Source organism: Paraburkholderia sp. BL18I3N2 (assembly GCF_003001875.1).
Taxonomy (GTDB): domain Bacteria; phylum Pseudomonadota; class Gammaproteobacteria; order Burkholderiales; family Burkholderiaceae; genus Paraburkholderia; species Paraburkholderia phytofirmans.
Genome location: NZ_PVNC01000018.1, coordinates 1 through 115343 on the forward strand (window position 1 = coordinate 1; position 115343 = coordinate 115343).

The following is a 115343-nucleotide window of genomic DNA, read 5'->3' on the forward strand; positions in this document are numbered from 1 at the left end:
CTGAACCAGCGCGCGCTGTCGATTGCGCAGCAACGGTACAAGGCAGGTGCGGTGGATTTCCTCGACGTGCTGAACGTGCAGAAACAGTTGCTCGATGCGCAGAGTAATCTCGAACAGAGCAAGGCCGACGCTGACGCGAACCTCATCACGCTGTGCAAGGTGCTCGGTGGTGGATGGGAATCGACGTATGCCAGGCAGGACAGTCCTCGTTGAACCACCGTTCTGCCGCGTGCGACAAGATGTGCCTACGAGGCCCATGTTCTCGTCGCTGACCTCCCTCAAACAGAAGGTCAGCGAACAGGCACTTTACGATCCCACCAACCGTTCCGATGTCGCCTATATTTTTGCGTTCACCGCAGAGACCGGAAGCTCACGCGAACTTCTTCCGAGAAAAGTTGCGGCTGCTCCCAAGCCGCAAAATGTCCGCCTTTGGGAAGGCGATTGTAGTGAATCAGCTTCGGATACGCCTTGGCTGTCCAGCTTTGCGGCGCAGCGTAGATTTCATCTGGAAAGACGCTGACGGCAACCGGGATGGCAACGTGCTTCGGAGCAAAGAAGTTGAGCTTGTTCTCCCAATACAAGCGGCCTGACGAAATTGCCGTGTTCGTGAGCCAGTAGAGCGTCACGTTGTCGAGAACGTCGTCTCGCGTAAGCCCCTCGGACTGACCGTCGAACACTCGTGCGATAAGCGCCTGGCTGGCTGAGTCGTGGTCGAGCATCCACGCGGCGAGGCCGACAGGCGAATCCTCAATGCCGTACAACGTTTGCGGGCGGTTCGCCATCTCCAATGCGTAGCCAAGGCCGTGCTTGTAGAAATAGTCGAGCTGATCGAACGCGTGCTTTTCATCAGGCGAGAGACCTGCCGGCGCCGGCTCTCCGAGCTTGAGCGCCTGTGCGATGTCGTCCGGCACAGTTGCCGGCATGTTGGTATGAATGCCGAGCAGTTCCGGCGGTGCCAGCAGAGCCATCTGCTCCGTAACAGCATTCCCCCAATCGCCACCTTGCGCCACATATCGCGTGTAGCCGAGCCGTTTCATCAGTACGACCCACGCGCGTGCGATGCGAACAGGATCCCAGCCAGTCGCCGTCGGTTTGCCTGAGAACCCGTAACCCGGGAGCGATGGAATCACCACGTCGAATGCGTCCGACGCCGACCCGCCATGGGCGGTCGGATTGGTCAGTGGACCGATGATCTTCAACTGCTCGATGATCGAACCGGGCCACCCGTGCGTGACGATGACAGGCAACGCATTGGCATCTTTCGAACGAACGTGGATGAAATGAATGTCGACCCCATCAATCTCGGTGACAAATTGCGGCAACGCGTTCAGCCTCGCTTCGACTTTGCGCCAGTCATAGCCGCTCACCCAATAACGCGCGAGCTTCTGCATTGTCGCGAGTTGCACGCCTTGTGACGCATCAGTCACCGTCTCGCGGTCTGGCCACCTGGTTGCCTTGATACGGCTCTTCAATTCGATGAGCTGCGATTCCGGCGCGTGCACACGAAGCGGACGAATAGCGGTCTTGTCACCGCCGCTCGACTTCGTGACTTCAGTGATAGTTTGATTCGTTTCCGCAAAAGCAAGTCGACTCAACGAGCCCGCAACAGCGGCCGCCGCTGCCACACCGATAAATCGGCGGCGCGACGGGGTCTGGGGAAGAATATTGTCAACCATACAAGCTCCTGTTTGGCAAATAGTCCAATGAGGCGGAGCGATGAGTGCGGCAGTACCGCAATATTCTGGGCAAGCGCCTTCACGATTGTCCAATTGAGCCGCCTGTAGAGGCAGCCAGTTGGCAAGCCTCACATCGTTATCGCTTCGACCGGCCGCAAACCGCAGTTCGCAGTAGTTGTAGCGATTGTGTGGAAGCAAGCCCTCCGGGTAAATGGCCAGCTTAGAACAACAGTTGTGTCGGTCGCGAACAAATCCGTTGGCTTCGACTTTTCCAGTCATCGCCGTATGGATTGAGATCCCGTATTACTTCGCATCGCTCAATATATTTCGCCGATTCTTGATTGTCCGGTGCAGTCATGTTCATTGGTATCTGCCGAACCGGTGCCTACACTAACTCGTGTGGACCCGATGTCCCGTGCATTCTTTCCTCCCCGAATTTCCTCGGCATCAAAAAGGAAGCCAACATGAAACTGACCCAACTGCTGATGGCACTCGTCGCAGGCCCTCTGTTTTTCAACGGCAGCGCGATAGCACAGAACGACCAGGCGAGCGGCGCTGCGAATCAAAGTGCACAGCCGGAAGCCGGTGCGCAGCAGGAGTTCAGGATCAAGCACGTGACGCCGGCATACTGGCGCGTCACCATCGACCATCCGCCCTTCAATATCTTTGGTCCGGAATCCATACCGCAATTGAACAGCGTGATCACCCAGATAGAGAACGATCCCGAACTGAAGGTCGTGGTGTTCGATAGCGCAGTACCCGGTTTTTTTCTGACTCACTACGACTTCATACCGCCCCTCGAAGTCACGACGCGCATGCCGCCCGGTCCGACAGGGATGGCGCCGCTACCCGATATGCTCACTCGCCTGAGCCGCTCTTCCGTGGTGTCGATTGTGTCGATCCGGGGCCGGGCTACGGGCGTTGGCAGTGAGTTGTCCCTTGCGTCCGACATGCGCTTCGCCAGCCGTGAAAAAGCCGTGCTCTCCCAATTCGAAGTGGGTGCCGGATTCGTTCCCGGGGGCGGACCGATGTCCCGTCTTCCCCGTCTAATGGGACGAGGCCGCGCACTGGAAATTCTGCTGAGCGGCAACGATATCAACGGCGAACTTGCCGAACGCTACGGCTACGTCAACCGCTCCTTTCCGGATGCCGAATTGGACAGGTTCGTCGATACCCTCGCCCGCCGCATTGCATCCTTCGACAAGCAAACCATCGGGGAGATCAAGCACTTCGTGAACATTGCTACTCTCCCTCCCGATAGCGAAGTCGGGCCGCAGTGGGACGCATTCATTACCTCCGTACAACGTCCAGCGGCACAGCGGGACATCAAAAATCTGATGGAACTCGGACTGCAGAAAAAGCCTGACGTCGAAATTCATCTCGACCGGTACACCGGCCAGGTCAATCAACCGGACAAGTAATTCCACTCGTTCGTAGCCGGGCGAGGCATCAGCCGCGAGGTTCATGCCGGCGGCTGCGTGCCGGCCTGCTCTGCAACGATATGGTCGGCATACCAGTCCGGCCAGTTTTCGTCATGCTGTCCGGAGAGTTTTTCGTATTCGCCATGCGCGGCCGCGGCGCGTCGTAGCGCCCCTGCGAGTTCCACTGCCGAAGTGAATGTCGTGGCGTACGCGTCCACTCTTCCGGGGAGTCGGGTGGTGACCTCCTGGAAGACCCAGCCATTGCCGTCAGGATCGCTGAACGAAGCGAACGAACCATAGCTGCTCCGCGCCGGTTGCGGGCCGCTCACGCGTCCCTCCTTGCCCGCGCGATGGAAAAGGCCGCCGGCATCATGGAAAACTTCGCTCACGTCGATGCCGCGCTCGACAAGCTCAGCGTGCGCCCTGGTTATGTCGGACACAATGAGATGAAGTCCCTGCACCGATCCCGGCTCTTCCGTCGTGACGCCCTTGCCGAAAAGGATTGAGCATTGCGAGCCCGGAGGCGTGAAATGGACAACCCGAAATGAATCATCTTTCGCGATATCGACGTCGAGCCTCCAACCTAACCTGACGTAGAACGGCTTGGCGCGATCGATATCGGAGACCGGGATGACAACGATCTCGAGCTTCATGTCGACCGTCTGCGCTGTACCTGTGGCCGTCCTGGCTTCGTCGCGTGTTTGTGCATTGCTCATGTCAAGCTCCTCGTGTTTCGGTGATTCAAGGGTGACTGATGGGTTCTATCCTGGCGACTCGTCTAGCTAATCTGGAATGCCGGACTCCTTGCTGTTCGGCCTGACCGGATTGTTGTATCCGATGGCTTACCAAGAGGCAGGATGAACATGCAAGAAGTCTCCAGTAAAGATCCCCTTTCAAAAAGCTTCAAGTAGGCAAATCAATAGTGAACAATTCTCAGACCCAGCCACCTTCAAGCCGCGCGCGTCGCACCTGACTTGTTCCTCGCACGCAAGTCTGTTTGTCGCCGGAGGGTATTCGAACCCGGTGCCAAAGCGCCTAGATTAGCCTCTTATCGGAGCCGTGGACCCGATCAATGGCAGCGTCCACTCAATCGATTCGGAGGTTCTCCATGAGTACGCCACAAAAGGTCGTTGTCGTTACCGGCGCCTCACAAGGCATCGGCGCAGAAGTCGTCAAGGCGTTCCGCAAGCTCGACTATCGCGTGGCGGCCACCGCACGCAGCATCAAGCCCTCCGAGGATCCCAACGTCCTGACCGTGACTGGCGACATCGCCGATCCCGACACCGCCCGCCGCGTGATCAGCGAAGCCGTGGCTCGCTTTGGCCGGATCGACACGCTCGTCAACAACGCCGGCATCTTCGTCGCCAAACCCTTTACCACCTATACCGCCGAAGACTATGCATCGATCACGGGTGTGAACCTGAACGGCTTTTTCTACATCACGCAGCTCGCCATTGCTGAAATGGAGAAGCATTCCAGCGGCCATGTTGTCAGCATCAGCACGACGCTGGCCGACTACGCGATCGACGGTGTGCCTGCGGTGCTCGCCGCGCTCACCAAGGGCGGCCTGAACGCGGCAACCCGCTCCCTCGCGATCGAATACGCCAAACGCGGCATTCGCGCCAACGCGGTCGCGCCAGGCATCATCAAGTCGCCGATGCACCCGACGGAAACGCACGCGGCGCTCGGCGCGCTGCATCCGATGGGTCATATGGGCGAAATGAGCGATGTCGTGAATGCGATCCTGTATCTGGATTCCGCCCCATTCATCACTGGCGAAATCCTGCACGTCGATGGCGGTCAGAGTGCTGGTCACTGAACCCGACCGTGCGATGGCAGTCGCCGTCCCATACGACCCGACGGCCGCCCCTAGCCTTTAACCGGCGGCCGGTTTATCGACTTGGATCAAGGGGAACATCATGCCAATCGTCACGCCCCAAATAACCCGCAAGGAAGCGAGCCCAGGCGCCGATTCGGTCAACGCCGAATAACCTTCATTCCGCCGGTGCCCGGGTCACCGGCCCACCGATTCGAATGGTGAAGGCCGCGCATATCGAGCCTCAGCCGGCCGCCAGCTGTACTCTTCCCGATAGTCGTTCAACGGCAAAACAGTCGCGGCATCCCTGACGTCGTATCGAGCCGATGATCTGAAAAACTGGATGCAATAATCGACGAATGTCCTGAGCCTCGCCGGAAGCAGTTCCCGGTGCGAGTAGAAGAGACACATTTCGACCTTGCTGTCGAATGTCGTGCACTGCGGCAAGATATGCGTAAGCCGCCCGGCTTCGATATCCTCACGCACCATGGTCTCCGGCAATGCGGCAATGCCGGTCCCCATGACTGCTGCTGCCCTGAGCAAAATTTCGTTCCCGTCCATCGACGACATGGGAGACACGCTCACCCGTGTTTCGCCCTCGAGCAGATCGACGACGTCCACGCCTTTTTTCCGCGAATCCGTGTCCAGCAGAAGAAAGTGATGGTTCAGCTCGGCGGCGGTCAGAGGAACACCGTACTGTTCCAGATAAGCAGGCGCTGCGACGAAGATACGCTGTGACTTCGACAACGTGCGGCGAATCACGGCAGACTGCTCGACAAGATGCGGCGGAAGAATCGCCATGTCGAATCGGCCGTCGTACAGGTTGGCGGCTCCCTCCTGAACGGAGACGATCAGATTTACATTGGGGGCAATGGCGTGATAGCCCCGCACCAGGCGCGAGAACGTTTCACTCATCAGCATCGGATGCACGATCAGCCGCAGCTTTCCGCTGTCGACTTCACGTGAGCGCGTAATGCGACGATTGGCTTCGTCGAGTTCTTCGAGCAAACGGCAGCAACTCTGGTAGTAGGGTTGCGCCGCTTCAGTCAAAGAAACAGACCTTGTCGTCCTGAGCAAGACTCTCGTCTGGATGCACCCTTCGAGCTTGGCGATCGCTTTCGATACCGACCCCGTGGTCACATTCAGAGATTCCGCAGCCTTGCTGAAGCTTTGATACCGTGCGGCGGCAACGAATGCACGCAACATGTAAAGCTGGTCCATCTCGCACCTCACTGTTCAATGTAGAGATGTAGAGCAGAATATTCAGGCGCCGCGAATCGTCGCTGGCGAGACAATTCAAACGGCCGGGAAACGAATGAAGGGTAAGCGCGAACGCTGCGTGGCACCATTGTTCGATATGGTGTAACGCATCGTGCACTCGCGTGCTCGACTAATACGTTCGGATGCGCGCGCCTATCCCGCCTGTATGCTCTTTCGGCAATTCTTGCGTGGTCTCAGGACACGGCTATCGCGCCGCATCATGTAGTGGGGAGACGTCGCGGCCCTTAGCGGGCGCACGAATACAGTAAGGACGTCGGCTGGCGAATTGAGAAGCGTCTAGATCGGGCTGGTCTGCAACGGCTCGATTGCGTTGAGGGCCGATTCGAGGATCATCGCGCGGGCATTGACCGGCGCGGGCTTCGAGCGCTGCGGATGAAATATGCGGTCCCCGCGCCTGATCCGTTGCCCGCTCAACACGCATGTCCCCGACACCTTGGCGTTCGCGACCCGCCAGACCTGAGCGCCGTAGAAGCAGCTGGTCGGGTCCCGCCACGCAATGGTCACGGTGAGCGAGGTGGTCCGCTCAATCAGACTCACTTTCAGATGAGGCAAGTGACCAGTACCCGGCATCGCTTTGAAACCATCGGACGTCCCGCGTGTTGGCACCGGCCTCGTATCGGCGTCCGCGTCGGGGCATCGAAATCCCGATGACAACAGTCGTATTGTCTGACCCCACGGGTCCATTCGGCTGATCAGCATGGCCGCGCTCCTCATGAATCGAAACCTAACGTTTCATTCTCGCTGAACCGGATGTTAAGCCGGTAACAACACTTTAAGCGCCCCGAACAGACGGCCGATGGCTCAAACGCCCAAGGGCGGCTGCCGCTTGTCACCTATCGGAGCGTCCGCGTATTTGCTTCGAAGCCATGATATGGCCATTAGAGTGTGGATAAAATACGCGCTCAGGAAAAGGGCTTTTTCCTCGGCACTACTTCTGGCGTCGGCCCGATTCCTTCCCTGCATACACCTGGCGCCGCACGTCCGCGCCCGGCGATCGGCATGACTGCATTCTTGCGCGACGTCCTACGCTCTCCGCCCAGTCGGTGCGCTTATGCGGCGAGGCGCATGAGCGTCTGTTGAACGCTGGCCGCCGTAGCGTAGCCCGAACTAACCTGCGCGATCTTTCCGTTCTGCTCGACAAACAACGATGGGAAACCCGACACACCCAAACGGCGGGTCAGCGCGAAATCCGCGCGAGCGGCCTGTATCGCTTCGTCGGAGGACCAGACGGCGAGAAACGTATCGGCGTCGACGTCAAACCCCTCCGCCTTCAAGGCCGGCGCGCCGATGCCCGCGAGAACCTTACCGTCCGTGGTGTCAAGTCCATCGACATAGAATGCCCGCTGGAACGCGCCGAAGACCGTCAGCAGGTTAGCCGCGGGCTTGATCAGACGTGCCGTCACTACCGCGCGGCAGACCGGTTCGGTGTCGTAGACAAAATTCTTCCTCGCCAGCAACGCTTCACGATTGAATCGCGCGCCGCTCAGTTGCTCGACGCGCGCCCAGTGTGTCAGGCGAAACTGCTTGCCTGCGTCGTCCAGAAGCTGTGTGGAGCCCGCGGCGAGGCCACCGAGCACCACCTGTACTTCAAGGTCGGGCATCGCCTCTACGAGGGTTGTCATCTCCTTGTTGAAGCCATAACACCAGGAGCACATTGGATCGCCTAAAAATATGAGTTTCATCGCTAATTCCGTTAGATTCCACTGTTGCGCTGGCCCGTTGCGCCGATCGTGAAGAACACGTGATAAGCCGCCGGGCGGCGTCGGGTGGAAGGATCATAGAACCGAATCGCGATGCCACGAACCACGCCAGCCTCAATTCACTCTTTACATCGTGTAACCAAGGCCTTGCTGTTCGTCGATAGCTGCGTGCAGGTGTGGCGCGGGCGGTCTGCCCGTATCGATAGGCCTGAGACCGGATTTCGCCCCCCATTGCATATACGGCCGTATGAGTTCCACACGCTTTTTCATTGGCACTGCCACCCGTTCGTACAATGGTTTTCAGCGGCTCGGCCATGTACCTTGATCTCATCGCGAGTGCGGCCGTCTCGCACGCCACCACCTGGAGGGGCGAGTCGTGGATCCGAGGGAAGCAGCAAATCCGGTGATCAGCCTGCATGGCGACGCGCTCCCATCAGCACCGCGCGGGATGCACACCGAAGCCACCACAGTGAATGCGCTCTCCGACCGGGTGTTCAAAACACTGGTGCTTGTCGTCTGCGGGTGGTCTCTGATTGAAGCGCCACTAGAATTGGGCGGGGCCGACGTCCACGCCGGGCTGCTTGCCCTGCTCGTGTCGAAGCTCGTCGTGGTCGGCACGGGTCTCGCTGCCGTTGCCAAAGCACGTTTCGCTCGCGGAATTTTTGCCTTTCTCTGCGGCGCGAGCGTGTTGGCCATCGCACCTGCGCTTCCGATGGAATTCAACCATTCCTTCGCGATAGCAGTCTTTTCTTCGATCGAATGCTTCAGCAAGGCCGCGTGCGTCATCGCATTCGCCGTCGCGTCGGCGCGCGAAAAGCGGTCTTGCGAGTAATAGCGTATTCGAAAGAAATGCGCTTGCGCGCCGACGCACCTATTTGAGGAGGGAATCATGTCTCGCGTATTGCACAACTGGATTTTTGTGGGCACTCGCGCCTACGACGAGTACACCTTCGTTCCGTGGCTCAACAAAAACGTGTATAGGCGGACGGTGGATCTGAGTCGTGTCTGCCTGCTGTGAGTCAATCCGCGAACGCGCGAATGCGAACGGATGCTTCAGTCATGAGGACCATTCGATTCGTCAGAAGAAACAGCATCCCTGCCCAATCGTCGCTCGGCTACCGGGTAATGGAATAGATAGCGACGCAATGAAACGAAGGAAGACCATGCGCAACAGGTAGCGATAAGCGCGAGCATTGCTTACTATACGAAAAGCGGCGGTGTCGGCTTAGCGTAACGAACTTTTCGAAGATCGAGCGATGAAACATGACAACGTTGGGGCGGGAAGTGAATCATTGCCGGACTCACTTGTTTATGTGGTCGACGACGACGAGTCCATTCGAGGCGCCCTGACCTCTCTGCTCATGTCGGTTGGAATTCACGTGCGCGCGTTCGAATCGGCCGACGATTTTCTCGCCGCGGACATGCCGGACGTGCCGAGTTGTCTGATTCTCGATGTTCGTCTGCGAGGCACGAGCGGCCTGACGTTGCAGCAGGACCCCTTCAAAGAAAGTGTTCGATTCCCGGTCATATTTCTCACCGGACATGGTGACATCGAGATGTCCGTCAAGGCAATGAAGGCGGGTGCTTTCGATTTCATGACCAAACCCTTCAAGGATCAGGATTTGATCGATACGATCGCCGCGGCGCTCAAAAGGGATGGCGAATTGAAACGCCAGGAGAGAATCGTGGCGGGTATCCGTCAAACCTACGATTCGCTGACGGCGCGCGAGCGGGAAGTCATCAGGCTGGTCGCCGACGGACTGTTGAACAAGCAGATCGCCGACCTGCTGTGTCTGAGCGAAGTGACGGTCAAGATCCATCGCGCACAAGCGATGCACAAACTGCAGGCGCGCTCGGTGCCCGATGTCGTCAGGAAGTTACAGCAGGTGTTGCCTCTGCACTAAGGCGTCGGATTGCAATTTCCGGAGTCGCTGTGCGCTATCCGCCGTTCCCGGCCGGGAGCGATCGCGGCTAATACGAACTGTCACTAAAATCATTCTAAGGTCTTATTGTCGCCTGTTCCGTAGGCCTGTAATTTGCCCAGAGGGTTCAGCCTTTCTGAACCCTTTCGATGCCCTGCGGACTCGAGATGAGAACAAAGCGCTCTCCTGCAGTTATTGGGGTGGTGGACGACGACGAATTCGTCCGGATGGCGACATCCAGTTTGCTTCGTTCGGCAAACTGGAAAGTGATCGTTTACGAGTCCGCCAGCCATCTTTTAGGAGATATGCGCCGCTCGGCATTGAAGCTTGTTGTCGCGGATATTCACATGCCGGGCATGGACGGTTTTGCGCTGCTGGAATCGATCAAACTATGGAAACGGCCGGTTCCTGTTATTTTCATTACCGCCTACGCGACGCAAGAGCTTCTCGAACGAGCGGAAGCCAGCGGAGCCGCCGGTTTCTTCTCAAAGCCAGTGGACGACGCGCGGCTACTCGCACTAATCGGCGAGATATTGCGGAAGTGAACTGGCTGAAATTCGTCGGTCCGTCAGCGTGCGTGTCGCGACTGTCTGAACCTGGCGCCGGATGCGCTACGGACGCGCCACATTGCCTTGCGCCGGCAACGTGAACTGAAACGTGGCGCCCCCCGCGGAGTTCGACGTTACCCATAGCCGTCCGCCGTGACTTTCCACAATCGAGCGGCAGATCGGCAGCCCCATCCCCAGCCCGTTGGGCTTGGTCGTAAAAAATGCTTCGAAGACGCCTTCCAGATGTTCCGCGTCGAGACCCGGTCCGGAATCCTCCACGCTAATGCAGAGTTCGTCGATGCCGGACCTGCCGGATCGGATCAAAAGCGTTCGCTCGCCGACCTCCGTGGCGCTCATCGCTTCAAGGGCGTTGATCATCAGATTCAGCATGACTTGCTGCAGTTGCACCCGATCGCCATGGATCTGCGGCAATCCATCAGCCAGTTGCGCGATCAATTCGACACCGTGTTTGCCGGCTTCGCTTCGCATGAACGCGATCAATTCGAGAATCGTTTCGTTGATGTCGAGGCCGTCTTTTCGCTGCGGCTCCTTTTTAAAGAAGGCGCGGGTGCGGTCGACGATATTATTGGCGCGGCCACCATCCGCGACGATCCGGTTGAGCGCCTGACGCACTTCGTCCAGATTGGGCGGGCGCGCCGCCAGCCAGCGCAAGGCCGCACTGGCGTAGGCGACCGTTGCGGTAATGGGTTGCTTCACTTCGTGAGCAATCGACGCCGATAGCTGGCCCATCGTCGCCACGCGATTGGAATGCGCCAGCTCCATCTGGAGTCCGACATATCGTCGTTCGCTGTCGCGCACGTCCTGTTGCGCCCGCTTCTGGTCGGTCAGGTCGAGTATGAAAGCGACGCCCTCCCCCTCGCGGTCGCCGAACGCCGCCGCGCCGACCAGCACGGGCACGCGGCTGCCATCCTTACGGATGTATTCCTTCTCGAACGGTTTCGCGCTTCCCATGGTCGTCAATTCCGCCCTCACCCGTTCGTCGAGTTCACGCCACTCGGGCGGAGTCAGATCGGGCCAGCGAATACGCGCTGAAACGAGATCATCTCTGCTGTAACCCACGATGCGCAGAAAAGCGTCGTTCGCTTCGACAACGTTGCCTTCGAAGTCCCAGATGTGGATCCCGATGATGTTGGAGTCCACCAGCCGCCGAACCTTTGCCTCTCGCTCCTGAAGATCGGCATAAAGACGCGTGTTCTCGAGCGAAATGGCCGCCTGTGACGCCAGCAAATCAAGCAGCGAGTAGCGCCGCGCCGTAAAAACATGCGACGTAGCGGTGTTCTCGAGATACAGCAGGCCACTGAGCGTGCCCTGCCTGACCAGCGGCAGGCAGAACAGGGAGCGCGTCGCGCCACTTGCCACGTAGCTGTCCTGCGAGAACATATTGGGTGCCGAGGCATCGTCGACGATGACGCTCTTTTGCGTATGGATCACATAACGCAGAACGGCGGCAGGAACAGCGGAATGAGCAAGCGGCTCCCGGTTCAACGCGATCCCGTGCTCGTTGATGCGCGCTTCTGCTTCGATCCGGTAGCCGTCCGCCTGCTGCGGCACAACTAGCAGGCCGCGATCGGCGCCTGAGGTCTGCAGCGCCATCGTCATCAGGCGCTCGATCAGGCCATCCAGTTCGATCTCGCTGGAAAGGGCTTGCGACGCCTTGAGCAGCGTCGCGGCGTCGAACTGCCGCCAATCGAAGCTGAGCGTCGACGTCGCATGGCCTCCGTCCTGATTGGCAAGGCGCGGGAACTCCGCGTCGAGTTGCGCGACTTTGCCGTCCGCGCCCCAAAAGGCGAAGCAATGACGCGCGTTGCGCAAATACGCATCGGCGCTCGTTCTGAGACCGTTGCCTAAATAGAAGCGACCGGCGAGTTCGTTGGCGATGCCCTCGTGGTGTGGAAAGCCGTTCTCATGAGCGGAGTGGACAGCCTGTTCATAAAGGCGCATGGCGTCGAGATCGCGGCCCTCCAGACGCGCGAGCTCCGCACAGACAAGCGCATAGCGATTCTGATAGTTCTCCGGACAGTGCTCGGCCCACATTTCGAGCTTGCTGAGTTTCGCCGCAAAAATGTGCTTGTAGGCTTGCTGCTGTTGCCCGGATGCCTGCGGATAAAGCGCCGTCAAGATGAGCGCATGAAAGAAGTGATAGGTCGGTTCGATCGCCAGTGCCATGACGGAACTGAGGACCGCCTCCGCCCGGCCCGCCGCCTCCAACGCCTCCAAATAGCGGCCATCGAGGAAAGCAAGCACGACCTTGATGATGCGATAAACGCCGATCGCGCAGCCGAAATTCGATTTGATGATGGCCTCGAAGCAGGCTGCTTCGTCGAATGTCTCGTCGTTCAGGTTCAACGGTTCGGTCGTCTTGCCGCGAAGACTGATGACGAATTGCCGCTCGACCCGGATCAACTCATACACCGCGTCGTTGTGACTCTCGCGCGCGAGCGCCGCGTATTTCTCGGCGAGCGTCTGCACGTCTTCAAGCGCAGCGCCTTTCTCAATCGTCTGCCAAACCGCGTTGAAGGCGACGTTGCCTGCAAAAACCAGGTCGCCCGCTTCCAGGCACGCAGCGGTGGCCTGTTCGAGCACCGGTAGATTGTTTGCAATGTGGCAGCGCCAGAAATTGACGTGCGCGCCGTACAGATGCAGCAGCTTGCCATTCAGGCGCCGATTGCCGAACTTCTCGTTCAGCTTGAGCGACATCTCTGAAAATTGCACCGCGGCGGGGATATTGCCGATCAGGGACACCAGCATCAACGCGTAATTGCCGTAAGCAAAACTGGAGTTCTCGGTATTGCCATGCTGCAAGGAGAGGTTCACCGCCTTGAGGGTAATGAGCGGATAGAACGCGGGCCGCGCGGCGAAAGCGCAGTTCATCGCCTGAAGGAGAAGGTTGACGATTGCACGAATCGCGGGATCCGTCGCCGCTGGCACCTCAACGAGTTCATCGACGGAACGCCCGGCCTGATTGACGTGAACGTCCTGCAATGCGCGGTCGAGGGCCGCCTGGATATCCTGATCGGTCTCAGGAAAGAGGATGCCGAAATCGCGCAGCGCAACCAGCGCGACCGCGAAGCTCTCGTCATATCTTCCGGCGAGCTGATACAACTCGATGCGCAGACTGAAGACCTTCGCACGATCGAGATTGGAGCGCGCTCTCGCGAGCATCATGTCGACCAGCGCGTCGGCTTTCGCAAAATCGCCGACCAGATATTCGCACTCCGAAAACGCGAGAAAGAGATCGAAGGTGCTGTCGTAGCGCTCTGTCCATGCATCGGGCGACAGCAGCGCCACACCCTGCGCCAGATAGCTGCGCGCGGCCGCATAGGCCGTCGAATTCATCGCGCGCCTCCCCGCGATGAGATTCAACGCAACGGCCTGCTCGCGCTCCGGCTCCGTCACGATCAGCGCCGCGCCGCGATTGAGATGGTTGACGATGTCGAAGATGGCATCTTCCAGCGCGTCCGACGGGGTCCGCGACACCAGCGCCCGGCCGATCCGCAGATGCGCGGCGGCGCGCTCGTCGGCGGGAATCAGCGCATAAGCGGCCTCCTGCACGCGGTCGTGGGCGAATTCATAGGCGTCGGCCACGCGAAAAACGAGCCCCGTTCGCACGGCTTCCCATAGGTTCGAGTGCATCGTCTCTTCGGATCCGCCCTGAACCCACGTCAGTGCGAGCACTTCGGCGATGTTGCCGAGGCACGCCAGTTGCCCCAATGCATCGCGCGTCGGCGCAGGCAAGCGGCTCAGCTTCGCCGCCATCAGATCGGCGACGTTCTCGGTAAAACCCTTTGAACGGATGCGCCGCAGATCCCAGCACCACCCCGCGGCGCGCTGGTCGAAGGTGAGCAGGTCTTCATCGGCGAGTGCGGTCAGAAACTGGATCGCGAAGAATGGATTGCCGCCCGTCTTCTCGTGCACCAGTTGCGCGAGCGGGCCGGCGCTCGCGCTGTCGCAGTGAAGCGAATCAGCAACGAGTTGCGTGACGTTCGCCGCCGTGAGCGGCGCAAGTTCTATCCGCTGCACCTTGCCTTCGGCGTGGCTTATCGACTCCAACGTGCGCGCAAACGGATGCGACGCATCCACCTCGTTGTCCCGGTACGCGCCGACCAGCAGAACGTGCTTCACCTCCGGATGCGTGACCAGATGCGCGAGCAGGTCGAGCGTCGCCGTATCGACCCATTGCAGGTCGTCGATAAACAGTGCGAGCGGATGCTCCGGTCGCGCGAACACGCCGAGAAAACGTCGAAATACGATCTGGAAGCGGTTTTGCGCATCTTGCGGCGGCAGCACAGGCGCGGGCGGCTGCTCGCCGATGATCAGCGCGAGCTCCGGGATCAGATTCACTATCAGTTGACCGTTGGGCCCAAGCGCCTCCATCAGCGCGTGCCGCCATGGCTCGACCTCCGCGTCGCTCTGGCTCAGCAGGTTGCGTACGAGCGTCTGGAAGGCTTGAGCAAATGGCACATAAGGGATGTCGCGCTTGTACTGGTCGAACTTGCCCGACGCGAACAGGCCGCGCGGCGGCACCAGCACCCTGTGCAACTCGTTGACGACCGACGACTTGCCGATGCCAGGATAGCCCGAGATCAGCACCAGTTCGACCGCCCCGCTGCCAACGACACGATCGAACGCGGTCACGAGCGCTTCAATCTGCACCTCGCGTCCGTAGAGTTTTTCGGGCACCAGCAAGCGGTCCGACGCGTCGTGCGCACCCAGCGGGAACGCTTCGACGCGATGGCGCGCCTCCCATGCCGCAAGGCACGACCGCAAGTCGGCTTCGACACCTGCGGCGGTCTGGTAACGGTCCTCGGCGGCTTTGGCGAGGAGCTTCAGCACGATCCCCTCGACCGGTTTCGGCAGACCGTCGACGCGCTCGCCTGGCGGAGTCGGCCTGCGCGCAATGTGGCAATGAATCCATTCCATCGCGTCCGATGCGGTGAACGGCAGCGCGCCGGTGAGCATCTCGTACAGGGTGACGCCAAGCGAGTACAGATCGCTGCGCGTGTCGATCGAGCGGTTCATGCGGCCCGTCTGCTCGGGCGCCATGTACGCGAAGGTGCCGGCCACGATCTCCGGCGGCGCGGGCGGCTGATGTTCGTGCGGCAGTTGCGAGGCGATGCCGAAGCCGGTGAGCCGCACGTTGCCGCTTCCGTCGACGAGCACATTCGCCGGCTTGATGTCTTTGTGAACGAGACCGCAGCGATGAACGTGGCCGATTACCCGCGCCAGATTGACGGCGATGCGCAACCAGCGCGTGAGCTCCAGCGGACGGCCCAGTGAGCGATACAGTGGCTCGCCGCCGTCGTCGTCGAGAACGAGCATGGGCGGCTCCCTGCGGCGGTACAGCGCGAGCGGCTGAGCTGCCCAGCTGGAATCGAGCAGCGGGGCTAATCCGTATTCGTGCTCGAGCCGGGTGATGCTCTGCGAGGCCGGGCGCGTGGCGACCAGCGCAAGCACCGAGACGGCATGGCGGGGTCTGCGGGCGCGATAGAGGGAGAAGTCGCCGTCGTCGTGCAGCGGCTCCAACTCATATCCGGTGAGATCCACGGCGGACTCCACTGTCGATCGGAGTAAGTGCTTTGGCACTGGCTCCGGTCCCATGCAGAATGCGGTCGACCGGAGCTAGTGCAAAGCGCTTGCTCCGATCCCACGCTGGAAGCTTGCTGTAATGCTGCGAATTCCTTTAGAAATTATTCTCCACGCTTCCCGCCTCCGCGGCTATTGCCTGAACCGACGTCCCATTTATTGAACAGCCGCCGGCGCGACTCAAGAAATCTGACCGCAAAAAAAAACGGCATGCGCGGCGCGCTTCCCGCGCGCGCGGCATGCCGCTGCATGAGCCTGGAACCTTCGGCCCGCCGTACTGAAACAACCGCGGCGGCGCGTGCCGCCTACTGCTGTGGCAACGCGTAGGCAATCACATAGTCGCCGAGCTTCGTGCCGAACGAGCCATGCCCGCCGGCCGCGATCACGACGTACTGACGGCCGTTGATCGAATAACTCATCGGCGTGGCCTGGCCGCCCGCTGGCAGGCGGGCCTCCCAGACCTGTTTGCCGTTGTTCACGTCGAATCCGCGGATGTAGTTGTCCGCCGTCGCGCCGATAAATGCGACGCCGCCCGCGGTGACGATCGGACCGCCCAGCATCGGCATGCCCATTCTGAACGGCAGTGGAATCGGCGAACTGTCGCGCACCGTGCCGATGCGCTTCTTCCACACGATCTCATTGGTCTTGAGATCGATCGCGGAGATGTAGCCCCATGCCGGCTGCTTGCACGGCAAGCCGAACGGCGAAAGGAACGCGTTGATCACCACGCCGTAGGGCACGCCGTATTGCGGCTGAATGCCTGACTCCGTGCCGCTGCCCTTGGCGCCGGGCACGGGCTGCAACGGATTGCCGGGGCCGCGCGGAATCAGACGCGAGACGAACGGCAGTGCGATCGGGTTCGCGACGGCGATCTGGCGGTCGGTGTCGACGGCAATGCCGCCCCACTCGAACATGCCGAGGTTGCCCGGGAACACGAGCGTGCCCTGCAGCGACGGCGGCGTGAACGTGCCTTCATACCGCAGCTTGTGGAACATCACGCGGCAGACGAGCTGGTCGTACATCGTCGCGCCCCACATGTCGGCGTCGGTCAGCTTCTTCGACGGGCGATACGTGAGCTGCGAGAACGGCTGCGTCGGCGCAACATGGTCGCCGGGGGCGGCGCCTTGCGGCACGGGCGTTTCGGGCGCCGGCACGACGGGCATACCCGTGCGGCGGTCGAGCACGAACAGATTGCCGGTCTTGGCGGGCGCGTAGACGACCGGCACGCTCTGACCATCCTTGCCGGTGATGTCGGCGAGCGTGGGCTGCGACGGCTGGTCCATGTCCCACAGGTCGTGGTGCGCGGTCTGGTAGAACCAGGCGAGCTTGCCGGTCGAGGCGTTGAGGGCGAGCAGGCCGCTCGCGTAACGCTCCTGCTCCGGCGTGCGGTCGCCGCCCCAGATATCCGGCGTCGTGACACCCATCGGCAGATAGACGATGTCCAGTTTCGCGTCGTACGCTGCAGGCGCCCACGAATTGGGCGAGTTCCACGTGTAGTGCTCGCCCGCGCCCGGAATGTGATTCGGGTCCTTCGCGCCCGGGTCGAACGCCCAGAGCAATTCGCCCGTGCGCACGTCGAAGCCGCGGATGACACCCGACGGCTCGCGGTTCGAGAAGTTGTCCTCGACCGCGCCCGCCACGACGATCACCTTGCTGGTGATGATCGACGGCGAGGTGGGTTCGTACATGCCCGCCGTCGTGACCGGCTGGGCGTGCTGGAGGTCGAGGTCGCCGTGGTTGGCGAAGCCCTCGCAACGTTGGCCTGTCAGCGCGTCGAGGGCGTAGAGGTGGCCGTCGTTGACGGGGAGGTAGATGCGGCGTGTACAGGCTGCGGTGGTGTCGCTCGTTGACGCGGCGGCGGTTGCGGTGGCATCGCTCGTCGACGCCGCAGCGGCTGCGGTCGCATCACTCGTCGGCACCGAAGCGGCTGCAGTCGCATCGCTCGCTGGCGCCGCCGCGGGTGCGGCCGCCGTCGCACCGGCCGACAGATCGACATACGACACGCCGCGGCAAGTCACATGCTGGAACGACGGATCGGACTTCAGCCTCGGATCGAACTTCCATTTGAGCGTGCCCGTCTTCGCGTCGAGCGCGAACAGAATCTGGTGCGGCGAGCACAGGTAAAGCAGATCGCCGATCTTGATCGGCGTGACTTCGTTGGTGATTTCGACAGGATCGTTGGGCCCCTTCATGTCGCCCGTGCGGAAGGTCCAGGCCACCTGGAGATCCTTCACATTCTCAGGCGTGATCTGCCGTAGTGGCGAGTAGCGAGTGCCTTCTTGGGTACGCCCATAGGCGGGCCAGTCGGCGGCGTCGATCCCGCTGCCGGCGCCCGCGCCGCTCGTGGGCGCGGAAGCGCTCAGTGTGCCGTTGACCTGCTGCGGATCGTTGAAGCTCGCGTACACCAGCACGCCCGCCCATGCCACGAGCGCGACGACGAGTGACACCACACCCAGCTTGCGCTCGCCGACGAGCCGCCAACTCACGAACAGCAGCAACCACACACCGAAGATGACGAGCACACCGGAGCGCGGCGCGAGTGCCCAGAAGTCGGGACCCGACTCCATCAGAGCCCAGACTGCCGTGCCGATCAGCACAAGCGCATAGAGCACGAGCGCGGCGGGACTGCGCCGCCACAGGAGCCAGGCCACGCCCAACAGCACGAGGCCCGCGATGAGATAGTAGGCGGAGCCGCCGACCGAAAGAAGCCATGTGCCACCGATCAACAAGTAAAGCGCGGTGAGCACCGTGAAGAGCAACGTGATGACGCCGATCACGCCCCGGGAATTCGACTGACTGGTCATGATGATCGCAACCCTCTTGAGTGGATACCGCATGCCGTCGGTACCGACGCGGATTTCACGCGCCGGAGCACGGAAAAAAGCATATCAGAAGGTGCGCATTATTCTGCTGAAACTGTACATTCGCGATTCGCCGGCCATCGGACTCGTCGGTGAGAAGCGCGCGGTGCTGCGAGCATCGAGAACGTAACGCTCCTGTCGTCGTTCACATAAAAGCGTATTTCACTTCAAGGTGCACGCCGGCTTTCCTTTCGCTCTCCTTTCGTTTTCGCCGTCCGCGTCACCATCAGGCGACCATGCTCATCGCGCTTTGCTCGCCCCACTCCAGCCAAACCCGAAGCTCGACTGCAGCGCAGGCGCCCACTTTACGCACGCACGAAAACCCAGCAGCGCGCCACCCACGGCAAACAACACCGGAATCAGAAAGTCCTGGCTCACGCGGGTGAACTCGAACATAAGCACCACGGCCGTGATCGGCATCTGCATGGAGGCAGCGAGAAACGCCGTTGCGCCGACCACCGCAAATGCGCCCAACGACGCCCCCGGCCACACGAGACTCCACAATCCGCCGAGCACGATCGCCAGCAACGCGCCATTCGCGAGTCCCGGCGTGAGCAGCCCGCCTTCGGCGCCCGCGCGCAAACTGCTCGCGGTGATCACCACTTTCAGCACCAATAGCATCGCGGCGAGACTGATGGTCAGGCCACCATCGAACGCCAGCCCCGCAGGTCCCTTGCCATTGCCGAGCAACTGCGGGAAATGCATCGCGAGGACGCCGATCATCGCGAAGTTCAGCAGCGACAACACGGGCAGACGCCAGTTCTTCGGCGCGGCCGCGCGCGAGCGTTTCATCAGTTCCGCGAAGCTCCACGCCGCCACGCCGAAAATCGGACCGCACACCACCGACCAGACCACGAGCGCGGGGCTCAGCGTCATCGACCCAACGAGATATTGATGCTCGTTGCCTAATGCCAGTTGCGCGACCAGCGCGGCCACCGACGAGGTCACGATGGCCGGCACCAAAGCGGGCCAGCCGAACGTGCCCAGCAACACTTCGAGCACGAACACCGCGCCGCCGAGCGGCACGTTGTAGACGGCGGCCAAACCAGCGCCCGCGCCGCACGCCACCATGATCCGGCTCTGCGCGACCGACAGGCCCGCCCGGCGCGACAGCCAGCCGGCCAACGCCGAGCCGATTTCGCGCGGCGCGACTTCGCGGCCGAGCGGTGAACCGAGCGCCACGGTGACGATTTGCAGCACGGCATGAATCGTCGTGCTCATGACGGGCATTTGCGGATCGCCAGACTTGATGGCCTCGCGAATGCTCACGAGCGGCCGGCCGAACCGATACAGCGCCCACCAGCCGAAACCCGCGATGAGACCGCAAATCGTCAGCACCAGCAGGCGGCGTTCGGGCGCGGCAGCGCCGACGCCTTGCAGAAAACTCTCGGCGCTGATCACATGCGTCACGCTGTAGCCATAGGCGAGATGCTGGATGCCGTGCAGCAGCAACGCGAGCAGCATGCCGCCGAGGCCGGCGCCAAGGCCCGTAAGCAGCGTGACCGCGGCGACTACGGCGAACGGACTGCGCTCGCGGCGTACAGGCGGCTCGGAAGTGATTGATTTGACTGACATAGCGCGTCGGAAAGGGCGAAATAAGTGGGATGGCGACCATCTTATTCCGCGACGCAACATGAATCCAATTGATTTTTCAGCTCGACTGATGCGTGTATTGCATATATTTAAGTGACGACCTTGCGGGCATCGGCGAAGTCCGCGTTTCAACCCGCGCAGGCTCGTTCGATCCGATAGCGCACATACCCGTCCGCGTCGACCGGCGCGCCTTCCGGGCAGCGCATGCCCAGCTTCGCGGCAAGCTGTCGCGACGCAGTGTTTTCCGCCGCGATGCCCGCAACCACCGCGGTCAGTCCGACCGTCGCAAACGCGTGCTCGATGATCGCCCGCGCGGCCTCTCCCGCGATGCCTCTGCCCCACGCGGAACGCATCAGGCGCCAGCCGATTTCGACCTCCGAGCCGGCGCCGTCTTCTGGAATCAGCAGCACCCAACCGAGAAAACGCTCCGGCGCAGCGCGTTCGAAGATCGACCAGTAGCCGAGCCCGTCGGGATACGCGGAGCGCATGCGCCCCTCGACGAACTGCCGATGCGCGACCGGATCCTGCCACGGACCCGGAATATGCCGCGTGACCTCGACGTCGCGATCCATGGCGAGGCATGCTTCTAGATCATCGAAGCTGCGCGGACGCAACAGCAAACGCGCGGTCGTGAAGTGCGACAAGCTCATGGGCGACTCCTCCTTCGACTCAATTCAGCTTTTGATGCGCCGCATGAGCCCGCGCGCGCCAGCCTTCGAGACCGGCGCAAGATAGGCGCGTGGCACGCGATTGTCGTAGCGCCTGCTGACTTTCGCCAGCATGGTCCACGGAAACGGCAACAACGCGACGATGAGCAGGCATAAATGCGGAATTGTCATTGGTGAATCCCCTTGTATGCGCGACGCGAAATGCCGCGGGCCGTCGTTATACCCGCCGGCCAGCACCGCCGCCGACCGGAAAGCCGCGAGCGTCACCTCTACCGATAAGCAAATCACCTAAAGTCAAAATGACCGGATTAGCACGAAATCACATCCGAAATAGATTACAAATGACAAACTTAATTGCACACCCGTTAATACGATAATTACATTTTCCCGACATCAAGCGCACGCCGCGATTACGCGTGAAATTCGCTCCAGGGATTAATACGGATAAACGCGCCTTCATCCATGCAAGCGTTTAACAGTCGGCGTACACTCGCTCGAAGCCCATGCCACGGGGCGTACGGGGCTGCGGAGCCACCCGTCGTTGAACACGGGTGAATGGAGAACCAGGAGAACAATCAATGAGTTGGACACGGGAACAGAGAAACGTCACGATCGCTGCCTATCTGGGCTGGACACTCGACGCATTCGATTTCTTTCTAATGGTGTTCGTATTGAAAGATATTGCGGCGGAGTTCAATACAAAAATCCCCGAAGTCGCCTTCGGCATTATGTTGACGCTGGTGATGCGTCCGCTCGGCGCATTGATTTTCGGCTGGCTCGCCGACAAGTACGGCCGCCGTCCCACGCTGATGGTCAACATCGCGTGTTTCTCGTTGCTTGAATTGCTGTCCGGCTTTTCGCCGAATCTCGCCACCCTGCTCGTGCTGCGTGCGCTGTTCGGCATCGCGATGGGCGGCGAATGGGGCGTCGGCGGCGCACTGACCATGGAAACCGTGCCGCCGAAGTCGCGCGGCATCGTCTCGGGTCTGCTGCAAGCCGGCTATCCGAGCGGCTATCTGCTCGCTTCGGTCGTGTTCGGCGTGTTCTATCAGTACATCGGCTGGCGCGGCATGTTCTTCGTCGGCGTGTTGCCGGCTTTGCTCGTGTTGTACGTGCGCGCGCATGTGCCTGAGTCGCCCGCCTTCAAGACGCTCGAAAAGAAAGCGCGTCCGGGGCTCGTCGCCACGCTCAGGCAGAACGTCAAGCTGTCGCTATACGCGATCATTCTGATGACCGCGTTCAACTTCTTCTCGCACGGTTCGCAGGATCTGTATCCGACCTTCCTGCGCGTGCAGCATCAGTTCGATGCGCATACGGTGTCGTGGATAACAATCACGCTGAACATCGGCGCAATTTGCGGCGGGCTGTTCTTCGGCGCGTTGTCGGAGAAGATCGGCCGCAAGCGCGCGATCTTCATCGCCGCGTTGATCGCGTTGCCGGTGCTGCCGCTGTGGGCTTTCTCGACCACGCCGGTGCTGCTCGCGGTGGGTGCCTTCCTGATGCAGATCTCCGTGCAGGGCGCGTGGGGTGTGATTCCAGTACACCTGAACGAAATCTCGCCCGATGAAATTCGCGCGACCTTCCCCGGCCTCGTGTATCAACTCGGCAATCTGATCGCGTCGGTGAACGGTCCGTTGCAGGCGAGCGCCGCCGAAGCGCACGGCAACAACTACGCGCTCATCATGGCGATCGTGATCGGCATCGTGGCAGTGGTGATCGCCGCGCTGATCCCGTTCAGCCGCGAGCGCCGCGGCATCGACATGACGCAGTCGGCGAAACAGGTCGCGGCGCAGCTTTAAGCGTTCGAACCAAACAGCTATTTTGCCGGCGCGTTATCGGGCACAATAGACGGCAAAGGCGGCTCGAACCGCCGCGACGCAGAGCACGCGTCAGCCAACAAACGCAGGGCCAAACAGAGTAGCAAGCAATACGAGGCCGTTCCGATTTTCATCGGAACGGCCTTTTTTATTTCCGCGTGGATTGACGAGCCGCGCGCAATGGAAAGACGGACCTTCGTCAGGTCTTCTAGAGGAGTTAGTCGACTGTGACCCCTTGATCGCACGCATCGTTTCTTCTTATCCTGAAAAAAACGGCCGTTTCAAATAAACATTTGAATCGCTTGTTTGCGGGCCGGATGCCCGGCAACTGGGAGACGCAACATGGCAGTTCGCACAACAGGCCGGCATGCCGGCGATACGAAGTCCCGCATCCTCGACGCCGCCGAAACACTCTTCATCGACTGCGGCTATGAGGCCATGTCGTTGCGACAGATTACTTCGCGCGCCGAAGTCAATCTCGCGGCAGTGAACTATCACTTCGGCAGCAAGGAATCGCTGATTCACTCGATGCTGTCACGCCGCCTCGACCATCTCAACCAGGAGCGGCTCAAGCTGCTCGACCGCTTCGATAGCCTGCTCGGGGAGCGTCTGACCTGCGAGCATGTGCTCGGCGCGATGTTCATTCCGGCGCTGCGCCTGTCGCGCGATCCGCGGGTAGGCGGCAAGGCGTTTCTGCGTTTGCTCGGCCGCGCTTATACCGATCCGTCGTCGTTCATTCGTGACTTTCTCAACGGGCATTACGCCTCAGTGGCGGTGCGTTTTTTCGATGCGTTCCAGCGCGCGCTGCCGCATCTGCCGCGCGAGGAACTCGGCTGGCGTCTGCACTTCGCTATCGGCGCGCTGTCGGGCGTGCTGGCCGGCACCGACACGGATAGCCTGCTTTCCGAGTTCTCGCAGGGCAAGTCGATGAACGACCTGCAACTCATCGCCCGCCTCGCTTCGCTGATGGTGGCCGCGCTCAAGGCGCCGTTGCCTGACGGCACGCAACTGGCCGCGTTCGCCGCGGTACTCGGCGACGCCAGCGAAGGCGGCTCGGAGTGCGCCGGCGTCGGCGGTGCTGAAGCTACGAATGCGGCACGCACTGAGGGCGGATCGGAGTCGCCGTCGCCGGCCATATCGGAAGGCGAACATCGTGGCGGCAACATGGAAGCAGGTTCGCGGCAGCACGCATTTCACGGCGCGGTTTAGAGAGCAGGCGCTGCGGGCAATGCGCCGTCATGAGCCGTTGCCCGCATGTGGTGCCTGCGCGAGCGGCCAAGCGAATCACTACCGCGTCATGCGGGCGAACCAGAATAGTAAGCACGCCGCAATGTCAATCCAGCAGTCCACCGGCAATCCCTACGCCGACGGTCAGCACAAAATAGGCAACAGGTACTCAGTCAACACTCAGCGAGAAGCTAGCCGAACGCGATGAACGCCGCATACCTGAGCAGCACGTCTAAGTTCCGCACGTAAGCGACGGCGCGCTGTCGAACTGCACATACGACGCGCAAAACGCAAACGCAGTATGCGCGACGGGCAGGCAGAGGCAAGCAGCGCACGTACGCGCGACGAGGCAGCGCGAGCGTGAGGCAGAAAATCAATAGAACGCGAACCATCCGCGCTGCGTGGATGCGTCCGCACGCATCATCGAAAGAGGAGGAAACGTCATGCTGTGGTTTATCCTGGTGTTAGTGATTGCCGCCTTCGCGCTCGTCTACGTTCAGGCGCGGGCGGCATGGTGGCTTGCCTTCATGATCGTCTGGGTGGCGGCCGCGCATGTCAGCGGAGCGGCGGGTCCGGTGGCCACCACGCTGCTCGCCATCGTCTTCGTCCTCCCCGCCCTCGCGCTCGCGCTCAAACCGCTGCGGCGCATATGGCTCGCCAAGCCCGTGCTCGACATATTCCGCAAGATCCTGCCGGAGATGTCGCCGACCGAGCGCGATGCGATCGAAGCCGGCACGGTCTGGTGGGACGCCGAACTGTTCTCCGGGCGTCCGCACTGGGACAAGCTGCTCGGCTACGGCCCCGCCACGCTGACTGCGGAAGAACAGTCGTTCCTCGACGTCGAATGCGAGAAGCTCTGCGACCTTGCGAACGACTGGGAAACCACCATGGTCTGGCAAGACCTGTCGCCGCAAACCTGGCAGTACATCAAGGAGCGCGGCTTTCTCGGCATGATCATTCCGAAGCAGTATGGCGGCAAACAGTTCTCCGCCTACGCGCATTCGCAGGTCATCATGAAGCTCGCCACGCGCTGCTCGGCTGCCGCCGTTTCGGTGATGGTGCCGAACTCGCTCGGCCCCGCCGAACTGCTGATGCACTACGGCACCGACGAGCAGAAAAACCACTACCTGCCGCGCCTCGCACGCGGCGACGAAATCCCCTGCTTCGCATTGACGAGCCCCTATGCGGGTTCCGACGCGGCGGCGATTCCTGATGTCGGCATCGTGTGTAAGGGCATGTTCGAAGGCCGCGAGACGCTGGGCTTTCGCGTCACGTGGGACAAGCGCTACATCACGCTCGGCCCGATCGCGACCGTGCTCGGCCTCGCGTTTCGCACGCTCGATCCCGAGCATCTGCTCGGCAACGACGATGAACCCGGCATCACCTGCGCACTGATTCCGACCGACCATCCGGGCGTGAACATCGGACGCCGTCACTGGCCGTTGAACGCTGTGTTCCAGAACGGTCCGAACTCCGGCAAGGACGTGTTCATTCCGCTCGACTGGGTGATCGGCGGACGCGCCCAGGTCGGCAACGGCTGGCGCATGCTGATGGAATGTCTCGCGGCGGGCAGGGCGATTTCGCTGCCTTCGTCGAATGTGGGGATGGCGAAGATCGCCGTGCGCGGCACCGGCGCCTACGCCGCGGTTCGCCGCCAGTTCCGCACTGCCGTCGGCAAGTTCGAGGGCGTGCAGGAAGCGCTCGGCCGCATGGGCGGCAATCTGTACGTGATGGACGCCGCGCGCCGTTTGTCGGCGCATGCGGTGGACCTCGGCGAAAAGCCTTCGGTGATCTCGGCGATCGCCAAATATCACATCACCGAGCGCGCCCGCATGGTCATCAACGACGGCATGGATATCGCCGCCGGCAAGGGCATCTGCATGGGGCCGTCGAACTTTCTCGCGCGCGCCTATCAGCAGGTGCCGATCGCGATCACCGTGGAAGGCGCCAACATTCTCACGCGCTGCCTGATCATCTTTGGGCAGGGGGCGATTCGTTGTCATCCGTTTGTGCTGAAGGAAATGGCCGCCACGCGCGAGACCGATCGCGTCAAGGCACTGCGCAATTTCGATGAGGCGTTCTTCGGCCACGTCAGCTTCACGCTCTCCAACGTGGTGCGCAGTTTCGTCTATGGCGTGACGGGCGGCGCGTTCATCGCCAAACCGCGCACGGCGCATGCGCCACTGCATGCTTACTACCGCGCGGCCACCCGCCTCTCCACCGCGTTCGCGTTGCTCGCCGATGTTTCGATGTTCGTGCTCGGCGGCGATCTGAAACGCCGCGAGCGCATCTCCGCGCGTCTAGGCGACGTGCTGTCGCAGCTCTACCTGATCTCCGCCACGCTCAAGCGTTTCGAAGACGAAGGCCGTCAGGAAGAAGACCTGCCGCTGGTCCGCTGGGGCGTCGAGGACTCGCTGTACAAGGCGCAACACGCGCTCGACGGTGTGCTTGCCAACTATCCGAACCGCCTCGCCGCCGGCCTCGTGCGCGTGCTCGCGTTTCCGTTCGGACTGCCGCACCGCGAGCCGTCCGACCGCCTCGGCAGCGAGATTGCCGAACTGATGCTAACGCCGGGCGCCGCCCGCAATCGTCTGGTGTCCGATTCATACGTGCCGCATCCGGATGTCGACGCGCTCGGCTACGGCGAGCTGGTGTTCGAGCTGAACCCGCGCTTCACGCGGATCGAGCAGAAGCTGCGCGACGCGGTCAAACAAGGGCTGCTTGAACCGATGCCGCAGAGCCTGCCTCAACTGGCCGCATGGACCGACACCGCACAGAAAAAAGGCCTGCTCGACGCCGACGACCGCCGCGTGCTCGACGACTACGCGCGTTACGGCGCGCAAGTCGTGAAGGTGGACGATTTCCCCGCCGACTTCGACATGCTCGCCAACCTGCAAAAACGCAAGGAGGCGCTGGAAAAGGCGCTGGAGCTCGCGGCCTGAGTTCGGCGCCGGCTTAAAAAAACATCCGGGGAAGGCGCGCCGCGGGCGCCGAACTCGGTGCACACTGACACACGTTCGACGTCCCTCAGAGAGACTCTTTGCAGGGCGTCCCCCACGGGGGTTTCCCTCGGGCGTGGCCAGCGGAGCGACTAATAATATGAACGACTCTTATCTGAACTTCGTCAACTCGCCGTTCGGCGCGCGGCTCGCGCGCTCGGTCGGCCTGCCCAAGCCCGAGGTGCTGCGCCGCTATCGCGCGGATCAGCCCGAGTTCGGCGGACTGGTCGCCCTCGGCGCGGGCCGTGAACCGCATCTGCTCGACGCGCTCGCAAACCTCGTGGCGAGCATCGGCGTAACGAGCGTCGCGCATGAAAGCGCCGGCTTGTGGGTGCCGCTCGCCAACCGCCACGGCCTGATGACGGGCCGCTTCGAACCGGCCGACTCCGGCTCGCAAGGCAAACTCGCGGCGCTGCTGTTCGACGCGAGCGGCATCGAAGACAGCAGCCAGCTCGGACCCTTGCACGGTTTCTTCCACGACACGCTGCGCTCGCTCGGCAAGTGCGGACGCATCATCGTGCTGGGACGGCCGCCGGAGACCTGCACGAAGCCGCGTCAGTGGACCGCGCAACGCGCGCTCGAAGGCTTCACGCGTTCGCTCGGCAAGGAAGCGCGGCGCGGCATCACCGCGAATCTCGTGTACGTGGAGCAAGGCGCGGAGAACCGCGTGGAAGCGACATTGCGGTTCTTTCTGTCGCCACGCTCGGCATATGTGTCGGGCCAGGTCGTCCGCATCGCCGCGGGTGCGGGCGGCGAGACGGCACCCACTTTCGACTGGCGGCAACCGCTCGCGGGCCGCCGCGCGGTCGTGACCGGCGCGGCGCGCGGCATCGGCGCCTCGATTGCGAGCGTGCTCGCCGCCGAAGGCGCGCACGTGATCGGCATCGACATACCGACAGCGCGCGACGCGCTCGACGCGACCATGCGCCAGTTGAACGGCACCGCCCTCGCCTTCGATATCGCCGCACCCGAAGCACCCGCGCAAATCGCGGCCGCGCTCGACGAACAGGGCGTGGATATCGTCGTGCACAACGCCGGCATCACGAAGGACAAAACCATCGCGAAGATGACCGAGTCCGCGTGGCAAAGCGTGATCGACATCAATCTGTCCGCGCAGGAGCGGATCGACGACGCCCTGCTCGCCGCCGGCATTTTGCGCGACGGCGGGAGGATCATCGGCGTGTCGTCGATCAGCGGCATTGCCGGCAATCTCGGCCAGACCAACTACGCCACCTCGAAGGCGGGCGTGATCGGCCGCGTGCAAAGCATGGCGCCGCATCTGCGCGCGCGCGGCATCACGATCAACGCCGTCGCGCCGGGCTTCATCGAAACGCAGATGACCGCGAAGATTCCGCTGACCATCCGCGAAGCCGGCCGCCGCATGAATTCGATGAGCCAGGGCGGCCAGCCGGTCGACGTCGCGCAGACCATCGCGTGGCTCGCGCATCCCGGATCGGCCGGCGTGAGCGGCCAGGTCGTGCGCGTGTGCGGTCAAAGCCTGATTGGAGCGTGACCATGGCTGAGCCCGGTGATCCGTTCGGCGGCAGTCCTCTATCGAACCCGGCGCGGCAGGACGCGGTGCGGCCCAAGACCGTCGTGATCGAGACCCTGCCCGCGCCCGCCAAGCTCTATGCGCGCGCGTTGTCCGGCCTCGTCAAACGCGGGCGCAAAACGCAACTACTGCAACTGCCGCCGTTGCGGCTGGTGCGTCCCGCCGTCGCCCTCGACCCCGGGCCGATCTGGCGTTACGCGCGTGTGTGCGGCTTCATCCCGGAGCACGGCGTGCCGCTCACGTATCCGCATCTGCTCGCCTTTCCCTTGCATCTGCTGATGCTGACCGACCCGGCGTTTCCGTGGCCGGCGCTCGGGCTCGTCCATCTGGCCAACCATGTGCGCCTGCGCCGCCCGCTCGCCTACAAGGAGATGCTGCGCGTCGAGGTGGAATTCGGCGCGCTGCTGCGCCACGACAAAGGCCAGGCGTTCGTGCTGCATACGCGCATGTACCGGCGCGGCGAAGCGGTCTGGGACGGCGACAGCGTCTATCTGAAGCGCGGCGTGCCGGCGAGCGGCAGCGTGCTCGATCCGCTCGAACTCGGGCCCGAGGCGCTGCAACGCATCGCGCGTTGGCAACTCGCGTCGCAACTGGGCCGCGACTACGCGAGCGTGTCCGGCGACTACAACCCAATCCATCTGAGCGCGCTGTCCGCGAAAGCCTTCGGTTTTCCGCGCGCCATCGCGCACGGCATGTGGACGCTGGCGCGCGCCGCCTCCGCGTTGCAGCCGCCGAAGCCGCTTGCGGAAGCCACCCTCAGCGCCGAATTCAAACTGCCGATGCTGTTGCCCGGCGAAGCGTCGCTATGGAGCGCGTCGCCGTCGCTGATCGAACGCGACATCGAAGTGCGCGATATCGCCGGGCAGAAGCCGCATTTGCGCGGCCGCATGCAATGGCGGCTGCAATGAGGTGTGCGCGTCGTGCGTCGAGTCGTGGAATTGCCCACGGCTGAAATCGTTGTTGAATCAGGACCGTGAAGATCAACCGTCACACCATTCGCACCATTCAATACTCAGGGACGCCCCGAAGGAGCCGAGCATGTCCAACCCGCTGCCAGCCGTACGCCGAGTCGCCATCGTCGGGGGCAACCGGATTCCGTTTGCCCGCTCGAACACCGCCTACGCGACCGCGTCGAATCAGGACATGCTGACCTTTACGCTGCAAGGGCTGATCGACCGCTATAACCTGCACGGCGAACGCCTGGGCGAAGTCGCGGCGGGTGCCGTCATCAAACATTCGCGCGACTTCAATCTGACGCGCGAATCCGTGCTGTCCACCACGCTCGCGAAGGAAACACCCGCTTACGACGTGCAGCAGGCCTGCGGCACCGGACTCGAGGCCGCCATTCTGGTCGCCAACAAGATCGCCTTGGGGCAGATCGACGTGGGCATCGCGGGCGGCGTCGATACGACCTCCGATGCGCCGATCGGCGTCAACGAGCGGATGCGCAAGATCCTGCTCGAAGCCAATCGCGGCAAGAGCACCGGGCAACGCGTCGGCGCGCTGAGCAAGCTGCGGCCCGGCATGTTTTTCAAGCCGCTTCTGCCGCGCAACGGCGAACCGCGCACGGGCCTTTCGATGGGCGAGCATTGCGAGCTGATGGCCAAGCGCTGGAACATCTCGCGCGAAGCGCAGGACGTGCTCGCCTACGACAGCCACCGCAAGCTCACGGAGGCGTACGCACGCGGCTTCGTCAACGATCTGATGACGCCGTACCGGGGTCTCGCGCGCGACAACAATCTGCGCTCCGACCTCACGCTCGAAAAACTCGCGAGCCTGAAACCCGTATTCGATCGCGACGCCGGCACGCTGACCGCCGGCAATTCGACGCCGCTCACCGACGGCGCTTCCGCCGTGCTGCTCGCGAGCGAGGAATGGGCCGCGCGTCATGGACTGCCGGTGCTTGCCTACCTGAGCTGGTCCGAGACCGCCGCCGTCGACTACTTCGACAAGAAGGAAGGCCTGCTGATGGCGCCCGCCTACGCCGTGCCGCGCATGCTGGCGCGCGCCGGACTCACGTTGCAGGACTTCGATCTGTACGAAATCCACGAAGCGTTCGCCGCCCAGGTGTTGTGCACGCTCGCGGCATGGCAGGATGACGAGTATTGCCGCACGCAACTCGGTCTGGCCGGACCGCTCGGCGCGATCGACCGGACGAAATTGAACGTGAACGGCAGTTCGCTCGCCACGGGCCATCCGTTCGCGGCAACGGGTGGGCGCATCGTCGCGGGCCTCGCGAAAATGCTCGCGCAACTTGGCAAACCGGCCGGCACCGCGCGCGGGCTGATTTCGATCTGCGCAGCGGGCGGCCAAGGGGTGGTCGCGATTCTGGAACGCTAAGCCCGACATGCGTTTCAGTGTTTGCTTCGCCGCATGTTTTTGCTTCACACGCTGCCACACTCGCGTGGATTGCTTCGATGACCGGCCATAGGGCCGGCACACAAAGAGATGAAGCCACAGCTTCAGGAGACGACCATGACCCAGCCCACTCAACCCACACTTGCGCCTGGCGACGAAACCGCCGCGCAGAACCCGCCGAACCCGGCGCCTGCTCTCGTGCAGGCTCCCACACAGGCTCACGCGCCGCACCACGCGCCCAACACCGACGGCATCTGGTACGCGTCCTATCCGGCGGACGTGCCGCGTGAAATCGACGTGTCGAAATACGAGTCGGTCGTGCAGTTCTTCGACGAATGCATCGCGCAATTCCGCGAGCGTGTCGCGTATGTGAGCGTGGGCGCGAACCTGACCTACGGTGAACTCGGCCGCAAGGCCACCGCGTTCGCGGCGTATCTGCAAAGCATCGGCGTGAAACCGGGCGAACGCGTGGCGATCATGTTGCCCAATACGTTCCAGTATCCGGTCTCGCTGTTCGGCGTATTGAAGGCCGGCGGCGTGGTGGTCAACGTGAATCCGCTCTATACGGTGCGCGAACTCGCGCACCAGTTGAAGGACAGCGGCGCGCAAACCATCATCGTGTTCGAGAATTTCGCGAAGACGGTGGAAGACGCGCTGCCCGGCACCAAAGTGCAGAACGTCATCGTGACGGGACTCGGCGATCTGCTCGCCGACGGCCTGAATCTGAAGGGACGTCTGCTCAATTTCATGCTGCGGCACGTGAAGAAGATGGTGCCCGCATACAACCTGCCCAAGGCGGTGCCGCTGCTCGAAGCGCTTTCCACCGGCTACTCGCGGCCGTTGACGCCCGTGCGCCCCACGCACGACGACATCGCGTTCCTGCAATACACGGGCGGCACGACCGGCGTCGCGAAGGGCGCGATGCTCACGCACAAGAACATCATTGCGAATTTGCTGCAGGCCAAGGCGTGGTCCGAAGGTCAGTTGACCGGCGAGGTCGAAACGGTGCTCACGCCGCTGCCGCTCTATCACATCTATTCGTTGACGGTGAACGCGCTGATCTTCATGGGACTCGGCGGGCGCAACATTCTGATCGCCAATCCGCGCGACATGAAGCGCGTGATGATGATCATCCGTCACGAGAAATTCACCGGCATGACCGCCGTGAACACGCTCTATAACGCGTTCCTCGACAACGAGGAATTCTGCAAGCGCGACTTCTCCGATCTCAAGCTCGCGATGGCGGGCGGCATGGCCACGCAGAAGTCGGTGGCCGAACGTTTCAAGGCGGTGACCGGCAAACCGATCATCGAAGGCTATGGGCTCACGGAATGCTCGCCGATCGTGTCGATGAATCCGGTCGACCTCTCCAACATGCGCGACTTCGAAGGCTCGATCGGTTTGCCCGCGCCGTCCACGCAAGTCCGCTTCAGGAAGGACGACGGCAATTGGGCGAACATCGGCGAGGCGGGCGAATTGTGCGTGAAGGGACCGCAGGTGATGAAAGGCTACTGGAATCGTCCTGACGAAACCGCCAAGGTGATCGACGAGGACGGCTGGCTCGCCACCGGCGACATCGGCGTGATGGATTCGCGCGGATTTATCCGGCTGATCGACCGGAAGAAGGACATGATTCTGGTGTCGGGCTTCAACGTCTATCCGAACGAAGTCGAAGACGTGATCGCGGCGCTTCCGGACGTGCGCGAAGTGGCAGCAATCGGCGTACCCGATGCGGCGCAGGGCGAACGGGTGAAGGTGTTTGTCGTCAAGCGCAATCCTTCGCTGACAGCCGAACAGGTGATCGCGCATTGCCGCAAGAACCTGACCGGCTATAAGGTGCCGAAGCTCGTCGAGTTCCGCGACGAGTTGCCGCAAACCAATGTCGGCAAGATTCTGCGCCGCGCCCTGCGCGACGAGGAACTCGCAAAGCAAAAGCCTGCCTGACAGGGAAGGCGCTTCGCGTCACCTTTCGGAGAGATTCATGAAGCACCGCCTGTCCGCACGTTTATGCCGCACGCCCGTCTTCATGCGCCTTTCCGGTTTGCCGCCGCGACATGCTGGTTTGCGGACGGGCTTGTTGGGTGTATTGGGTTTTGTCAGCAAGGCCTTTGCGTCCCTTAGTGGACCGTGTTATGGGCCGGGTCATGAGCCAATTGCCGCGCCGCTGCGAAGCGGTCCGATGCGTAAGCTCCTGAGCACGCTGTTGATCGCGGGAGCGGCTGCCTTGACCACGTCCGTAGCGTTCGCGCAAAACGACGACACTCCGCCCGCGCTCGATAGCGCCAGCACCGTCAAGGCGCCGTCCACGCCCTCCTCGCAGGTCGGCAAGCTCACGCTGGATCAACAGGTGAAGTGGCTGCGCGCCGCGCAACAAAGCGGCGCGATGGAAAAACTCAATGACGCGCAACTGGTCGCGCTGTTCCAGTCGCTCGATCCACTCGCGTTGCCCCGCTATATCAAGGAAGGGCCGAACGGCTATCCGTCGTACGAGTTCACCATGGCGCGTTCGGAACGCATTCACGGCCAATGGCCCGACAAGCCCGATCACATGCTGGTACGCGTCGCTCACGACCCGCTGCGCATCTACGCGAAGTGGCTGCCCGACGGCGCGCGCGCCGGCCAGGAAATCATCTACGACGAATCCAAACGAACCGATGAGATGTACGGACATCTGGGCGGCATCATGAACGTGATGCCGGTGTGGACCTCGCTGACCGGCGCCCTCGCCCGCGCGCAATCCAACCATCAAGTGCGCGATCTCGGCACGGAATACATCGCGAACCAGTACCTCAGCGAGGGCAAGAAATACATCGAGGCCGGCTTGCCGCGTTCGACCCAGGTGGAAGTCAAAACGATCGACGGCGTGCGCGTGGTGGCCTTCACCTTCGAAACGCCGACCGGCCAGCCGCAGTTCTACGCGAAGAAGGAAACGCTCGGGCTCGATCTGCGGCATCCGTATTTCCGCACCGTCGAGTCTTATGACAACGACGGCAAGATTTTCGAGAAGATCGTGTTCGAAACCATCACGCCGAAAACGTTCGACGACTCGACCTTCGATCCGAAGAACAAGGCGTACAAGTTCTAAACCTTGCGCAACGCGCGCGGCGCGAACGTGAATGCAAAGGCGACGTGGGCACGTTGCGTGTCCGAGCCCGCGCTCGGCTCGCGACTGTATTCGATCACCTGTCCCGCGCTTTTAGCGAGTTGGCTCAGCACGAAGTAGTCGGACGCGCGTGTGAGGCCGATCAGCGAGGCCGACTGGGGCGTGGGCGTGGGCGCCGGCGCGCGGGCGGGCGTGCGTGTCGGCGTTGCGCAAAGCAGCGGTGCGAGTTTCGTGAACCAGAGCGCGCCGATATCGTCGCCGGTTTCGAAGACGGGCAACTGCCGGTGTGATGCGTAGCCGGCGAACGCGGCGCCGTACGCCAACGTGGAGTCGACCACCGCCACCGCATTGCTGCGCGCAGCAGCATGCACGAGCCACGGCCACGCGCTGCCTGCCGCCGTCGAAAGGTAAGCGCTGGTCATCATGAAGGTGCGGCGGTCCATTCATCGCTCCTGGTGTCATGTCGCTGTTTCGCTGTTTCGCTGTTTCGCTGTTTCGCTGTTTCGCTGTTTCGCTGTTTCGCTGTTTCGCTGTTTCGCTGTCCCGCTGTCCCGCTGTCCCGCTGTCTCGCCGTGTCGCCGTGTCGCAGCCGCGCCCTCAGGTGTAGCCGCGCCGGTCGCGCCATGCCGCCGGCCAGATGCCCTGCTTGCCCGGCGCGAGAATGCCGTTCGGATCGAGTGCGTCCTTGATCGTTTCCGAGAACCGCAGCAATGCGCCGTCGTTGAAGCTGTATTGGGCCGCGGCAAAATCCATATACGCGAGATGCGCGCGGTATTCGCCGTAGCCCGCGGCGCGTGCGTCGCTCATCAGCGAACGCAATAACGCGCCGGCCTGCTCGACCTGGTTCGCGTCGCCGCGGTCGAAGATCGCCGCGAAAATGTGATGCAGATGGCGTACGCCCGCCGTAAAGCCGCCGTAGTAATCGAAACCGTATTCGGCGGCGCGCGCCTTGACCATCGTGTATTGACGCAACGCGTCGCGTCCGGTCGCGGGACACACCGGCGCGAAATCCACGTGCGCGCCCGCGCCGCCGCGCCAGTCGAGCATGCGAAACGCGCTCATCGCCGGAATGCCGGCGAGGTTGCGATCGCCACCCGCCGTGGGCTGCGCATCGCCCGCGTAGCGCGCCGCCAGAAAGCGCGCCTGCGGTATGCGCGCGAATGCGCGCTGCACGATCGCATGGCGCGCGTCGATCGATTCAGGCGTACCGTAAAGCGCGTAATGCAGATTCCAGCGGCCCACTTGCAGCTTGTCGAGCATCGCGTCCACCGCGCTGCCGGGCATCGCGCCCGGTCCGTCGTACCACTGCGCGCGCGCCGACAAGCCGGCCGCGCGGCGCAAACCGCCCTCGATCACCGCGTGATTGCGGATCGTTTCATCGAGCCGCAGCGGCCGCAAAATCTCCACGACCGCTTCGAGATCCGCCTCGTGTTGAAACTGGATTTCGCCGAGCAGATACGCGGGCGGCGCGGGCATCAGCCAGACGCCCAGCTTCGTGACGATGCCGTAGTTCGACTGCATGAACATCGCATCGAACGAGGGTCCATAGCCCGGCTGGTACAACTGCCACGCGGTGCCGATTTCAATGCCGCCCATTCCGGTGCGCAACACGTCGCCGTTGGCGAGCACCACTTCCATGCCGCACTGCGACGCCGCGTGATCGCCGTACGCGGTATAGCCGAAGCCGCGTTCGAGCGTATTGCCGACCACGCTGCCCCAACCGGCCGCGGGCGGATCGACCCACAGCTTGTAGCCCTTGTCGCGCAGGTGCGCGTACAGATCGAAGTAGCTGACGCCCGGCTCGACCAGCGCGTACGCCATGGCTTCGTTCACTTCGAGGATGCGGTTCATCCTGTGCAGATCGAGCACAACCGAACCGGCGAGACGCGGCGCGGCGCCGCCATATGCGAAGTTGCGGCCGGTCGAAACGGTCCACAGCGGAATGCGAAACTGATTGGCGATGCGCAGCACCGCGCGGATTTCATCGACGGAGCCGGGCAAGACCGCAGCACTCGCCGAAAACGCTTCGCGCTCGCCGGGCGCGAACGGATCGAGATACGCGGCGAGCCCGTCCGCCGAGGTCACCACCTGCGGCTCGCCGACAATCGAACGCCAACCGGCGAGCGCGCGGTCGAACTGCGCGGCGGATAGTTTTGGCGGCAAGCTGCGAGTCAAAGCGTCTCCTTGGCCGCCGCGCGGAGCCGCGGCAGCGAGTCAGCGGTACGGGTCGGCAGCGGCGAGTCAGCGGCACAAGCCCCCGCACAGGTCATTCGCAACGAGCCAGCGGCCCGAGTCTTTGACAACGAGTCACCGGCACAAGCCACCCGCACAAGTCGTCGGCAGCGAGTCAACGGCTTGCGTCTTTGGCAGCGAGTCATCGGCACAAGCCACCCACACGAGTCATTGTCCGCGAGTCAGCGGCACATGCCCCGGCTCAAGTCTTTGCCAGCGAGTCACCGCCGCATTCCACCGCCGTGCGACATGCCGCCCCATGTGTGCATGGGCGCCGCGCCATGCCAGCCGCCGCGCCCGCCCATGCCGAACGATCTGTGCACGCCATGCACATAGCGCACATGATCCATGTGATGAAAATGATGAAAGCGGTCGACGAACACGAACGACACGCCGGCACCGAACACCACCGGCGGCCCCCAATACCATGGATCGTAGTAGTAGACGGGGCCATCCGCCAGGGTCTGAGCGGCGGCATCGTCTTCGACGATCTGCCACGTGCCGTCCGGTTGCAGGCACGCGCGGCCGGTGATCTGCTGCATGACGCCGTCGATTTCCACCTGCCCCGCCACGAACCGGCACACGGACGCATCCGATTGCGCCTCGACCGGCGCCGCGCACGCGGCGCACAGGCACACACAGGCTACGGCGCCATACAGCCCGCTGCCGGATTGATGAAATGTGAGCATGATTTTGCTGCCTCTATGCTGTCCGACGGGCGCCGGCGTCGCGACCCGCGAGAAACGGACCGGCACCGTGAAGACACCGCCGGTTTGCCTTGTTGAAGACCTTGCCGTGTACCCGCGTACGCACGCGGTAACGGCGCGATCCAGCAACAAGTAAACGCAGCGCCGCGCGGCGCTATTCCGCCCACGCGGCGCAAGCGCACGCCGTTTCTGTTACCGGGTGTTGCACAGCGTCTGACGACCGACAGTCGCGCGAAGCGGACTCCCACACGCCGCTACTGCCACGACTCCGGCTTGCCGCCGAGCGCGCTGCACACGTCGATGGCGATCGTGCGCAGCTTGCCTTCGGCGATCGGCCCGGACAGCGCGTAGCCCATGCCGTCGCTGACCCAGTAGAAGGTGCGCCGGTTGCCGTCGCGGAACAGGCGGAACGCGGTTTCGTCGCGTGAGATGCCGGTGACGTAGAGCGTGAGCCGCGCGCCGCTGGTGTTCTCGTACATGAACTGCGCCGCCGGTCCCGCTTCGCCGGGCAAGAGCCGCCCGCCCACCAGCGAGTAGCCGTATTCCTGCAAGGACGGCACCGAGAGCGGCCGGTTCAGCCGTTTGGAAAGCCAGTTGATCAGATGCTCTTCTTCGTTCGCGGCAACTTCCACCGGATGACGCCGCTCCGGCGTGTACACCGCATAAGCGATGTCCGCGCGCTCGGCGAAGCTCGGCGGGCCGCCGCCCAGACCGCCCCACGCGCCGCCGGTCAGCCGCGGCGCGAGCGGCCCGAGGGCAAGCGCGAGCCCGGCGCCGGCCGCCAGCCAGCAGGCCGCGACGCCCGCGCGCTGCCACCACGGCGTGCGCCGCCGCAGAACGATGAAGGCCGGCTCATCGGCCGCCTCGCGTTCATGACGCTCGTCGCGCTCATCGCGCTCGCTGCGCTGCGGCGCGCCGCACAGCACGCGCAACGCGGCTTTCTGCGCGCGCCACGCGGCCACGCGCGCGGCGGCCTGCGGATGCTGCGCCAGCTGAGCCTCGATCGCGGCGCGCTCCGCGCCCGGCAGTTCACCGTCGACAAACGCCGACAGCGCTCGCAGATCGAGCCCTTCGGGCAAGCTGGAATCGTAGTCGTCGCTGTTCATCACGGGTTTCTCACTACTTTCAACGGTGGATTTTTACGCGCCGGCCCCTGCGCCGGTCCCTCCGTCAGCAACGCGCGCATGTGTTCGCGCGCGCGGGAGAGCCGCGACATCACCGTGCCGATCGGTACGCCGAGCGCGCGCGACGCTTCCTGGTAAGACAGCTCCTCCACGCAGACCAGCAACAGCACTTCGCGCTGTTCGACGGGCAGACAGTACAACGCGCGCTGCAGATCGCGCAGCACGAGACCGTCGACCTCCCCTTGCGGCGCTTCGAGATTGCGCCACGGCGCGCTCTCGTCGTCGACGGCAATCTCGCGGCGGCCGCGCAGCTGGTCGATGTAGAGATGCCGCAGGATCGTCAGGAGCCATGCGCGCAGATTGCTGTCCGGCCGGAACGCCGCCCAACGGGCGAGCGCGCGCTCCGCCGTATCCTGCACGAGGTCGTCGGCCCACGCATGGTCGCCCGTCAGTGCGCGCGCGTAGCGGCGCAGCTGCGGGAGCCACGAAATCACTTCGGCTTCGAAATTCACCCGGCGAGCGGCGCTCAGTAGCCGCCGCTGCTGCCGCCGCTCGAGCTCGAGGCGCCGCTATCGGTCGCGGACGTGCACGCGCTCGTCGCGAGCGTACCGCCCGCGAGTGCCAGCAGAACGAAAACGGCGGAAAGGATGCGCGATACTTTCATGGTGAGTCTCCTGTCGGCCAGAGTCGGCGCTTCAGCGCCCTACTCTGGTCCTATGCAAGAAGCTTGCGGATGAGCGCCCGGACATCCGGTGCGGCCGGCACAAGCCGATCAGCCACGCGCACGATGCAGCGTCGCCATGCCTGATATAACGCGGTCAGGCGGCGATTTATTCCAACCGATGCACGCACGTGCGCCATCTTTTTCCGCCACCCGCGCCGCGCGGGGCCGTGTGTGGCGGAAGAACGCGGCATTCGTCCGTAGATTCGTAACTCAACGTTACAGTGAATAGTTATCAGATGCTTATGTGCCCACAAGCCGTTATAGTGGACGCAGTTCGCCCGCCGACGCGTTCCGCCCCCACACAGGGTAGAATCGCGGCGAACAACCGTCTTTCTAACCTGAATTGTCCATGGCTTCCGCAGAATCGCATCCGCAAAACGACTTCATGAACGCTGCGCGCAAAGAACGAAAGCGCGTCGAGATTTACCTTGTCAACGGCATCCGCCTGACGGGGTGCATCGAGTCGTTCGATCAGTATCTGGTGATGCTGCGCACGCCTGTCGGCCTGCAAGGCATCTACAAGCGCGCGATCTCGACGATCCAGCTCGACACCGGCACGCGTCCGGCTCCGCGCGCGGGGCGTCCCTCGCACGGTGAGCACACCACGCGTGGCCCGCACGGTTCGCGTGAACCACGCGACCACCGTGAGCCGCGCGAACCGCGTGAACCGCGTGAGTCGTATGGCGCGCCGTCTTCGGACCGGCCTGCGTCGGATCGTAGCGGCGGCACGTCGGACGGCCCGGTGGTCGTTACGCGCCGCCGGCGTCTGTTCGGCACGGGCGGCGACGGCGGCAATCACGGTGGTGGTAACCATGGCGGCGGTAATCACGGCGGCAATGGCGGCAGCGAATAAGCGGCCGCGGCAGCGCTCGGCTACTCCGGTGAATGGTCGAGCCGCTGCAAGATCTTTTCCAGACGCATCACCTGCAGTTCCGTCAGTTCGAATCCGCATTTAACCGCCAGCACGCGACGCCGCCAATATACGGCGTCCAGCAAGCGCTGCGCCGGTTGCTTCGTTGCCCAATCCAGGTGTTCCAGTTCGGCTTCCACGACGTGCGACGCGTTGAGGCGCTGCGATGCGCACGCGGTTTTTTTCCGGTTCATGTTATTCGCTGCCTTGTTGTTCACGGGTTCTGGTTGCGCCCCTCCCGAGCGCGACACGGCCGGTTCGCGGCATGCGTTGCGGTCTGCCGGCCCACGCGGCCGGCGCCTGCTTTTGTTTTCCGCGCCGCACTGTGTCGACACACGGAAAACGAGTTGATGCGCAATGGTTTTAAGTTTCGGCTGATGAACCCGCATCTGTTCGTGCATCGTTTGGCTGGCGGTTTTGCAGCGGGCGCTTACGGCGCGCGGTCTTAGGCCGTTCGGCCGATGTTCGTCGAAGCCTGCTTTGCGCTATGCTGGTTTGCAGACTCTCTTCTCACGGAGCACGTCATGACCAGCAAGAAGCAACACGAATCCCCTCCCGCGGCAACGCAGACGCCCGTCGAATCCGACGACGACCGTCTCGACGAGGCGCTCGAGGAAAGCTTCCCCGCCAGCGATCCGATCGCCGTCGACATGGCGGACCCGCATCACGCGCCGGAAAGAAAGGAGTCTTCGGAGGGAAAGAAGCGGCATTAGAGCTGGCCGCGTGCCCGGCTTGAGGAGCACAGGGAAAACGAAGCAGCAGCCAAAGCCCTGGCCGCCTCTAACGGCATCGCTATCGCTATCGCATGGGCGGTGCGTTAAGCGCGGTCGCTCGTGCGCGTGCGCGTGCCAGACAATCAGGAAGATTTGCAGCGAGCCGCTAGTGCACCGCGCTTGAGACGTCACGCGAATGCGCTTGAAATAAACGTGTGGATGGCTGTTACTGCTGCAGGAATGGAAAATTGAGCGAGGGCGTGAAACGGCAACGCCGTTCGCGTGGACCTAACGAACTACGCGCATTGCACGAAGACAGCTGAACAGCGAGCCATCGTTCCGGTGAGCCGGGCAACACGTTCAATACCGCGCCGCCCTTCCCACCGGATGCTCTTCAGACCATCACGCTCAATGCAAGGGCAAACCGCTTTCCAATTGACGCTGCAGATCGCGCACCTGGCGCTGCGCGGCGCGCAATTGATCTTGCGCGGAAGCCTTCTGTTGAGCCAGCGATGTCGCTTCGGCGCGAGTTTGCTGCTGCTGGGTCGCCACGATGCTCTGCTGCTGACGCGCCACATCGAGGTCCGCCTGCAAGCGGTTCGCATTGTCCTGCTGCAACGCGATCATCCGTTCGGTGAACGCTTTTTGCGCTTCGAGTTGCGTGCGGCGAATCTCCACGTCGGACAGTTGCACCGTCTGACGCACGAAATCCTTGTAGATCATGTCGGCACGCGTCGCGTCCTGCGTCTTGATGACACGCCAGAAATTTTTCTGCTGGAACAGCGCCACGTAGTACGTCATTTCCTTGCCGTAAAACAGCAAGCTCGCACCGTAACTACCGTTGTACGTGGTGCGCAATTCGCTCAGATCCGACCCGCGGATCATCTGCTGCAATTCCGCCACGTTGCCTGCCGCGGACTGCTTCGCTTCATCCGACGTGAGGGCTGAGGTCTGCGCCTGTCCTGCCTGTGAGGTAGCCGGCAATGCGGCCGTCGTGCCTGGCTGGGAAACAACGCCGCCGATGGCGCCAGCGCTCGCGCTGCTGTTCTGCAGAGCCTGCGCATTGACGCCTTGCACCGCCCCCATCGCGATCAATGCGGCGAGCGCAATCTGTCGCAGTTTCGACTTTCGGTCCATGTAATTTATGCTCGAACAGTTTTTGTTTTAGTACAACCGGCCCATTATTACTCACTTTCCCGCGTTTCGGGCTCCTCGTCGAAAATTTGATACTTGCGCATTTTCTCCCATAAGACCTTGCGGCTAATGCCGAGATAGAGCGCCGTATCCTGGCGGCGCCAACCATTTGCGTCGAGCGCGGCCAGCACGCGATTACGCTCGGCCATGTCCCATTTGCTGCGGTCCACCAGCACCTCGGCGACGCTCTCCGCCGGCACCGGCTGAGTGGTGCGCGCGAGTGCGAGGAGCCGTTGCAGGCGCGCCGCATCCCACGCGCCGATCTGCCGCACGGTCACGCCGATGCGCTCCGCCAGATTGCGCAGCTCGCGCACATTGCCGGGGAAATACGTGTCGGCGACCGCGTCGGCGAGCCAGTACGGCAGATCGGACAACGCGGCGAGACGCTCCGCGCCGACGATCTGCGCGATGAACGCCTTGAAGATCGCAATCTTGTCGACGGCGCCCCGTTCTTCCAGCGACGGAATCTTCAACTCGATCACGGCGAGCCGGTAGTAAAGGTCGGCGCGAAACGTGCCGTCTTTCACCAGTTGCGGCAGCAGTTTGTTGGTCGCCGCCACCAGCCGGAAGTCGAGCTTGACCGGCGTCGCCGAACCGATGCGCGTGACCGCGCTGTCTTCGAGCACGCGCAGCAGCTTGACCTGCTGGTAGAGCGGCAGATCGCCGATTTCGTCGAGAAACAGCGTACCGCCGTCGGCCTGCTCGAAGTAGCCTTTGTGCGCGACCACCGCGCCGGTGAACGAGCCTTTCGAGTGACCGAAGAACAGCGACTCGAACAGGCCGTCCGGAATCGCGCCGCAGTTCACCGCGACGAACGGGCCTTGCCCATAGCGGCTATGTTTTTCGTGCAGCAGTTGCGCGATGCGCTCCTTGCCGACGCCGGTTTCGCCGTGCACCAGGACACTCGTGTCGCAATCGGCGAAGGTGTCGACTTCGTGCAGCAGCGCCTGCATGCACTCCGAGTTGGCGATCATCGCGTCGGACTCGTGCGTCTTCGCGCTGTGCGCGCGCATTTGCAGCACGAGCTTCATGACCATGCCGCGCAGTTCGGCGCAGGTGAAGTCGAGCGGCAGAATATGCGAGTACTCGGACGGATAGGCGGCCGGATCGTGCTCGCGCGGCGCGGCGCCGACCCAGACCACCGGAATGCCGTGCGCGGCCTGCCAGTCGCGCAGGATCAGCGCGCCGCTGTCGATCACCGACACGCTGATGATCGCGAGCGACGGCCGCAGCGCAGTCCGTTCGGGCGAGATCGCGATATCGTCCGCACGGATCACTTCGACATCGAAGCTCGCCATGCAGCGCGCGACCCGGTCGACGATGTCGGCCTTGCCTTCCCAGACGTAGATATCGAGTTCCTCGATTTTGGTGGTGGTTCTCATCTTGGATTGGCTAGTTGACCAGTTGCGAAACGCCGCACGTCAGCGACATGTTGTGGACCGTGGCGGTGCCGACCTGCACGCCGAGCAACGCTAGCGTGGGCACGAGCACTGCGTCGAGCAGCGCGAAGACAGGTTGTAGTGCAGCCGACAGCACCGGTGCAAGGGCCGAGAGCAAAGGCTGGATCACATCAGTCAGATTGAGTCCCAAGGCGGTCACCTGTAGCGTGTTTGGCAACATCTTGAGTAGCTGCGCGGTCAGCGTCGACGCATCGCTGCCAACGGCATTGGAATTGACGGTCACCGACGAATCGAAACTGCCGGACGCGCCGTTGAACGTAACGGGCTGGGACGAAGGCGGTGCCAAGGGCAATTGCCCCGTTCCGTTGATCGCAATTTTCGTGAGTTCGTTCGTGCCGGTTAGCAGGGTCCATACCGTAACTTCGGCGACATTGATCGTTCCGCCGCAAGTCGAATTCGCCCCCACGCAGACCGTCGCGATGCTCGGTTGCACCAGAATCGTGGCATTGGTCGCGGCCCTGGTCGACTCGCAGTCGACCGAACTGAGCGCCGCAGTGCCCTGCGCGCTCGTCAGCGAAAGCATGATCGGTGTACTCAGGGCGGAAATGCTGATCGAGCCGATGCCAAGATTCAGGCTGATAGGCGCGAACGTCAGCGGCAGCAGATTCACGCTCACGTTCACCACCGCCGTGCGCCCCATCGTGCGATACGTCCCATTGGGTAACGTGCCGCCCTCGCCGACCGCCAGCACCGGTGGCTTGATAACCTTTAGCGAAATGCCCGCCACGCCCGCGAGACCCGTCGCCACATTGATCACCGGCGCGTTGCCCTGGGTTCCGTCCGGACTGCGCTGCGCGATCTGCGCGGCGACCAGCAACGCATCGAACGCGTTGACCGTCGCGGTTGCCGCGGCGTTCGGAGTGGCAAGGCCGAGCGCGAGCAGCCCGGGCGAAGTCGCACCGCCGTCGCCGATCGTGATGTTCTGCTCACCGGGAATAGCCACCGCCACCTTCTGCAGAATCGATGCATTGATGGTGTCGCCGCCTGCCTGCAACGCGGTGACCATGGCGACCATCAACTGCTGAAAGCTCACCGTGGTGCCGAGCAAACCTTGCATGGTCGAGGCGCCGAGCGCCACCATCAGATCCTGCAGTTTGATGTGCGCCGACGCGAGGCTCTGTGTGTCGCCCACGCTCAGCGACACGCTGGTTTTCAGCAAGCCGCCGAGGATCGCGTTGAGCAACGCCGACTGCTGCGTATTGATCGACGCGATGCCGGTGCCGAGCGAGAACGCGTCGATGTTGGAAGCGAACGCGGTAGCCGTCGCCGAAACGTTGCGGCTCGGTCCAACGAAGAAGTACGGCACAACCTGCGTCGTCGTCACCTGCACCGCATTCAGCGGATTGCCGCTCGTGCCGAAATAGGTGCTCTTGCTGGTGTCCCAGCGGCCGCACGTCGTATTGATGGTCGTCGTCGCGCCGGCCGTGAAACCATTGGCCGCCGCGTTCTGCTGCGCGGCCGTCGCGGCGGTCGCGCAGCCGCCCGCAGAGCCGATCATCTGGACCGCCGCCAGCGCCGCCAGATCGGCCGTGCGCTGCAACTGCCGGCGCGCGAAAAACACGTTGCCGACATCGAGCGCGCCGAGCGCGGCGATCGCCACGCTCAGCCAGATCACCGCGACCACCGCAACCGCGCCATGCTGACGGCGCGCCCCCGCGCGCCGCATCCACAGGGGATGCGCGCGGCGCGCGGCACGGCTCATGGCGAAAGACAATCGACGCATATCAGTTCGATCCGCCGCCGCTTCCGCCGAGCCCGCCGTTGACGGCCATCGCACCGTTGCCGCCACTGCCCGTGTTCAGCGCCGAGCCGTACAGATCGGGAATCTTGCTTTTGAACGATTCCATGTAGCGACGGTAGGCCAGGCCGGCTTCGGCACCGAGCATCGGCAGCGCAGGCGCGGCTTGCTTGTTGCTGCTCTGCAGATCGAGCCATGCGCGCGTCGCGCGACCCACTTCGCTGGCTCGCACTGCCGGCGGCGCGCTCTGATCCGCCGGGGTCATGTCGCTCGTCTGCGCCATCGTCGAGACGGACGCGCCCAGCAGCGCCCCGGCCGTCACAGCCGTCGCCAGCCACCGGCACGGCATCGACGCCCACAAGGCCCGCCTGGTTGTCGTGTTTCTCATTGTTGCTCCCTGATTCCCTGATGCATCGCCACGAAGTCGTCGCGCGCTCACCGCGCGAAACGCTGCAACAGACGCGGCGCGGGCTCGATGCCCTGCGCGCTCGCGACCGTGCGCGCGCCCGTGCCGAGCGCGCCCGAGTCCTGTTGCGCGGGCGCACCGCGTGTTTGCGCGCGCCCTGCCGCCGCCACTTTCGCCGCATCGCTGCGGATCGCGGCGCGCACGTCGGGGGCGAGCTTCTGCTGGTTCATGACCGCCAGCGCCTGCGCCTGGTTGCCATTGGCAAGCAGATAAAGCGCGACGTTGCTGACGATCTTCGGATTGGTCTGGTCGAGTTCCGCCGCCTTCATGAGCGGCACGCGCGCGCCGTCCACGTCGCCGTCGCGCAAGCGTGCATAGCCGAGGTCCGACAGCGTCGTTGCATCGGTCGGCGCGAGCTGGGCGGCCTGCTGCAATTCCTGCGCGGCGCGCGCAAAATCGCCGGCCGCGCCCGCGATCAGACCGAGGCCGCGATAGCCGCGCGTGGCGAGCGGCGTCTTCAGCAGTTGTCCGTATGCGTTCGCTGCGGCGGCCGGCTGATCGGTCATGCGCAGCGCGTCGGCGCGCAGCAGAATCGAGTCGGGGCTCGCGCCGTACTGCTTGTCGTACGCGTCGATATGCGCGAGCGAAGCGAAGTACAGCCCTTGCGATTGCATCTGATCGATCAGGCCGAGGTACATGCCGGGCGTGTCCGGCGCGGGATCCTTATTGGCCTGCTGCGCCATCACGGCGCGTTCCGCCTGCGGCCCGACGCCATAGCCCGTGACGTCTTTGGACGCACACGCGCCGAGCAGCGACAATGCGGCCAGCGCCGCCGCGCAGCGGGCGCCCGGTTTGACGGAATCGAATGAGAGACTGTGAGTCATGGCAAATCCTTAGTGCTTCACCTTGCCCAACGAATGCTGAACGGCCAGCACGCCTGGGCCGGCTGTGACGATCATCAACGCGGGCAACAGCGTGACGATCATCACGCCCGTCATCTTCACGGCGAGCCGGCCGATGCGTTCGCGCAGCATCGCGCGGCGCGCCTCGCGCAGCCGGTCGCCGAACTGCTTGAGCGGTTCCTGCACCGCGCCGCCGTGCCGGTCGACCTGCACCAGCAAACGCACCACCGCGCGCAGATCCTCGTTGTCGTAACTCGACGCGAGCCGGTTCAGCGACTGCTCACGTGTGCGGCCGGCGGCAAACTGGCGCTGCGCGATTTCCAGTTCGCCGGCGAGCACCGGCAGCATGCCGCGAAAATCGTTGACCACCACCTGCAAGCTCTGATCGAGCGACAAACCCACGCCTTGCAGAAGACGCAGCAAATCGACCAGCAGCGGCAATTCATCGACCACCGCGCGACGGCGCTTGCCGGCACGCCGCCGCAACACGAGCTTCGGCAGCATGAAGCCCGCCATCACGGCGATGATCACCAGCGCCACATAACGGGACCCGTCCAGATGGGCGCTCGCCAGCGTGCCGGCGAGCACCGGCAGCACCAGCGCGCCCACCAGCCGCGCCAGCAGAAACAGGCCGCGCGTGCGCGTATCCACGAAGCCGCATTGCTCCAGCAGCCGGCGATCTTCCTCAGCGACGACCTGGCGGCCGAACGGCGTGTCGAGCCAGCGAATCCCCGTATGCGCGAAGCGTTCGAGCAGGCCCTTGAAACCCGTGGGCGTCACGCTGCGCACGACCGCCTTCGCGCCAGCCTTCGCGCCAGCCTGTGCGCCCTCCGCGCCCCGCGCCGCCGCGGCCGCGAGCGCCGCGCTTTGCAACGCGCGCTCGTCGAGTGCGTGCCGCAGCGTGCGTTCGCTGCGTCGCGCGGCCGCCACGCGCGCCAGCACCAGGCCGGCAATCAACAGCAAACCGAGCGCGGCGAGAGCCAGTGCGAGTGCGAGGAGTTGTTGGGTCTGCATCGTCAATTCCTCAGATTCGCGAGGCGATACAGCAGGTACGCCCCGAGTACCTGCAGCACGAACGCCAGATAGACGAGCTGCCGGCCGGTCGGATCGAACCACATCGAAGCGAAATACTTAGGATTGGAGAGAATCAGAAAACCGCCGATGCCGATCGGCAACATGGCCAGCACCCACGACGACAGCCGCGTTTCCGACGACATCGCCACCAGTTCGCGCTCGGCGTGTTCGAGATCGCGCATGAACGAGGCCATCCGTTCGAGCATCACGTCGGCGCGGCCGCCGTATTTGACCGACAGCCGCAGCACGGCGCCGACCAGTTCGAGTTCGCGCACGCCATAAATCGTGGCCACCTGCGAGAGCGCGCGATCGATTTCGACGCCGGTGCGCAACATCCGCGACACGTAGTCGAGGCATTCGCGCAACGGCGCCTCGGTGGTTTGCAGCGCGGCCTGGAAGGCGGCGGGCACACTGTTGCCGAGCGTGATCAGACGCACGATGCCGTCGAGAAAGAGCGGCAACTGCCGCACGATCTGCTGACGGCGCTTGTTCACGCGCATCGTCAGCAGAAAATATAAGAACATCACGCAGGCGATCAACGCGACGCAGGCCGCAAGCGCGCCGCCCACCATTGCGGCCCAGCCGCACAGCAGCAGCACGATCGTGCCGGCGATCGCGGCAGGCCCTTTGGCATTGGCAATACCCGCGCGCGCCATCGCGTGTTGCACCATGAAGCGCACGCGCGCCTGGCAGTAGCGCCAGCGCGCGAGCCAGTCCGCGTCGGCCGGCGGCGCCTGCGGCGCGCTCACGGCGTGCTGGCTCGCGACGCGCGCGGGGGCGGCGCGCGCCGTGCTTGCCGCACCGCCGCCCACGGCTGCGCCAGCCGGCATCGCCATGCGGCTGTCGATATAACGTTCCGCACTCGCCTGGCCTTTGCGTTGCGCGCCGCGCTGCCAGAGCAGCAAGGCAAGCGCCGCGCACAGCAGCGCGAGCGCCGCGAAGACCAGAACCGCGCTAGACATTGAAGCCTCCGCCGAACCCTCCGCCACCGCCAAAGCCGCCACTGCCACTGCCACCGCCACCGAAACCGCCGCCGCTCGATCCGCCGAAGCCCGCATTACCGAACGCATTGCCTGCTTCACCGCCTCCCAGCGCCTGACGGAAACGCGCCAGCTTCGGCGAGTGCGGATGAATGCCCAGCGAAACCCAGTTGTCGAGTTCGTCGCCTTCGGCCGTCAGGATCGGCTCATAGCGATACAGCTCCTGAGTCGCGATGATGTTGTCCGACAGGCCCGTGACTTCCGTGATCGACAGAATCCGCCGACGCCCGTTGGAAAGCCGCCCGATCTGCACGATGAAGTCGATCGCGTTGGCGATCTGGCGGCGCAGACTCGACTCGGTGCCCTGGAAGCCCGCGAAACCGGCCAGCATTTCGAGCCGGTACAGGCATTCGCGCGGCGAGCTGGCGTGCACGGTGCCCATCGAGCCGTCGTGGCCGGTGTTCATCGCCTGCAGCATTTCGAGCACTTCGCCGCCGCGCACTTCGCCGACGATGATGCGGTCCGGCCGCATCCGCAACGTATTGCGCAGCAGGTCGCGAATCGTCACGATGCCCGAACCGTCGAAACCGCCCGGCCGGCTTTCGAGCCGCACCACATGCGGATGGTTCAGCGACAGTTCCGCGGTGTCCTCGATCGTCACGACCCGTTCTGGCTCGGGAATATGGAAAGCCAGTGCATTGAGCAGCGAGGTCTTGCCCGAACTCGTGCCGCCCGACACCAGCACGTTGCAGCGCGCCGCCACCGCGGCTTCGAGCAGCGCGCCGATTTCCGGGCTGTAGGTCCCGTTGCCGAGCAGATCGTCGGGCCGCATCGGGTCCTTGCGGAACTTGCGGATCGAGACGATCGGGCCGTCGATCGACAGCGGTTCGATCACCACGTTCACGCGGCCGCCGTTCGGCAAACGCGCATCGACCATCGGATTCGATTCGTCCAGGCGCCGGCCGATCGGCGCGAGAATGCGCCGCACGATCCGCAGCAGATGCGCGTTATCCGCAAAGCGCACCTGGATGCGCGTGAGAATGCCGTGGCGCGACACGTACACGTCGTTGTAGCCGTTGATCAGAATGTCTTCGACGGCCGGATCGGCGAGCAGGTCCTCGATCGGACCGAAGCCTGCCAGTTCCTTGGTCAGCGCCTCGGCGATCAGGCGCACCTCGCTTTCGTTGATCGGTATCCGGCGCAGCCTGACGAAGCTGTCCATCTCCAGGTCGACGAACTGGTTGATCGCGTTACGCGACCAGCGGCCGAACTCGGAGCCGAGTTCTTCGATGCGCGTGAGCAGATGTTCGTGCGCCGCGTTCTTGATGTCCTGGAACTGCTGGCTATGCGCGAACGAAGGCGCGTCGTCGGCAAATTCGATCTCTTTTGCCATCGTCTATGACCGCTTGTGAGTGGTTGGAATGAAGCGCTTGAGCGCGCCGAGTGCCGATGTGCCGCGTGCCTGCGCTGCCGCGCGCTCGCCGCCGCCGAGCCGCTCGATCAACGGCTCGAGCGCGCGCACATACGGATCGCGCGCGGCGGTGTCGACCAGCAGATGTCCCTGATTGACCGCCTGGCCGAGCGCGATGCGCCGCTCCGGCAAGGTGGTGAGCAGCGCAATGTCCAGACGCTGCGCGATCTGCGCGGCGGCGAGGCCGAGATCGGCGTCGAACTTGTTGACGATCAACCGCACGTTCGCGGTATCCACGCCCTCTTCGCGCAACGCGTCGAGCACGCCGACGGCCGACACGATCGAGGCCACGCCCTGGTCGCACAGCAGCCAGGTTTCGTCGGCTGCCTGCACGACATGGGCGATGAACTCGCTGTTGGTGAAGCCGCCGAGGTCGACGATCTGCTGGTCGAAGAACGCGCGCAGACGGTTCAGCAAGCCGATCGACGACGAGTACGAGACCTCGCGCATATCGGCGAGATTCGGCGGCAGCGTGGTGAGCGCGAGGCCGCTCGTGTGATGCGACAGCGCGGTATGGACGAAGGTCTGATCGAAGCGGCGCAGATTGCGCACGGCTTCGACGAAATTGAATTCGCTGCGCGTGTTCAGCAGCAGCGAGCCGTCGGCGGCCGGCAGGCCGAGATCGAGCAAAGCGGCCTGCCGGCCCTGCGCGACATCGCGCCGTTGCAGCAGCACCGCGAGATTCGCGGCCAGGGTGCTCACGCCCATGCCGATGCGCGCGCCCAGCAGCGCGGTGACGCGGCCGTGGCGGCTGACCGGCTCGACGAGATTGTCGAGCACCTGGCGCGTGATGCGCAACGCGTCTTCGGCCGGCGCCGACAGATCGATGAAATCGCGCACGCCGGCGCGCAACGCCGCCAACGCGCTTTCGGGTTCGGCGAGCGAGCCCAGCGCGACGATCTGCATGCCCGGATAAGCGGTGCGTACCGCGCTCGCGGCAGCGCTCGCCGCCGCGGCGCGGCCGCCGGAAAAATCGACGAACACCAGCGACGGATTGAGCGCCGCGATGCGCTGCATCAGCATCGACGGATCGAGCGTGGCCGCTTCGACCACGCCGGCGCCCACCAGCGTATCGGCGAGCCAATGCACGTGCTCGTCGGCCAGCGACGCAAACACGAAATAATCGGTGACCGCCCGCTCAGTCAATGAATGCGTTCTCGCGTTCATGTCGCACATCCTTGTGCCGCATAGGCGGCAAAGCCCCAACGTCGTACCGCTTGCCGGCGGACGCACGCAGTTCGCGCGCGCACCGGCCCACACCTGTATTCGGCCGGCGCGCCGCGACGGCGCCTGCCGGCCTCACTTCGAAAATCCCGGCGACGCATCGCGCGCCGCCACGCCGCCGATCAGCGAACGCCACACCGGCCCATTGCGCTGCTCGGACTGCTCGCCCGGCGTCGACGGCAAGGTCGCGCCCTTGGCGAGCGGCGAGACCAGATGCGGCGTCACGATGATCACCAGCTCCTTCTCGTTCTGCTGATAGTTCAACTGCTTGAAGAACGTGCCGATCACCGGCAGATCGCCGAGCAACGGCACCTTCGAAACATTCGACGCCGTCTCGCGATCGATCAGCCCGCCGATCACGAAGCTTTCGCCATCGCCGAGTTCGACCGTGGTGTCGGCACGCCGCGTGGTGAACGCGGGCACCGACACGCCGCTGATCGTCACGGCGTTGGCGAAGTCCAGCTGGCTCGCCTCCGGCGCGACTTTCAGCGCGATGCGCTGCGGGCTCAGCACGGTCGGCGTGAGCGTGAGCCCTACGCCATACGGCTTGAATTCGATCGACGTCGACCCGAGCGCCTGCGGCACGGGAATCGGCACCTCGCCGCCGGCCAGGAAACTGGCGCTCTGGCCGGACAAGGCCACGAGCGTCGGCTCGGCCAGCACGCGCGCGAGGTTGTTGCTTTCCAGCAGGCTCAGGTTGGCGAACAGGCCGTGCGTCGCGGAGTTGAAGATCAGGTTGAACGCCGACGAGATCGGCGTCACGGCCGTCATGCTCGGCGCCTGTCCCGCGGTTGCCGATACCGAGGTCAACGCCGACGGCGCGAACGAGCCGAACGTGAAGCCGTTGTTCTGCTTGAAGAAGTTGAAGCCCACTTCCTTGAGCACCGAACGGCTGAACTCGACGACACGCACATCCACCTGCACGACCGCGCGGCTGGCGACCGTCGACGTGTCGAATACCGCACCGTCCTTGCCAAGCGAGCCCTCAGCCGCGACCACGGCGCGCTGGTGCGCCTCCATCGTCGCCGACGTGCCGGACACGATCGCCGTGCCGCCGAGCACCTTGACGGCCGGCGTGTCGGCGCCGAGCAGCGAGGCGGCCGCCGGCGTGGTGACGTTGACGGTGTATTGAAGCGGCGCGTCACGGTCGCGCGCCCACAACATCAGGTTGGTGGTGCCGGCGGCCTTGCCGACCACCAGCACGCCGCCGCGCTTGTCGCCCTTGATGATCAGCACGTCGGCCACCGACGGATCGCCGATCGCGACACGCTGCAGCGTGTGGCCGACAGCGAGCTGCCGCTGCGCGCCGACCGTCAGGTCGATGTATTGCGCGGGCGCGGCAAACGCGGCCTGAGCCGGCTGCGCCGCCGGCGCGGCCTGCGCCCGCTGCGCCGGACCGGCCGCATCCGTCGCCGCCGATACGGCCAGCAAAGCCAGGCCGAGGCACGCCGCCTTCCCGAAAACAAAAATCCGTTCTGTCATGTAGTTATTGGACGCGACTGGCCGTCCCGCTCCCTGAAACCACTTACCAGGCGACCGTTTCGGCGCGCCCACCCCGTATCACTTCGATACCGCTCTTTGTACTGTTGGTATTGCCCGCCACGCGCGTCGGCGGCAGCGGTATGTGTGGCAACGCCGGCCTCGCGGCGGCGCCTGCGCCACTCGCATTGGCAGTGCCCGACAAGGTGTCGAGCGCCACGCCGGCTGCGGCGCGCGTCGAATCACGCAGCGGCTCGGCCGCGCCCGCATGCGCTGCCGTCTTCAGCACGCCCGGATAGGCCGGCAACACGCTTTGGTCGATTACTTCGGGATCCTTTGGATTGCGCAACGCGAAGATCAGACGGCCGGCGCTCTCGGCGAGCGTCAAACGGTCGATATCGGCGACCGGCACCGCCAGCACCGCGGTGCGTACCATGCCGTTCGGATCGCCCGCGCTGTCGCCGCTCGCGGTCGCATTGCCGAACGCGAGCACGCGCACTTTCGACATCAGCAAACGCGCCTGGGTGCGGTCGATTTCACCGCCGTTGCCGATACTGGCGTCGCGCTTGAGCGTGAAAAACACGTCGACGAAATTGCCCGGCCGCAACCGGTTGCCGACCGCGTTGCCTTCGTCTACTCGTACAGCAAGCGCGCGCTCTCCCGGTTCGACGCGCTCGGCGAGTCCCGAGGACAACTGGCTTTCCAGCACCGGCGATTCCGCGCCGATCTCCGCGTTCGGCACGCGGCCGGCCAGTTGGGCGGGGTCCGTGAAGGCGCCGTTCGGATTGATCGGCAGCGACTGCACGCGCACATCGTCGACGGTGATGGCTTTGCCCGCGGGCAACGTGTGAGTCGCCACCACCACCCGGAAGCTTGTTTGCGTGGCGGGCGTGACCGCGACCGGTGCCGGGCGGCGCGACAGCGACCACGCGAACAGGCCGAGCACGAGCGCGGCCGCGATCAGGACGCCCGCAAGAATTTTGGTCAGATTCGGCATGAAGATTGACTGCTTCGATTAAACGATGCCGTGCCGTGCGCGCGTTCGATCACACGTTGACGGACCAGGAGGTCGAAGGGGCCGGGTGCCGGCGCGTGACTCACTGAATGTTCTCCGGATTGAGTTGGACCGTGGCGCTGCTCGTGAGCGTGTTCGGCAGCGCGAATCCCAGCAACGGCAAGCTCGGCACCAGCGGATTGGCCTGATAGTTGTAGCTCACCAGGACATTCACGCATTGCATCGCGCCGCTCGGCCCGCATGTCGTGGAAGACGGCGTGCATTGCATCGACTGCACGAGCGTCGCGGCGACCAGCTTCGCCGCCGCGCAGGCTGCGTTGCCACGATTGGTCAACGCCGTTTGCATCGATGTGTTGCTCTGCCAGTTCAGCGCGGCGCGCGCGCCCTCTTCCGCGGCCAGCGTCAGATTCTGCTGTGCGACGAGAATCAGACTGAAGGTGACGATCGCGTACACGATCGTGAAGAAAAGCGGGAACACCAGCGCGAATTCGACGGCCGTGGAGCCGCGTTGCGCACGCGCGCGGCGCACGATGATGCGCGGATGCGGCGAGCGCGCGCGTTGCGTCATGGCGGTTTTCATCGCACGCTTCCCGCCATGCCGTGCAGAACGAGCCAGCCGCTCGCGGCCACGGTAAGACACGCCGCATAAGGCGTGGATGCTTTGCCGGCGAGTTCGAACGTGGCGCTGGGTTGACGGATCAAGCCCGCGAGGCGCGTGCGGGTGGTAATCAGAAGCCACAATGCGTGCACGCCGGCCGCGAGACTCGCGGCCATCCATAGACCGAGCAACGCGTGCATGCCGCACCATGCGCCGAGCACGGCGAAGACTTTGACATCCGCGGCGCCCATCATGCCGAGCGCGAAAAACGGCAGCAATGCAGCAAACCCGATTAATGCGCCAATTCCTGACTGAGTCAGCGAAATGCCGAAAGGCGCGCGTTGAAAAAACGCGCAGCAAAATGCTGCCACCAGACCGCCGAGAACGACTGAATTGGATATACGCCGCCAACGGCAATCGCTAATTGCGACTACCGCTGCCCACGCGATAAATAACAAAATGCCCACGGATACATTCATTTCGCACTCGACAGGCGAAGCTGCGCCATGTGGATTGCAATGCAACCACATTAACGATTCAGCGATGCGTTATTACGCCGACGAAGCAGGCGGACGTCGAAACGCCGCTGCCTCGCGCAACGCTTACGATTTGCCTTTTACGGTCCGGTCTTTGTGGTGGACGGCGAGATCTTATCCGCGACTTGCTGCAAAACAGTTGAGACGTTCGTGCCGACATTCGTCACCGCGGTAGCGATCACGAGCACCACGAGGCCTGCGATGAGGCCATATTCGATAGCCGTCACGCCCTTGTTATCGGCCAGGAAGCGTTGTGCGAATTTTTTCATTTGAACCCTCGGACTTCATTTATTTCGTTCGTATCGTTCTGCATTTTTCGGCGATGTGCTTGGGTGTGCGGACCGTTGAGCTCTCATTCCCGGTCTCATTTATTGCACCGCAGCGCCATGCCTTGCAGCCGCCCTTCAATAAAACACTTGCGTATGAGTTGTCTGTTCGATAACCCACCTCCGTCATCCATCTTCAGTGCTTTCGGGTTTTATAGCCGAACAATCATTTTTAAGCAATTGTCCGCTGCGCCGCCCCTCATCCCGTATGCATTTTTACCACTCACTCTAGTTAACGGCAATTCGTGCGTTGCAGCACATAGGAATAACCATAAGTTAGATTCGCTCCACTAATTATTTGTTTCAACAGAACGTTTCAAGCGCGCGGACCGGTTTCGTGCGACTGCGTTACGCCGTATGTCGTAACGGCGCGCGCGGCTCGTTACGTTACGCCGGCCGTGCGAATGCGCCGCACATCGCGTTACGCGGGCGCAATCTGGTTTAGCGCACGCTCCGTCAGTTCCCCGCAAACCCTTATCACGCATGGCCCTGCCGCTCGCACCGAAAAAATCTTCCGCATTGTTCAGTCGAAATGGCACGGCTCGTGCAGAGACAGGCACGCAGCAACATCCAACAACACATGCGATGCGAGGGCGACATGAACATTCAAACGACCAACACGACGTTACGGGCAACCCTGATTGCAGCCGGCGTGGCTGCGATGCTTTCTCTTGGTGCTTGCGGAGGCTCCGGCAGCCTGAGTTCCGGCACCGGCAGCAGCGGCAGCGGCTCCGCCGGCGGCACACTTTCCACGACCGGCAGCGGCTCGACGGGTGCGGGCGGCTCGGGCTCGGGTGCGGGCGCAGGTACGAACACGACCACGGGTAGCAACGGTTCGGGAACAGGCACCGGCACGGGTACTGGTACTGGTACAGGCACAGGAACGGGCACGGGTACGACGCCCGTCGCCAACGCGCTCGGCACGGTGGTCGGCAACACGGGCGGTGTGGTGAGCGACGCCGGCTCGGCGGTCACCGGCATCGGTACCGTGATCGGTTCGCAGACGCTGCCCGGCGTCAGCTCGCAAACCACGCAGTCCGCCGGCGGCATCGTGCAGCAAGTCGGCTCGGCCGTTTCGACGCTCGGCAACGGCGTGTCGCAAGGGCTCGGCCAGCTCGGCACCGGCGGCAACGCGGTCGGCACGACGGTATCGAGCGTGGGCGGTGTCGTGAGCCATGTCGGCGGCGCAGTAACGGACACAGGCAACCTCGTGACGAGTCTCGGCAACGGCCCCCTCGCTCCGCTGTCGGCGATCACCACGCCGCTCGGCGGCGTCGTCAACACGCTCGGCGGCGCGGTCACCAACGGCGGCGGCACGCTCACCACCGCCCTCTCGACGGGCCCGGTCCAGCAAGTCACGCAAACCCTCAGCACGGCGATCACGCCGATCACGTCGATGGTCGCCGCGACCACGCAAACGGTCGGCAACACCACGGGTCTCGGCGCGCCGCTCAACGGCCTGCTCTCGACGGTCGGCGGCGGACTCGGCAAGGCCGGCGCCCTGTTGAGCGCGACCGGCGGCAACCCGGTCACGGCCGCACTCGGCCATACGGTCACCGACACCGGCGCGACGGTCGCTTCAGTGGGCGGTTTGCTCACGGGCGGCAGCGGCGGCAATCCGCTTGCACCGCTCACCAGCGCACTCGGCGGTTTGACTGGCGGCACCGGCAGCGGCCCGCTCGCGCCGCTCACGAGCGCACTCGGTGGTTTGACTGGCGGCACCGGCAGCGGTCCGCTCGCGCCGCTCACCAGCGCACTCGGTGGCTTGACCGGCGCCGTCGGCGGCGCGTCGAGCGGCGGCAGCCCGCTCGCGCCCGTCACCGGCTTGCTCTCTACCGTGACAGGCAGCCTCTCCGGCGCGGCCGGCGGCAGCAGCGGCCCGCTCGCACCGGTCACCGGCTTGCTGTCGGGCGTCACCGGCGCGCTCGGCGGCGTCACCAGCACGGCGAGCGCCGCGCCGACCACCACGACCGCCGCCGCTTCCAGCAACTCGGGCGCCGGCCTGTCGCTGTCGACCAGCACGGGCAAAGGCACCTCGAACAATCCGCTCGCACCGGTGACCTCACTCGTCGGCGGCCTGCTCGGCGGCTTAGGCAAGAAGTAAGCAGCCCACTCGGGAACAGCGAAAAACGTTGAGCGACACCCAGCCGGAGCGCGGCCCGCCAGCCGCGCCCCGGCGCTTCCCGAAACCTGGCTGAACTGGGCCGCGCCGCTCAGACATCGTTGCAACGGCGCACTGAAACCAACGCACACGACATCCAGAAGACACAGAGGAGCACACATGTCCACCCAACGTTTTTTATATCTCCATGCGACGTGCGCGACCGTCTCGTCGTTGCGCGCGCCATTGATTGCCGTGGCAGTCGCCGGCTTGCTCGCGGCGTGTGGCGGCAGCACCGTCAGCGCGCCGCCCACCACCTCAAATACCGGCAGCGGTAGCGGCTCGGGTTCGACGAATACCGGCAGCGGCACCACCGCGAAGACGGGCACGACCGGCGTCGCCAGCGCGGTCGCGCAGACCACCAGCGATCTGGGCACGGCGATAGCCTCGCAGACCATTCCTGGCCTCAGCCCGCAAGTCACGCAAGGGCTCGGCAACGCGGTGTCGAGCACGAGCAGCACGCTGAACTCGCTGGCCGATGCCGTGAGCAACGGCGTCGGCCAGACCGGCACGACGGCCAATCCAGTCGGCACCACGGTCGCCGGACTCGGCTCGGTGGTCGGTTCGACGAGCGGCGTCGTGCAAGGGCTGAGCACCGCCGTCGGCGGGCTCGGCAGCGGCAAACTCGCGCCGCTGGCGCCGCTCACGACACCATTGGCCAGCACGCTCTCCACCGCTGCGGGCGCACTCAACGCGGGTGGCGCGACGCTCGGCAACGCGCTCGGCTCCGCGCCCGTGCAGCAGATCACTCAACCGGTCAGCACCGTCATCACGCCGATCGTGACGACGGCTGGACTCGTCACGCAAACGGTCGGTACGCAGACCGGCCTCGGCGCGCCGCTCGGCGGCGTGCTCGCGAAAGTGGGCGACGCATTGAGTTCCGCAGGCTCGCAAGTGGGCGGCACCACGCAGAATCCGGTCGGCGCCGATCTCGGCACGCTGGTCGGCTCGCTTGGCAACACCGTGACCAACGCGGGCGGCCTGGTCAATCCGAACGGTCCGAATGGCGCGATGCCGATTCCCGGACTGATCACGAGCCTCGTCGGCGCCACGAGCGTGGGCGTCGCCGATGGGCCACCCGCCAGCAGCAACCCGTTCGGCCCGCTGCAAAGTTCACTGGCGAGTCTCGGGCTCGGCAGCAATCCGGTCGGCTCGCTGTCGACGCTGCTCGGCGGCACACCGTTGGCCGGCCTGAGCTCGGCGCTCGGCGGCACGCCGCTGGGATCGCTGACTTCCTCGGGTTTGAGCGGCTCGCCGTTGAGCTCGCTGACGTCGGCGTTAGGCGGCTCGGGTAGCGCATCGAATCCGTTGTCGACGCTGACGGGCGCGCTGTCCGGCGTCACGAGCGGCGGCTCGGGCGGCCAGGCGCTCGCGCCGGTGACCGCGCTGGTCGGCCAGTTGACCGGCACGCTCGGCTCGGCCGCAGGTTCGACGAGCGGCTCGGGCACGGCGACGAACGGCTTGACGACCCTGCTCGGCGGCCTGGTGCCGGCGAGCCACAAATAGTTAGCCTAACTATTGAATCGCTGCGGCGTGCATCAGCCATCCGCTGAGGCTTGCCGCGCGGCTGTTCATCGAATCATGCAAGCCGCAGCGAATCAGGTAATGCGCACAACCGGTCCGACTCGTCACGTGCTTCGCGCTTTTGCAGAGTGCGCTCAAGCCCCACGGAGCACGTGACGTAATACATGCAAGCATCGCAATACGCGTCGAGCCGCACATAAGCGCTCGCGCCCCGCCCGGCCAGGCGGTACGTCCGCGACACAAGAACGATATACGAGGGAAATCCGATGAAACTCGGGTATAGCAGCATAGGTACCGTCGTACTTGCAGCGCTTGCGGCGAGCACCCTGCCCATGCAAGCGCATGCGCAGTCCCGCCCGGGCGGTTCGGCGGTCGGCGGCAATCCGCTGGATTCGCTGCCGCAGATCAAGGCGCCCGACAAAGGCCCGAACGTGACCGTGCAGGTCGCGCCGCAAGCCCCCCAACTCGAAGAACTGCTTGCCCGCCACATCACGCCTTCGCGCGTGCAGGTGGAAGGCGTGAAGTCCATTCCTTTCGACGATGTCGCGCAACGCTTCACGCCGCTCGTCGGCAAGGACACGACGATCGGCGATCTGATCCAGGTCGCCAACGGCGTCACGAAGCTCTATCAGGACCGCGGCTTCGCGCTCTCGTTCGCCTTCATTCCGGCGCAGACATTCGAAGACGGCGTGGTGCGCGTCACGGTGGTGGAAGGCTACGTGTCCGCCGTCAAGGTGACGGGCAAGGCCGGCGCCGTGGAAGACAAGATCCGCGCGATCGCCGATCACATCACCGCCGACCGGCCGCTGCGGCGCGCTACGTTCGAGCGCTACATCAACGTGCTCGGGTTGTTGCCAGGCGTGAAGGTCGCGGCCAACGTGCCGCCGCCGCAGAACACCGACGGCGCCACCACCCTGGAACTGAACGTGGAGCGCAAGCCGTTCGACGTCAGCACCGGGATCGATTTCAATCACCCCGGCGTGCAGGGGCTTCTGACCGCCACCGAAAACGGGCTGACTTCGTTCGGCGAACAATTGAGCGTGTCGGCCTTGCTGCCGAAGGGGCGTGACAATGTCACCTATCTCGCCGCGCACGGCGCGGTGCCGATCGGCAGCAACGGACTGCTCGCGAAGATCGACGCCTCGCACTATCGCGGCAATCCAACCGACAATCCCGGCTTGCCCTCCAGCATCGAACGCACGGTCATCAACGACAAGGTTGGCGGTTCGCTGGCGTATCCGATCCTGTTGAGCAACACGCAAAGCGTGATCGGCACGGCGTCGGTCTATGCGTCGCACGACGAGGATCGCTACAACAATCACGACACCGGCGCACAGATCGGCTTCCGCTCGCAAGTGCGAGTCATGCAGTTGCAGGCCGATTACACCAGCGTGCAGACGGGCCAGGTGCGCCGCGCGAGTGTCAACGTAGCGAAGGCGTTCGACATCCTCGGCGCGTCGAAGTCCGGCGACTCGAACGTGCCGGGCGCGCCCGTCACCAATCCGGCGTCGATCAACTTCGTGCGCACCGGCGCCACTTTCTCGCAAACCAACGAGTGGCCGTTGAAGATCGGCACGGCGGTCTCGCTGACAGGCCAATACAGCGGCGTGTCGCTGCCGACCTCCGAGCAGATCTCGTTCGGCGCGCAGCGTTTCGCGCAGGGCTATCAGCCGGGCGAAGCTTCGGGCGATTCGGGCTGGGGCGCGATACTGGAAGTCAACCGCGCGTTCACACCGGGCTTCACCTATCTGCGCACGCTCACACCTTACGTTTCGTTCGATATGGCGCGCGTCTATCTGCATGCGGGTACGCCCTCGCCTTCGAAGCTTTCGTCGATCGCGTTCGGCTTCCGCATCTCGGATGCGAAGTACTACAGCCTGGATCTCTCGGTGGCCAAAGCGATCGGCGACGCGCCGGTGGAAAGCCCGTCGCGTAGTCCGCGCATCAACGCGACGTTCTCGTATCAGCTGAATTGACCGGTAGAAGTGCCGCGTCCTGATTAGAGGGTCCACTATCAAACGACGCGCGCACTTTCACGTATTCTGCGCTGACGATGTGTCGCCGGCGGCGGGCAAGCAGCAATCCACCCGCCGCAGGTGACACACGAGGGCAGCAGAAGTCGAACCTGAGGGGCCATGCAAGGCATCACGGCGGCCGTCGCCTGAAGACCGCCCGAGATGCCAATAACGCCGCGCGACCATGATCGCGCCGTCTTTAATCAAGGAGGAAGACAATGATGCAATTCACCCACCGCGCGCGCGCAGTCGCGCTTCGCACAGCCAAACATGCCGCGCTCGCCGGCGTCTTGCTCGCCAGCGCCGTGACGGCCATGGCGCAGGCCGACAGTCCGGTCGGCACGTGGCAAACCATCGACGATCATACCGGCCAGCCCAAGGCGCTCGTGCAGATCTCGCAGGATGGCAGCGGCGCGCTCAGCGGCAAGGTCATCAAGGGCCTCGGCGCGAACGACCAGCCGGATCGCCGCTGCACGGCCTGTACCGACACGCGCAAGGATCAGCCGATTCTCGGCATGACGATCATCAGCGATCTGAAGAAGGACGGCGACGCCTGGGATCACGGGGAGATTCTCGACCCGGAAAACGGCAAGCTGTACAAGTGCAAGATGCACCTGGAAGACGGTGGCAACAAACTGGTCGTGCGAGGCTACATCGGCGTGTCACTGCTGGGCCGCTCGCAGACGTGGATTCGCCAGCAATGATGCACGGGTGGTTCGGGGCTCGTTACAGAGCCCGCATGGAATGATGAGAAACGGCCGACGATCGCAATCGCTCGGCCGTTTCTTTTATTGGACGACGCTGGGTTGTATGGCTCATGCAGCGTGTTTGAAGGGCGAATGGAACGCGAACGGCGAGGACGGCAGTGGTTGGCTCGCAGGCGGGCTGTACACCGCAGGCGCGACAACCGGAGCCTTTTCGGCTTCGCCGCTCTTCGGTTTCTCGTTCACGTGCGTACGCATGCGCGCTTCCATCAGGCCGCAGAGCTCTTCGCTCGCCGCGCCGAACAGCTGCTCCATGACCCGGTGGAGCACGCCGGATTCGTACCACGCCTTGAAGCGGCGATGGCAGGTCTGGTAGGACGGGTACTTGCGCGGCATGGCGGACCAGGTGGCGCCGCTATACATGACCCACAGCACACCGTTGAGCACTGAGCGTGTATTGGCGAGCGGCCTGCCACGCAGTTCTGAGCGCGGCCGCAGTTCGGGAAGCAACGGTGCAACACGTTGCCATTCTTCGTCGTTGATATCACGGTACGGATTCATGGTTTCTCCTTTGTCAAAACCTCGACAAAAGATATCCAGTCGTCCGCGGACGGAATATAAGACCAATCCGAATCTTGAAAATACGCCGGACGCCTGCGCGTCATCGGCAAACCGAACGTGATCTATCGCAAAAGCGTCACCGGCCGTGCCGCGCGACGCCTCAGGTCAGCGACGTATCGACGATCCGCCGCGGCGTATCGAGATACTCCTTCGACTGCATTTCGACGATGCGCGACACCGTGCGCGTGAACTCGTTGGCCATGGGACCGTCCGTGTACAGTTCTTCGGGCGGCACCGCCGCGGACATCAGCAGCTTCACCTTGTGGTCGTAGAAGACGTCGATCAGCCAGGTGAAGCGGCGCGCTTCCGAGGCCATGCGGGCGGACATCTGCGGGACGCCGGAGAGGATCACCGCGTGGAAGCGGCTCGCCAGTTCCAGATAGTCGTTCTGCGAGCGCGGACCGCCGCACAAGGTGGCGAAGTCGAACCACACCACGCCGTCGGCGCGGCGCAGCGCCTTCAACTCGCGCTTTTCGATACGCAGGATCGGGCTTTCGTCGGGCACAGCGGCAAGACGCGCGAACGCGTCGCGCAACGCCTTGTCCGCGGCGGCGCCGAGCGGCGTGTGGTACATCTCGACCTGCGCCAGCGTACGTTGCCGGTAGTCGATGCCCGCATCGACATTGATCACGTCGAGCTTCTGCTTGATGAGTTCGATTGCCGGCAGCATCCGGTCGCGATGCAGGCCATCCGGATACAGCGTGTCTGGATCGTAGTTCGAGGTCATCACGAACTGCACGCCGTTTTCGAACAGCTTGTCGAGCAGGCGGTACAGGATCATCGCGTCGGCGATATCCGACACGTGGAATTCGTCGAAACAGATCAGCCGGTAGCGTTTGGCAATGCGGCGCGCGAGTTCGTCGAGCGGATCGGCCTGGCCCTTCAGATCTTCCAGCTCGCGGTGCACTTCGCGCATGAACTCGTGGAAATGCAGGCGCGTTTTGCGGTGCAACGGCACGATCATGTAGAAGCTGTCCATCAGGAAGCTCTTGCCGCGCCCTACGCCGCCCCACATGTACACGCCGCGCGGCAGATCCGGGTGAATGAGAAGCTTCTTGAACGCGTTCGAGCGGCGCGATTTGTACGCGGTCCACTCTTCAAAGCACCGCTGCAGACGGTCGACCGCCGCGCGTTGCGCCGGGTCCGATTGGTAACCCCGTGTCTGCAGTTCTTTTTCGTAGTATTCGGTGACGTTCATCGTGTTGCTGCAAATAGAAAGGCGGGAGGGAGTGAACCCGCCCGCCTTCGTGGTAATGCCGGAGTACTGTCAGTCAGGCGTGCGCGGAATTACATGTTCAGCGCGCGCTTGTCGACGGCCAGTGCCGCTTCGCGCATGACTTCCGACAGCGACGGATGCGGATGGCAAATGCGGCCGATGTCTTCCGACGCCGCCTTGAATTCCATCGCCACCACGGCTTCCGCGATCAGGTCCGAAGCGTCCGCAGCGATGATGTGCACGCCGAGAATTTCGTCCGTCTTCGCATCGGCGATCATCTTGACGAAGCCTTCCGCCTTGTTGATGCCGAGCGCGCGACCGTTCGCCATCATCGGGAACTGGCCCGTCTTGATCTCGCGGCCTTCTGCTTTCAGTTGCTGTTCCGTCTTGCCGACCCACGCGATTTCCGGTTCGGTGTAGATCACCCACGGCACGCAGTTGTAGTCGATATGCGGCTTCTGACCGTCGATGATTTCCGCGACCAGCACGCCTTCGTCTTCCGCCTTGTGCGCGAGCATCGGGCCACGCACCACGTCGCCGATTGCGTACACGTTCGGCACCGCCGTCGCGCAGTGATCGTCGACGTCGATGAAGCCGCGTTCATTGGCCTTCAGGCCGATCGCTTCGAGACCGAGGTTGTCGGTGTTCGGCACGCGGCCGATCGACACGATCAGGCGGTCGGCTTCGAGCTTCTGCGCGTTGCCGTCCTTGTCCGTGTAGTTGATCGTCACGCTGTTATCGGTCGTGGTCACTTCGCCGACCTTCACGCCGACGTGGATGTCCAGACCTTGCTTCTTGAACTGCTTGGCCGCTTCTTTGGCGAGCGCCTGGTCAGCCGCGCCGAGGAATTCCGGCAGCGCTTCGAGCACGGTCACTTCCGCGCCCAGACGGCGCCACACCGAACCCAGCTCCAGACCGATCACGCCCGCGCCGATCACGGCGAGTTTCTTCGGCGTGGATTCGAAGCTCAGCGCGCCTTCGTTGTCGGCGACGATCTTGTTGTCGACCGGAACATTCGGCAGATGGCGTGCCTTCGAACCCGTGGCGATGATCACGTTCTTCGCCGTGACCGTCTCCGTTTCGCCTTCGCCGCTCACTTCGATCTGCACGCCGGCGTCCGTCTTGCCGGTGAACTTGCCGTGACCCTTGAGCCACGTGATCTTGTTCTTGCGGAACAGGAATTCGATGCCCTTGGTCATCTTTTCGACGATGCCTTCTTTACGGGCCATCATCTTCGCGATATCGACCGACACGTTTTCCACGGAAATGCCGTGGTCTGCGAGGTGATGCGACGCGTTTTCAAATTCTTCCGACGACGCGAGCAGCGCCTTCGACGGAATGCAACCCACGTTCAGGCACGTGCCGCCGAGCTTCAGCGCGCCGGCCGGGTTCTTCCATTTTTCGATACATGCGACGGTCTTGCCGAGCTGCGCTGCGCGGATAGCGGCGATGTAACCGCCAGGGCCTGCGCCGATCACGACGACGTCAAATTCTTTGGACATGACAATCCTTTTGATGGCGGAACGGCGCGCGGCCACGCTTATTGGTCACAATTCGTGGCGCACGGCGTTCCTGTACTGCGGAATGCGAAAGACGTGCTGACTGCTTGCTGCATATATGGCGCCGGCTTGCGCAATGACAAGCCGGCAGCCGAACCCGTGCTTACAGGTCGAGCAGCAGGCGCGCCGGGTCTTCCAGCGCATCCTTCATGGCGACCAGCGACAGCACCGCTTCGCGACCGTCGATGATGCGGTGGTCGTACGACAGCGCCAGGTAGTTCATCGGGCGGATCACGATCTGGCCGTTCTCGACCACAGCGCGTTCCTTGGTGGCGTGCACGCCCAGAATCGCGGATTGCGGCGGGTTGATGATCGGGGTCGACAGCATCGAACCGAACACACCGCCGTTCGAAATCGAGAACGTACCGCCGGTCATTTCTTCGATCGACAGCTTGCCGTCTTTCGCCTTCTGGCCGAATTCGGCGATCTTCTTCTCGATGTCGGCGAGGCTCAGCTGATCTGCATTGCGCAGGATCGGCACCACCAGACCACGCGGCGAACCGACCGCGATACCGATGTCGAAGTAGCCGTGATAGACGATGTCGTTACCGTCGATCGAGGCGTTCACGAGCGGGAACTTCTTCAGCGCATGAACCGCGGCCTTCACGAAGAACGACATGAAGCCGAGCTTCACGCCGTGTTCTTTCTCGAAGCGGTCTTTGTACTTGTTGCGCAGGTCCATCACCGGGGCCATGTTCACTTCGTTGAACGTGGTCAGGATGGCGTTGGTTTGCTGCGACTCGAGCAGACGCTCGGCGATACGCGCACGCAGACGCGACATCGGCACGCGTTGTTCCGGGCGGTCCTTCAGCCATTGATCAGCCGAAGCCGGCGCCTTGACGTCCGGCAGCGACGGCTTGGCAGCCTTCGGTGCGGCGGCCGGTGCCGGAGCCGGAGCCGGTGCGGCCTTGGCAGCCGGAGCACCGGCGGTCAGCACGTCGCCCTTGGTGATGCGGCCGTCGCGGCCCGTGCCGGACACGTCGCCCGCGCCCAGACCCTTTTCAGCCATCAGCTTGCCGGCAGCCGGCGAAGCTGCGGTGTTCGCACCCGTTGCGGATGCGGCTTGAGCCGCCGGAGCCGCTGCGGCGGCGGGTGCCGGCGCGGCTTCCGGAGCGGGCTTCACTTCGGCTTCGACAGCAGCGGCGCCCGCCTTGCCTTCGGTGTCGATCTTGGCGATCACCTGATCAGCCGTGACGGTGTCGCCGTCGTTCGCGATGACTTGCGCGAGCACGCCGGCCGAGGGTGCCGGCACTTCGAGCACGACCTTGTCGGTCTCGATTTCGATGAGAATTTCGTCTTGAGCAACAGCCTCGCCCGGCTTCTTTTTCCACTGCAGCATCGTGGCTTCCGAGACCGACTCGGAGAGCTGGGGGACCTTGACTTCAACAATAGCCATTTTGTGAATATCCTGAATACGTATCGGGTGACGGCGCGCGATCCATGGATCCGACGACCGCCTGCGAACCTCGAATGCCGCAACTGATCTGTTCGGATGCGGCACGGGAAAGCGCGTTGCGCTTTCCCGGTTCGGTTTTAATGATTATTTAGCGATCGACGAGCTCTTGAGGCGGCCGAAAGCGCCTTCGACCAGCGCCTTCTGCTGCTCGTAGTGCTTCGCGTAGTAGCCGACTGCCGGCGAGGCCGAAGCCGGACGTCCGCTGTATGCCAGCTTCTGCCCTTCCTTCATGCCGTCCTTCAGGTGGTGCTCGATGTAGAACCACGGGCCTTGATTCTGCGGCTCGTCCTGCACCCAGACCACTTCAGTCGCGTTGTCGTACTTCTTCATTTCCGCTTCGAACTGCTTATGCGCGTACGGATAGAGCTGTTCGATACGGATGATCGCGACGTCGTTCGACTTCGATTCGCGGCGATGTGCCAGCAGGTCGTAGTACACGCGACCCGAGCAGACGATCACGCGCTTGACCTTCTTCGCGTCGATGGCTTCGTCGACTTCGCCGAGGATCGGCTGGAACGCGCCCTTGGCCAGTTCCGACAGATCGGAGACGGCTTCCTTGTGGCGCAGCAGCGACTTCGGCGTAGCGACGATCAGCGGCTTGCGGAACAGACGGATCATCTGACGGCGCAACAGGTGGAAAATCTGCGCCGGCGTGGTCGGTTGAACGACCTGCATGTTGTGATCCGCGCACAGTTGCAGGAAACGCTCGATACGTGCCGACGAGTGCTCGGGACCCTGACCTTCGTAGCCGTGCGGCAGCAGCATCGTGAGACCCGAAACACGGCCCCACTTCACTTCGCCCGACGAGATGAACTGGTCGATCACGACTTGCGCGCCGTTCACGAAGTCGCCGAACTGCGCTTCCCACGCGACGAACGTATTCGGTTCAGCGGTCGAGTAACCGTATTCGAAGCCCAGCACCGCTTCTTCCGACAGCACCGAGTCGATCACCGTGAACTTCGCCTGACCATCGGCGATGTTCTGCAGCGGCACATACGTGCCGTCGTTCCAGCGTTCGCGGTTCTGATCGTGCAGCACCGCGTGACGGTGCGTGAACGTGCCGCGGCCCGAGTCCTGACCGGTCAGGCGCACTGCGTAACCCGACGCGACCAGCGACGCGAAGGCCAGGTGTTCGCCCATGCCCCAGTCGAGCTTCGCTTCACCGCGGCCCATCGCGCGACGGTCGTTGAGAACGCGCTCGACCAGCGGGTGAACCTTGAAGTTTTCCGGCACCGTGGTGACGCGCTCGGCCAGACGCTTCAGTTCCGCGAGCGGCACTGCGGTGTCCGCAGCGTCGGTCCACTTGCGGTTCAGGAACGGAACCCAGTCCACCGCGTACTTGCTCTTGTAGTTCGAGAGCACCGGGTCGACCGTGTGATGGCCTTCGTCCATCGCCTTGCGGTAAGCCTTGACGAATTCGTCGCCTTCTTCCGCGGTGATCACGCCTTGCTGCACCAGCTTTTCAGCGTACAGCGCGCGCGTGCCCGGGTGCTTGGCGATCGTCTTGTACATCAGCGGCTGCGTGACGGCCGGCGTGTCCTGCTCGTTGTGGCCCAGCTTGCGGAAGCAGACGATGTCGACGACGACGTCCTTGTGGAACTGCATCCGGAAGTCGATTGCCAGTTGCGTAGCGAGCACGACTGCTTCGGGATCGTCGCCGTTCACGTGCAGCACCGGCGCTTCGATCATCTTGACGACGTCCGAGCAATACAACGTGGAGCGCGAGTCGCGCGGGTCCGACGTCGTGAAGCCGATCTGGTTGTTGATGACGATGTGCAGCGTGCCGTGCGTGCCGTAACCGCGCGTTTGCGCGAGGTTCAGCGTTTCCATCACCACGCCCTGGCCCGCGAAAGCCGCGTCGCCGTGGATCTGCACCGGCAGCACTTGCAGGCCGCTGTCGTCGCCGCGACGGTCCATACGGGCCTTCGCCGAACCTTCGACCACCGGGTTGACGATTTCGAGGTGCGACGGGTTGAATGCGAGCGACAGGTGAACCGGGCCGCCTTCCGTCGAGACGTCCGACGAGAAACCCTTGTGGTACTTCACGTCGCCGGCCGGGAGGTCGTCGTGGTGCTTGCCTTCGAATTCGGCGAACAGGTCAGCCGGCATCTTGCCGAGCGTATTGACCAGCACGTTCAGACGGCCACGGTGGGCCATGCCGATGACGATTTCCTGAACGCCGTTGGCGCCGCCGTGGCGGACCACTTCGTCCATCGACGCGATGAAGCTTTCGCCGCCTTCGAGCGAGAAGCGCTTCTGGCCGACGTACTTGGTGTGCAGGAAGCGCTCGAGGCCTTCAGCGGCCGTCAGGCGATTCAGGATGTGCTTTTTCTTTTCGTTCGAGAAGTTCGGCGTGGAACGGATCGACTCGAGCTTCTCTTTCCACCAGCGCTTCTGTTCCGGATCGCTGATGTACATGTACTCGGCACCGATCGTGCCGCAGTACGTGTCGCGCAATGCCTTGACGATCTCGCGCAGCGACGCTTTCTCGAATCCGAAATACAGATTCGTGGCGCTGAACTCCTGGTCCATGTCGGCTTCGGTGAAGTCGTAGAACGCGGGTTCGAGTTCGGGAATAGCGGGACGTTCGCGGCGCTTCAGGGGATCGAGATTGGCCCATTGCGAGCCGAGGAAGCGATATGCGCCGATGAGGGACTGCACATAGACTTGCTTGCGAGCGGTAGCGAGATCTTCGCCGCCGGCTGCCGTGCGCGGGATGAAGGCATTAGCCTTGGCCCGTTGTGCAAACGATTCGACGATCGGGCCATGGGCCACGTCGTTCGCATTGCTGCCATCCGATGCAGGGACGTTCTGCAACGCGTCGAAATAGCTGCGCCAGTTCTCGGGCACTGACGCCGGATTATCGAGATACGCTTCGTACATTTCTTCTACGTACGGAGCATTGCCGCCGAACAGATAAGAGTTCGACTGGAATTGCTTCATCATTTTTACGCTCACCTTTCTTCGAGTTTCTCGAGAAATAGCGGGTTACAGAACCTTCCGCGACACGGCCTGACCGTTTAGCGGATTGCGCGAATCAAGTCTTGCTTGGAAGGACCTAAAACTTTGCACCCGGGGAGCATATCACAGAACGGATAGTGCAGATAGCAGATGGATTGCCGCTCAAGCCCGTCGCGACGGGCTTTCGGGCGATTTTCACGGCTCGCAACGGTCTTCTGCATGAAATGGAAACAAAGAGATCGTCGGCCGCCCGCAGCGGTTATCCAGTTACCGAAGCCCAGAAACGGCAAAAGCCACCCGGAGGTGGCTTTTGCCTGACTGTGCTGCTAAAGCGTCGCACCGGCCGCAGCCGATGACGCCCGCTCGCTTAGTCCACCGCGCCCTTGCGGCTCGCGCTGCGACGCTCGTGTTCCTTCAGGTAGCGCTTACGCAGACGGATCGATTGCGGCGTGACTTCGACCAGTTCGTCGTCGTCGATGAATTCGACCGCGTATTCCAGCGACATCTGGATCGGCGGCACGAGGCGCACCGCTTCGTCCGTACCCGACGAACGCACGTTGGTCAGCTGCTTGCCCTTGATCGGGTTCACGACCAGGTCGTTGTCACGGCTGTGAATGCCGATGATCATGCCTTCGTACAGCGGCTCGCCCGGCGACACGAACATACGGCCGCGATCCTGCAGCTTCCACAGCGCGTACGCGACAGCGGCGCCGTCGTCCTGCGAAATCAGCACGCCGTTGCGACGCTCGCCGACCGCGCCTTCCTTGACCGGCTGATACGAGTCGAACGTGTGGCTCATCAGGCCCGTGCCGCGGGTGAGCGTGAGGAATTCCGACTGGAAGCCGATCAGGCCACGCGCCGAAATACGGTACTCGAGACGCGTACGGCCACGGCCGTCCGACGCCATGTCGAGCATTTCGCCCTTGCGGCGGCCCAGCTCTTCCATCACGCCGCCCTGGTGGCCGTCTTCCATGTCGACGGTCAGGTTTTCGTACGGCTCGTGCTTCACGCCGTCGACTTCCGTCATAACCACGCGCGGACGCGACACGGCCAGCTCGTAGCCTTCGCGGCGCATGTTCTCCACCAGAATGGTCAGGTGCAGTTCACCGCGGCCCGCCACTTCGAACGTGGTTTCGTCGCCGGTTTCCTTCACGCGCAGTGCGACGTTGTGGTTCAGTTCCTTCATCAGGCGGTCACGGATCTGACGGCTCGTGACGAACTTGCCTTCGCGGCCGGCCAGCGGCGACGAATTGACGAGGAAGTTCATGGTCAGCGTCGGTTCGTCGACGGTGATCATAGGCAGCGCTTCCGGTTGTTCCGGTGCGCAGATGGTCACGCCAATGCCGATTTCTTCGATACCGTTGATCAGCACGATGTCGCCGGCTTCAGCCGAATCGACCTGCACGCGCTCGAGGCCCTTGAACGACAGCACCTGGTTGATCTTGCGGTTCAGAATCGCGCCGTCAGGACCCGAACGCACGGCGACGGACATGCCCGGCTTGATCGTGCCGCGCGTGATGCGGCCCACGCCGATACGGCCGACATACGACGAGTAGTCCAGCGACGTGATTTGCAATTGCAGCGGAGCCGACGGATCGGCCGGGCGAACCGGCACGTGTTGCAGCACGGCTTCAAACAGCGGGCGCATATCGCCTTCGCGCACGTCCGGGGTCAAGCCTGCGTAGCCGTTCAGACCCGATGCGTAGACGATCGGGAAGTCGAGTTGTTCGTCGGTTGCGCCCAGCTTGTCGAACAGGTCGAACGTCTGGTTGATCACCCAGTCGATACGCGCGCCCGGACGGTCCACCTTGTTGATCACGACGATCGGCTTCAGACCGAGCGCCAGCGCCTTCTTGGTCACGAAGCGCGTTTGCGGCATCGGACCTTCGACGGCGTCGACCAGCAGCAGCACCGAGTCGACCATCGACAGCACGCGCTCCACTTCGCCGCCGAAGTCCGCGTGGCCCGGCGTGTCGACGATGTTGATGTGCGTGCCTTCGTATTCGACCGCGCAGTTCTTCGAAAGAATCGTGATGCCACGTTCTTTTTCGATGTCGTTCGAGTCCATCACGCGCTCAGCGATCTGCTGGTTGTCACGGAACGTGGCGGTCTGGCGGAGGAGCTGGTCGACGAGCGTGGTCTTGCCGTGGTCGACGTGAGCAATGATGGCGATGTTGCGTAGGGCGCGAGTCATAGGAACCTGGAGACAGTTGAGTGCGCCAGCAGCAGCATTGTGTGAACGAAACCAACAAAGCCCAAAGCGCACTTTTGGGAACCCAATATTGTAGCACGTGCAAATGAAGCTTTCTGGTATTCCCTGATAGGCCGCAGTCGGCGGCGCAGCGGCGCGTCAGAAACGAAACGTAAGCAGGCGGGCGAAATCCTACGCAAAATCACGCGGATTATGACTTGAGCGGGGAAAGTTCCTTGCCTAAGCTGTAATAACACTTGCCGCGTCAACCAACCGCCCTCTATAATCCTGCCTAGTCAACCATTGCATTCGCACGAGAATCATGACGGAGCCGTCCGCTACACCCACGCCGGACCTCAGCGAATATCAGCTAGGCGAGAGCGTCGGCTATCTGATCTCGCGAGTGAAATCGACGCTGTCCAACCTGGTCACCCAGCGCAGCATGGCCGAACTCGGCATCACCAGCCAGCAGGGCAGCATCCTGTTCATGGTGGCGAGCGGCAAATGCCTGCTGGCGGCCGAACTGGCCCGCGAATACGGCATCGACGCAAGCGCGGTCACGCGTCTCATCGACCGGTTGGAGAAACGCGGCCTGCTGACCCGGGTGCGCAGCAACGAAGACCGGCGCGTCGTGCGCCTCGCGCTCACGCCGGAGGGTCACGCCATCGCCGCCAAAATGCCAGCTATTTTCAACGGCGTGCTGGATAGCCTCCTGGGCGGCTTCACCCCGGAAGAAGTGGGTTTTCTGAAGAGCATGCTGCGTCGCGTGCTCATCAATTCCGGCGAACAAACGGGACTAACCCGTGATGCAGCAAGCAATTTTGACAGCAAATCGTAAGAAATTGCTTGCAGTGTCCATCATTACATTCCACTCAAAGAGTCGAGCGATGAAATCCCTTTCCCTGTCCGCGCCCGCGCTTTCGAGCCGGGCCGCTGTCGCCGCCGCGGTGACGGCGCTTGCCCTTACGGGGTGCGCGAACTACTTCGGTATGAAAAGCGACAAGCAGATCTCGTCGCCCGCTCAATACGAGTCCACCCAGAGCCTCGCCGGTCAGGGCGGCCAGTGGCCCTCGCTCGACTGGGCCAACCAGTTCGGCGACCCGCAACTGCCCAAGCTGATCGCCGAAGCGCTGGAAGGCAGCCCGTCGATCGCGCAGGCGCAGGCGCGTCTCGCCAAGGCTTCTTCGTATATCGAGAGTTCGCGCTCGGCGCTGTACCCGAAAGTCAACGGCAGCTATTCGTGGACCCGCGAACTGTTCTCGGAGAACGCTCTCTACCCGCCTCCGTACGGCGGCACCTGGTATAGCGAGAACAACGTGCTCGCGAGCGCGTCGTGGGATCTGGATCTGTGGGGCAAGAATCGCGAGCGTCTGGGTCAGGCCGTGTCGCAGGAAAAAGCCGCTGAGGCCGACATGCAGCAGGCGCGCGTGACGCTCGCGGCGTCGGTGGCCAGCACGTATAACCAGCTCGCGCAGCTGTACGCATTCCGCGACATCGCCGCGCGCGAAATCGCCAACCGCCAGGATATCGGCCGCATCACGAACGGCCGCGTGATCGCCGGCCTCGACACCAATGTCGAGCGGCAGACCGCGAACGGCAACATCGCGACCAGCCAGTCCAATTTGACCGACCTCGACGGCCAGATCACCGTCGTGCGCTATCAATTGGGCGCGCTGCTCGGCAAGGGTCCGGATCGCGGCCTGCAAATCGCGCAGCCCACGCTGACCAAGGGCGACAGCGTGGCGCTGCCGAACAATCTGCCCGCCGACCTCGTCGCGCGTCGCGCGGACATCGTCGCCGCGCGCTGGCAAGTGGAAGCCGCGCTGCACGACGTGAAGGAAGCCAAAGCCGAATTCTTCCCTGACGTGAACCTCGCGGCGGGCTTCGGTTTCGACGCGTTCGGCTGGGGCCGTTTCCTCAAATCCAGCAGCCGTCAGATGCAATTCGGGCCGGCCATTCACCTGCCGATCTTCGACGCCGGCGCGCTGCGCTCGCAACTGAAGGGACGCTACGCCGACTTCGACCTGGACGTGGCCAACTACAACCAGACGCTGATCAGCGCCCTCTCGGACGTCGCGACACAAGTGTCGTCGATCCGTTCGATCGACCAGCAGCAAGGCGACGCACAACGCGCGCTCGACGCATCGACCAAGGCGTACGAGCTGGCTGTGATCCGCTACAAGGCCGGTTTGTCGCCGCAGTTGCAGGTGCTGACCGCCGACCAGAACCGCCTTGCCGCCGACCAGACGGTGACCGGCCTGAAGATGCGCCGCCGCGACATGCAAATCGGCCTCATCAAGGCGCTCGGCGGCGGTTTCGACGCGACACAGACCGGCCTCGTGGTGCCGACCGATGCTCCGGCATCGGCCACCGCCGCGACCGCATCGGCAAACTGAGCACGCGAACGCCGGCCAGATCGAACACACGCACGAACATCCGAATAAACGACGACGTCTGAAAGAACCCGGAGCACATCAATGAGCACCACCCAACAGCCCGCGGCAACTACACAGCCGACTCAATCGGCCCCGCAGCCGACGCAACCGCCAGCGCAACCACCGGCGAACAACGGCAAACGCAAGCGCATGATGACGCTGCTCGTCATCGTGATCCTGATCGCCGCGATCGCTTATGGCCTGTACTACTTCCTCGTCGCGCGCTTCCATGAAGACACCGACGACGCGTACGTGAACGGCAATGTCGTGCAGATCACGCCGCAAGTCACCGGCACGGTCGTCGCCGTGAACGCGGACGACACGCAAACGGTGAAGGTGGGCGACCCGCTCGTCGTGCTCGATCCGGCCGACGCCCGCGTCGCGCTGGAACAGGCCGAAGCGAATCTCGCGCAGACCGTGCGTCAGGTGCGCGGCCTGTTCGCCGACGACAATCAATACCAGGCGCAAGTGGCCCAGCGTCAGGCCGATCTGTCGCGCGCCCAGGACGACCTGAAGCGCCGCATGACGGTCGCGCAAACCGGCGCCGTGTCGCAAGAAGAAATCTCGCACGCCCGCGACGCCGTGAAGAGCGCGCAAGCCGCCGTCGACGCCGCCCAGCAGCAATTGAACTCGAACCGCGCGCTGACCGCCAACACCACGATCGCGAATCACCCGAACGTGCAGGCCGCCGCCGCGAAGGTCCGCGACGCGTACCTGAACAACGCGCGTAACAACCTGCCGGCGCCTGTCACCGGTTACGTGGCGAAGCGCTCGGTGCAGGTCGGCCAGCGCGTCTCGCCGGGCACCCCGCTGATGGCGATCGTGCCGCTCGGCGGCGTGTGGGTCGACGCAAACTTCAAGGAAGTGCAACTCAAGCACATGCGCATCGGCCAGCCGGTCGAACTGACGGCCGACGTGTACGGTTCGTCGGTGGTGTACCACGGCAAGGTGGTCGGCTTCTCGGCGGGCACGGGTTCGGCGTTCTCGCTGCTGCCCGCGCAGAACGCGACCGGCAACTGGATCAAGGTGGTGCAGCGTCTGCCGGTGCGGATCGCGCTCGATCCGAAGGAACTGGAACAGCATCCGCTGCGTATCGGCCTGTCCATGCAAGCCGACGTCAGCATCAAGGACGACAACGGCGGCCAGCTCGGCCAGGCGCCGAACACGGTCTACCAGACCGCCGTGTTCGAGAAGTACGGTGACGAAGCCGATGCGGAAATCGCCCGCATCATTTCGCAAAACGCCGGCCCGAACGGCGGCTCGCAAAAGTCGTCTCAGGCCGACGGCGCGAAGCCTGTCGCAGCGAAGGTGATGTAAGGCACGCGACGATCCAGACAAGGCTTTTTTAATGGCTCAGGCTCAGGCGCAAGTTCCTCATCCGCCGCTCGAGGGCGCGCAACTGGTGATCGGCACCATAGCGGTGTCGCTCGCCGTTTTCATGAACGTGCTCGACACGTCGATCGCCAACGTATCGATTCCCTCGATTTCGGGTGACCTCGGCGTGTCGTCCGACCAGGGCACGTGGGTAATCACCTCGTTCGCGGTTGCCAACGCGATCTCCGTGCCGCTCACCGGCTGGCTGACCGAACGCATTGGCCAGGTGCGGCTGTTCATGGCGTCGATCATCCTGTTCGTGATCTCGTCGTGGATGTGCGGCCTCGCGCCGACCCTGCCCTTTCTGCTCGCTTCACGCGTATTGCAAGGCGCCGTGGCCGGTCCGATGATTCCGCTGTCGCAAACGCTGCTGCTGGCGAGCTATCCACGCGCCAAAGCGCCCATGGCGTTATCCATGTGGGCGATGACCACGCTGATCGCGCCGGTGGCCGGCCCGATTCTCGGCGGCTGGATCTCGGACAACATCTCGTGGCCGTGGATTTTCTACGTCAACATTCCGGTCGGCGCGATTGCCGCCGGGGCGACGTGGATGATCTTCCGTAATCGCGATTCGATCATCAGAAAAGCGCCTATCGATGGCGTCGGTCTCGGCCTGCTGATCGTCTGGGTCGGCTCGCTGCAGGTCATGCTCGACAAAGGCAAGGATCTCGACTGGTTTTCGTCGACAACAGTCGTCGTACTGGCGCTGGTCGCGGTGATCGCGCTCGCGTTCTTTATCGTGTGGGAATTGACGGCCGAACACCCGGTGGTGGACCTGTCGCTATTCAGCCGGCGCAATTTCACGGGCGGCACCGTCGCGCTGTCGATCGGCTATGGCCTCTATTTCGGCAACCTGGTGTTGCTGCCGTTGTGGCTGCAAACCGATATCGGCTACACCGCGACCGAAGCCGGTCTGGTGATGGCGCCGGTCGGCCTGTTCGCCGTCCTGCTGTCGCCGATCACCGGCAAGATTTTGCCGCGCACCGATCCGCGCTATATCGCGACCCTGTCGTTTCTGGTGTTCGCGCTGTGTTTCTGGATGCGCTCGCGTTATACGACCGGCGTCGATACGTTTTCGCTGCTCGTGCCTACCTTGATTCAAGGGATCGGTATGGCGGGGTTCTTCATCCCGCTGGTGTCGATCACCCTGTCGGGACTGCCGGGCAACCGGATTCCGGCGGCGTCGGGCCTGTCGAATTTCGTGCGGATCATGTGCGGCGGCATTGGCACATCGATTTTCCAGACAGCGTGGGATCACCGCACGATCATGCATCACGCGCAACTGGCCGAACAGGCTAACGCGTACAACCCGGTGTTCGACCAGTCGATCCGCCAAATGGGCGCGGCAGGCTTCAGTCAACCGCAGGCATACGGCCTGTTCAACACGATGGCGACGCAGCAGGCCGCGCAACTTGGTGTGAACGATCTGTTCTTCGTGTCCGCCGGGATCTTTATCGCGTTGATCGCGTTGATCTGGATCACGAAGCCAGAACGTGCCGGTGGCGACGCGGGTGCGGCGGCGGCAGCGGCGCACTGAGTTTCCGGCTCAAGTCCGTATCCAGCAAAACGATATAAAAAAGGCGGGACCGCTTCTTGAGCGGTCCCGCCTTTTTCTTTGCAGCGCGTTTGTCGCGCGTTGCGCCACCTACAGGGCATACAGGGCGTTCAGCTCTCCGTCGTGACGACCAGCCGCTCGGGCGCCAGCACGCCCTCGCCTTGTTTGGCGACGCCAAGCAGACGCCCTTGCTCCGCGTACACCCGGACGCGCGGTGCATTCACTGCATCGCCCGTGATGGTCAACTCGGACAGCTTCAACCGCTGGCCGTGCAGGAAGCGGCGCGTCGCGTCTTCATTCAACCGCACGAGCGGGAACGTCGACAGCAACGCATCCACCGGTTGCAGCCATGCATCGCGTTCGCTTTCGGCCGCATCGGACAACGCGTCGAGCGTCACCGAATTGTCGAGCGTCAGTGCGCCGACACCGGTGCGCCGCAGCGCCACCAGATGCGCACCGCAACCCAACGCTTCGCCGATATCCTCGGCCAGCGTGCGCACATACGTGCCCTTGCTGCACGTCACGCGAAACGTTACGTCCGGCAATGCGCAGGCGAGCATCTCGAGCGCGAGGATCGTCACCTGACGCCCCTCCCGCTCCACCGTCTGGCCCGCGCGCGCGTATTCGTACAGCGGTTTGCCGTCGCGTTTGAGCGCCGAATACATTGGTGGAACCTGCGTGATTTCGCCGAGGAATGTCGGCAGAACCGCCAGAATCGCGGCCTCGTCGCAGGTTACTTCACGCGTATCGATCGCTTCGCCTTCGGCGTCGCCGGTGGTCGTGCGGACACCGAGACGCATGGTGGCCTCATACGTCTTGTCGGCTTCGAGCAGGTCCTGCGAAAACTTGGTGGCTTCGCCGAAACAGAGCGGCAGCAAGCCTGTGGCCAAGGGATCGAGCGTGCCGGTGTGGCCCGCCTTTTTCGCCAGATAGAGACGCTTCGCGCGAATCAGCGCGTCGTTGCTCGACAGGCCGAGCGGCTTGTCGAGCAACAGCACGCCGTCGAGCGCGCGACGCGGCACGCGGGGACGTTGAGGTGCGGTCATGTCAGAAAGACGAAAGTCTTCGAAGGATACGGGAAACAGCGCTGAGCGCATGGCGACTCAGGCATGGCAGCGAGCGCCACGACAAACAGCGCGCTCAGTCTTCTTTCGCGCGATTCGCGTTGGCTTCGTCGATCAAGCGCGACATCTCGACGGCGCGCTCGATCGTCTTGTCGTAATGGAAATGCAGCGTCGGCACGGTATGGATATGCAGGCGCTTGAACAGCTGATTATGCAGATGGCCGGCCGCATGCGTGAGCGCTTCGAGAGTCTGCTGCGGATCGCCGGTGAGCGTCGTGAAATAGACCTTCGCGTGCGCATAGTCAGGCGTCAGCTCGACGCTTTGAATCGTGACGATGCCGATGCGCGGATCCTTGACCTCGCGCAGCAGCTCGGACAAATCGCGCTGGATCTGATCGGCGATCTGCACGTTGCGATTGGGAGAAGAACGTTTTTTAGGCATGGTGTGATGTGATCCGTTCTGACGGATGCAAAAAGTGATTCGCGCTGCCGCGTTTTGGGCTTTTATCCTTGCGGCATTCAAACTGCCCGGATGACCAGACGAAACTCGGCCGCAGGCGCTTTGCGCGACGGACACGAACAAACCGCGTGGCCCCAAAAACAACGGGCGGAGCGGGCGTTAAAGCCCGCTCCGCCCCTAGAGCCGTGCCGCGTGAATTACAGCGTACGCGCGACTTCGGTGATCTCGAAGACTTCGAACTGATCGCCTTCGACGATATCGTTGAAGTTCTTGATCGACATACCGCACTCGAAGCCCTGACGGACTTCCTTCACGTCGTCCTTGAAGCGCTTGAGCGAATCGAGCTCGCCCGTGAAGATGACGACGTTGTTGCGCAGCACGCGCACCGACGACGAGCGCTTGACGAAGCCGTCCGTGACCATACAGCCGGCCACCGCGCCGATCTTCGGTACCTTGAAGACCTGGCGCACTTCGACCGTACCCGTGACGATTTCGCGCTTCTCCGGTGCCAGCATGCCCGACATCGCGGCCTTCACCTCATCTACTGCGTCATAGATGATGTTGTAGTAGCGAATATCGACGCCGTTGCTTTCCGCCAGCTTGCGAGCCTGCGCGTCCGCACGGGTGTTGAAGCCGATGATGACCGCCTTCGAAGCCGTTGCCAGGTTGACGTCGGACTCGCTGATGCCACCCACGGCGCCGTGCACGATCTGCACGCGCACTTCGTCGGTAGAAAGCTTGAGCAGCGACTGCACCAACGCTTCTTGCGAACCTTGCACGTCGGCCTTGACGATGAGCGGCATGTACGCCACTTCGCCTTCGCCCATCTGTTCCAGCATGTTTTCGAGCTTCGCGGCCTGTTGCTTGGCCAGCTTGACGTCGCGGAACTTGCCTTGACGGAACAGCGCGACTTCACGCGCCTTGCGGTCGTCCGGCATGACGATGACTTCTTCGCCAGCTTGCGGCACTTCCGAGAGACCCTGAATTTCGACCGGGATCGACGGACCCGCCGACTTGGTCGGCTTGCCGGTTTCGTCGAGCATGGCTCGCACGCGACCGTAGGCGCTACCTGCCAGCACCACGTCGCCGCGGTTCAGCGTACCCGACTGGACCAGGATCGTTGCGACCGGACCCTTACCCTTGTCGAGCTTCGCTTCGATGACGAGACCCTTGGCCGGTGCTTCGACCGGTGCCTTCAGTTCCAGCACTTCGGCTTGCAGCAATACGTTTTCGAGCAGATCGTCGATGCCCGCGCCGGTCTTGGCCGACACCGACACGAACGGCGAATCGCCACCGTATTCTTCCGGCACGACGCCTTCAGCGACGAGTTCCTGCTTGACGCGGTCCGGATTCGCATCCGGCTTGTCGATCTTGTTGATCGCGACGACGAGCGGCACGCCGCCGGCCTTCGCGTGAGCGATCGCTTCCTTCGTTTGCGGCATCACGCCGTCGTCGGCTGCGACCACCAGAATCACGATGTCAGTTGCCTTCGCACCGCGGGCACGCATGGCCGTAAAGGCTTCGTGACCCGGCGTGTCGAGGAACGTGATGACGCCGCGCGGCGTTTCGACGTGGTAAGCGCCGATGTGCTGCGTAATCCCGCCCGCTTCGCCCGCTGCAACCTTGGCGCGGCGGATGTAATCGAGCAACGACGTCTTGCCGTGGTCGACGTGACCCATGACCGTGACGACCGGCGGACGCGGCAACGATTCCGCATCGGAGATTTCGCCTTCGACCAGCATGGCTTCCGGATCGTCCAGCTTGGCCGCCACCGCGTGGTGACCCAGTTCCTCGACGATGATCATCGCCGTTTCCTGGTCCAGCATCTGGTTGATCGTGACCATCTGGCCGAGCTTCATCATCGACTTGATGACTTCCGACGCCTTCACCGCCATCTTGTGCGCCAGATCGGCGACCGTGATGGTTTCCGGCACGTGCACTTCACGCACGATCGGTTCCGTCGGCGCCTGGAACGTGGTGTTCTGATCCTGATGCTTGCCGCGACCCTTCGGGCCACCGCGCCAGCCGCGATCGACACCGCCGCTCGTATCGCCGCGCGTCTTGATACCGCGGCGCTTTGCGGCGTCGTCCTGCCAGCCGCCCTTGCCGCCGCCCGGCTTCTTCTTGTCGCCGGCAGAAGGCGTGGTCGTGGCAGCCGGAGCCGCAGCAGCCGGCTTCTTCGCTGCCGGACGCGCCGGTGCTTCACCAGCCGGACGCGCCGGCTTGTGCAGCGTGCCCTTGGCTTCCGCGGCCTTGGCCGGCTCAGCGGGCTTCGGTGCCGGTTCCGGCGCCTTGACCTGCGCCTTGCGCGGCGTGTTCATCATTTCGCGAATCGCGCGCGCTTCGGCTTCAGCCGCGGCACGGCGCTTGGCGATCTGTTCCTGCTCGGCACGCGCTTTTTCAGCAGCCTGACGCGCTGCGTCTTCTGCTTTCTTCGCGGCTTCGCGTTGCGCGGCGCGCTCTGCTGCGGCGCGCTCGTCATCCTGCTCGCTTTGCTTGGCGACCGCCGGCTCCGCTGCCTTGGCAGCGACCGGTTCAGCCTTCGCGGCCGCGGGTTGCGCAGCTTGTGCCGGCTTGGCAGCCTGTGCCTGCTCGCGAGCTGCCGCCTCGGCCGCAGCACGCTTCTTCGCGGCTTCTTCTTCGGCGCGGCGCCGCTCGGCTTCAGCAGCCGCTTCGCGCGCCTGACGTTCCGCTTCTTCGCGTTCGAGTTGTTCCTGACGCGCCTTCAGCTCCTGAGCCTGCTTTTCGAGCAGCTCGGCTTCGTGACGAGCTTCCTCTTCACGACGCTGAAGTTCAAGATCGTCGACGTCGGCCTCGGCCACATGATTCGATGCATCTCCGTTTTCAGCGGAGGTTTCGTCGCGGCGGACGAAAGTGCGCTTCTTGCGCACCTCGACCTGAATGGTGCGAGCTTTGCCCGTCGCATCGGATTGCTTGATTTCCGACGTATGCCGTTTCGTCAGCGTAATCTTGCGCTTGTCAGCATCAGTCGAGCCGTGAGACTTGCGCAAGTGGTCGAGCAGACGCGCCTTGTCCGTTTCGGACAAGCTGTCGTCTTCGCTCGCTTTTGTGACGCCCGCCGCCTGCAGCTGCTCAAGCAGCACGCCTGCAGGCATTTTCAGTTCCGCGGCAAATTGGGCTACGTTGTTACTCGCCATTCATTCCTCTTAATGCAAGGACCGATTCCTTGCGGTTAGCATCGGGTCATGCGGCCTGACGGCCGCTTCAATTTAGTGCGCCATGGTCATTTCTCACTGGAACCAGTGTTCACGTGCTTTCATGATCAACGCCTTAGCGGCATCCTCTTCCATTCCGGTCATCTCGACCAGTTCATCCACAGCCAGTTCGGCGAGTTCGTCGCGCGTCTGGATCTGATGTTCGGCCAGCTTGGCGAGCAGGTCGGCGTCCATGCCGTCCAGGCTCTTCAGGTCGAGTGCTACATTTTCGACCTTTTCTTCATTCGCGATTGCCTGCGTCAACAGCGCGTCGCGCGAGCGGTTACGCAGTTCGTGAACGGTGTCTTCGTCGAATGCTTCGATTTCGAGCATTTCGTTGAGCGGCACATAAGCGATCTCTTCGAGGCTCGTAAAGCCTTCGTCGATCAGGATGTCGGCGACTTCTTCGTCGACATCGAGACGCGCCATGAACAGGTCACGCAATACGCCGCGCTCCTGATTCTGCTTTTGCGCAGATTCGTCCGGCGTCATGATGTTGATCTGCCAGCCGGTGAGTTCGCTGGCAAGACGCACGTTCTGGCCGCTGCGGCCGATCGCGACCGCCAGTTCGTTTTCGTCTACGACGACGTCCATCGAATGTTTTTCTTCATCGACGACGATCGACTGGACGGCTGCCGGCGCGAGCGCGCCGATCACAAACTGTGCGGGATCCTCCGACCATAGCACGATGTCGACGTTTTCGCCACCGAGCTCGTTACGCACCGCCTGCACGCGCGAACCGCGAATACCGACACACGTGCCAATCGGATCGATGCGCTTGTCGTACGCGACCACGCCGATCTTCGCGCGCACGCCTGGATCGCGCGCGGCCGCCTTGATTTCCAGCAGGCCTTGTTCGATTTCCGGCACTTCCATCTCGAACAGCTTCATCAGGAATTCGGGAGCCGTACGCGACAGTTCGATCTGCGGACCGCGCGCGGTGCGATCAACCTTTGCGATGTAGGCACGCACGCGGTCGCCCACGCGCAGGTTTTCCTTCGGAATCAGCTGATCGCGGCGCAGCAGCGCTTCGACACGGCCGGTTTCGACAATGAAATTGCCCTTGTCGAGACGCTTTACCGAGCCGGTCATGATGTGCTCGCCGCGCTCGAGGAAGTCGTTCAGAATCTGTTCGCGTTCAGCGTCGCGCACCTTCTGCAAGATTACCTGCTTGGCGGCCTGCGCACCGATACGGCCGAATTCGATCGACGGCACCGGTTCCTCGATGAATTCGTCGAGCTGAATCTCGGGCTTCTGTTCGCGTGCTTCGAACAGCAGGATTTCCTGATCCGGCTCCTGCAAACCGGCTTCGTCCGGCACCACTTTCCAGCGTCGAAACGTTTCGTGTTCGCCGCTTTCACGATCGATCTGGACGCGAATATCCGCGTCTTCTTCGAAGAGTTTCTTGGAGGCCGAAGCGAGGGCCGCCTCGAGCGCGGCAAATACCACGTCTTTGTCGACGTTCTTCTCGCGTGCCAGCGCATCCACCAGCATCAACACTTCGCGACTCATTGTTTGCGGCTCCTAAAGTCAAACTTCGGAACGAGGCGTGCCTTATCGATATCCGCGAGCGTGAAATCGAGCATCGCGGCGCCTTCCTTCCCTTCAAATTCCAGACCGATCGTCTCGCCTTGCGGAGCATGCAGGATGCCCCGGTACGATTTCCGTCCGTCCAATGGCTTTTTCAATGTGATTACCACTTCGCTGCCTGCGAAGCGTTCAAAATCCGCCAGTTTTTTCAGCGGGCGGTCGAGCCCCGGCGACGATACTTCAAGCCGCTCGTAATCGATATTTTCGACCGTCAAAACGTGCTGGAGCTGACGCGTGACTTTCTCGCAGTCTTCGATCGCGATGCCGGCCGGCTGGTCGATATAGATACACAACATGCCGCGCCCGGTGCGCTCGAGATCGACGAGCTCGTAGCCGAGTCCCACGACCGTGGTTTCAATCAGTTCCGTCAGTTGCACAGTGCCCTCTTAGATGTTCGCGCAGCGAGCCTGCCGCTTGTTTTGCAAACAACCAATGCGGGCCGCGCGCCAAGCCGGCGCACGTTCGTGCTACCCGAGATGCCGAACCACTGAGAACTGCGCGGCAAAAAAAAATGGGCTAAACGCCCATCATCTTATTACCGGTGGTCGCACCTGAGCCGCACATAAAAAGCCGCACGCCCAGCGACTCCGCGATTGTAGCCATTTTTCAGGACAAACGCAAACCGCAGAACGCCGCCCAACGCGCTTTTCCGCTTGATTTCATGGGAATCTTGCAACGATATGACGGCGCTTTGCTCTTTTGCAAGGCGGCTCACGCCGCCCCTAACCCGCAGCCGACACGCGGAGCGAATGAAATCCGCCCCCACTTCCATTTACGCCGCGGTTTTATGCATCACATGAAATGCGAGCGGCGCCAAGCCAATGGCGTTCGTCGATCGACTCTGACGGTCGCCGGCGAAAGATCGATAAAAAAATCCGCGGCTGACCGGCATGCTTGGCTGGCGTAATGCTCAGCGGCCGCGCGAACGGCCGCGAGGTGCGCCGCCGCCACGATTGGCGCCGCCGGCGTTGGCGTTGCCGCCGCCCGCGCGGTTGCCGGCGCCGCCGCGATTGCCACCCGACCCGCGGTTGCCACCGCCGCTACCCGGATTCGGGCCGCCGCTGCCGCCGGCGCGCTTGCCGCCGCCAGCCGCACGGTTGCCATTGTTCGACGGTGCGCGGTTGCCATCGACTTCACGGCCGCCACGCGGGCCGCCCGCGCCGCCGCCCATCGGGCCGCTGAAACCGCCGGCGCCGCGTCCGGCCCCGCGATTGCCGTAACCACCGCCGAAACCGGCACCCGCGCCGCCACCGACGCCGCCGCCCGCCGCACCGCGCCGGCCTTGACCCTGGCCACGCGGTTGCTGCTGGTCGAAGCGGCCGTGCGACATCAGCACGGGTTCGCGGCTGATGAAGCCCATCGACGTCTGCATCGGATCCGGCTGCTTGCGTTCTGGCGCTTCCCGGCGACCGCCCTTTTCTTCAGTCGGCGCCTTCAGGCCGACCGACGCCATCAGCGCCCGCACCTGGTTGTCTTCGAGTTCTTCCCAGCGGCCGCGCTTGAGACCCTTCGGCAGCGAGATCGGGCCGTGACGGGTCCGGATCAGGCGGCTGACCATCAGGCCGGCCGCTTCGAACATACGACGCACTTCGCGGTTACGCCCTTCGGCGAGCGCGACGTGATACCAGTGATTCGTGCCTTCGCCGCCGCCATCGCGGATACGCAGGAAGTTCGCCGGGCCGTCTTCCAGCTCGACGCCGTTCAGCAGCTTCTGACGCATGCCTTCAGCCAATTCGCCGACCACGCGCACCGCATATTCACGTTCGACGCTATAACGCGGGTGCATGAAACGGTTCGCCAGATCGCCCGACGTGGTCAGCATCAGCAGACCTTCGGTGTTGAAGTCGAGACGGCCGACCGCGAGCCACTTGGCGGTTTTCATCGGCGGCAGATTGTCGAACACCGACGGACGGCCTTCCGGATCCGCGTGGCTGACGATCTCGCCGGTCGGCTTGTGATACAGCAGCACGCGCGGCGGCTTGTTGGCCAGCTTGCGCTTGACCGGCTTGCCGTTGATGCGGACCTGGTCGGTCGGCATGATGCGCTGGCCGATGTGAGCCGGCTCGCCGTTCACCGACACGCGGCCGGCGACAATCAGTTCTTCCATGTCGCGACGCGAACCCATGCCGGCTTCGGCCAGCACCTTGTGCAGCTTCGGCGCATCGTCGTCCGCCGCGAGCACGCGCTTGGGCGCGGCCGGCTTGCCACGGCGCAGCATCGGCGCGCGCACGCCGCCGGTGGCGCTGTTGTCGGCGTCGAACGCGGGCGACGTGACGTACGAGAACAGATCGTCCTGACCCGCGACTGCCGCGGCTGCCGGCGCTTCACCGCCGCGGCGGTTGTTTTGACGCTGGCCGCCTTCGCGCGGCTGACGCTCGCGTTGACCTTCCCGCTGACCTTCGCGCGGCGCGCCGTCACGCGGTGCGCCCTCGCGCTTCGCGCCGGCTGCATTGCGGCGCGGCCCCTGACCCTTGGCGCCCGCATCCTTGCGCGGCATACGCACTTGCGCGACGACTTCGCCGTCCGGCGGCGCCTCGGTGACGACCGGCGCCCCTTGCGCGGGCGCGCCTTCGGCGCCCTTCGTCTTCGCGCCGGCGCGGCGCCGCGCGATCAGGCTGCGCGGGCCGCGACGCAGGCCGCGGCGCGGACGGTCTTCGCCGTCTGCTTCCGTGGTCTGCGCCGGGCGCTCGCCCTCGCCTGCCGACGCTTGCGTGGTGCGCGTTTCGTCAGCCCGCGCCGACGGCACGGCGCGCTCGGATTCGGACGAATCGGTGTCGTGGGTATGTGTCAAAACAACCTCAAAATGTCAGGTCGCGCACGCCCGTTGCGGGCGTGGCAAAAAAAGTTCGGTTACGTCAGGCGCTGCGCGACTCGGGTTCGTCGTCGGTCAGAATGCCTGCGTCCTGCGCCGCATCGCGGCGATCCACAGGATCGCCGTGCGCCGCCTTGGTCGGGTTCGGCTCGGCGGCGTGCTCCGTATTGCGGAGTACGCCCGAGTCGTGCGCGGGTATTGCCGGATCGGCCTGGGAGACCGGATCGTGATTCTCTGCGGACTCGGCGACGCCGGTCTGCGGTACAACGTTCGCCGGGGGTGCCGTTTCAGCGTGTTCGTGTGCGGCCGGCCCGGCAGCGTCTTCCGGATTAGTCCCGGATGAAGTCGATGCGTTTTGCGCCGCGACTTCCAGTGCGCTGTCGGCCGACTGCGCCGATTGCACTGGCTCAGGGTACTGCGCCTTATGCTGTTCAGCGAGTTGGTCAGCGATTTCTGTTCCTGCCGCCTCGTCTACTGCTTCAAGCGTACTGCCTGCGGCATGGCCGGCTGCTTCAGCGGAGTCGGATTGCGGCGCTTCGTTTGTAGCTTGCGGAATATTCTCCGACTCGCCATCCACAGTTGCGCTTACAAATTCGCCTGCTCCAACTACCACGCCGGAATCCACCCGCTCTTCTTCCGGAGCCAAAGCTTGTGCGACATCGGCCTCGGCGAACTCGATTGCGTGCTGACCGAGCAGATCCGCGTTCAACTGCGCCGACGGATCGGCAAGCGGCGGCAATTCGTCCAACGCCGTCAGCCCGAGGTCGTCGAGGAACTGCCGCGTGGTCGCGTACAGTGCCGGGCGACCCGGTACGTCACGATGGCCGATCACTTCGATCCAGCCGCGATCTTCGAGCTGCTTGACGACCTGCGTATTCACCGTCACGCCGCGAATCTCTTCAATATCGCCGCGCGTTACCGGTTGCCGGTATGCAATGATCGCGAGCGTTTCGAGTACCGCGCGCGAATATTTCGGCGGTTTCTCAGGATGCAAACGATCCAGATACGAACGCATCGCGGGCTTGCTTTGAAACCGCCAGCCCGACGCCAGCCCGACCAACTCCACACCGCGCCCAGACCAGTCCTGCTTGAGGTCTTCGAGCAACGTCCGAACGGTGTCTGCCGACACGCCGTCGGCAAAGAGCTTGCGCAACTCGCCGAGCTTTAACGGCTCCTGCGCGCAGATCAAGGCAGTCTCGAGGACGATCTTCGCCTCTTGGGTATTCATGCAGCTAGGTCAGACCCTGTGGTCAAAGAACCGGATCAAACAGACGATGTGGAACTGAAGACGCGCTCGCCCGATTCTGATCGGTCATATTGATGGGAGCACGCACCGGGGGGAGGCGAAACAGACAATCGAGCCAAACCCAGCCGGACGGAGCAGCGAAATTCCTGAAGGGAACCGCGTGACTGAGCGCCATATTACGCAAAAACAATCAGTGCGTAAAGACGAAATCCCCCGCGCATTTTCCAAACGTGATCTCGAGGACGTGCTTTAGTCAAAAAGCGGGCTTAATCTGATAAAAACCCGCTTTCTTCGGCTGTTTGTCGCCCGGTTGGTTCGATAGCTCTACGCAGCCGCCTTTCACTGGGCCGTTGCGTGCTGCGCCAGGAAGCGCTTCAGGCGCTCGACGCCCGCGTCCAGCCGCGCCGTGTCGCAGGCGTAGCACCAGCGCACGAAGCCCTCGCCTTGCGGACCGAACGCGCTGCCCGGCGCCACGCCGAGCCCGACGTCACGCACCATCGCCTTGCAAAGCTCCAGACTGCGCGAGGCGCCCGGCATCGAGAAAAACAGGTACATCGCGCCGGGCGGCACCTTGACGTCGACGCCGGGCACCGAGGCAAGCGCGCGCACCAGATGGTCGCGCGACGCCTTCAGGTCGCGCACCAGTTCCCGCGTAAGGCGCTCGCCCTGCTCGATGGCCGCGATACCCGCCTGCTGCACGAAGGCCGGCGCGCACGAAGTGTTGTATTCGACGAGCTTGCCCAGATCGTCCATCAACGAGGCGGGCGCGACGATCCAGCCGAGCCGCCAGCCTGTCATCAACCACGCCTTCGAAAACGAATTGACGCAGATCACGCGTTCGTCGCGGCTGGCCAGATCGAGGAACGACGGCGCCGTACGCGAGGCTGCGGCGGCCGCGCCGGGCTCGGCGTCCGCATAGTAAAGGCGCTCGTAGACTTCGTCCGCCACGATCCAGATGCCGTGGCGCCGGCAATGCGCCAGCACGGCCCGCTGCTCGTCGCGGCTCATCACCCAGCCGGTCGGATTGTTCGGCGAGTTGATCAGCAGCATTTTCGTGCCGGGCGTCAGCGCTGCCAGCAGTTGCCCGAGGTCGAGTTGCCAGCCGCGCTCGCCGTAGCCCAGTGCGACCGTTTCGACATGCGCGCCGAGAATTTTCGGAATCTCGACCAGATTCGGCCAGAGCGGCGTCACCGCGACGACGCGGTCGCCCGCGCCCACCACGAGTTGCGCCGCGAGCATCAGCGCATTGACGCCCGCGCTGGTTACCGCGATGTGCCCGGCCGACGTCGTGCCGTGCAGTTCGCTGACATAGCCCGCCAGCGCTGCGCGCAGCGGTGCGATGCCGAGATTGTGCGTGTAGAACGTCGCGCCGGCCGCGAGCGATGCGCTAGCGGCGTCGCGAATGAAGGCGGGCGTGACGCGGTCGGATTCGCCGAACCAGAACGGCAGCACGTCGGCGACGCCGAAACCGGCGTTGGCCACTTCGCGGATCTGCGAAGGACGCAGCGCGCGCACGGCATCGCGCGCGTTCGGGATGGATGGCACGGGCAGATCCGATTCGCTCATCGAGGGTTCCAGACGGGTCAAGGGTATGGGTTGAAATTCAGCAGAGGCGATAGTTTAGCTTGGTGTCCCTTTTTGGACGCGAAGTCGGGGGATGAGAATGCGTGGCAAGGCGATCGGGCGCGGACGGGTTGCGGCCGGGCGCCATACTGCTGGCAGTTGGCCGGGTTCGTCCAGGAAGCAACGTACGCTCGAGATCCGCGCCCGATCGTTCCGTCGCACGGTCCGAGCCCTGAGGGCGTCGCACGCATCACGCGGCGGGACTCTTGCTGCCCACGCGAATATCGTCCTGCCTGCGCGACCGCAGATTCGCCACCGGCGGGAATATCGCACTCCCCCGCGCCGCCCGCGCATTTGCCGCCCGCAGGAACATCGCAAACGTCCGACAACCACAAACTAGTTCAAATCCTCCGCCCTGCCCGGCAACTGGCGAATCAGTCCCCACACCGCCTCCGCTGCCGGGGACAGCGAGCGGTCGCGCCGCCGCACCAATTCGACCGTACGCTCCGCGCGCGGCACGAGCGGCCGGGCCACCAGCGCGGCGCCCGCCGGCAGGGGCAAGGCCAGCCAGGGCAGCACGCTCACGCCGACGCCCGCCTCGACCAGCCCGAAAACAGTCGCGGAATGCCCCAACTCCTGCACCACCGGGGCGCTCACGCCGTATTCCTGCATCGCGGCGTCGATGATCGGCCGGCTGCCCGACGCGTAATCGAGCATCACGAGTTGCTGGCCGTCCAGGTCCGTCCACGCCACCCGCTCCTGCGCCGCCAACGGATGATCGTCGCGCGAGACGACGCAGAACGAATCCGTCATCAGCGATTCGCTCAGCAAGTCATCGGCGGAAAACGGGCCGATGATCACGCCGAAGTCAACCTCGCCCGACTTGACCTTGCGCACCACGTCGCTCTGCACGTCGTCGCGCAAGCCGAGCGCGATATAAGGGAATTGCTGCCCGCACGCGGCCACCACGCGCGGCATGAGCCGGCATGCCACCGTCGGGCTGGCGGCTACCACCACGCGTCCGCGGCGCTGTTCGCCGATTTCGCGGATCTCGCGCAGCGCGTCGTCAAGGTCCGTCAGCAGACGCGACACGCTCGACACCAGGTTTCCGCCCACGTCCGTGAGTTGCACCTCCCGGGTGGTGCGATCGATCAGCTTGAGCCCGATCTCGCTCTCCAGTTCCCGCACGCAACGGCTGACCGCCGACTGCGTCAGGCCGATTTCATCGCCGGCGCGGCTGAAGCTCTGCAAACGGGCCACCTCGATGAAAACCCTTAGCTGGCGCAGCGTGACATTCATTTAACGACCTCATCAATTGCATCATTTAATGCGTATTGTAAGGCCAAAGACGGCACCGCATCTGCGCTTTGCGGTTTCGCTGCAATGCAGCAATAAGGCGCAAACGCACGCTGGTCGGGCCTGATTGCACAAGATTGGTGATTGTCCTGATTTGCGAGATGGGTTTTTTGGATTCTTATACGCCCCTAGCTAGCGCCCGCGCTGGCCCGCTGTCACAGGGCTTTCAGGCGGTTGGACTCAACTTGGCACACTTCCTGCATTTAGATGCGGACAAGGGTCGGCGCCATGATTCTGACTGCATAGCAGACCGTGGCAAGCCCGACCCTCCTTGGCACTCGCCTATCGAGTGCATGGAGAGTGCGCGGCGCGGGGCAGCGCACCGGAGTTAGCTTCGCTGAGGTGAAACATGATGCTGTTCGACGATTTGAGAGACAACGAGTGGGCGCTGGTCGAGGCGTTGTTCTGTGCGGAGCCCGCACGGAGCGAACGGCGCGGTCGGCCACGCGTGGAAGCGCGCGCGGTTGTCAACGCCGTGCTGTGGGTGCTATCGACAGGCGAAGGCTGGTCCAAACTGCCGGGCCGCTATCCGTCGCCGCCGACTTGCCGCCGTCGTTTCGACGAGTGGCAGGCAGATGGTACGCTCGCCGAAATAGTTAAGCGACTCGGCACGAGCGGCCGTGAAATTTCGCTGCGCGGCCGGATTGGCGCGACCGCGGCGAAACCGCCGGCACCACCGAGCCGTGACCGCCTGCGCGGCGCATTCTGGACCAATCCGGAATCGTGGCGCGCGCCGGTCAAGATGGCCTGACGCGAACTGCTTTTGCTCCGGGCGCCTGCGGCGCCCGGCATGTATCAAACCCAGGTCGACGCGTCTTCACGCACGCCGTACCTGTCATGGGCACCGCTCTTCGGCGCGCCCAACACAGTCGTCTCCTGCCATTGCACCCAGCCTGCCTGCGCGCTGCTTCATACGTCTGAAGCAGCGCGATAGTTGCTGGTGAAACATCCATTTACTATTACTTACAGCGTGCTTTCGTGACTGGGCATACCTTATGTGTATGCAAACAGGCCTTCTCGATCGGCTTGACGGGAGTTCAGCATGAAACCAATGTCACTGCTTCTGTGCGGCATTGTCGTTTCATCAATGGCCGCACCGGCGCTTGCCCAGCAGCGCCAACAGGCTTGGAACTGGAGGCCGGATCGTCCGGCTACCATTGAAGCCTGGCAGCAAAGCGATACGCGCGCCCGGGACTTCACCCCGCCGGCGCCGCGCGGAGATTTGCGCGGCGATATCGCCAGCAATGTGCGTACGCGACCCGAGGCGCCCCGACAGGATCCGACGCGCCGGCGTTAGGCGGAGTTGGGCGTGACTGGCGGCCGTGCGCCGTGCTCGCGAAACTCCGTGGCGCATATCGAATAATTGGGGGAACCACCACGCGTTGTACCAGTCTGATTTAACGCCATCAGCACAGCGTGGCAGTAGTAAATCCGGTACGCCCGTATCCTCGCGATACGGGCTTTTTTTTGCAGTGTCGTTGCGTACTAAAGCCCGTGGACGCGCAAGACTAGGCGCTGCACAAGTGTAATGAGGCGGAGACGCAGGAATGGGGCACCGCCAGCCGCTCAAAGCGGCCGGGAAACAACGCCTGCCAGCGCGCCGGACCTAGGGCCGGACTTCGAGCGCGGCGGTAGGCCGCGTGTCGGCGGTGGCGACGACGTAGTCGTTCATGCGCTGCGCTGTCCAGGTGAGTAGACGTTCGTCATGGGCGAGCCGCGCAAACTCGGCTCTGCCGCGCTCTGTGAGCACGGCGATGTCGACAGGTGCGTGGAAACCCGGAGCCGGCGCGACAGTGCGCTGCCGAACGGTCTCCATCAAGCCTAGTGCGCGAAGATATTGGAAAACACCCGGCCTTCTAGCCCATGGGACCTGGCGATATTGCGCCCGCCGCAGCGCTTCAAGTACCGCTTCGTTGGAATACGTGGTCATCTCACTTCTTTCTTAAAGTGCAGCTATGACACATTTATGCCCAACACGTCACCGCGCCACCAGTGACGCGCGTAGCACCCGCCCTTGGCTGGAAGCTGACTGCAACGTGTGCAGTCGAATTCCGCCAGGTGCTGCCTGGTCTCGTTTTCGGAACCCCCGTCTGAACGGCATGTTAGCGTTCTGTCCAAGAGCCGGCGATGCAACCGCTGCGGCGCGATAGCAAGCCCGTGGATTTGTCCCGAAAGACATACGTTACCCCATTTAAATTGATTCTATTCACTTTATTAGCGCTTTTTTTTGCAGCAATCGTGCTATGGAAAGGCGCCCGCCGCCCTCTCGCCATCTTCACGGTCGCCTTCTTCTGGCTGCTCGCCGCCGGCTGGCTCACCGCACCCTTGCTGCGGTTGGCGCAGCCGCACTGGCGTACGGAGACGCCCGCTACGTTCGCGCCGCGCACCGCGATCATCATGCTGGGCGGCGGCACGATCTACGGCGACGATCAGGTCCTCATGCCCCCGCGCGACGTGCTTGCGCGCATTGCGACGAGCGCCGAGTACTACGCCGCCTGCAAACGCGCGGCGGATACCTGCCACGTGATCGTGAGCGGCGGCAATCCGCAGCGGCATCGCGCGACCGAAGCCGACACGTATCTGCCTTACCTGCTGCGCCGACAGGTACCGCGCGCTGACATCGTGCTGGAAAACAGAAGCCGCACGACCTACGAAAATGCGCGCAACGTCTCCAGCATTCTGCAGGGCTCACGTTACGATTCGCTGATCCTCATCACCTCCGCCTATCAGATGCCGCGCGCCTTGCTCGACTTCCACCGCTTCGGCCTCGCGCCGCAGCCGATGATCTCGAACGCGATAGGCGCACGTCTCGGTGTACTACCGCGATATGACAATCTGGCGAGTGCGGAGATCGCGTTACACGAATTGATTGGCATCGCGCAATTTCATGTCTATCGCGCGATCGGCTGGTTCTGAAATTGAAGCCGCATTACAGAACGATTATTTAGAGATGCCAATAATGCGCTTGAGCGGAGATACGTCATCGTGACTCTCCCGTCCGGGTCACCGCGCATCGGAATTGGCGTCAAGGCGTAACCAGATGTAACGAATTGTCATTGCAGTTACAAAACCCCCCGTTGGAGCGGATATTGCTGACTAGAATGCATTGTCTTTCCGTTTGGACAGGCAAGTACTCGGGTCCACAACCACTCTGCGGAGGTAGCAATGAAGAAAGTGTCCCTGGCGATCCTGGTTTCCCTCAGTGCCGTAACGGGCGCGGCCTATGCGCAGGACAACGGCGTCATGATGAGCACCGATCCGGCCAAGGCCGCCGACGTCGAGCAGCGTGCGCAAGATTTGCAAAACCGGCAGCAAGCAATGGAAAGCGCACCGGCTGCGCCGATGAAACACCACAAGGGAAGCATGCGTCACAAGAAAGCTCCCAAGGCCGACGCCGGCTCCTGAGCGCAATTACCCGACTCACCTGCGGCCGCGCCGCGAAGGTGAAAAGCCGAAGCCGGCACCGCCGGCTTCGGCTTTTTTGTTGTTTAATGGGTTGGCGGAGGACTCGCCAGACGCGGAGCCGCGCGGCGCGCCGACTCGGCCCGCGCCGACGGCTCGAGGCCTCGCGGCGCCCGGCTGGCGGTGTGCTAAAGTCGCGCACCGACCGGCGCCTGGCCGGAATCCCCTAACCCGTGCGCACCTTGGTGCGGAGGACAGCATGAGCAACATCCAGCTTGATATCGAATGGACTGAAGCAGCATCTCGCAAAATCGAAAAACTGATGCCGCGCGGCGGTCAGGAAGCGTTTCTGGCGCTGCCGCCCGTCGAATGCCTGCCGATGGAAGGCGACGTGCTGTTTCTCGGCCCGGACGGCAAGCAGCAGCCGTTCATCGTCGCGGAACGCCAGTATCACCATGACGGCGACGCCGACTGGACCATCATCCTGATTCTCGACGTTCCGCAAGCCACGCATTAAAAACAAACCGCGAGCGCCGTCCCGGGCTGATCGTGCCCGGCGGTGCGCTCGCCGCTGTGCACGCTCTGCAATTCGCCTGCGGGTTCAGGCGATTTTCGACACGACGCGAATCTCCGCGTGTTCAACCCAGTCCGCCACCGCTTTCCTGTACGCCTCGATGTGTGCGGATTTCGCATGCACCGCCAGCGCTTCCTGACTTTCCCAACGCTCGACAAAAACGAACCGGCGCGGCTCCTGCAGGTCGCGGTGCAGATCGTACTGAAGCGCTCCCTGCTCCTTGCGCGTCGGCCCGACGAGCCCTTCGAGCGCCTGGCGCAGTTGCTCTTCATAGCCCGGCTTCGCCACCGAGATTGCGACCACGGCGATTTCCGACATGCCTGACCTCCCTTTTTACGAAAAGCAGCAGCATACCCGGCGCTCGCTAAAGCTGCAGGCGGCCCGCGCGCAAACCAGCGGCGTGCCAGTCAGCCGTCGTCTGCGCTGACCAATAACCGGTCCGAGCATCCATCCGTCTGAGTTCCGTCCTTGCCTGGAGTTTGGCGGGTGTCCGCTTGCCGCCCTGTTACGCTCGGTTTCATACAGGCGATTGATTGCACCAGCGCGCATTCGGTTTGGCGCGCCGCAAACGGGCGCCAAACTCACGCCGGACGGCCGATTGGCGTGGAGATCGGCATCACCGCGGATATGGCCCCGCCTCTGTGATAACCCGCACATTCACCTGAATTGCAAGCTGTTAGACTGGTTTTGACTAATCCGCCGGAGTCCAGCATGGCTGGCATCGCTCTCCGCGTTCCTGGGCTTTATCCAAGCTGCCCTGCGCACGCGCGGGCCGTGCATCCGTTGCGTGCCGAATTGCCTGGCGCGTCCCGTCACCCGCTTGCAGCGATGTCGCCATGTCCGCTCTCCTACCTGCCTTTATGCCATCAGTCAGCGAATTGACCCTGAGCGGCCTGCTCCCGCATCTGGTCCGGGAGGAGTCCGGCTGGACCGCGACGTGGCGCGCGCTGACTTTGCATAGCGTGTTCCAGCCGGTGCTGTCGGTGACGCACCAGCGCGTGGTCGGCTATGAGGGCTTGCTGCGTGCCTTCGATCCAGTCGGTTTGCCGGTCTCGCCCGACGTGCTGTTTTCCGGCACCCGCTCAGCCGCCGACGCCCGCGAACTCGATCGCATCGCGCGCTGCCTGCATGTGGCCAATTTTATGGAGCAAGGCATCAGCACCGGCTGGCTGTTTTTGAATACGCGCCCGCAGGTGTTCGAAACCGGCTGGCCGCAACGCGCGTTCATCGATGAACTGTCGGCGCACTTCGGTCTGCCGCAGGAGCGCATTGTGATCGAAGTGCTCGAACAGCCCGCCGACGACGAATCCGCGGTCGCCAGCATGCTCGCCGCCTCGCAGCCGCGCGACTTCCTGATCGCGATAGACGACTTCGGAACCGGCTTCTCAAATTTCGACCGCGTGTGGCGCTTCCGCCCGGACATCGTCAAACTCGACCGTTCGCTGGTCGCGCGCGCCGGTAAGCGCGAAGGCGACGACTCGATGATCGGCCATCTGGTCTCGATGCTGCATCAGTCCGGCACGCTGGTGCTGGCCGAAGGCGTCGAAACTGATGAAGAACTGATGATCCTGATGGAGGCCGATGTCGATTTCGTGCAGGGTTTCTGGCTCGGTCAGCCGAAGAGTTCCGTGCAGGCGGCCTGCGCCAAGGTGCCGGTGTTGATCGAATCGATGTGGAGCAAGTTCGCCGACTACGAACGCGAGCATGCCGGCCACCAGCGGCTCGGTTTCGAAGGTTTCGCAGAAGCGGTGCTGAGCGCCGCCGAGACCTATAAGGCCACCGGCGATCTGCGCCAGGCGGCGCAAAAGGTCTGGCATCTGCGCGAAGCGCGCCGCGTGTTCATCACCAACGGGCAGGGTGAGCAGACCCTGCCCTCGGTGACAGCCGCCTCGGTGCCGCCGCCTCCGCTACGGCTCGCGCCGCTCTATACCGATACGCGCAGCAACTGGTCGCGGCGCGCCTATTTCAAGCACGCGCTCGCCGCGCCGGGGCGCGTCGCGATGATGGGTCCGCATTATTCGCTCTCCGACGGTCAGGACTGCTACACCGCGGCCCTCGCGTTCGAGGATAACGGCCCGCATGTGTTGTGCGTCGATTTCGTGCCGACCGCCACGACCGCCGTTGCGCGGCCTTCGGGACGCGGCAGCAAGCGCTAATCGTCCACCCGGCCGCGGCCGGATTTGATCTCACTGCGTTTGGCTTTGCCGTCGAGGCGCCGCAGGTTCGACGCGCGCGTCGGCCGGGTTGCGACGCGCGGCTTGCGCGTCACGCTGACGCTTTCGATCAGTTCATCGAGCCGCGCCAGCGCCGCCGCGCGGTTCATCTCCTGAGTCCGATGCTCCTGCGCCTTGATGATCACCACGCCGTCGCGCGTAAGCCGGTGATCGGATAGCGCGAGCAGGCGCATCTTCAACACTTCCGGCAACGACGAAGCCTGCACATCGAAGCGCAGATGAATGGCGCTCGACACCTTGTTGACGTTCTGGCCGCCCGCTCCTTGTGCGCGCACTGCGGTCAGTTCGATTTCGTTCGGCGGGATGGGATAGCGGGATGTCATGGCGCGAGCTTGAATCGGGAAACATGAGTGTACACAGCGCGCGACCGATCACCGACTACGGACTATCGAGCGCGTCTGCCGATGCGAAAAACTGGTTGCGTCGAAGCGGCCAGTTCATCGATACTGCGTTTTTCGCTTACAGCGTAAATTTACATGAAACTCCGCCCAGGGTTTGTGCTGGAACTGGCCGTCAACTTCCTGTTGCCATGGCTTGCCTACCGGCTTGCGCTGCCGCATCTGGGCGAGACCGGCGCGTTGATCGCGTCAGCCGCGCCGCCGATCGTGTGGAGTTTGATCGAACTCGCGCGTTTCCGGCGCGTCGACGCGCTCAGCGTGCTGGTGGTGGCCGGCATCGTGCTCTCGGTCGCGGCGATGGCGCTCGGCGGAAGTCCGCGCATGCTGCTGCTGCGCGAATCGCTGATATCCGGCGCGATCGGCGTGGTGTTTCTGCTCTCGTTGCCGATGCGCCGCCCGCTGATCTTCTACCTCGCGCGCGCCACCGTCGCGCGCGAAATGGAAGGCGGCGCGGCGCGCTTCGAGGCTCTGTGGCAGGAGCGGCCGGCTCTCGTCAGCGCGATGCGGTTGATGACGCTGGTGTGGGGCGTCGGCCTGACCGGCGAGACGGCGCTGCGTGCGTGGATGGCGCTCACGTGGCCGATCGAGCGCTTCCTGGTGGTCTCGCCGTTCATCGGCTACGGCATTTACGGCGCCCTCACGTTGTGGACGTTCTGGTACCGGAAGACCATGCGCGGCCGGGTCGAGGTGGGCGTGCAGTCGGGTGGCGCGGCTGGTTGAGCGGGTTTGGCGCGAAATGGGCGCTATTCCGCGCCGCGCCACACCTCCGCTATCCGCGCGGCTAACCCCGAGTCGCGCTGTGTCGGCGTCGCAATGGCCTGCGCCAGCACGGCGCGCGCGCCGATCACTTCGACCCGTTCACGCGCGCGGGTGATCGCCGTGTACACCAGTTCGCGGGACAACACCCGGCTGAATACCGACGGCAGCATCAGCACCGCGTGCTCGAACTCCGAGCCCTGCGATTTGTGAACCGTGAGCGCGAACGCAGTGTCGTGCGGCGGCAGCGCCGCCGGCGATACCGCTCGCAAGCCGCCATCGCCGGTCCGGAAATACACGCGCAACGCGCCGCTCGCGCCCGGCAGCGCAATGCCGATGTCGCCGTTAAAGAGACCGAGCGCGTAGTCGTTGCGCGTCACCATCACAGGACGCCCGGCGAACCACTGCGCGCCGACTGCCAGCGTCACACCCGCCGCGCGCCGCACCTGCGCCGCCATCGCCGCATTCACCTGATCGACGCCGCGCGGTCCGGAACGGGTCGCGCACAAAATGCGAAAACGGTTCAACGCGTCGAACAGTGGCAACGGGTCGGGTGTTTCGGCTGCTAGCGCTGTGGCAAGCGCGCCGGCATACGGCGCGAAACCTCCGGCGAGCCGTGCGACGGTGCGCTCGGCAAGCGTCGCGTGCGTGTCTTCGTAAAGCGCCGCTGCGCACGTTTCCGTGGGGTCGGTGCGCAGGACATCGAGCGCGGCGCTCGCCGAGCCATTGCGGATCGCGAGCGACAGACGGCCGATGGGCGACTCCAGACCGAACCGATAGTTGCGCTCGAGCCAGACGACACGATCGGCGAGCGGGTTCTGCACGGGCGACGCTGTGGCTATGTGCAACGGTGGTGGCGCGGCGCTTTCGAAAAGGTCACCAACGGGTAGTTCGTCGGAAGCACGAGTTGAGTCCGCGTGTGCAAGCAGATCGTCGTTAGGCGCATCAGTCTGCGCGAAAAAATCCGTAGGTTCCTCGCCGAAGTCCCGCGACGCGCCTGGCAATGCCTGCGCGAGTTGCGTATCGTCGATGCCGAGCGCGTCGGCTATTCGCTGCAAACCAGCTTGCGTAAAAGCCGGGCGCGCGCTGAGTTCGGCAAAGACCGCACCGGCCTCGACAGCGGCGAGCTGGTCCTTGTCGCCGAGCATCACCAGACGAGTCTGCGGGGCAATGGCGTCGAGCAGATGCGCGGCCATGGCGACGTCGATCATCGACGCCTCGTCAATCACGACCACGTCGTAAGGCAGCGGATTGTCCCGATGATGCCGGAAGCGTCCTCCCGGCCCGGAGCCGAGCAAACGGTGCAAGGTGTACGACGTCTGCGGCAATCGCGCGGCGAGTTCAGGCGGCAAATCGCCGGCCCGCGCAAGCAAGGCCTCCTGCATGCGCTGCGCGGCTTTGCCGGTGGGAGCCGCGAGTGCGATGCGCAGATCCGCGCGTGCATCGAGCAGGCAGGCAAGCACGCCGACCACGGTGGTGGTCTTGCCGGTGCCGGGTCCACCGCTGACGATGGTGAGTTGCCCGGACAGCGCCATGACCGCAGCGACGCGTTGCCAGTCGACTTCGTTGTCCTTCGGCGGACCGAAGTAGCGCAGGAGACGCTCGTGGAGGGTCTGAGCATCGGCCAATCGCTCGACACCCTCACCCGCGCGCGCATGCGCCACCAACGCGCGCGCAAGCCGCCGCTCGTAGTCGTAATAGCGAGCCAGATACAGCCGCCCTTGCCCATCGACCACCAGCGGCCGCAACGCCGCCGAGCTTTGCGAACCGTCGCTCGCCATGCCGCTCGCGAACAGCGCGGCGCGCACTTCGGCGCTCGACGCCTCGAAGCGTCGCGCCAGTAAGGCAAGCGGCACGCACACGTGGCCTTCGGCCGTCGCGCGGCTCGCGGCGAACGCGCTGCGCGCCGCCCACTTGACCGCCTCGGCCGACGCGCCGCCGCGCCGCGCCAGCGCACCGATGCGGCGCGCGAAACCCTCGGCGAGCGCGATACTGAAATCAGCCGGCGCGGGCAGACTCACGCCGATGTCGTCGAGCTCAGGCGGCGCCGATGCGCTCTGTTCGAACGTGCTCATGCAACACCCCCGATCATGGCCGCATCGAGCAACGCAACCAGTTCGAATGCGGGCCGCCGCATATGCACGCCCGCCGGTCCGTCGGCGTCGCGCCAATGCGGACGCACGCCGCGCACGAACAGATACAGGTAGCCGCCGATATGCGTGTCGTACGAATAATCGCGCACCCGCGTTTTCAGATAACGATGCAGCGCGACCGTATAAAGCAGCGCCTGCAGGTGATACGCGTGACTCGCCATGGCCGCTTCGAGCGGCGCGGCGGCGTAGTCGGCAGCGGTGTCGCCCAGATGGTTCGACTTCCAGTCGACGATCCAGAAACGTCCGTCGTGCTCGACGATCATGTCGATAAATCCTTTGACGAACCCACGCAGCACGCCGGGTTCCAGTGCGACGTCGGGATAGCCATGCTCGATCAACAGTTCGCGCAACGCAGGGAAATCCAGCGACGGTGCGGCGAACAGAAACTCGAGTTCGTTCAGGCGCCGGCGCGGGTTCAGCTCGGCGAGCGTCATGCCGGGCTGCAGTTCGGAGGTGACCACGTCTCTGAGCAGGTTGTGCATCATCGCGGGCAGGCGTGCGGCGAGTTCAGGCACAGCCGGCGCCGGACGCTCGCGCAAGGCGCCGCGAATGGCGTCGGTCCATGTATTCGGTTCGGTGAAGTCAGCGAGTTCGAACATGCGGTGCAGACAGTCGCCCGCAGCGGCGCCGCGCGGAAACGCGAGGATGTCGTCCCCGGCGTAGGCCGGCGCCTGCGGCGCGGGCGTGGGCGTGGACGTAACAGCGAGCGCATCGGCAATCTCGTCGTGATCGGGACGCACTTCTTCCACCGGTGCGTGCGTCTCTTCACTCTTACTGCCGGCGGCGATCAGCCCGCTGAAACTCGCCATGCGCCACTGGTCGCGCAACGGCCTGCGATTGGCCCGCGCCTGCATCCGCGCACTGCGGTCCTGAAGGCTTTCGAGCGGCACGCGGCGCGCCGGCTTCGGCAACGCGGCGAGCGTGATCGGGCCGCCCGCCAGTGCCTGCCAACGCGCCGACAAGGCGGTTTCGTCGGGCGGCTCGGCAAGCCAGTCGCCGAAATCATGACCCTCGCCGGCCACGAGCCAGTTCAACACGCTGCGGCGCGACTCCTTCGTGGAGCGCGACGACTGATACGTGCCGGCCACCAGATAGCAGCGGTACACCGCGCGCGTCAACGCCACGTAGACAAGTCGCGCCCGTTCCGCCGCCTGTTCGCGCACTGCGTAGCGCGACGCGTGCTCGGCTTCTTCGTCGTCGCAACCATAGTGCAGCACCGCGTCGCCCGTGTCGTCGTGATACTCGCGCGCATCCGGCAAACCGGACGACGGCGGCTCGCGCAACCCGCCGTCGTTCAGGAACGGACAGAACACCACCGCATATTCGAGCCCTTTCGATTTGTGGACCGTGACGATCTGCACGAGGTTGCGGTCCGACTCGAGCCGCAACTGCGCGTCTTCGCCACCGCCCTGTGTGCGTTGCGCGGCGAGCCAGCGCAAGGTCGGCGCGATGCCGGGCTGCGTGGCAGCGCGCGCCTGGACGAGTTCGGCCAGGTGATTCACGTTCGTCAGACGACGTTCGCCGTCCGCTGCCGCAACCAGGCGTTGCGCGACGCGCAGCTCACGCATCAGCGTGCGCCACATCACCGCGAAGCCGCGCTCATGCCACAGCGTGCGATAGCGCGAGAAACGCTCGACCCAGCCCATGGCGTCAGCGGCGTGCGCGGGATCGTCGGCAACCGATGGCGCGTCGGCGACCTGCTCGAGACGCCACAACGCGGCGGCGTCGAGACCCAGCCAATCGGTGGCCAACGCGGCGCGCAGACGGCGCAGATCGCCGGGTGTATCGACGGCGGCCAGCACGCGCTCGATCTGCTCGGCGTCGAGCGTCGCGAACACGGACGCCTGCGCCAGCTCCACGCTGCCCACACCCCAGGCGGCCAGCACGCGTTTGATCAGACTGCCCTGCTTATGCGTTTGCACCAGCACCGCGATGTTGCCAGGCGCGAGCGGCTCATCGCCGATCGTCACCGCGCCTTCGCGCGCGCCGCGCAGCAGCCGCACGATCTCGGCGGCGCACGCTTCGCTCGCTTCGCGCTGGGCCTCGCGTTTGGTCAACGCGGCTTCGCCTTGCGGCAAGGTCCAGATACGGAAGTCGCCGGCGCTCGCGTCCGGATCGGAGAACGGCGGCCTGCGCCGTTCGCCCGCGCGCACCGGCTGATAGTCGAGACCTTCCAGCACGAACGCTTGCTGGTTGGCTTCGAAAAGCCGGTTGCACGCCTCCACGATAGGCGCGGTCGAGCGCTGATTGACGGCCAGCGTGTAGCACGCCGATGCCGCCTCACGCGCCGCCAGATAGGTATGCAGATCCGCCGCGCGAAAACTGTAGATCGCCTGCTTCGGATCGCCGACCAGAAACAGCGGGCCGGCCGGCGCGAAGATGCGGCTGAAGATCGCGAACTGCAGCGGATCGGTGTCCTGGAACTCGTCGATCAGCGCGGCGGGATAACGCGTGCGCAACGCATCGGCAAGCCAGGGATGCGCCGCGAGCGCACGATACAGGTTGGACAGCAGATCGTCGAACGACACCACGCGGCGCGTGCGTTTGCGCGCTACCAGTTCGGCGGGCGCGTAGTCGAGCCAGGTTTGGACAAGCGAGAGCCAGCGCGCGCGTTGCGCGGCTTCCGCTGCGACCACAGCCGCCGCCAGCGCTTCGGCATGCTCGAAGAACGCATGTTCGGGCGGCTCGAACTTGACCTTGGTGGCCTTCTTCAACGCCGAAGCCGTCAGCTTCAACGCGGCCTTCGGCGGCGGCGCATGACAATCGCCCTGCGCAAAGTACTCGGTCCATGCGGCGATCGCGGCGCTCACATGGTCGGGCTTGTGCGACGTCTTGCTCAGACGGTCTTGCGCCTCGGCCAACAAACGGACGATCGCATCGCGCTCCGCATGCCAGACCTCGCACGCGGCGTCGAACCCGGCTTGCGGATCGGCGCCCGTGCCGCTTGCGTCGACCTTGCCCCAGCGCAACTGCGCCAACGGCTTTTTCAGCCGGCGCGCGAGTTGCTCGTCGAGTGACGCTGGACCGGCACGTTTGGCCACCAGCCACGCGGCGAATGCAGGATGCGCATGCGCCACCGGTTCCACCTGCTCACGCCAGAAGTCGGCCGCCATTTCGAAGCGCAAGGCCGCGTCGTCGGCTTCCATTTCGAAGGCGAACGGCATGGCCGCCGCGAACGGCGCTTCCTGCAACGCGCGCTGACAGAACGCGTGGATGGTGTGGATCGCCGCCTGGTCGAAGGTGCGCAGCGCGCGCCGCACCACTTTCAACGCGTCTTCGCGCGCGATGCCCCGCTCCGGCGCCAGCGTCGTTTCAAAGAGACGGTGGATGAACGGGTCGCCGCCGTCGTCATCCATATCGATGGCGCGATCCAATTCCGCGAGACGCCCGCGAATGCGCTCGTGCAACTCCGCGGTCGCCGCCTTCGTGAACGTGACGACGAGAATCTGATCGGCGTTCAGGTTCTTTTCGAGCAGCAGCCGTACGTATAGCGCGCAGATATTCCAGGTCTTGCCAGTGCCCGCCGACGCCTCGATCTGATTCACGCCGTCGAGCGAACAGGCGAAGACGTCGAGTTCTTCGGCGACCAGCGCGTGATGCTTCATGGCGCCGCTCATGATGCGCTCCGCAGATGTTGCAGGAGCGGCTTGAACACGATTGCGGCGAGACTGCCGAACGGCTCGTCGAGCGTGAGTGGCGTGCCGCGCAATGCGATGCGCAGGGCGGGGTCGTCGGACTCGCCGCGCACGCGGTCGTTGATCCACACGCCCTGCGCCGCGGAATCGCTTTCACTGACTTTGGCCCACGCGCTCTTCGGGAAGAAGCGCAGCGGCAGCATGCGCCCTGCCTTGAACAACGCGGCGAGCGGCGCCAGTGCGTCGAGCGGCGCGGCGACCGGCGCGAGTTCGAAGCTCTCGCCGCTGCCATGCCATACGGTGCGGCGCGGACCGTCCGGCCGCGCGGCGCAATAGACCAGATGCGCGAGCCATGCCGACAGGTAGTCGCGTGCGGTAGGTTTGGCGTAGCGGAAAATCACTTGTCCTGTTTCGGTGAGCAGGTTCAGACTGCCGTGCAATTGCAGCGGCGTTTCGGCGGCTTGCCGAAGCAGCGCGTCATGCGGACCGAACAGCGCGCCGGCAAGCTCCTCGCTCTTGGGCCAGCGCGGCGCGATGTCGAGCACGAACGGCAAACGCTCGACACCCGAAGCCACCTCGCGGCGCACGGCGTCGGCGAGCTGACGCAACGCGCCTAGCTCACGCGCGCGCCACACCGCGCCGGTCGCGCCGCCCGGCAATTCCGGGCTCGCCGCCGCCACGCGGCGCACGCGTTCGAACACGACGTCGTCGTCCGTATCGATGTCGAGCAGCACCGGCAATAGACGGTCCGCCAATGCGTCGCGCCCCGCGTAATCCAGGTCGAACGGCTCGGTGTCGAGTAATTCGCCTTGTGCTTCCGACAACACGATGCCCAGACGGTCGCGCAACAACGCCCGCGCTGGATGACGCCAGAACCGCACGAATTCGTCGAAGGCAATCGGCGCCGGTTCTTCCGGGGGCAATGGTCGATCGAAGAAAGGCGCCACAACGGCGTGCGTGGGCGCGGCCAGCAACGTGGCCAGCTCGGCGCGGTCCGCGTCATAACTGAACAACCCGGATTGAGACGAGAAATAGTCCGACGCGAACGCCTGCAACGGATGATCGACGATGAACGCACGCCGCGCGCGCTCGACTTCAGCGGGACTCGCGCCCTCGCCCGCCGCCGCCTGCGCGAGATGGTCGAGCAATTCGTCGACCAGCGCGGCCGGCGGCAGCGGCGCGTTGTCGCGAATGCTGCGGCCCGTATAGGCGATAAAGAGACGATCGCGCGCGGCGAGCAGCAAGTCGAGGAACAGATTGCGCTCGTCGTCGCGCCGCTGACGGTCGCCGGCTTTGCCGAACGCGGCCATCAGGTCGAACTCGTCGGCGCGCGCGAGACTCGGCAACACGCCGTCGTCCATGCCGAGCAGACAGACGACGCGATACGGCAAGCCGCGCAAACTCGTCAACGAGGAAAACGTCACGCTGCCCCAAGGCACGCCGCCGCGCGCGGGGTCGTCGAGCGCTTCGGTGAGCGCGCCGCGCACCACTGCGGCGGGCATCGCGACTTCTTGCGCGCCGGCTTGCATCGCGTCGCCCATTTTGTCGATCGCATCGCGCATGGCGGCGAGCGAATCGGCGAACTCGACGCCGCCGTCGAAACATTGCGCCAGCGTTTCGAGCAGCAGTTGCGTCCATTCGGAGGGCGTGCGCTCGACCGCGCAATTCGCCGCGAAGCTGTCGATGTCGTCGACGAAACGCGACAGGCGGCCGAGCAGTTCCGCATCCGAGCCGTCGGCGCCTTCGACCGGCAACCACGCATCGACCGGTTCTCCGCCATCCGGCATTGCGTAGCCGAGATAAAGACGCGTGAGCGCATCCGCGAACGTGTGACAGGCGATCGGCACGTGTTCGCCGGTCGGCTCGACGGGCGCGAGCCCGCGACGCGCGCCTGCCGCGGCCAGCCATTCCTGCGCGGCTTCGAGCGAGCTGGCGTCGATGCCGTAACGCACGGCAATCGCATCGACGCGCAGCCATTCGATCAGATCCGGCGCACCCACGCTGCGCTCGGGCAAGGCCAGCCAATCGAGCAGCAGACGCGCAACCGGATTGGCCTGCGACGGCGGCAAGCCGGTAATCCGATACGGAATGCGGCGCGTGTCGCCGGGCGGCGTGGTGCCGAACACGGCGTCGATCAAGGGACCGGCCGCCGCGAGGTCGGACACGGCAACCAGCACGTCGGACGGCTGCAGGTCGTCGAACTCGTCGAACCAGCCGAGCAGACGATCGTGCAGCACTTCGAGTTGGCGCGACAGGCTGTGGCAGACGTGAACTTCGATGCCGCTCTCGATCGGCAATTCGTCGGCCTCAATCTCGTCCTGCAAATTGAGGATGCCGTTCTGCACAGCGGCAAGCCAACTCGGCTCCGGATTCTCCGTGAAATCTCCGACTTCGCCTGAAGCAGCGCTCTCGGTCAACTCGTGCAGCATGTGCAATTGCGCCTGGGTCTGGCGGCCCCACTCGGCGAGCAGTGGATGGCCGACTTCCTGATAGTCGAGCTGGCCGGCGGCGTCGAGCGCTTCGACGCGCCCCGCGCTGACGACGTCGAACCAGAACTCGCGGCACGGATTCATCACGTACAGCCGCACGTCGACCCAACGCGAAAGCGCGCGCAGCAACGCCACATGCAACGGCGGCATGGTCGGCAGCGCGAACACGCTGACCGCTTCGGGCCACTGCGCATTCGAAATCGCCTCGAGGTCGAGCGTGCCGATTTCGTCGAGAAAACGATAAGCGGGCGGCAAGGCGGCCGCGGGCGTTTGCGCGTCGCCGGAGAGTTCCGTGAGCACCGCGCGCCACAATGCCGCTTGCCAAAGCTCATCCTCACGCGCCGCTTCACTCGCGCCGACGAGGCGCGGACCGGTGTCGTCAGCCGCGCCGCTCGCGAAGATCGAGCCGCCCTTCTGCCATTGCAACAGCCACTCCGGGCGATAGGTCAGATAGTGGTCGAGCACGGTGGCCACGCGCCGCGCGAGTTCGTAGCGCATCGACGCGTCCGCCGCATCGAGATAGGTGCGCAGACGCGGCGACGCATTCCAGGGGAGCGCTTCGTCAGCGTCGCTCAGCAGCCGGTAGCAGCGCCACACGAGCCGGTCCGGCGCGAACGGCGAATGCTTCGGCACCTCGATCACGCCGCCGATCTGCGCCCATAGCCATTGCGCGAGATAACCAAAGCTGACATTCGCGCAGATGCCCTGGCGCGCGGCGATATCCAGTTCGAGCCGGCGCCGCACCGCCGCGCTCGGGACGATCACGGGCTGCGCGGTCCAGGGATCGGACGGCGCTTGTGCCAGGTCGTCGAGCAGCGCGCCGACAAGGGTTTCGTAGCGATTCGAGTAGAAGAGCTGGAGCATGGATCCTGAGGCTTGCGGGCGGCACGGGCGGAACGCCACAAGCCGCGACAGACATTGAAGCGACAGCATAACAAACGCATCCCCAGGGCAGAACCTGGCCAAACGGACGAGGTCAGATCAGCCATGAAATCAGTTAGACTCGACGGCAGTTCGGGGCAGACCCGGGGCTGCCCCGGGGTCTGTCCCATCAACCGCGGTTTTCTCAGTGAATGGAATCCAGGCAGTCGATGCGCTATTCGGTTGAAATAAAAAAATTCCTCTACAGCCAGTACTTTTATGGCGGCCTGCGCATCGCGGTTGGCGTGTCGTTACCGGCGGTACTGTGTCTGATCGTGTTTCACGACCGCGAGCTCGGCTTCACGATCGCGACCGGCGCGCTCGGCGCGTGCGTCGTGGATATGCCGGGCCCGCTCAAGTACAAACACAACGAGATGCTGGCGTGCACGGTGATCGGTTTCCTGTCCGCGCTCGCCACCGGGCTCGCCACGGTGAACGCGGTGGCGCTGTGGTGCACGGTCGTGCCGCTCACCTTCCTGCTGTCCCTGATCGTCGTGTACGGCAACCGCTGGCCGCAGATCAGCTTTGCCACGCTGTTCATGATGATCATGACGCTGGAAGAGCACTTCACGCCCATGCAGGCGCTCGTCAATGCGTCGTGGATTCTGGTGGGCGGCCTCTGGTACACCTACTGGTCGACCTTCGTGAGCCGCTGGATGATGCATCGCATCGAACAGCAGGCGCTGGCCGAAAGCGTGTTCGCGTGCGCCGACTATCTGCTGGCGCGCGCCGAGTTCTACGACCTGGATAACGATCTCGACGAGTGTTATCGCAACCTCGTCGACAAGCAGATCACGGCGGTGGAGCGCCAGGACGCCGCGCGCGACATCGTGCTGCGCAATCTGCCCAAGTTCAAGAGCGGCAAGCTCGAACCGCGCCGCGCCATGCTGTTCAATCTGTTCATCAACACGGTCGACCTGCACGAACTGTTCGTGGGTGCGCATACCGATTATCCGTTGGTACGCACCACGTTCGGCGGCTCCGATCTGCTGGTGTTCTACCGCGATCTGATTCGCAAGGCGGCTGCCGATCTGGAAGAGATCGGCCTCGCGGTGCTGCAGAACCATGCGCCGCGTGGGCGCGTGAACGTGAAGGCGGAATTGCGCGCCATCGAGTTCGAAATCGAGCTGATGCGCAAGCAGGATCTGCCGGCAAAAAACCACGAAGCTTATTCGGCGATCTCGTCGACTTTCCGGCGCGTCTGGAGCGCCACGCGACTGATCGACAAGATGCGCAAGAGTCTCTCGAGCGAGCCCAGCACGAGCGAGACCGAACTGCGGCTCGACCAGGCGCTCACGCGTTTCGTATCGAGCCGGCGCGTGCCGTTTGGGCAAATCTTCTCGAACCTGACCATGGCCTCGCCGAGCTTCCGTCACGCGTTGCGCGTGACGATCGCAGTCGCCGTGGGCTTCTGGCTCGGCCGCCTGCTGCCGCTCACCAACGCCTACTGGATCGTGATGACCACCGTCATCATTCTGAAGCCCGGCTATTCGCTGACCAAACAGCGCAACGGGCAGCGGATCGTCGGTACGCTGATCGGCTGCGCGGCGAGTATCGCGCTGATGATCTTCGTCAAGGAACCGCACATCCTGCTGGTGGTGATGTTCGCATCGATGGTCATGAGCTACAGCCTGCTGCTGTTCAATTACACGGCGAGCGTGGTGTTCACCTCGTCGTATGTGCTGCTCATGTTCCATCTGCTCGCGCCGGGCAGCATGCGCATCATCGGCGAGCGCGCGATCGATACCGTAGTGGGCTGCGCGATCGCGATCGCGGCGAGCCACCTGTTCCCGTACTGGGAATATCGTTTGATGGGCAAGCTCGTCAACAACATGATCAACGCGACGCGGCAGTATCTGGAAGCAAGCTGGTGGTGGAGCGGCAAGCCTGCGGCCGCGGTGGTGGCGACCGTGACCGAAGCCGGGGCGCGTGCGCCGGCGGCGGCGATGGCCGATCCGGCGATCGACTTTGGTACGCCGGTGTTGGCCGCGGCTAGCGGTGGGGCACGCGGTGGCAGCGGCAGCGTTGCAAGCGGTCGCGCCGGCGCTGGTGCAGGCGGCAGCGCAAACGCTGGCGCACACGGTGTCGCTAATGCGGCGGCTACCGCGTCCGTCGACGCAACAACAAAACCGCTTGCCGACGCCGGCGCCAGCGCGGGCACGACCACCGTCAGCAATCCGACCGCGAAGCCTGTCTCCGGCGCCTCCGCGGCCGCCGCAGCGGCCGCGACCGCACTCGATCGCGACTACCGCTACCGGCTCGCCCGCAAGAACGTTCACGTGGCGTTCGCCAATCTGGGTCAGGCATTTCAGCGCATGATGCTCGAACCGAAGTCCGCGCAGAAGTTCGTGCCGGAGCTCAATGGGCTGCTGGTGCGCAGCCACGTGCTCGCCTCGCAGATCACCGCGGCGGCGCCGCTCTTGCGCACTTCGGCGCAACAGCAGGTCGACGGCGTCTCGCTACAGCCGCTGCAACGCGCGCTGAGCGTCGTGCGCGACAATCTCACCGAAGCTGAGACCGGCACCGCGCCGGCCGCCGATCAAAGCGAGCAGATCAAACTGCTGGGCCGCGAGCTCGATGCGATGGTGGTCGAAACGGAGAAGTCGCCGGACTATTCGGCCGATGCCGTGCATGACATGAAATTGCTCGCGCATCAGTGCAAGCAGATGCTGTCGGCGGCGGCGCAGATTCGCAAGGATGCGAGCGTGATTCGTCTGCCGGACGAGTGAAATGGCGCGTGAACGTGCACGTCGCCCTACTGGGCCGCGCCGCTTGCCGGTTTGGCGGCAGTGGCCGCTGCGGCCGCATCCGATGAGATCGACGGCCCAGCTGCATTCTGCGCGTCGAAATCGTGCTTTTCCTTGATGGCGTTATAGAAGAGCGTGGCGATCACCAGCAATACCGCGACCACGATGAAGACAGCAATGCCAAAGGTCGGGTTCTTCTTGCGCGGCGGTTTGTTCATGAGGCGGGCTCGGTTCGCGAGGCAGTCGCGGATGGTGTCTGGGAAGGCGGCATTCTACGCCCACTGAGTTTGCACACGGCTTGCAGTGGGCGGCCGTAGCGGCATGGACTTGCCAGCTTGCCGGGAAGCCGCAACTGCTGCCAGGCGTGCCATACGGTTCGCTGTCTAAAGAGCAGCAAACGACGCACCCGCTGCCTTCCATCTACCTCACCACAGCGGGCCGCACCGGCAGCGCCGTTGAATACTTGATCTGCTCCATCGCAAAACTCGAACTCACGTCATACAGCGGCACCGCGGCGATCAATTGCTTGTAGACACGGTCGTAGTCGTCGATATCGGATACCACCACGCGCAGCAGGTAATCGGTTTCGCCGCTCATCCGGTAGACCTCCACCACTTCCGGAATCTCCTGCACCGCATGCGTAAAGGTTCGCGCCCACTCCTCCGTGTGCTGGTTGGTGCGTACCGCGACGAACACCGTCGTACCCACGCCGAGTTTGCGCGCGTCGCAAAGGGCGACCTGGGCCCGGATCACGCCCGCCTCTTTCAGACGCTGCAGCCGCTTCCAGCAAGGCGTTTGCGACAGATTCACACGTTGCGCCAGTTCAGCGATCGGCATGGTCGCGTCCTCCTGCAGCAGCTCCAGCAGCTTCCGATCGATGATATCCATTCCCATCATGACACCCCCATAGGAAATTATTCTACTTTTCAGATTCCAGGGGGAATTATATGGAAACTCTTTCTCCAGGCAAACCGGTATAAATATCGCTATCCGAAAATAACCAATGAGCAGCTCAACCGCTGCCTGATCAACATGAGCCAAGACCTCCGCTCCGCATCCCTCGAACGCCTTCCAGCCCAACGCTTGCAACCCGTCAAAACGGCTCAGGCGGGCTTGCGCGAACAAGTGGACGTGCTATTGCGCGCCGCGCGCAACGCGCCGCTCGCCCGCCTCTGCGATGCCCTGGATGCGATATTCGACGCCTGTGCCCATTTCCCCGAACCGTCGCATTCGACGTTCTTCGCGCGCAGCATGCGCATCGCGCTCGCCGACGCCGCGGCGAACCCCGATTTGCTCACGGCGGCGCAGCGTGAGGGCTCGGTCGAGAAGTACCGGCGTCATCTGCTGGCTGCCGATCCGCACGGCCGCTATGCAATCGCCGCGCTGGTGTGGCTGCCGCAACAGGCGAGCCCCGTCCATGCGCATCACACGTGGTGCGGCTACGCGGTGGTGGATGGCACGCTGAGCGAAACGGTTTTCGAATGGAACGGCGCGCAGCATTGCGCGAGCGCAACGCGTACGCAGGCGCGCAAGCCGGGCGCCGTGTCGTTCGTGCGTGGCGGCCGCGGCGGCATTCATCAGTTGGGTAATCGCAGCGAGGCACCGGCCGTTTCGCTGCATATTTATGGCGTCGCGGGCGCGCAGATCGCGACGCACGTCAACGACATCGTGCGTACGGCGAACGTGCCGGCGCTGGCCTGAAACGACACGCGTCGCGGGCGCCCGGTGCGCGGCCGCCTGCGAACCTTGTAATACGCAAAATCCGCGAAACAGGCACGCCTGGCGCGCCCGCTTAAGCTCACACATAGCGTGAGCCGCGAAGCCTCGTAGCAAGCCGGACATCCACATGTACCGTGTGCCCTCGACACGCTCGCATGCACACGACGCGGGCACAAAAGACCAATTTCCCGCTCCCGGCAGCCATCAACTTTTCCCAGCCGCCTCACCCGCCGTCGGAATCTGTGGCGGAATCGGCGCGGTTTCCCCGGTCGGCGGCGGCGCCGGCCGCGGTTCATGCGACACATCGCGCGCCACGGCGAGCGGCGCATGCACCGCCCGCGCCGCGGAAGCCGCTCCGGCGTGCGCATGCTCATGCGGATGCGGCGCGAATCCCGACACTTCGTCGTCCTGCAAAGGCTGCCCTTCACTATCTTTCGACGACGTATACACGCGCATCTGCGGCACCGGAATTTCGATGCCCGCTTCGTCCATCTTGAGCTTCAGACGCAGATTGAAGGCTCGCGCCACGCTCCATTGCTGCAACGGCCGCGTCTTGATCTGCCCTTTCACGACCATCCAGTTCGGATCGAAACGGTCCAGCCCCCACACCTCGATCGGTCCAAGCATCTCGCGCCGGTAACGGAAGTCGGCCATCAGATCGGCGCCGACTTCGCGAATCAGTTGCGTGATCTGATCGACGTCGGTGGTGAACGACATGCGCACTTCGAACACTGCATACGCGAAGTCGCGCGACAGATTCTTGACGATCTTGATCTGCGAAAACGGGATCGCATGAATGGCGCCCTGACCGTCGCGCAGCCGCACGGTACGGATCGACAGATGCTCGACCGTGCCGGCATGGCCGCCGTCCACGTCGATCCAGTCGCCCACCGAAATCGTATCTTCGATGATGATGAACAGCCCCGTGATCAGGTCGGTCACGAGCGACTGTGCGCCGAAGCCGATCGCGAGGCCGATCACGCCGGCGCCCGCCAGCAGCGGCGTGACATTGATGCCGAGATTCGCCGCCGTGACGATGCCGGCGATCGTCATGATCGAGACCAGCAGCACGTTGCGCACCAGCGGCAGCATCGTGCGGGCGCGCATGCTCGGCGCGCGCGCCTTGTTGCGCGGCCCGGCGGGATTGAGCGCCTCGGTGATCGCCGTGTCGACCAGAATCCACAGCAGCCAGGCAATGAACACAGTGGCGACGATCGCCGTCACCGCATGCGCGATACCGCGCGCGGCGACGTTTTCCTCGACCACCGCGGCGAGCGAAACACCCCACAAACGCGCAGCAAGTTCGAAGAAGAACAGCCAGATGAAGAGCGTCAGCAGCGTGCCGAAAAAGCGCAGCAAGCGCGTCAGATACGGCGAGCGGCGACGCGTGCGCGCACTGCGCGGACGCGTCAGACGCAACACGACGGCCGACAGGAAAAACGCCAGCACCAGCAAGGCCGCGGTTACCACTGAAATCTGCAGCACGTTTTCGCTGGAACCCGAACCGCCGAGCGTGGCGACCACCGAGGCGGTGGCCAGCACCAGCACGGGCACGTGCCACAGCGCGGCGAGCACCTCGAAGGCGTCGGTGGCGGCCTTGTGATTGGTGCGCTGCTCGTAAGGGCGATTGCGGATCAGATGCGCGACCGGCCGGCGAAACGCGAGCGCGAAATAGCCGGTAAGCACGGCGGCCGTCATGTTGGCCGCCGTCGAAATCAGCGCGGCGAGGTTCGATCCGAGTTGATGCGCGACGTCGTAATTGACGGCGGCGTCGCCGAGCGCGCCGCACACGCCCACCACGAACAGCACGCGCCGCGCATGATCGATCAGCAGGCGCACCGCGATCCGCCGATGCCCCGAGCCGAACAGCGAAAACATGATCAGACAGATCGCCGAAAACACCGCGCCCGCGACGATCGCATATGCGACCACCATGCCGAGCGTACGGCCGAGCGCGTCGGGCATGGCGCGCACGAACAGCAACGCGGCCACGAAGGCGATGATCCAGGGTCCGACGCGGCGCAGCGCGAAGATCAGCAGTTCGCGCGTGGTGGGATTGGGCTGCAGTCCCATGACAATGCCGAAGCGCCGGTACAGGCGGTGCTGCACATAGATCAGCGCGCCGGCGCAGGCACCCCAGCCGGCCAGCATTGCCGCCATCGAAAACAGAACCCGGCCGAAGCTCTCGTGCCCCTGCCCCGAAATGATCGTGTAGAGCTCGTTGCCGGCCGCATTGAAGCGGCCGCCCCAATAGCGGACCGGCGTGCGGCCCTGATGCACGTCGGATTCGAACGAGGCGATGCCCGACGCGATCGCGCCAAGCAGGCCGGGGCTCGGTTGCGCGGGCGCCGGTGGCGCGACGTTTTTCGACACGTCGCGCAACTTTTTGAGCTGGGCGACGAGCGCGGTGCGCTGGCGGTCGTTGTCGAGCGTGGAGATCACGCTGTCGAGGGAGTGCGCCAATTCCGCCTGACTCGCCGGCGACGGCGCGGACGCCGCCTCCGCCGCCGAAGCGCCTGAAGCGGAGGACGCGGGCGTCGCCGAGACGGTCGCGCTGTTGATCAGGCTCTGCAAGGCCGGAATGACGGGCGTGCTGGTGGCGGCGCCGGCGGCAAACGCGTTCGCGGGCAACCAGCCGACACACAGGATCAGCGCGACAAAAACCGCGGCCGCCCATGCGGCGAACCGCGCGGCGAGTGGCGGGCGCGCGCCACGGCGGGCGTCGCATGCGCTACGGTCAGAAGAAAAATGAAAGGCGGCGTGGGTCGCCGGCTGCCCGCCGTAGGACGGCGCAGCCTCGGACTCACGCCGCGACGGGCATGACTGCATGGCAATCCGTAAGAAAACGGGAGACGCCAGTGTATCCGCAGTTTTATCGGGAGCGACCGGACTTGCGTAACCGAATGTTAGGACGCTTGCGTGCGCTCAAGCGTTGTGAGGACCGCACGCGAGTCCCGACGTCGCGCTGGCAGCTCCCGCGCACGGCCCGTTCAGCCTCGTTTCAGGCTCAATAGGCGACCGTTGCGATCTGACGGATGAAACGGCCCTGCTCCAGTTCATCGACGAAAGCAATGGCGTAATCTTCCGCGGAAATGCGGCTATTTCCCTCGGCGTCGGCCAGCAGCGCGTTCGCGCCCGTGCGGAACTTGCCGGTGCGCTCTCCCGGCGCGATGATCGCGGCCGGCGCGAAGAAGGTCCAGTCGAGGTCGGTAGCGCGGCGGTAGTCGTCGAGTACCTTCCGATGCTCGAGCGCGATCGCCTTGTAGGCGTCGGGAAAGCCCTCCGAATCGACCAGTTGCTTGCCAGGCGCCACTTCGAGCGAACCCGCGCCGCCCACCACGACGAGGCGCTTCAGGCCCGCCGCGCGCACGCCTTCAATAAGCGCGTGAGTCGCTTTGCCGAGCGCCGCGAGATCGTCTTGCGGCGGCGCATAGGCGCTCGCCACCACGTCGTGACCGCGCACCGCGGCGCCGACGCTCGCGGCATCGAGCAGATCGGCTTGCGCCGCTTTCAGGTTCGCCACATCGGTGGGCACACGCGCCGGATTGCGCGCCAGAGCCGTCACCTGATGCCCGCGGCGGGCGGCTTCGGCGGCGATACGCGAACCGATCATGCCGGTGGCGCCGAACAACGCGATCTTCAACTGTTTGCTCATTTTCACTGCTCCTGTCATGGGCTTATATGTAACCATATTGATTACATATAACGAGGAAAAAAGAGGGGCTTGAGCCCCCGTTCGTTGAGAGGCGCGTGTCGCGATCGACCGCCACGCGCCCTTCCGTACTGCTTTTTTGCTATGTCACCCGTGCGAGCGCTTCTTGCGTTCGCGCTGCTTCTCCGCACGCACCACGTCAGCCGTGGCATCGGCCAGCGTGCGCGCGCCGAGCGCGGCTTCCATGGCTTGCTGCGCTTCGTCGATTATGCCGCGCAGTACGCCCTGGATATTGCGTCCGACCATGCACGCGGGATTCGGCTCCTCGCGATGCAACGCAAATAACTGCGCGTCGTCTACCGCACGATACACCTCGAGCAGCGTGATCTGCTCCGGCGCCCGCGCCAGCAACGCGCCGCCGCCCGCGCCGAGCTGCGAGGTGGTGAGGCCCGCTTCCGCCAGCATGCTCAAAAGCCGCCGGATCAGCGCGGGATTCGTATTCACGCTGCCTGCGATCATCTCCGACGATAAAGGCGCGCCTTCCTGCAACGACAGCAGCGCGAGCACATGCACCGCGAATGCAAACCGGCTACTCGTGTTCACAACAAACCCGCCCGGCGACGACA

Annotated in this window: 89 protein-coding genes and 2 pseudogenes; 34 read left to right on the forward strand and 57 right to left on the reverse strand. The window is 63.8% G+C overall.

The window, feature by feature from the left end; translation table 11 throughout:
* Positions 1-213: TolC family protein (locus B0G75_RS31530; RefSeq protein WP_146142556.1), on the forward strand; the 213-nt coding region annotated here is incomplete at its 5' end.
* 137 nt (positions 214-350) lie between these two features.
* On the opposite strand, the gene B0G75_RS31535 is transcribed toward B0G75_RS31530, so the two are convergent.
* The gene (locus B0G75_RS31535) at positions 351-1676 is read right to left on the reverse strand and encodes an epoxide hydrolase family protein (RefSeq protein WP_106313926.1); all 1326 of its coding nucleotides are present in this window, start codon (positions 1674-1676) and stop codon (positions 351-353) included.
* Positions 1677-2140: 464 nt separating this feature from the next.
* Here B0G75_RS31535 and B0G75_RS31540 point away from each other — a divergent pair, with 464 nt between their 5' ends.
* Positions 2141-3097 carry an enoyl-CoA hydratase/isomerase family protein gene (locus tag B0G75_RS31540; protein WP_106313927.1) on the forward strand — a complete coding sequence of 319 codons (957 nt, stop codon included), beginning with the start codon at positions 2141-2143 and terminating at the stop codon, positions 3095-3097.
* A 41-nt stretch (positions 3098-3138) separates the two neighbouring features.
* On the opposite strand, the gene B0G75_RS31545 is transcribed toward B0G75_RS31540, so the two are convergent.
* A complete protein-coding gene (locus B0G75_RS31545; RefSeq protein ID WP_106313928.1) occupies positions 3139-3813 on the reverse strand; it encodes a VOC family protein in 675 nt (224 codons plus the stop codon).
* Between the two features lie 392 nt (positions 3814-4205).
* Here B0G75_RS31545 and B0G75_RS31550 point away from each other — a divergent pair, with 392 nt between their 5' ends.
* Complete coding sequence (locus tag B0G75_RS31550; protein WP_106313929.1) at positions 4206-4916, forward strand: SDR family NAD(P)-dependent oxidoreductase; 711 nt, start codon at positions 4206-4208, stop codon at positions 4914-4916.
* A gap of 195 nt (positions 4917-5111) precedes the next feature.
* On the opposite strand, the gene B0G75_RS31555 is transcribed toward B0G75_RS31550, so the two are convergent.
* The 3 genes from B0G75_RS31555 to B0G75_RS31565 form a co-directional block, all read right to left on the reverse strand.
* Positions 5112-6134 (reverse strand): LysR family transcriptional regulator, encoded by a 1023-nt coding sequence (locus B0G75_RS31555; protein ID WP_106313930.1) that lies wholly within the window; start codon positions 6132-6134, stop codon positions 5112-5114.
* Positions 6135-6470: 336 nt separating this feature from the next.
* Entirely contained in the window at positions 6471-6893 is a 423-nt protein-coding gene (locus B0G75_RS31560; protein WP_181309394.1) for a DUF3331 domain-containing protein, read from the reverse strand.
* 350 nt (positions 6894-7243) lie between these two features.
* A complete protein-coding gene (locus tag B0G75_RS31565) occupies positions 7244-7876 on the reverse strand; it encodes a DsbA family protein (RefSeq protein ID WP_106313932.1) in 633 nt (210 codons plus the stop codon).
* A 394-nt stretch (positions 7877-8270) separates the two neighbouring features.
* Between B0G75_RS31565 and B0G75_RS31570 the strand changes: the two genes are divergently transcribed.
* The 3 genes from B0G75_RS31570 to B0G75_RS31580 all read left to right on the forward strand — a co-directional run bounded on the left by B0G75_RS31570 (position 8271) and on the right by B0G75_RS31580 (position 10361).
* Positions 8271-8726, forward strand: a complete 456-nt coding sequence (locus B0G75_RS31570) for a hypothetical protein (protein WP_106313933.1) — start codon at positions 8271-8273, stop codon at positions 8724-8726.
* A 424-nt stretch (positions 8727-9150) separates the two neighbouring features.
* On the forward strand, positions 9151-9798 hold the full coding sequence (locus tag B0G75_RS31575) for a response regulator transcription factor (RefSeq protein ID WP_106313934.1): 648 nt from the start codon (positions 9151-9153) through the stop codon (positions 9796-9798).
* A 185-nt stretch (positions 9799-9983) separates the two neighbouring features.
* Complete coding sequence (locus B0G75_RS31580; RefSeq protein WP_181309395.1) at positions 9984-10361, forward strand: response regulator; 378 nt, start codon at positions 9984-9986, stop codon at positions 10359-10361.
* Between the two features lie 66 nt (positions 10362-10427).
* Here B0G75_RS31580 and B0G75_RS31585 read toward each other — a convergent pair whose 3' ends face one another.
* Both B0G75_RS31585 and B0G75_RS31590 read right to left on the reverse strand, forming a co-directional pair.
* A complete protein-coding gene (locus B0G75_RS31585; RefSeq protein WP_106313936.1) occupies positions 10428-15929 on the reverse strand; it encodes an ATP-binding sensor histidine kinase in 5502 nt (1833 codons plus the stop codon).
* A gap of 344 nt (positions 15930-16273) precedes the next feature.
* Positions 16274-18772, reverse strand: coding sequence for a glucose/quinate/shikimate family membrane-bound PQQ-dependent dehydrogenase (locus B0G75_RS31590; protein WP_106314041.1), 2499 nt, complete (start codon positions 18770-18772; stop codon positions 16274-16276).
* Between B0G75_RS31590 and B0G75_RS40335 the strand changes: the two genes are divergently transcribed.
* The gene (locus B0G75_RS40335; protein WP_146142557.1) at positions 18771-18959 is read left to right on the forward strand and encodes a hypothetical protein; all 189 of its coding nucleotides are present in this window, start codon (positions 18771-18773) and stop codon (positions 18957-18959) included. The two genes, B0G75_RS31590 and B0G75_RS40335, sit on opposite strands and share 2 nt — an antisense overlap.
* A 110-nt stretch (positions 18960-19069) precedes the next feature.
* Here B0G75_RS40335 and B0G75_RS31595 read toward each other — a convergent pair whose 3' ends face one another.
* The 3 genes from B0G75_RS31595 to B0G75_RS40875 all read right to left on the reverse strand — a co-directional run bounded on the left by B0G75_RS31595 (position 19070) and on the right by B0G75_RS40875 (position 21261).
* Positions 19070-20404, reverse strand: coding sequence for a chloride channel protein (locus B0G75_RS31595; protein WP_106313937.1), 1335 nt, complete (start codon positions 20402-20404; stop codon positions 19070-19072).
* Positions 20405-20550: 146 nt separating this feature from the next.
* Positions 20551-21096, reverse strand: coding sequence for a GNAT family N-acetyltransferase (locus B0G75_RS31600; protein WP_374956937.1), 546 nt, complete (start codon positions 21094-21096; stop codon positions 20551-20553).
* The gene (locus B0G75_RS40875) at positions 21097-21261 is read right to left on the reverse strand and encodes a hypothetical protein (protein WP_181309401.1); all 165 of its coding nucleotides are present in this window, start codon (positions 21259-21261) and stop codon (positions 21097-21099) included.
* Positions 21262-21668: 407 nt separating this feature from the next.
* Here B0G75_RS40875 and B0G75_RS31605 point away from each other — a divergent pair, with 407 nt between their 5' ends.
* From B0G75_RS31605 to B0G75_RS31640, 8 genes are all read left to right on the forward strand, one after another.
* A complete protein-coding gene (locus tag B0G75_RS31605) occupies positions 21669-22889 on the forward strand; it encodes an MFS transporter (protein WP_106313939.1) in 1221 nt (406 codons plus the stop codon).
* 360 nt (positions 22890-23249) lie between these two features.
* Positions 23250-24116, forward strand: coding sequence for a TetR/AcrR family transcriptional regulator (locus B0G75_RS31610; RefSeq protein WP_106313940.1), 867 nt, complete (start codon positions 23250-23252; stop codon positions 24114-24116).
* 461 nt (positions 24117-24577) lie between these two features.
* Positions 24578-27076: an acyl-CoA dehydrogenase gene (locus B0G75_RS31615; protein ID WP_106313941.1), complete on the forward strand. Its 2499-nt coding sequence runs from the start codon at positions 24578-24580 to the stop codon at positions 27074-27076.
* Between the two features lie 157 nt (positions 27077-27233).
* Positions 27234-28646, forward strand: a complete 1413-nt coding sequence (locus tag B0G75_RS31620) for a 3-oxoacyl-ACP reductase (protein ID WP_106313942.1) — start codon at positions 27234-27236, stop codon at positions 28644-28646.
* Between the two features lie 2 nt (positions 28647-28648).
* Positions 28649-29593 carry a MaoC family dehydratase gene (locus B0G75_RS31625; protein WP_106313943.1) on the forward strand — a complete coding sequence of 315 codons (945 nt, stop codon included), beginning with the start codon at positions 28649-28651 and terminating at the stop codon, positions 29591-29593.
* A gap of 130 nt (positions 29594-29723) precedes the next feature.
* Positions 29724-31025 (forward strand): acetyl-CoA C-acetyltransferase, encoded by a 1302-nt coding sequence (locus tag B0G75_RS31630; protein WP_106313944.1) that lies wholly within the window; start codon positions 29724-29726, stop codon positions 31023-31025.
* Between the two features lie 135 nt (positions 31026-31160).
* A complete protein-coding gene (locus B0G75_RS31635) occupies positions 31161-32987 on the forward strand; it encodes an AMP-binding protein (RefSeq protein ID WP_106313945.1) in 1827 nt (608 codons plus the stop codon).
* A gap of 235 nt (positions 32988-33222) precedes the next feature.
* Positions 33223-34128: a DUF1571 domain-containing protein gene (locus tag B0G75_RS31640; RefSeq protein WP_258194803.1), complete on the forward strand. Its 906-nt coding sequence runs from the start codon at positions 33223-33225 to the stop codon at positions 34126-34128.
* Here B0G75_RS31640 and B0G75_RS31645 read toward each other — a convergent pair.
* From B0G75_RS31645 to B0G75_RS40880, 6 genes are all read right to left on the reverse strand, one after another.
* A complete protein-coding gene (locus B0G75_RS31645) occupies positions 34125-34589 on the reverse strand; it encodes a hypothetical protein (protein WP_106313947.1) in 465 nt (154 codons plus the stop codon). The genes B0G75_RS31640 and B0G75_RS31645 overlap by 4 nt on opposite strands.
* A gap of 154 nt (positions 34590-34743) precedes the next feature.
* Positions 34744-36321: an FAD-binding oxidoreductase gene (locus tag B0G75_RS31650; protein WP_106313948.1), complete on the reverse strand. Its 1578-nt coding sequence runs from the start codon at positions 36319-36321 to the stop codon at positions 34744-34746.
* A 278-nt stretch (positions 36322-36599) separates the two neighbouring features.
* Complete coding sequence (locus B0G75_RS31655; RefSeq protein WP_106314042.1) at positions 36600-37067, reverse strand: hypothetical protein; 468 nt, start codon at positions 37065-37067, stop codon at positions 36600-36602.
* 272 nt (positions 37068-37339) lie between these two features.
* Positions 37340-38191: an anti-sigma factor gene (locus B0G75_RS31660; protein ID WP_106313949.1), complete on the reverse strand. Its 852-nt coding sequence runs from the start codon at positions 38189-38191 to the stop codon at positions 37340-37342.
* Positions 38191-38721: a sigma-70 family RNA polymerase sigma factor gene (locus B0G75_RS31665; protein ID WP_106313950.1), complete on the reverse strand. Its 531-nt coding sequence runs from the start codon at positions 38719-38721 to the stop codon at positions 38191-38193. The genes B0G75_RS31660 and B0G75_RS31665 overlap by 1 nt, the downstream gene beginning before the upstream one ends.
* Positions 38722-38735: 14 nt before the next feature.
* Positions 38736-38873, reverse strand: coding sequence for a hypothetical protein (locus tag B0G75_RS40880; RefSeq protein WP_165923847.1), 138 nt, complete (start codon positions 38871-38873; stop codon positions 38736-38738).
* A gap of 409 nt (positions 38874-39282) precedes the next feature.
* Between B0G75_RS40880 and hfq the strand changes: the two genes are divergently transcribed.
* Entirely contained in the window at positions 39283-39786 is a 504-nt protein-coding gene (gene hfq, locus B0G75_RS31670) for an RNA chaperone Hfq (protein ID WP_106313951.1), read from the forward strand.
* A gap of 20 nt (positions 39787-39806) precedes the next feature.
* Here hfq and B0G75_RS31675 read toward each other — a convergent pair whose 3' ends face one another.
* On the reverse strand, positions 39807-40037 hold the full coding sequence (locus tag B0G75_RS31675; protein WP_106314043.1) for a hypothetical protein: 231 nt from the start codon (positions 40035-40037) through the stop codon (positions 39807-39809).
* 330 nt (positions 40038-40367) lie between these two features.
* Between B0G75_RS31675 and B0G75_RS31680 the strand changes: the two genes are divergently transcribed.
* On the forward strand, positions 40368-40556 hold the full coding sequence (locus B0G75_RS31680; RefSeq protein ID WP_106313952.1) for a hypothetical protein: 189 nt from the start codon (positions 40368-40370) through the stop codon (positions 40554-40556).
* Between the two features lie 408 nt (positions 40557-40964).
* On the opposite strand, the gene B0G75_RS31685 is transcribed toward B0G75_RS31680, so the two are convergent.
* From B0G75_RS31685 to B0G75_RS31750, 14 genes are all read right to left on the reverse strand, one after another.
* Positions 40965-41693, reverse strand: coding sequence for a DUF2968 domain-containing protein (locus B0G75_RS31685; RefSeq protein ID WP_106313953.1), 729 nt, complete (start codon positions 41691-41693; stop codon positions 40965-40967).
* Positions 41694-41740: 47 nt separating this feature from the next.
* Positions 41741-43132, reverse strand: a complete 1392-nt coding sequence (locus tag B0G75_RS31690; protein WP_106313954.1) for a sigma 54-interacting transcriptional regulator — start codon at positions 43130-43132, stop codon at positions 41741-41743.
* 10 nt (positions 43133-43142) lie between these two features.
* Complete coding sequence (locus B0G75_RS31695; protein ID WP_106313955.1) at positions 43143-44933, reverse strand: TadG family pilus assembly protein; 1791 nt, start codon at positions 44931-44933, stop codon at positions 43143-43145.
* 1 nt (position 44934) lies between these two features.
* Complete coding sequence (locus B0G75_RS31700) at positions 44935-45336, reverse strand: DUF3613 domain-containing protein (protein ID WP_106313956.1); 402 nt, start codon at positions 45334-45336, stop codon at positions 44935-44937.
* A gap of 47 nt (positions 45337-45383) precedes the next feature.
* The gene (locus B0G75_RS31705) at positions 45384-46238 is read right to left on the reverse strand and encodes a tetratricopeptide repeat protein (protein WP_106313957.1); all 855 of its coding nucleotides are present in this window, start codon (positions 46236-46238) and stop codon (positions 45384-45386) included.
* A 9-nt stretch (positions 46239-46247) separates the two neighbouring features.
* Positions 46248-47270, reverse strand: coding sequence for a type II secretion system F family protein (locus B0G75_RS31710; protein WP_106313958.1), 1023 nt, complete (start codon positions 47268-47270; stop codon positions 46248-46250).
* 2 nt (positions 47271-47272) lie between these two features.
* Entirely contained in the window at positions 47273-48292 is a 1020-nt protein-coding gene (locus tag B0G75_RS31715; protein WP_106313959.1) for a type II secretion system F family protein, read from the reverse strand.
* Positions 48285-49703: a CpaF family protein gene (locus B0G75_RS31720; RefSeq protein ID WP_106313960.1), complete on the reverse strand. Its 1419-nt coding sequence runs from the start codon at positions 49701-49703 to the stop codon at positions 48285-48287. Before B0G75_RS31720 ends, B0G75_RS31715 begins: the two co-directional genes overlap by 8 nt.
* A 3-nt stretch (positions 49704-49706) precedes the next feature.
* Positions 49707-50948 (reverse strand): fimbrial protein, encoded by a 1242-nt coding sequence (locus tag B0G75_RS31725; protein ID WP_106313961.1) that lies wholly within the window; start codon positions 50946-50948, stop codon positions 49707-49709.
* A 132-nt stretch (positions 50949-51080) separates the two neighbouring features.
* Positions 51081-52487: a type II and III secretion system protein family protein gene (locus B0G75_RS31730; protein WP_106313962.1), complete on the reverse strand. Its 1407-nt coding sequence runs from the start codon at positions 52485-52487 to the stop codon at positions 51081-51083.
* A gap of 43 nt (positions 52488-52530) precedes the next feature.
* A complete protein-coding gene (cpaB, locus tag B0G75_RS31735; RefSeq protein WP_106313963.1) occupies positions 52531-53481 on the reverse strand; it encodes a Flp pilus assembly protein CpaB in 951 nt (316 codons plus the stop codon).
* A 100-nt stretch (positions 53482-53581) separates the two neighbouring features.
* Positions 53582-54079: a TadE/TadG family type IV pilus assembly protein gene (locus B0G75_RS31740; RefSeq protein WP_106313964.1), complete on the reverse strand. Its 498-nt coding sequence runs from the start codon at positions 54077-54079 to the stop codon at positions 53582-53584.
* On the reverse strand, positions 54076-54576 hold the full coding sequence (locus B0G75_RS31745; protein WP_106313965.1) for a prepilin peptidase: 501 nt from the start codon (positions 54574-54576) through the stop codon (positions 54076-54078). Before B0G75_RS31745 ends, B0G75_RS31740 begins: the two co-directional genes overlap by 4 nt.
* A gap of 137 nt (positions 54577-54713) precedes the next feature.
* Complete coding sequence (locus B0G75_RS31750; protein WP_106313966.1) at positions 54714-54902, reverse strand: Flp family type IVb pilin; 189 nt, start codon at positions 54900-54902, stop codon at positions 54714-54716.
* A gap of 655 nt (positions 54903-55557) precedes the next feature.
* Between B0G75_RS31750 and B0G75_RS31755 the strand changes: the two genes are divergently transcribed.
* From B0G75_RS31755 to B0G75_RS31775, 4 genes are all read left to right on the forward strand, one after another.
* Positions 55558-57063: a collagen-like triple helix repeat-containing protein gene (locus B0G75_RS31755; RefSeq protein WP_106314044.1), complete on the forward strand. Its 1506-nt coding sequence runs from the start codon at positions 55558-55560 to the stop codon at positions 57061-57063.
* 177 nt (positions 57064-57240) lie between these two features.
* On the forward strand, positions 57241-58626 hold the full coding sequence (locus tag B0G75_RS31760) for a collagen-like triple helix repeat-containing protein (protein WP_106313967.1): 1386 nt from the start codon (positions 57241-57243) through the stop codon (positions 58624-58626).
* A gap of 284 nt (positions 58627-58910) precedes the next feature.
* Positions 58911-60620, forward strand: coding sequence for a ShlB/FhaC/HecB family hemolysin secretion/activation protein (locus B0G75_RS31770; RefSeq protein WP_106313969.1), 1710 nt, complete (start codon positions 58911-58913; stop codon positions 60618-60620).
* 257 nt (positions 60621-60877) lie between these two features.
* A complete protein-coding gene (locus B0G75_RS31775; protein WP_106313970.1) occupies positions 60878-61363 on the forward strand; it encodes a DUF2147 domain-containing protein in 486 nt (161 codons plus the stop codon).
* A 111-nt stretch (positions 61364-61474) separates the two neighbouring features.
* Here B0G75_RS31775 and B0G75_RS31780 read toward each other — a convergent pair whose 3' ends face one another.
* The 6 genes from B0G75_RS31780 to typA form a co-directional block, all read right to left on the reverse strand.
* Positions 61475-61924: a transposase gene (locus B0G75_RS31780; protein ID WP_106313971.1), complete on the reverse strand. Its 450-nt coding sequence runs from the start codon at positions 61922-61924 to the stop codon at positions 61475-61477.
* A gap of 160 nt (positions 61925-62084) precedes the next feature.
* A complete protein-coding gene (gene zapE, locus B0G75_RS31785; RefSeq protein WP_012432663.1) occupies positions 62085-63182 on the reverse strand; it encodes a cell division protein ZapE in 1098 nt (365 codons plus the stop codon).
* An 89-nt stretch (positions 63183-63271) separates the two neighbouring features.
* Positions 63272-64702 (reverse strand): dihydrolipoyl dehydrogenase, encoded by a 1431-nt coding sequence (gene lpdA, locus B0G75_RS31790; protein WP_106314045.1) that lies wholly within the window; start codon positions 64700-64702, stop codon positions 63272-63274.
* Positions 64703-64862: 160 nt separating this feature from the next.
* Positions 64863-66155, reverse strand: coding sequence for a 2-oxoglutarate dehydrogenase complex dihydrolipoyllysine-residue succinyltransferase (gene odhB / locus B0G75_RS31795; RefSeq protein WP_106313972.1), 1293 nt, complete (start codon positions 66153-66155; stop codon positions 64863-64865).
* A gap of 144 nt (positions 66156-66299) precedes the next feature.
* A complete protein-coding gene (locus tag B0G75_RS31800; RefSeq protein ID WP_106313973.1) occupies positions 66300-69161 on the reverse strand; it encodes a 2-oxoglutarate dehydrogenase E1 component in 2862 nt (953 codons plus the stop codon).
* Positions 69162-69543: 382 nt separating this feature from the next.
* A complete protein-coding gene (typA, locus tag B0G75_RS31805; RefSeq protein ID WP_007182288.1) occupies positions 69544-71370 on the reverse strand; it encodes a translational GTPase TypA in 1827 nt (608 codons plus the stop codon).
* Positions 71371-71689: 319 nt separating this feature from the next.
* Here typA and B0G75_RS31810 point away from each other — a divergent pair, with 319 nt between their 5' ends.
* The 4 genes and pseudogenes from B0G75_RS31810 to B0G75_RS31825 all read left to right on the forward strand — a co-directional run.
* Positions 71690-72205, forward strand: coding sequence for a MarR family winged helix-turn-helix transcriptional regulator (locus tag B0G75_RS31810; RefSeq protein ID WP_106313974.1), 516 nt, complete (start codon positions 71690-71692; stop codon positions 72203-72205).
* Between the two features lie 49 nt (positions 72206-72254).
* Complete coding sequence (locus B0G75_RS31815) at positions 72255-73763, forward strand: efflux transporter outer membrane subunit (protein WP_106313975.1); 1509 nt, start codon at positions 72255-72257, stop codon at positions 73761-73763.
* An 81-nt stretch (positions 73764-73844) separates the two neighbouring features.
* A complete protein-coding gene (locus tag B0G75_RS31820; protein WP_106313976.1) occupies positions 73845-75119 on the forward strand; it encodes an EmrA/EmrK family multidrug efflux transporter periplasmic adaptor subunit in 1275 nt (424 codons plus the stop codon).
* Between the two features lie 19 nt (positions 75120-75138).
* Positions 75139-76713: pseudogene (locus B0G75_RS31825) on the forward strand (DHA2 family efflux MFS transporter permease subunit); the annotation flags it as partial.
* 128 nt (positions 76714-76841) lie between these two features.
* Here B0G75_RS31825 and truB read toward each other — a convergent pair.
* The 9 genes from truB to B0G75_RS31875 form a co-directional block, all read right to left on the reverse strand.
* Complete coding sequence (gene truB / locus B0G75_RS31830; RefSeq protein WP_106314046.1) at positions 76842-77777, reverse strand: tRNA pseudouridine(55) synthase TruB; 936 nt, start codon at positions 77775-77777, stop codon at positions 76842-76844.
* Between the two features lie 94 nt (positions 77778-77871).
* Entirely contained in the window at positions 77872-78237 is a 366-nt protein-coding gene (gene rbfA, locus B0G75_RS31835) for a 30S ribosome-binding factor RbfA (protein WP_042324072.1), read from the reverse strand.
* A 215-nt stretch (positions 78238-78452) separates the two neighbouring features.
* Positions 78453-81413 (reverse strand): translation initiation factor IF-2, encoded by a 2961-nt coding sequence (infB, locus tag B0G75_RS31840; protein ID WP_106313978.1) that lies wholly within the window; start codon positions 81411-81413, stop codon positions 78453-78455.
* Positions 81414-81506: 93 nt separating this feature from the next.
* Complete coding sequence (gene nusA / locus B0G75_RS31845; protein ID WP_012432652.1) at positions 81507-82982, reverse strand: transcription termination factor NusA; 1476 nt, start codon at positions 82980-82982, stop codon at positions 81507-81509.
* Positions 82979-83437, reverse strand: a complete 459-nt coding sequence (rimP, locus tag B0G75_RS31850) for a ribosome maturation factor RimP (RefSeq protein WP_012432651.1) — start codon at positions 83435-83437, stop codon at positions 82979-82981. The genes nusA and rimP overlap by 4 nt, the downstream gene beginning before the upstream one ends.
* Positions 83438-83970: 533 nt before the next feature.
* Positions 83971-85851, reverse strand: a complete 1881-nt coding sequence (rluB, locus tag B0G75_RS31860) for a 23S rRNA pseudouridine(2605) synthase RluB (RefSeq protein ID WP_106313980.1) — start codon at positions 85849-85851, stop codon at positions 83971-83973.
* 64 nt (positions 85852-85915) lie between these two features.
* The gene (scpB, locus tag B0G75_RS31865) at positions 85916-87100 is read right to left on the reverse strand and encodes an SMC-Scp complex subunit ScpB (protein ID WP_106313981.1); all 1185 of its coding nucleotides are present in this window, start codon (positions 87098-87100) and stop codon (positions 85916-85918) included.
* Between the two features lie 357 nt (positions 87101-87457).
* The gene (locus B0G75_RS31870; protein ID WP_106313982.1) at positions 87458-88684 is read right to left on the reverse strand and encodes a pyridoxal phosphate-dependent aminotransferase; all 1227 of its coding nucleotides are present in this window, start codon (positions 88682-88684) and stop codon (positions 87458-87460) included.
* A 393-nt stretch (positions 88685-89077) separates the two neighbouring features.
* Complete coding sequence (locus tag B0G75_RS31875; protein WP_106313983.1) at positions 89078-89980, reverse strand: LysR family transcriptional regulator; 903 nt, start codon at positions 89978-89980, stop codon at positions 89078-89080.
* Positions 89981-90389: 409 nt separating this feature from the next.
* Between B0G75_RS31875 and B0G75_RS31880 the strand changes: the two are divergent.
* A pseudogene (locus B0G75_RS31880) lies at positions 90390-90785 on the forward strand (transposase); the annotation flags it as partial.
* A gap of 294 nt (positions 90786-91079) precedes the next feature.
* Positions 91080-91334: a hypothetical protein gene (locus B0G75_RS41565; protein ID WP_106313984.1), complete on the forward strand. Its 255-nt coding sequence runs from the start codon at positions 91080-91082 to the stop codon at positions 91332-91334.
* Positions 91335-91643: 309 nt separating this feature from the next.
* Here B0G75_RS41565 and B0G75_RS31890 read toward each other — a convergent pair whose 3' ends face one another.
* Positions 91644-91967 carry a hypothetical protein gene (locus B0G75_RS31890; protein WP_106313985.1) on the reverse strand — a complete coding sequence of 108 codons (324 nt, stop codon included), beginning with the start codon at positions 91965-91967 and terminating at the stop codon, positions 91644-91646.
* 266 nt (positions 91968-92233) lie between these two features.
* On the opposite strand from B0G75_RS31890, the gene B0G75_RS31895 reads away from it, so the two are divergent.
* The 3 genes from B0G75_RS31895 (at position 92234) to B0G75_RS31905 (ending at position 93956) form a co-directional block, all read left to right on the forward strand.
* On the forward strand, positions 92234-92953 hold the full coding sequence (locus tag B0G75_RS31895) for a YdcF family protein (protein ID WP_374956936.1): 720 nt from the start codon (positions 92234-92236) through the stop codon (positions 92951-92953).
* Between the two features lie 249 nt (positions 92954-93202).
* Complete coding sequence (locus B0G75_RS31900; protein ID WP_106313987.1) at positions 93203-93442, forward strand: hypothetical protein; 240 nt, start codon at positions 93203-93205, stop codon at positions 93440-93442.
* Positions 93443-93698: 256 nt separating this feature from the next.
* Positions 93699-93956 (forward strand): hypothetical protein, encoded by a 258-nt coding sequence (locus tag B0G75_RS31905; RefSeq protein WP_007182306.1) that lies wholly within the window; start codon positions 93699-93701, stop codon positions 93954-93956.
* Between the two features lie 84 nt (positions 93957-94040).
* Here B0G75_RS31905 and B0G75_RS31910 read toward each other — a convergent pair whose 3' ends face one another.
* Positions 94041-94331: a putative quinol monooxygenase gene (locus tag B0G75_RS31910; protein WP_106313988.1), complete on the reverse strand. Its 291-nt coding sequence runs from the start codon at positions 94329-94331 to the stop codon at positions 94041-94043.
* A 518-nt stretch (positions 94332-94849) separates the two neighbouring features.
* Here B0G75_RS31910 and B0G75_RS31915 point away from each other — a divergent pair.
* The gene (locus tag B0G75_RS31915; RefSeq protein WP_258194806.1) at positions 94850-96169 is read left to right on the forward strand and encodes an EAL domain-containing protein; all 1320 of its coding nucleotides are present in this window, start codon (positions 94850-94852) and stop codon (positions 96167-96169) included.
* Here B0G75_RS31915 and arfB read toward each other — a convergent pair.
* Positions 96166-96570 (reverse strand): alternative ribosome rescue aminoacyl-tRNA hydrolase ArfB, encoded by a 405-nt coding sequence (gene arfB / locus B0G75_RS31920; protein ID WP_012432640.1) that lies wholly within the window; start codon positions 96568-96570, stop codon positions 96166-96168. The genes B0G75_RS31915 and arfB overlap by 4 nt on opposite strands.
* 153 nt (positions 96571-96723) lie before the next feature.
* On the opposite strand from arfB, the gene B0G75_RS31925 reads away from it, so the two are divergent.
* The gene (locus B0G75_RS31925; protein ID WP_106313990.1) at positions 96724-97365 is read left to right on the forward strand and encodes a VC0807 family protein; all 642 of its coding nucleotides are present in this window, start codon (positions 96724-96726) and stop codon (positions 97363-97365) included.
* 23 nt (positions 97366-97388) lie between these two features.
* On the opposite strand, the gene B0G75_RS31930 is transcribed toward B0G75_RS31925, so the two are convergent.
* Genes B0G75_RS31930 through recC form a run of 3 tightly spaced genes read right to left on the reverse strand, consistent with a single transcriptional unit; the run spans position 97389 to position 106542 of the window.
* Positions 97389-99476 carry an AAA family ATPase gene (locus tag B0G75_RS31930; protein WP_106313991.1) on the reverse strand — a complete coding sequence of 696 codons (2088 nt, stop codon included), beginning with the start codon at positions 99474-99476 and terminating at the stop codon, positions 97389-97391.
* A complete protein-coding gene (gene recB, locus B0G75_RS31935; RefSeq protein WP_106313992.1) occupies positions 99473-103171 on the reverse strand; it encodes an exodeoxyribonuclease V subunit beta in 3699 nt (1232 codons plus the stop codon). The genes B0G75_RS31930 and recB overlap by 4 nt, the downstream gene beginning before the upstream one ends.
* On the reverse strand, positions 103168-106542 hold the full coding sequence (gene recC / locus B0G75_RS31940; protein WP_106313993.1) for an exodeoxyribonuclease V subunit gamma: 3375 nt from the start codon (positions 106540-106542) through the stop codon (positions 103168-103170). The genes recB and recC overlap by 4 nt, the downstream gene beginning before the upstream one ends.
* Before the next feature lie 227 nt (positions 106543-106769).
* Here recC and B0G75_RS31945 point away from each other — a divergent pair, with 227 nt between their 5' ends.
* Positions 106770-109328, forward strand: coding sequence for an FUSC family membrane protein (locus tag B0G75_RS31945; protein ID WP_106313994.1), 2559 nt, complete (start codon positions 106770-106772; stop codon positions 109326-109328).
* Positions 109329-109354: 26 nt separating this feature from the next.
* Here B0G75_RS31945 and B0G75_RS31950 read toward each other — a convergent pair whose 3' ends face one another.
* Together B0G75_RS31950 and B0G75_RS31955 are read right to left on the reverse strand one after the other, a co-directional pair.
* Positions 109355-109564: a hypothetical protein gene (locus tag B0G75_RS31950; protein ID WP_106313995.1), complete on the reverse strand. Its 210-nt coding sequence runs from the start codon at positions 109562-109564 to the stop codon at positions 109355-109357.
* 202 nt (positions 109565-109766) lie between these two features.
* Complete coding sequence (locus tag B0G75_RS31955) at positions 109767-110240, reverse strand: Lrp/AsnC family transcriptional regulator (protein ID WP_041758868.1); 474 nt, start codon at positions 110238-110240, stop codon at positions 109767-109769.
* A 237-nt stretch (positions 110241-110477) separates the two neighbouring features.
* On the opposite strand from B0G75_RS31955, the gene B0G75_RS31960 reads away from it, so the two are divergent.
* Complete coding sequence (locus B0G75_RS31960; RefSeq protein WP_106314047.1) at positions 110478-111047, forward strand: cysteine dioxygenase family protein; 570 nt, start codon at positions 110478-110480, stop codon at positions 111045-111047.
* A gap of 222 nt (positions 111048-111269) precedes the next feature.
* On the opposite strand, the gene B0G75_RS31965 is transcribed toward B0G75_RS31960, so the two are convergent.
* The 3 genes from B0G75_RS31965 to B0G75_RS31975 all read right to left on the reverse strand — a co-directional run bounded on the left by B0G75_RS31965 (position 111270) and on the right by B0G75_RS31975 (position 115320).
* Positions 111270-113894 (reverse strand): mechanosensitive ion channel family protein, encoded by a 2625-nt coding sequence (locus tag B0G75_RS31965; protein ID WP_106313996.1) that lies wholly within the window; start codon positions 113892-113894, stop codon positions 111270-111272.
* A 178-nt stretch (positions 113895-114072) separates the two neighbouring features.
* The gene (locus B0G75_RS31970) at positions 114073-114720 is read right to left on the reverse strand and encodes an NAD(P)-dependent oxidoreductase (RefSeq protein WP_106313997.1); all 648 of its coding nucleotides are present in this window, start codon (positions 114718-114720) and stop codon (positions 114073-114075) included.
* A 144-nt stretch (positions 114721-114864) separates the two neighbouring features.
* On the reverse strand, positions 114865-115320 hold the full coding sequence (locus B0G75_RS31975; RefSeq protein ID WP_106313998.1) for an Rrf2 family transcriptional regulator: 456 nt from the start codon (positions 115318-115320) through the stop codon (positions 114865-114867).
* Positions 115321-115343: the final 23 nt, after the last annotated feature.

Coding starts and splice junctions, on each gene's coding strand:
- B0G75_RS31535 (WP_106313926.1), bottom strand. CDS start 1,676: ATGGTTGACAATATTCTTCCCCAGACCCCGTCGCGCCGCCGATTTATC.
- B0G75_RS31540 (WP_106313927.1), top strand. CDS start 2,141: ATGAAACTGACCCAACTGCTGATGGCACTCGTCGCAGGCCCTCTGTTT.
- B0G75_RS31545 (WP_106313928.1), bottom strand. CDS start 3,813: ATGAGCAATGCACAAACACGCGACGAAGCCAGGACGGCCACAGGTACA.
- B0G75_RS31550 (WP_106313929.1), top strand. CDS start 4,206: ATGAGTACGCCACAAAAGGTCGTTGTCGTTACCGGCGCCTCACAAGGC.
- B0G75_RS31555 (WP_106313930.1), bottom strand. CDS start 6,134: ATGGACCAGCTTTACATGTTGCGTGCATTCGTTGCCGCCGCACGGTAT.
- B0G75_RS31560 (WP_181309394.1), bottom strand. CDS start 6,893: ATGCTGATCAGCCGAATGGACCCGTGGGGTCAGACAATACGACTGTTG.
- B0G75_RS31565 (WP_106313932.1), bottom strand. CDS start 7,876: ATGAAACTCATATTTTTAGGCGATCCAATGTGCTCCTGGTGTTATGGC.
- B0G75_RS31575 (WP_106313934.1), top strand. CDS start 9,151: ATGAAACATGACAACGTTGGGGCGGGAAGTGAATCATTGCCGGACTCA.
- B0G75_RS31580 (WP_181309395.1), top strand. CDS start 9,984: ATGAGAACAAAGCGCTCTCCTGCAGTTATTGGGGTGGTGGACGACGAC.
- B0G75_RS40335 (WP_146142557.1), top strand. CDS start 18,771: ATGATGATCGCAACCCTCTTGAGTGGATACCGCATGCCGTCGGTACCG.
- B0G75_RS31590 (WP_106314041.1), bottom strand. CDS start 18,772: ATGACCAGTCAGTCGAATTCCCGGGGCGTGATCGGCGTCATCACGTTG.
- B0G75_RS31595 (WP_106313937.1), bottom strand. CDS start 20,404: ATGTCAGTCAAATCAATCACTTCCGAGCCGCCTGTACGCCGCGAGCGC.
- B0G75_RS40875 (WP_181309401.1), bottom strand. CDS start 21,261: ATGACAATTCCGCATTTATGCCTGCTCATCGTCGCGTTGTTGCCGTTT.
- B0G75_RS31605 (WP_106313939.1), top strand. CDS start 21,669: ATGAGTTGGACACGGGAACAGAGAAACGTCACGATCGCTGCCTATCTG.
- B0G75_RS31610 (WP_106313940.1), top strand. CDS start 23,250: ATGGCAGTTCGCACAACAGGCCGGCATGCCGGCGATACGAAGTCCCGC.
- B0G75_RS31615 (WP_106313941.1), top strand. CDS start 24,578: ATGCTGTGGTTTATCCTGGTGTTAGTGATTGCCGCCTTCGCGCTCGTC.
- B0G75_RS31620 (WP_106313942.1), top strand. CDS start 27,234: ATGAACGACTCTTATCTGAACTTCGTCAACTCGCCGTTCGGCGCGCGG.
- B0G75_RS31625 (WP_106313943.1), top strand. CDS start 28,649: ATGGCTGAGCCCGGTGATCCGTTCGGCGGCAGTCCTCTATCGAACCCG.
- B0G75_RS31630 (WP_106313944.1), top strand. CDS start 29,724: ATGTCCAACCCGCTGCCAGCCGTACGCCGAGTCGCCATCGTCGGGGGC.
- B0G75_RS31635 (WP_106313945.1), top strand. CDS start 31,161: ATGACCCAGCCCACTCAACCCACACTTGCGCCTGGCGACGAAACCGCC.
- B0G75_RS31640 (WP_258194803.1), top strand. CDS start 33,223: ATGCGTAAGCTCCTGAGCACGCTGTTGATCGCGGGAGCGGCTGCCTTG.
- B0G75_RS31645 (WP_106313947.1), bottom strand. CDS start 34,589: ATGGACCGCCGCACCTTCATGATGACCAGCGCTTACCTTTCGACGGCG.
- B0G75_RS31655 (WP_106314042.1), bottom strand. CDS start 37,067: ATGCTCACATTTCATCAATCCGGCAGCGGGCTGTATGGCGCCGTAGCC.
- B0G75_RS31660 (WP_106313949.1), bottom strand. CDS start 38,191: ATGAACAGCGACGACTACGATTCCAGCTTGCCCGAAGGGCTCGATCTG.
- B0G75_RS40880 (WP_165923847.1), bottom strand. CDS start 38,873: ATGAAAGTATCGCGCATCCTTTCCGCCGTTTTCGTTCTGCTGGCACTC.
- hfq (WP_106313951.1), top strand. CDS start 39,283: ATGGCTTCCGCAGAATCGCATCCGCAAAACGACTTCATGAACGCTGCG.
- B0G75_RS31675 (WP_106314043.1), bottom strand. CDS start 40,037: ATGAACCGGAAAAAAACCGCGTGCGCATCGCAGCGCCTCAACGCGTCG.
- B0G75_RS31680 (WP_106313952.1), top strand. CDS start 40,368: ATGACCAGCAAGAAGCAACACGAATCCCCTCCCGCGGCAACGCAGACG.
- B0G75_RS31685 (WP_106313953.1), bottom strand. CDS start 41,693: ATGGACCGAAAGTCGAAACTGCGACAGATTGCGCTCGCCGCATTGATC.
- B0G75_RS31690 (WP_106313954.1), bottom strand. CDS start 43,132: ATGAGAACCACCACCAAAATCGAGGAACTCGATATCTACGTCTGGGAA.
- B0G75_RS31695 (WP_106313955.1), bottom strand. CDS start 44,933: ATGCGTCGATTGTCTTTCGCCATGAGCCGTGCCGCGCGCCGCGCGCAT.
- B0G75_RS31700 (WP_106313956.1), bottom strand. CDS start 45,336: ATGAGAAACACGACAACCAGGCGGGCCTTGTGGGCGTCGATGCCGTGC.
- B0G75_RS31705 (WP_106313957.1), bottom strand. CDS start 46,238: ATGACTCACAGTCTCTCATTCGATTCCGTCAAACCGGGCGCCCGCTGC.
- B0G75_RS31710 (WP_106313958.1), bottom strand. CDS start 47,270: ATGCAGACCCAACAACTCCTCGCACTCGCACTGGCTCTCGCCGCGCTC.
- B0G75_RS31715 (WP_106313959.1), bottom strand. CDS start 48,292: ATGTCTAGCGCGGTTCTGGTCTTCGCGGCGCTCGCGCTGCTGTGCGCG.
- B0G75_RS31720 (WP_106313960.1), bottom strand. CDS start 49,703: ATGGCAAAAGAGATCGAATTTGCCGACGACGCGCCTTCGTTCGCGCAT.
- B0G75_RS31725 (WP_106313961.1), bottom strand. CDS start 50,948: ATGAACGCGAGAACGCATTCATTGACTGAGCGGGCGGTCACCGATTAT.
- B0G75_RS31730 (WP_106313962.1), bottom strand. CDS start 52,487: ATGACAGAACGGATTTTTGTTTTCGGGAAGGCGGCGTGCCTCGGCCTG.
- cpaB (WP_106313963.1), bottom strand. CDS start 53,481: ATGCCGAATCTGACCAAAATTCTTGCGGGCGTCCTGATCGCGGCCGCG.
- B0G75_RS31740 (WP_106313964.1), bottom strand. CDS start 54,079: ATGAAAACCGCCATGACGCAACGCGCGCGCTCGCCGCATCCGCGCATC.
- B0G75_RS31745 (WP_106313965.1), bottom strand. CDS start 54,576: ATGAATGTATCCGTGGGCATTTTGTTATTTATCGCGTGGGCAGCGGTA.
- B0G75_RS31750 (WP_106313966.1), bottom strand. CDS start 54,902: ATGAAAAAATTCGCACAACGCTTCCTGGCCGATAACAAGGGCGTGACG.
- B0G75_RS31755 (WP_106314044.1), top strand. CDS start 55,558: ATGAACATTCAAACGACCAACACGACGTTACGGGCAACCCTGATTGCA.
- B0G75_RS31760 (WP_106313967.1), top strand. CDS start 57,241: ATGTCCACCCAACGTTTTTTATATCTCCATGCGACGTGCGCGACCGTC.
- B0G75_RS31770 (WP_106313969.1), top strand. CDS start 58,911: ATGAAACTCGGGTATAGCAGCATAGGTACCGTCGTACTTGCAGCGCTT.
- B0G75_RS31775 (WP_106313970.1), top strand. CDS start 60,878: ATGATGCAATTCACCCACCGCGCGCGCGCAGTCGCGCTTCGCACAGCC.
- B0G75_RS31780 (WP_106313971.1), bottom strand. CDS start 61,924: ATGAATCCGTACCGTGATATCAACGACGAAGAATGGCAACGTGTTGCA.
- zapE (WP_012432663.1), bottom strand. CDS start 63,182: ATGAACGTCACCGAATACTACGAAAAAGAACTGCAGACACGGGGTTAC.
- lpdA (WP_106314045.1), bottom strand. CDS start 64,702: ATGTCCAAAGAATTTGACGTCGTCGTGATCGGCGCAGGCCCTGGCGGT.
- odhB (WP_106313972.1), bottom strand. CDS start 66,155: ATGGCTATTGTTGAAGTCAAGGTCCCCCAGCTCTCCGAGTCGGTCTCG.
- B0G75_RS31800 (WP_106313973.1), bottom strand. CDS start 69,161: ATGATGAAGCAATTCCAGTCGAACTCTTATCTGTTCGGCGGCAATGCT.
- typA (WP_007182288.1), bottom strand. CDS start 71,370: ATGACTCGCGCCCTACGCAACATCGCCATCATTGCTCACGTCGACCAC.
- B0G75_RS31810 (WP_106313974.1), top strand. CDS start 71,690: ATGACGGAGCCGTCCGCTACACCCACGCCGGACCTCAGCGAATATCAG.
- B0G75_RS31815 (WP_106313975.1), top strand. CDS start 72,255: ATGAAATCCCTTTCCCTGTCCGCGCCCGCGCTTTCGAGCCGGGCCGCT.
- B0G75_RS31820 (WP_106313976.1), top strand. CDS start 73,845: ATGAGCACCACCCAACAGCCCGCGGCAACTACACAGCCGACTCAATCG.
- truB (WP_106314046.1), bottom strand. CDS start 77,777: ATGACCGCACCTCAACGTCCCCGCGTGCCGCGTCGCGCGCTCGACGGC.
- rbfA (WP_042324072.1), bottom strand. CDS start 78,237: ATGCCTAAAAAACGTTCTTCTCCCAATCGCAACGTGCAGATCGCCGAT.
- infB (WP_106313978.1), bottom strand. CDS start 81,413: ATGGCGAGTAACAACGTAGCCCAATTTGCCGCGGAACTGAAAATGCCT.
- nusA (WP_012432652.1), bottom strand. CDS start 82,982: ATGAGTCGCGAAGTGTTGATGCTGGTGGATGCGCTGGCACGCGAGAAG.
- scpB (WP_106313981.1), bottom strand. CDS start 87,100: ATGAATACCCAAGAGGCGAAGATCGTCCTCGAGACTGCCTTGATCTGC.
- B0G75_RS31870 (WP_106313982.1), bottom strand. CDS start 88,684: ATGAGCGAATCGGATCTGCCCGTGCCATCCATCCCGAACGCGCGCGAT.
- B0G75_RS31875 (WP_106313983.1), bottom strand. CDS start 89,980: ATGAATGTCACGCTGCGCCAGCTAAGGGTTTTCATCGAGGTGGCCCGT.
- B0G75_RS41565 (WP_106313984.1), top strand. CDS start 91,080: ATGAAACCAATGTCACTGCTTCTGTGCGGCATTGTCGTTTCATCAATG.
- B0G75_RS31890 (WP_106313985.1), bottom strand. CDS start 91,967: ATGACCACGTATTCCAACGAAGCGGTACTTGAAGCGCTGCGGCGGGCG.
- B0G75_RS31900 (WP_106313987.1), top strand. CDS start 93,203: ATGAAGAAAGTGTCCCTGGCGATCCTGGTTTCCCTCAGTGCCGTAACG.
- B0G75_RS31905 (WP_007182306.1), top strand. CDS start 93,699: ATGAGCAACATCCAGCTTGATATCGAATGGACTGAAGCAGCATCTCGC.
- B0G75_RS31910 (WP_106313988.1), bottom strand. CDS start 94,331: ATGTCGGAAATCGCCGTGGTCGCAATCTCGGTGGCGAAGCCGGGCTAT.
- B0G75_RS31915 (WP_258194806.1), top strand. CDS start 94,850: ATGTCCGCTCTCCTACCTGCCTTTATGCCATCAGTCAGCGAATTGACC.
- arfB (WP_012432640.1), bottom strand. CDS start 96,570: ATGACATCCCGCTATCCCATCCCGCCGAACGAAATCGAACTGACCGCA.
- B0G75_RS31925 (WP_106313990.1), top strand. CDS start 96,724: ATGAAACTCCGCCCAGGGTTTGTGCTGGAACTGGCCGTCAACTTCCTG.
- B0G75_RS31930 (WP_106313991.1), bottom strand. CDS start 99,476: ATGAGCACGTTCGAACAGAGCGCATCGGCGCCGCCTGAGCTCGACGAC.
- recB (WP_106313992.1), bottom strand. CDS start 103,171: ATGAGCGGCGCCATGAAGCATCACGCGCTGGTCGCCGAAGAACTCGAC.
- recC (WP_106313993.1), bottom strand. CDS start 106,542: ATGCTCCAGCTCTTCTACTCGAATCGCTACGAAACCCTTGTCGGCGCG.
- B0G75_RS31945 (WP_106313994.1), top strand. CDS start 106,770: ATGCGCTATTCGGTTGAAATAAAAAAATTCCTCTACAGCCAGTACTTT.
- B0G75_RS31950 (WP_106313995.1), bottom strand. CDS start 109,564: ATGAACAAACCGCCGCGCAAGAAGAACCCGACCTTTGGCATTGCTGTC.
- B0G75_RS31955 (WP_041758868.1), bottom strand. CDS start 110,240: ATGGGAATGGATATCATCGATCGGAAGCTGCTGGAGCTGCTGCAGGAG.
- B0G75_RS31965 (WP_106313996.1), bottom strand. CDS start 113,894: ATGCAGTCATGCCCGTCGCGGCGTGAGTCCGAGGCTGCGCCGTCCTAC.
- B0G75_RS31970 (WP_106313997.1), bottom strand. CDS start 114,720: ATGAGCAAACAGTTGAAGATCGCGTTGTTCGGCGCCACCGGCATGATC.